General features: G+C 72.9%; 96 protein-coding genes and 1 pseudogene. 53 read left to right on the top strand and 44 right to left on the bottom strand.

All coding sequences use genetic code 11. From position 1 onward, the window contains the following. Positions 1 to 132: 132 nt before the first annotated feature. On the bottom strand, positions 133 to 849 hold the full coding sequence (locus ACIA8Q_RS26240) for a response regulator transcription factor (RefSeq protein WP_360215939.1): 717 nt from the start codon (positions 847 to 849) through the stop codon (positions 133 to 135). A gap of 320 nt (positions 850 to 1,169) precedes the next feature. After that, complete coding sequence (locus ACIA8Q_RS26245) at positions 1,170 to 1,832, bottom strand: DUF3000 domain-containing protein (protein ID WP_360215942.1); 663 nt, start codon at positions 1,830 to 1,832, stop codon at positions 1,170 to 1,172. Between the two features lie 236 nt (positions 1,833 to 2,068). Between ACIA8Q_RS26245 and hemE the strand changes: the two genes are divergently transcribed. Then, a complete protein-coding gene (gene hemE, locus ACIA8Q_RS26250) occupies positions 2,069 to 3,082 on the top strand; it encodes a uroporphyrinogen decarboxylase (protein ID WP_387901895.1) in 1,014 nt (337 codons plus the stop codon). Positions 3,083 to 3,148: 66 nt separating this feature from the next. On the opposite strand, the gene ACIA8Q_RS26255 is transcribed toward hemE, so the two are convergent. Then, complete coding sequence (locus ACIA8Q_RS26255; RefSeq protein ID WP_360215948.1) at positions 3,149 to 7,480, bottom strand: ricin-type beta-trefoil lectin domain protein; 4,332 nt, start codon at positions 7,478 to 7,480, stop codon at positions 3,149 to 3,151. A 404-nt stretch (positions 7,481 to 7,884) separates the two neighbouring features. Between ACIA8Q_RS26255 and ACIA8Q_RS26260 the strand changes: the two genes are divergently transcribed. The 4 genes from ACIA8Q_RS26260 (at position 7,885) to hemQ (ending at position 18,220) form a co-directional block, all read left to right on the top strand. After that, entirely contained in the window at positions 7,885 to 14,940 is a 7,056-nt protein-coding gene (locus ACIA8Q_RS26260) for a ricin-type beta-trefoil lectin domain protein (RefSeq protein WP_396317759.1), read from the top strand. Positions 14,941 to 14,971: 31 nt separating this feature from the next. Further along, positions 14,972 to 15,871, top strand: a complete 900-nt coding sequence (locus tag ACIA8Q_RS26265) for a hypothetical protein (RefSeq protein ID WP_396317760.1) — start codon at positions 14,972 to 14,974, stop codon at positions 15,869 to 15,871. A 193-nt stretch (positions 15,872 to 16,064) separates the two neighbouring features. Then, complete coding sequence (gene hemG / locus ACIA8Q_RS26270; RefSeq protein ID WP_360215957.1) at positions 16,065 to 17,498, top strand: protoporphyrinogen oxidase; 1,434 nt, start codon at positions 16,065 to 16,067, stop codon at positions 17,496 to 17,498. Further along, positions 17,495 to 18,220, top strand: coding sequence for a hydrogen peroxide-dependent heme synthase (gene hemQ, locus ACIA8Q_RS26275; RefSeq protein ID WP_360215960.1), 726 nt, complete (start codon positions 17,495 to 17,497; stop codon positions 18,218 to 18,220). The genes hemG and hemQ overlap by 4 nt, the downstream gene beginning before the upstream one ends. A gap of 111 nt (positions 18,221 to 18,331) precedes the next feature. On the opposite strand, the gene ACIA8Q_RS26280 is transcribed toward hemQ, so the two are convergent. The 3 genes from ACIA8Q_RS26280 to ACIA8Q_RS26290 form a co-directional block, all read right to left on the bottom strand. Then, a complete protein-coding gene (locus ACIA8Q_RS26280) occupies positions 18,332 to 19,114 on the bottom strand; it encodes a TIGR04222 domain-containing membrane protein (protein ID WP_396317761.1) in 783 nt (260 codons plus the stop codon). A gap of 69 nt (positions 19,115 to 19,183) precedes the next feature. Then, entirely contained in the window at positions 19,184 to 20,284 is a 1,101-nt protein-coding gene (locus ACIA8Q_RS26285) for a TIGR04222 domain-containing membrane protein (RefSeq protein WP_360215966.1), read from the bottom strand. A gap of 46 nt (positions 20,285 to 20,330) precedes the next feature. Continuing rightward, the gene (locus ACIA8Q_RS26290; protein ID WP_360215969.1) at positions 20,331 to 21,689 is read right to left on the bottom strand and encodes a DUF692 domain-containing protein; all 1,359 of its coding nucleotides are present in this window, start codon (positions 21,687 to 21,689) and stop codon (positions 20,331 to 20,333) included. Between the two features lie 409 nt (positions 21,690 to 22,098). On the opposite strand from ACIA8Q_RS26290, the gene ACIA8Q_RS26295 reads away from it, so the two are divergent. The 7 genes and pseudogenes from ACIA8Q_RS26295 to ACIA8Q_RS26325 all read left to right on the top strand — a co-directional run bounded on the left by ACIA8Q_RS26295 (position 22,099) and on the right by ACIA8Q_RS26325 (position 28,691). Beyond that, entirely contained in the window at positions 22,099 to 22,845 is a 747-nt protein-coding gene (locus ACIA8Q_RS26295) for a hypothetical protein (protein WP_360215972.1), read from the top strand. A 164-nt stretch (positions 22,846 to 23,009) separates the two neighbouring features. Next, positions 23,010 to 24,020 carry an MBL fold metallo-hydrolase gene (locus ACIA8Q_RS26300; protein WP_360215975.1) on the top strand — a complete coding sequence of 337 codons (1,011 nt, stop codon included), beginning with the start codon at positions 23,010 to 23,012 and terminating at the stop codon, positions 24,018 to 24,020. 107 nt (positions 24,021 to 24,127) lie between these two features. Next, positions 24,128 to 25,990, top strand: coding sequence for an ATP-binding protein (locus ACIA8Q_RS26305; RefSeq protein ID WP_360215978.1), 1,863 nt, complete (start codon positions 24,128 to 24,130; stop codon positions 25,988 to 25,990). Beyond that, entirely contained in the window at positions 25,987 to 26,418 is a 432-nt protein-coding gene (locus tag ACIA8Q_RS26310) for a roadblock/LC7 domain-containing protein (RefSeq protein ID WP_360215981.1), read from the top strand. Before ACIA8Q_RS26305 ends, ACIA8Q_RS26310 begins: the two co-directional genes overlap by 4 nt. After that, the gene (locus tag ACIA8Q_RS26315) at positions 26,415 to 26,768 is read left to right on the top strand and encodes a DUF742 domain-containing protein (RefSeq protein ID WP_360215984.1); all 354 of its coding nucleotides are present in this window, start codon (positions 26,415 to 26,417) and stop codon (positions 26,766 to 26,768) included. Before ACIA8Q_RS26310 ends, ACIA8Q_RS26315 begins: the two co-directional genes overlap by 4 nt. A 55-nt stretch (positions 26,769 to 26,823) precedes the next feature. Then, positions 26,824 to 27,363, top strand: a pseudogene (locus ACIA8Q_RS26320) (GTP-binding protein); the annotation flags it as partial. Between the two features lie 134 nt (positions 27,364 to 27,497). After that, positions 27,498 to 28,691 (top strand): cytochrome P450, encoded by a 1,194-nt coding sequence (locus tag ACIA8Q_RS26325; protein WP_360215987.1) that lies wholly within the window; start codon positions 27,498 to 27,500, stop codon positions 28,689 to 28,691. Between the two features lie 104 nt (positions 28,692 to 28,795). On the opposite strand, the gene msrB is transcribed toward ACIA8Q_RS26325, so the two are convergent. The 4 genes from msrB to ACIA8Q_RS26345 form a co-directional block, all read right to left on the bottom strand. Further along, on the bottom strand, positions 28,796 to 29,203 hold the full coding sequence (msrB, locus tag ACIA8Q_RS26330; protein WP_360215990.1) for a peptide-methionine (R)-S-oxide reductase MsrB: 408 nt from the start codon (positions 29,201 to 29,203) through the stop codon (positions 28,796 to 28,798). Between the two features lie 22 nt (positions 29,204 to 29,225). Further along, positions 29,226 to 30,635: a UDP-N-acetylmuramate--L-alanine ligase gene (murC, locus tag ACIA8Q_RS26335; RefSeq protein WP_360215993.1), complete on the bottom strand. Its 1,410-nt coding sequence runs from the start codon at positions 30,633 to 30,635 to the stop codon at positions 29,226 to 29,228. A 134-nt stretch (positions 30,636 to 30,769) separates the two neighbouring features. After that, entirely contained in the window at positions 30,770 to 31,231 is a 462-nt protein-coding gene (locus tag ACIA8Q_RS26340; RefSeq protein ID WP_360215996.1) for an indole-3-glycerol phosphate synthase, read from the bottom strand. A gap of 50 nt (positions 31,232 to 31,281) precedes the next feature. Next, positions 31,282 to 32,073 (bottom strand): pyrimidine reductase family protein, encoded by a 792-nt coding sequence (locus ACIA8Q_RS26345; RefSeq protein WP_360215999.1) that lies wholly within the window; start codon positions 32,071 to 32,073, stop codon positions 31,282 to 31,284. 63 nt (positions 32,074 to 32,136) lie between these two features. On the opposite strand from ACIA8Q_RS26345, the gene zapE reads away from it, so the two are divergent. From zapE to ACIA8Q_RS26375, 6 genes are all read left to right on the top strand, one after another. Continuing rightward, complete coding sequence (gene zapE, locus ACIA8Q_RS26350; protein WP_396317762.1) at positions 32,137 to 33,228, top strand: cell division protein ZapE; 1,092 nt, start codon at positions 32,137 to 32,139, stop codon at positions 33,226 to 33,228. Positions 33,229 to 33,276: 48 nt separating this feature from the next. Beyond that, a complete protein-coding gene (locus ACIA8Q_RS26355; protein WP_360216002.1) occupies positions 33,277 to 33,657 on the top strand; it encodes a type II toxin-antitoxin system RelE/ParE family toxin in 381 nt (126 codons plus the stop codon). Next, positions 33,654 to 33,962, top strand: a complete 309-nt coding sequence (locus ACIA8Q_RS26360; RefSeq protein ID WP_360216005.1) for a helix-turn-helix transcriptional regulator — start codon at positions 33,654 to 33,656, stop codon at positions 33,960 to 33,962. The genes ACIA8Q_RS26355 and ACIA8Q_RS26360 overlap by 4 nt, the downstream gene beginning before the upstream one ends. 45 nt (positions 33,963 to 34,007) lie before the next feature. After that, positions 34,008 to 36,101, top strand: a complete 2,094-nt coding sequence (uvrB, locus tag ACIA8Q_RS26365) for an excinuclease ABC subunit UvrB (protein WP_360216008.1) — start codon at positions 34,008 to 34,010, stop codon at positions 36,099 to 36,101. 248 nt (positions 36,102 to 36,349) lie between these two features. Next, positions 36,350 to 36,928 (top strand): TerD family protein, encoded by a 579-nt coding sequence (locus ACIA8Q_RS26370; RefSeq protein WP_360216011.1) that lies wholly within the window; start codon positions 36,350 to 36,352, stop codon positions 36,926 to 36,928. A gap of 214 nt (positions 36,929 to 37,142) precedes the next feature. Next, a complete protein-coding gene (locus ACIA8Q_RS26375) occupies positions 37,143 to 38,126 on the top strand; it encodes a TerC family protein (protein ID WP_360216014.1) in 984 nt (327 codons plus the stop codon). A 65-nt stretch (positions 38,127 to 38,191) separates the two neighbouring features. Here the strand turns inward: ACIA8Q_RS26375 and ACIA8Q_RS26380 are convergent, their stop codons facing one another. Both ACIA8Q_RS26380 and ACIA8Q_RS26385 read right to left on the bottom strand, forming a co-directional pair. Next, positions 38,192 to 38,845, bottom strand: a complete 654-nt coding sequence (locus ACIA8Q_RS26380) for an MBL fold metallo-hydrolase (protein ID WP_360216017.1) — start codon at positions 38,843 to 38,845, stop codon at positions 38,192 to 38,194. 54 nt (positions 38,846 to 38,899) lie between these two features. Continuing rightward, positions 38,900 to 39,634 (bottom strand): maleylpyruvate isomerase family mycothiol-dependent enzyme, encoded by a 735-nt coding sequence (locus ACIA8Q_RS26385; protein WP_360216020.1) that lies wholly within the window; start codon positions 39,632 to 39,634, stop codon positions 38,900 to 38,902. A 268-nt stretch (positions 39,635 to 39,902) separates the two neighbouring features. On the opposite strand from ACIA8Q_RS26385, the gene uvrA reads away from it, so the two are divergent. The 11 genes from uvrA (at position 39,903) to ACIA8Q_RS26440 (ending at position 52,910) form a co-directional block, all read left to right on the top strand. Beyond that, a complete protein-coding gene (gene uvrA, locus ACIA8Q_RS26390) occupies positions 39,903 to 42,815 on the top strand; it encodes an excinuclease ABC subunit UvrA (RefSeq protein WP_360216023.1) in 2,913 nt (970 codons plus the stop codon). A 129-nt stretch (positions 42,816 to 42,944) separates the two neighbouring features. Next, complete coding sequence (locus ACIA8Q_RS26395; RefSeq protein WP_360216026.1) at positions 42,945 to 43,385, top strand: Rieske (2Fe-2S) protein; 441 nt, start codon at positions 42,945 to 42,947, stop codon at positions 43,383 to 43,385. A gap of 63 nt (positions 43,386 to 43,448) precedes the next feature. Next, complete coding sequence (uvrC, locus tag ACIA8Q_RS26400; RefSeq protein WP_360216029.1) at positions 43,449 to 45,506, top strand: excinuclease ABC subunit UvrC; 2,058 nt, start codon at positions 43,449 to 43,451, stop codon at positions 45,504 to 45,506. Between the two features lie 118 nt (positions 45,507 to 45,624). Then, positions 45,625 to 46,509 (top strand): RNase adapter RapZ, encoded by an 885-nt coding sequence (rapZ, locus tag ACIA8Q_RS26405; protein WP_270143324.1) that lies wholly within the window; start codon positions 45,625 to 45,627, stop codon positions 46,507 to 46,509. A gap of 76 nt (positions 46,510 to 46,585) precedes the next feature. After that, positions 46,586 to 47,671, top strand: a complete 1,086-nt coding sequence (yvcK, locus tag ACIA8Q_RS26410) for a uridine diphosphate-N-acetylglucosamine-binding protein YvcK (RefSeq protein ID WP_387901889.1) — start codon at positions 46,586 to 46,588, stop codon at positions 47,669 to 47,671. Continuing rightward, positions 47,662 to 48,642, top strand: coding sequence for a DNA-binding protein WhiA (gene whiA / locus ACIA8Q_RS26415; RefSeq protein WP_218199523.1), 981 nt, complete (start codon positions 47,662 to 47,664; stop codon positions 48,640 to 48,642). The genes yvcK and whiA overlap by 10 nt, the downstream gene beginning before the upstream one ends. A 301-nt stretch (positions 48,643 to 48,943) precedes the next feature. Then, a complete protein-coding gene (gap, locus tag ACIA8Q_RS26420; RefSeq protein ID WP_360216032.1) occupies positions 48,944 to 49,948 on the top strand; it encodes a type I glyceraldehyde-3-phosphate dehydrogenase in 1,005 nt (334 codons plus the stop codon). Between the two features lie 151 nt (positions 49,949 to 50,099). Then, a complete protein-coding gene (locus ACIA8Q_RS26425; RefSeq protein ID WP_360216035.1) occupies positions 50,100 to 51,302 on the top strand; it encodes a phosphoglycerate kinase in 1,203 nt (400 codons plus the stop codon). Between the two features lie 4 nt (positions 51,303 to 51,306). After that, entirely contained in the window at positions 51,307 to 52,092 is a 786-nt protein-coding gene (gene tpiA, locus ACIA8Q_RS26430) for a triose-phosphate isomerase (protein ID WP_360216038.1), read from the top strand. Between the two features lie 87 nt (positions 52,093 to 52,179). After that, positions 52,180 to 52,416 (top strand): preprotein translocase subunit SecG, encoded by a 237-nt coding sequence (gene secG / locus ACIA8Q_RS26435; protein ID WP_360216041.1) that lies wholly within the window; start codon positions 52,180 to 52,182, stop codon positions 52,414 to 52,416. Positions 52,417 to 52,622: 206 nt separating this feature from the next. After that, complete coding sequence (locus tag ACIA8Q_RS26440) at positions 52,623 to 52,910, top strand: RNA polymerase-binding protein RbpA (RefSeq protein WP_030308030.1); 288 nt, start codon at positions 52,623 to 52,625, stop codon at positions 52,908 to 52,910. Positions 52,911 to 53,026: 116 nt separating this feature from the next. Here ACIA8Q_RS26440 and pgl read toward each other — a convergent pair whose 3' ends face one another. From pgl to tkt, 5 genes are all read right to left on the bottom strand, one after another. Next, a complete protein-coding gene (gene pgl / locus ACIA8Q_RS26445; protein WP_360216044.1) occupies positions 53,027 to 53,815 on the bottom strand; it encodes a 6-phosphogluconolactonase in 789 nt (262 codons plus the stop codon). After that, the gene (gene opcA / locus ACIA8Q_RS26450) at positions 53,812 to 55,041 is read right to left on the bottom strand and encodes a glucose-6-phosphate dehydrogenase assembly protein OpcA (protein ID WP_360216047.1); all 1,230 of its coding nucleotides are present in this window, start codon (positions 55,039 to 55,041) and stop codon (positions 53,812 to 53,814) included. The genes pgl and opcA overlap by 4 nt, the downstream gene beginning before the upstream one ends. Then, positions 55,038 to 56,594, bottom strand: coding sequence for a glucose-6-phosphate dehydrogenase (zwf, locus tag ACIA8Q_RS26455; protein WP_360216071.1), 1,557 nt, complete (start codon positions 56,592 to 56,594; stop codon positions 55,038 to 55,040). The genes opcA and zwf overlap by 4 nt, the downstream gene beginning before the upstream one ends. A gap of 64 nt (positions 56,595 to 56,658) precedes the next feature. Further along, on the bottom strand, positions 56,659 to 57,801 hold the full coding sequence (tal, locus tag ACIA8Q_RS26460) for a transaldolase (RefSeq protein ID WP_360216050.1): 1,143 nt from the start codon (positions 57,799 to 57,801) through the stop codon (positions 56,659 to 56,661). A gap of 91 nt (positions 57,802 to 57,892) precedes the next feature. Further along, positions 57,893 to 59,992 (bottom strand): transketolase, encoded by a 2,100-nt coding sequence (tkt, locus tag ACIA8Q_RS26465; RefSeq protein ID WP_396317763.1) that lies wholly within the window; start codon positions 59,990 to 59,992, stop codon positions 57,893 to 57,895. 463 nt (positions 59,993 to 60,455) lie between these two features. Between tkt and ACIA8Q_RS26470 the strand changes: the two genes are divergently transcribed. Continuing rightward, on the top strand, positions 60,456 to 61,403 hold the full coding sequence (locus ACIA8Q_RS26470; protein WP_360216056.1) for a heme o synthase: 948 nt from the start codon (positions 60,456 to 60,458) through the stop codon (positions 61,401 to 61,403). A gap of 120 nt (positions 61,404 to 61,523) precedes the next feature. Here ACIA8Q_RS26470 and ACIA8Q_RS26475 read toward each other — a convergent pair whose 3' ends face one another. Beyond that, entirely contained in the window at positions 61,524 to 62,165 is a 642-nt protein-coding gene (locus ACIA8Q_RS26475) for a DUF2461 domain-containing protein (protein WP_360216059.1), read from the bottom strand. Positions 62,166 to 62,237: 72 nt separating this feature from the next. Between ACIA8Q_RS26475 and ACIA8Q_RS26480 the strand changes: the two genes are divergently transcribed. Beyond that, positions 62,238 to 62,576: a hypothetical protein gene (locus ACIA8Q_RS26480; protein ID WP_360216062.1), complete on the top strand. Its 339-nt coding sequence runs from the start codon at positions 62,238 to 62,240 to the stop codon at positions 62,574 to 62,576. A gap of 216 nt (positions 62,577 to 62,792) precedes the next feature. Here the strand turns inward: ACIA8Q_RS26480 and ACIA8Q_RS26485 are convergent, their stop codons facing one another. Continuing rightward, positions 62,793 to 63,743, bottom strand: coding sequence for a radical SAM protein (locus ACIA8Q_RS26485; RefSeq protein ID WP_396317764.1), 951 nt, complete (start codon positions 63,741 to 63,743; stop codon positions 62,793 to 62,795). 151 nt (positions 63,744 to 63,894) lie between these two features. Continuing rightward, a complete protein-coding gene (locus ACIA8Q_RS26490; RefSeq protein ID WP_360222694.1) occupies positions 63,895 to 64,845 on the bottom strand; it encodes a COX15/CtaA family protein in 951 nt (316 codons plus the stop codon). Between the two features lie 300 nt (positions 64,846 to 65,145). Between ACIA8Q_RS26490 and ACIA8Q_RS26495 the strand changes: the two genes are divergently transcribed. Both ACIA8Q_RS26495 and ACIA8Q_RS26500 read left to right on the top strand, forming a co-directional pair. Continuing rightward, positions 65,146 to 66,540: a choice-of-anchor A family protein gene (locus tag ACIA8Q_RS26495; protein WP_360222667.1), complete on the top strand. Its 1,395-nt coding sequence runs from the start codon at positions 65,146 to 65,148 to the stop codon at positions 66,538 to 66,540. Positions 66,541 to 66,883: 343 nt separating this feature from the next. Next, positions 66,884 to 67,615 (top strand): LAETG motif-containing sortase-dependent surface protein, encoded by a 732-nt coding sequence (locus ACIA8Q_RS26500; protein ID WP_360222670.1) that lies wholly within the window; start codon positions 66,884 to 66,886, stop codon positions 67,613 to 67,615. A 149-nt stretch (positions 67,616 to 67,764) separates the two neighbouring features. Here ACIA8Q_RS26500 and ACIA8Q_RS26505 read toward each other — a convergent pair whose 3' ends face one another. Both ACIA8Q_RS26505 and ACIA8Q_RS26510 read right to left on the bottom strand, forming a co-directional pair. Beyond that, on the bottom strand, positions 67,765 to 68,484 hold the full coding sequence (locus ACIA8Q_RS26505; RefSeq protein WP_360222697.1) for an ABC transporter permease: 720 nt from the start codon (positions 68,482 to 68,484) through the stop codon (positions 67,765 to 67,767). A 77-nt stretch (positions 68,485 to 68,561) separates the two neighbouring features. After that, positions 68,562 to 69,488, bottom strand: a complete 927-nt coding sequence (locus ACIA8Q_RS26510; RefSeq protein ID WP_360222673.1) for an ABC transporter ATP-binding protein — start codon at positions 69,486 to 69,488, stop codon at positions 68,562 to 68,564. A 164-nt stretch (positions 69,489 to 69,652) separates the two neighbouring features. Between ACIA8Q_RS26510 and ACIA8Q_RS26515 the strand changes: the two genes are divergently transcribed. From ACIA8Q_RS26515 to ACIA8Q_RS26550, 8 genes are read left to right on the top strand one after another with little or no spacing between them, the layout of a single operon-like run. Further along, a complete protein-coding gene (locus tag ACIA8Q_RS26515) occupies positions 69,653 to 70,495 on the top strand; it encodes a helix-turn-helix domain-containing protein (RefSeq protein WP_360222700.1) in 843 nt (280 codons plus the stop codon). A 9-nt stretch (positions 70,496 to 70,504) separates the two neighbouring features. Next, complete coding sequence (sufB, locus tag ACIA8Q_RS26520) at positions 70,505 to 71,920, top strand: Fe-S cluster assembly protein SufB (protein WP_360222676.1); 1,416 nt, start codon at positions 70,505 to 70,507, stop codon at positions 71,918 to 71,920. 56 nt (positions 71,921 to 71,976) lie between these two features. Then, entirely contained in the window at positions 71,977 to 73,224 is a 1,248-nt protein-coding gene (sufD, locus tag ACIA8Q_RS26525) for a Fe-S cluster assembly protein SufD (RefSeq protein ID WP_360222679.1), read from the top strand. 5 nt (positions 73,225 to 73,229) lie between these two features. Next, positions 73,230 to 73,547 carry a bifunctional 3-phenylpropionate/cinnamic acid dioxygenase ferredoxin subunit gene (locus tag ACIA8Q_RS26530; protein WP_360222682.1) on the top strand — a complete coding sequence of 106 codons (318 nt, stop codon included), beginning with the start codon at positions 73,230 to 73,232 and terminating at the stop codon, positions 73,545 to 73,547. A gap of 6 nt (positions 73,548 to 73,553) precedes the next feature. Continuing rightward, on the top strand, positions 73,554 to 74,318 hold the full coding sequence (sufC, locus tag ACIA8Q_RS26535) for a Fe-S cluster assembly ATPase SufC (RefSeq protein WP_360222685.1): 765 nt from the start codon (positions 73,554 to 73,556) through the stop codon (positions 74,316 to 74,318). Next, positions 74,315 to 75,574 carry a cysteine desulfurase gene (locus ACIA8Q_RS26540; protein ID WP_360222688.1) on the top strand — a complete coding sequence of 420 codons (1,260 nt, stop codon included), beginning with the start codon at positions 74,315 to 74,317 and terminating at the stop codon, positions 75,572 to 75,574. Before sufC ends, ACIA8Q_RS26540 begins: the two co-directional genes overlap by 4 nt. A 16-nt stretch (positions 75,575 to 75,590) precedes the next feature. Further along, the gene (sufU, locus tag ACIA8Q_RS26545) at positions 75,591 to 76,043 is read left to right on the top strand and encodes a Fe-S cluster assembly sulfur transfer protein SufU (protein WP_360222691.1); all 453 of its coding nucleotides are present in this window, start codon (positions 75,591 to 75,593) and stop codon (positions 76,041 to 76,043) included. Positions 76,044 to 76,064: 21 nt separating this feature from the next. Next, positions 76,065 to 76,451 carry a metal-sulfur cluster assembly factor gene (locus ACIA8Q_RS26550; protein ID WP_363365260.1) on the top strand — a complete coding sequence of 129 codons (387 nt, stop codon included), beginning with the start codon at positions 76,065 to 76,067 and terminating at the stop codon, positions 76,449 to 76,451. A gap of 220 nt (positions 76,452 to 76,671) precedes the next feature. Here the strand turns inward: ACIA8Q_RS26550 and ACIA8Q_RS26555 are convergent, their stop codons facing one another. The 12 genes from ACIA8Q_RS26555 to ACIA8Q_RS26610 all read right to left on the bottom strand — a co-directional run bounded on the left by ACIA8Q_RS26555 (position 76,672) and on the right by ACIA8Q_RS26610 (position 87,200). After that, complete coding sequence (locus tag ACIA8Q_RS26555; protein ID WP_360218489.1) at positions 76,672 to 77,559, bottom strand: hypothetical protein; 888 nt, start codon at positions 77,557 to 77,559, stop codon at positions 76,672 to 76,674. A gap of 344 nt (positions 77,560 to 77,903) precedes the next feature. Next, positions 77,904 to 78,548, bottom strand: a complete 645-nt coding sequence (locus ACIA8Q_RS26560) for an L-threonylcarbamoyladenylate synthase (protein ID WP_396317765.1) — start codon at positions 78,546 to 78,548, stop codon at positions 77,904 to 77,906. Between the two features lie 63 nt (positions 78,549 to 78,611). Then, positions 78,612 to 79,358: a phytanoyl-CoA dioxygenase family protein gene (locus ACIA8Q_RS26565; RefSeq protein ID WP_396317766.1), complete on the bottom strand. Its 747-nt coding sequence runs from the start codon at positions 79,356 to 79,358 to the stop codon at positions 78,612 to 78,614. A gap of 26 nt (positions 79,359 to 79,384) precedes the next feature. After that, positions 79,385 to 80,173 carry a creatininase family protein gene (locus ACIA8Q_RS26570; protein ID WP_396317767.1) on the bottom strand — a complete coding sequence of 263 codons (789 nt, stop codon included), beginning with the start codon at positions 80,171 to 80,173 and terminating at the stop codon, positions 79,385 to 79,387. Further along, positions 80,170 to 80,961: a class I SAM-dependent methyltransferase gene (locus ACIA8Q_RS26575; protein WP_396317768.1), complete on the bottom strand. Its 792-nt coding sequence runs from the start codon at positions 80,959 to 80,961 to the stop codon at positions 80,170 to 80,172. Before ACIA8Q_RS26575 ends, ACIA8Q_RS26570 begins: the two co-directional genes overlap by 4 nt. After that, entirely contained in the window at positions 80,958 to 81,623 is a 666-nt protein-coding gene (locus ACIA8Q_RS26580; protein ID WP_396317769.1) for an HAD family hydrolase, read from the bottom strand. Before ACIA8Q_RS26580 ends, ACIA8Q_RS26575 begins: the two co-directional genes overlap by 4 nt. Then, positions 81,620 to 82,060 (bottom strand): hypothetical protein, encoded by a 441-nt coding sequence (locus tag ACIA8Q_RS26585; protein ID WP_396317770.1) that lies wholly within the window; start codon positions 82,058 to 82,060, stop codon positions 81,620 to 81,622. The genes ACIA8Q_RS26580 and ACIA8Q_RS26585 overlap by 4 nt, the downstream gene beginning before the upstream one ends. After that, positions 82,057 to 83,094, bottom strand: coding sequence for an enolase C-terminal domain-like protein (locus ACIA8Q_RS26590; RefSeq protein WP_396317771.1), 1,038 nt, complete (start codon positions 83,092 to 83,094; stop codon positions 82,057 to 82,059). The genes ACIA8Q_RS26585 and ACIA8Q_RS26590 overlap by 4 nt, the downstream gene beginning before the upstream one ends. After that, complete coding sequence (locus tag ACIA8Q_RS26595; RefSeq protein WP_396317772.1) at positions 83,091 to 85,133, bottom strand: hypothetical protein; 2,043 nt, start codon at positions 85,131 to 85,133, stop codon at positions 83,091 to 83,093. The genes ACIA8Q_RS26590 and ACIA8Q_RS26595 overlap by 4 nt, the downstream gene beginning before the upstream one ends. Further along, the gene (locus tag ACIA8Q_RS26600; RefSeq protein WP_396317773.1) at positions 85,127 to 86,224 is read right to left on the bottom strand and encodes a hypothetical protein; all 1,098 of its coding nucleotides are present in this window, start codon (positions 86,222 to 86,224) and stop codon (positions 85,127 to 85,129) included. Before ACIA8Q_RS26600 ends, ACIA8Q_RS26595 begins: the two co-directional genes overlap by 7 nt. 308 nt (positions 86,225 to 86,532) lie before the next feature. Beyond that, the gene (locus ACIA8Q_RS26605) at positions 86,533 to 86,760 is read right to left on the bottom strand and encodes a hypothetical protein (protein WP_396317774.1); all 228 of its coding nucleotides are present in this window, start codon (positions 86,758 to 86,760) and stop codon (positions 86,533 to 86,535) included. Continuing rightward, positions 86,757 to 87,200 carry an ATP-binding protein gene (locus ACIA8Q_RS26610; RefSeq protein ID WP_396317775.1) on the bottom strand — a complete coding sequence of 148 codons (444 nt, stop codon included), beginning with the start codon at positions 87,198 to 87,200 and terminating at the stop codon, positions 86,757 to 86,759. Before ACIA8Q_RS26610 ends, ACIA8Q_RS26605 begins: the two co-directional genes overlap by 4 nt. A 146-nt stretch (positions 87,201 to 87,346) precedes the next feature. Between ACIA8Q_RS26610 and ACIA8Q_RS26615 the strand changes: the two genes are divergently transcribed. After that, positions 87,347 to 88,564, top strand: coding sequence for a helix-turn-helix domain-containing protein (locus tag ACIA8Q_RS26615; protein WP_396317776.1), 1,218 nt, complete (start codon positions 87,347 to 87,349; stop codon positions 88,562 to 88,564). A 27-nt stretch (positions 88,565 to 88,591) separates the two neighbouring features. Continuing rightward, positions 88,592 to 89,065, top strand: a complete 474-nt coding sequence (locus tag ACIA8Q_RS26620; protein WP_396317777.1) for an NUDIX domain-containing protein — start codon at positions 88,592 to 88,594, stop codon at positions 89,063 to 89,065. Between the two features lie 481 nt (positions 89,066 to 89,546). Here the strand turns inward: ACIA8Q_RS26620 and ACIA8Q_RS26625 are convergent, their stop codons facing one another. Further along, a complete protein-coding gene (locus ACIA8Q_RS26625; RefSeq protein WP_360218471.1) occupies positions 89,547 to 90,878 on the bottom strand; it encodes an MFS transporter in 1,332 nt (443 codons plus the stop codon). 325 nt (positions 90,879 to 91,203) lie between these two features. Between ACIA8Q_RS26625 and ACIA8Q_RS26630 the strand changes: the two genes are divergently transcribed. Next, positions 91,204 to 92,832 carry a hypothetical protein gene (locus tag ACIA8Q_RS26630; RefSeq protein WP_360218468.1) on the top strand — a complete coding sequence of 543 codons (1,629 nt, stop codon included), beginning with the start codon at positions 91,204 to 91,206 and terminating at the stop codon, positions 92,830 to 92,832. A gap of 54 nt (positions 92,833 to 92,886) precedes the next feature. Here ACIA8Q_RS26630 and ACIA8Q_RS26635 read toward each other — a convergent pair whose 3' ends face one another. Further along, positions 92,887 to 93,330, bottom strand: a complete 444-nt coding sequence (locus ACIA8Q_RS26635) for a VOC family protein (protein ID WP_360218465.1) — start codon at positions 93,328 to 93,330, stop codon at positions 92,887 to 92,889. Positions 93,331 to 93,477: 147 nt separating this feature from the next. Here ACIA8Q_RS26635 and ACIA8Q_RS26640 point away from each other — a divergent pair, with 147 nt between their 5' ends. Both ACIA8Q_RS26640 and ACIA8Q_RS26645 read left to right on the top strand, forming a co-directional pair. Next, on the top strand, positions 93,478 to 94,656 hold the full coding sequence (locus tag ACIA8Q_RS26640; RefSeq protein ID WP_360218462.1) for a hypothetical protein: 1,179 nt from the start codon (positions 93,478 to 93,480) through the stop codon (positions 94,654 to 94,656). A gap of 279 nt (positions 94,657 to 94,935) precedes the next feature. Beyond that, positions 94,936 to 96,426, top strand: coding sequence for an alkaline phosphatase PhoX (locus ACIA8Q_RS26645; protein ID WP_360218459.1), 1,491 nt, complete (start codon positions 94,936 to 94,938; stop codon positions 96,424 to 96,426). Here the strand turns inward: ACIA8Q_RS26645 and ACIA8Q_RS26650 are convergent. Next, positions 96,414 to 98,057, bottom strand: a complete 1,644-nt coding sequence (locus tag ACIA8Q_RS26650; RefSeq protein ID WP_360218456.1) for a helix-turn-helix domain-containing protein — start codon at positions 98,055 to 98,057, stop codon at positions 96,414 to 96,416. The two genes, ACIA8Q_RS26645 and ACIA8Q_RS26650, sit on opposite strands and share 13 nt — an antisense overlap. A 314-nt stretch (positions 98,058 to 98,371) precedes the next feature. Between ACIA8Q_RS26650 and pruA the strand changes: the two genes are divergently transcribed. The 3 genes from pruA (at position 98,372) to ACIA8Q_RS26665 (ending at position 102,172) form a co-directional block, all read left to right on the top strand. After that, positions 98,372 to 100,000 carry an L-glutamate gamma-semialdehyde dehydrogenase gene (gene pruA / locus ACIA8Q_RS26655; RefSeq protein WP_387901773.1) on the top strand — a complete coding sequence of 543 codons (1,629 nt, stop codon included), beginning with the start codon at positions 98,372 to 98,374 and terminating at the stop codon, positions 99,998 to 100,000. A gap of 236 nt (positions 100,001 to 100,236) precedes the next feature. After that, on the top strand, positions 100,237 to 101,166 hold the full coding sequence (locus ACIA8Q_RS26660; protein WP_360218450.1) for a proline dehydrogenase family protein: 930 nt from the start codon (positions 100,237 to 100,239) through the stop codon (positions 101,164 to 101,166). 313 nt (positions 101,167 to 101,479) lie between these two features. After that, complete coding sequence (locus ACIA8Q_RS26665) at positions 101,480 to 102,172, top strand: RraA family protein (protein WP_396317778.1); 693 nt, start codon at positions 101,480 to 101,482, stop codon at positions 102,170 to 102,172. Between the two features lie 8 nt (positions 102,173 to 102,180). On the opposite strand, the gene ACIA8Q_RS26670 is transcribed toward ACIA8Q_RS26665, so the two are convergent. The 4 genes from ACIA8Q_RS26670 to ACIA8Q_RS26685 form a co-directional block, all read right to left on the bottom strand. Next, on the bottom strand, positions 102,181 to 102,669 hold the full coding sequence (locus ACIA8Q_RS26670) for a GNAT family N-acetyltransferase (RefSeq protein WP_360218444.1): 489 nt from the start codon (positions 102,667 to 102,669) through the stop codon (positions 102,181 to 102,183). Between the two features lie 48 nt (positions 102,670 to 102,717). Then, positions 102,718 to 103,683 carry an SGNH/GDSL hydrolase family protein gene (locus tag ACIA8Q_RS26675; RefSeq protein WP_360218441.1) on the bottom strand — a complete coding sequence of 322 codons (966 nt, stop codon included), beginning with the start codon at positions 103,681 to 103,683 and terminating at the stop codon, positions 102,718 to 102,720. 127 nt (positions 103,684 to 103,810) lie between these two features. Continuing rightward, positions 103,811 to 105,079: a TerD family protein gene (locus ACIA8Q_RS26680; RefSeq protein WP_396317780.1), complete on the bottom strand. Its 1,269-nt coding sequence runs from the start codon at positions 105,077 to 105,079 to the stop codon at positions 103,811 to 103,813. A 168-nt stretch (positions 105,080 to 105,247) separates the two neighbouring features. Beyond that, entirely contained in the window at positions 105,248 to 106,666 is a 1,419-nt protein-coding gene (locus ACIA8Q_RS26685; RefSeq protein WP_396317779.1) for a hypothetical protein, read from the bottom strand. Between the two features lie 337 nt (positions 106,667 to 107,003). Between ACIA8Q_RS26685 and ACIA8Q_RS26690 the strand changes: the two genes are divergently transcribed. Further along, a complete protein-coding gene (locus ACIA8Q_RS26690) occupies positions 107,004 to 107,504 on the top strand; it encodes an SsgA family sporulation/cell division regulator (protein ID WP_360218435.1) in 501 nt (166 codons plus the stop codon). Here ACIA8Q_RS26690 and ACIA8Q_RS26695 read toward each other — a convergent pair. The 3 genes from ACIA8Q_RS26695 to ACIA8Q_RS26705 form a co-directional block, all read right to left on the bottom strand. Further along, entirely contained in the window at positions 107,423 to 108,985 is a 1,563-nt protein-coding gene (locus tag ACIA8Q_RS26695; RefSeq protein ID WP_360218433.1) for a GAF domain-containing protein, read from the bottom strand. The genes ACIA8Q_RS26690 and ACIA8Q_RS26695 overlap by 82 nt on opposite strands. Positions 108,986 to 109,330: 345 nt before the next feature. After that, positions 109,331 to 110,446, bottom strand: coding sequence for a M48 family metalloprotease (locus ACIA8Q_RS26700; RefSeq protein WP_360218430.1), 1,116 nt, complete (start codon positions 110,444 to 110,446; stop codon positions 109,331 to 109,333). Next, the gene (locus ACIA8Q_RS26705) at positions 110,440 to 110,880 is read right to left on the bottom strand and encodes a BlaI/MecI/CopY family transcriptional regulator (protein WP_360218427.1); all 441 of its coding nucleotides are present in this window, start codon (positions 110,878 to 110,880) and stop codon (positions 110,440 to 110,442) included. Before ACIA8Q_RS26705 ends, ACIA8Q_RS26700 begins: the two co-directional genes overlap by 7 nt. 115 nt (positions 110,881 to 110,995) lie before the next feature. Here ACIA8Q_RS26705 and ACIA8Q_RS26710 point away from each other — a divergent pair, with 115 nt between their 5' ends. From ACIA8Q_RS26710 to ACIA8Q_RS26720, 3 genes are all read left to right on the top strand, one after another. Then, positions 110,996 to 111,664, top strand: a complete 669-nt coding sequence (locus ACIA8Q_RS26710; RefSeq protein ID WP_360218424.1) for a DedA family protein — start codon at positions 110,996 to 110,998, stop codon at positions 111,662 to 111,664. Beyond that, positions 111,664 to 112,332: a phosphatase PAP2 family protein gene (locus ACIA8Q_RS26715; RefSeq protein WP_387901755.1), complete on the top strand. Its 669-nt coding sequence runs from the start codon at positions 111,664 to 111,666 to the stop codon at positions 112,330 to 112,332. The genes ACIA8Q_RS26710 and ACIA8Q_RS26715 overlap by 1 nt, the downstream gene beginning before the upstream one ends. A gap of 143 nt (positions 112,333 to 112,475) precedes the next feature. Beyond that, positions 112,476 to 112,991: a pyridoxamine 5'-phosphate oxidase family protein gene (locus tag ACIA8Q_RS26720; protein ID WP_360218418.1), complete on the top strand. Its 516-nt coding sequence runs from the start codon at positions 112,476 to 112,478 to the stop codon at positions 112,989 to 112,991. Positions 112,992 to 113,138: the final 147 nt, after the last annotated feature.

The raw sequence follows: 113,138 nt of genomic DNA on the forward strand, positions 1-113,138 counted from the left end.
GGGGGGGGGGGGTTGGGTGGGGGTGGGGGCGGGGGGGGGGGGGGGGGGGGGGGGGGGCCCGCGGGGGGGCGGGGGGGGCGCCTGCGCCGCCCGGCCCCCCCCCCCCCCCCGCGGCGGTCCGGTCCGATCGGCTCAGTGGATGATGCCGGTGCGCAGGGCGACCGCGACCATGCCGGCCCGGTCGCCGGTGCCCAGCTTGCGGGCGATCCGGGCGAGGTGGCTCTTCACGGTGAGGGCGGAGAGGCCCATCGCCACGCCGATGGCCTTGTTGGACTGACCTTCGGCGACCAGCCGCAGCACCTCCACCTCACGGCCGGACAGTTCGCGGTAGGCGGACTGCTGGGTGCCCGGTGCACCGGGGGCCCCGTGGGCGCCCGGCGCACCGGTGGCGCCCGGCACGCCCGGCATGCCCGGACGGCGCATCCGCCCGGCCAGTCCGGCGGCGCCGAGCGGCAGGCCCGGGCGGCCGGGCATCGCGACGTTGGTGCGGGTGCCGGTGACGACGTAGCCCTTCACCCCGCCGGCCAGCGCGCTGCGGACCGCGCCGATGTCGTCGGCGGCGGACAGCGCCAGCCCGTTGGGCCAGCCCGCGGCGCGGGTCTCGGCCAGGATGGTCAGCCCGGAGCCGTCCGGCAGGTGCACGTCGGCGACGCAGATGTCGCGCGGGGTGGAGACCCGGGGGCGGGCCTCGGCGATCGAGGACACCTCGATCACGTCCCGGACGCCGAGCGCCCACAGGTGGCGGGTGACGGTGTTTCGGACGCGGGGATCGGCGATGACCACCATGGCGGTGGGCTTGGTCGGCCGGTAGGCGACCACGTTTGCGGGGTGCTCAAGAAGGACCGACACCAGGCCTCCTGCGGGGAGTGGCGGACGGAACCCCGATGGGGGCGGTCGGAGTGTTCCGCGTTCGGAAAGGGTCACAGTCTGCTTCGGCAGCTACCGTGCCCGGCTTTAGCGAAAGATCACGATCTAGTGAGTAACAATACGGACAAATCGCGCATATGACTGATGCGACATGCCTGGTATTCGCACAAAATCGATCAGATTCGTCATGAATCGGTCGGTTTCGGCCGGGTAATTGACGCAGAGCGCGACGGAAGTCACACGCTGTCAGCCCTGGGGGTGGCGTCGGACCGGCCGGTGCCGTCCGGGCCGGACGCCACTCGTCAGTGCGAGCGCGGGCGTCGCCGTGCGGGCATCGGGACCACTCCGCCGAGTGACGGCACGTCCGCCGGCGCCTGCGGGGCCGGGGTGACCGGCGGCAGGCCTGCACTGGTGCACAGCAGGTCCCCCCAGGCCGCCAGGTGCCGCTCGAACCGGCCGTCGGCCGGCGTCCAGGACGCCCGGATCTCGATCTCGGTCGAGGAGGGGCGGTCCGCGAGGCCGCCGAAGTACTGCGAGGCGCAGCGGGTCACCGTGCCGGACGGCTCCGCGTACCCGGCGCCGTGCGTCTGCAGGGCGTCCAGCAGCCAGGCCCAGCCGACCTCGGAGAGCATCGGGTCGCCGGCCATCTCCGGCTCCAGCTCCGCGCGGGTCATCGTCACCACCCGGAACTCGCCGTTCCAGGCCTCCTGCCCGGCCGGGTCGTGCAGCAGCACCAGCCGCCCGTCCGCGAGCTCCTCGCCGTCCACCTCCACCGAGGCGGTCACCGCGAACGCGTACGGGGCCAGCCGGCGCGGCGCCGGGGCGGGGGAGAGCTGGACCTCGGGCCGCAGTCGGGCCCCGTCGAGGGCCTCCACGGCGGCCCGGAACTCGCTCGGCGCCCCCTCCCGACCAGTTCCGCCACCTGCTCCGCCACCCTGTGCGGGGTGCCCGCCGACCGCTGCCATGACCCGAAGACTAGGTCGAGAACCCCGGTTAACGCCGCAACTTCCGTCCGAGCGGCGTGCCGGAACGGCAAACCGGGCCACATCTTGGAGGAACCGACGAGCCGGCCCGGAGAGAGCGCCCCGGGGCGCGTGCGAAGATTTGACCCGTGAGCGAGACTACGGCAGACACCACGGCGGCCGCCCTCGACGGCCGAACCACCCCCGCGCGCCGCGGCGCCGCGCACGACTCCGCGTTCCTGCGCGCCTGCCGGCACGAGCCGGTGCCGCACACCCCGGTGTGGTTCATGCGCCAGGCCGGCCGCTCGCTGCCCGAGTACCTGAAGGTCCGCGAGGGCATCCCCATGCTGGAGTCCTGCATGCGGCCCGAGCTGGTCAAGGAGATCACCCTCCAGCCGGTGCGCCGGCACGGCGTGGACGCGGCGATCTTCTTCAGCGACATCGTGGTGCCGCTCAAGGCGGTCGGCATCGACGTCGACATCAAGCCCGGCATCGGGCCGGTCATCGCCGACCCGATCCGCACCTTCGCGGACCTCGAGCGGCTGCGCCCGCTGGAGCCGGACGACGTCCCCTACATCACCGAGGCCGTCGGCCTGCTGGTGGACGAGCTCGGCGGGACGCCGCTGATCGGCTTCGCCGGCGCGCCGTACACCCTGGCCAGCTACCTGGTCGAGGGCGGGCCGTCGAAGAACCACGAGAACACCAAGGCCATGATGTACGGGCAGCCCGAGCTGTGGGCGGCCCTGGTCGACCGGCTGGCCGACATCACCTCCGCCTTCCTGAAGGTGCAGATCGAGGCCGGCGCCTCGGCGGTCCAGCTCTTCGACTCCTGGGTCGGCTCGCTCGCCCCGGCGGACTACCGCCGCTCGGTCATGCCGTCCAGCACCAAGGTCTTCGACTCCGTCGCCTCCTACGGCGTGCCGCGGATCCACTTCGGCGTCGGCACCGGCGAGCTGCTGGGCCTGATGGGCGAGGCCGGCGCGGACGTCGTCGGCGTCGACTGGCGGGTGCCGCTGGACGTGGCGGCCGAGCGGGTCGGCCCCGGCAAGGCCCTGCAGGGCAACCTCGACCCGGCCGTCCTGTTCGCGCCCACCGAGGTCGTCGAGAGCAAGGCCCGCGAGGTCCTGCGGGCCGCGGAGGCGCTCGGCACCAGCGGCCACGTCTTCAACCTCGGCCACGGCGTCATGCCCTCGATGGACCCGGACGCGCTGAGCCGTCTGGTCGCCTTCGTGCACGAGGCCAGCGCGCGCTGACCCCGGAACGGGCGAAGGGCCCGCCCCCCTCGGGGGGACGGGCCCTTCCGTCGTTCCGGTGGACCGCTACGGGTTCACGGGAAGGACCGGGGTGCTGACGGTCGGGATGCTCCAGCGCTGCGCGGTGGTGCCGTTGCAGGTGAAGAGCTGGAGGGTGGTGCCGGCGTTGCTGTTCGCCCAGGGGACGTCCAGGCACAGGCCCGACTGCGGGTTGTAGATGCTGCCGTCGGCCCGGTAGCGCCACTGCTGGCCGCCCTCGCCGAGGCAGTTCCAGAGGATGATCTGGGTGCCCACCGCGGTGCCGTTGGCGCTCGCGGCCACGCACTGGTTGTTGATGGTGAGCGTGCCGTTGGCGTTCAGGCTGTAGCGCTGGGCGTCGGTGCCGTTGCAGTCCCACAGCTGGGGGTGCATGCCGTTGCCGGTGTTGTTGTTCGGCGCGTCCAGGCAGCGGCCCATGTGTGCGGAGAACCGGACCGGGCTGTTCACGGTGGTCGCCGCGACCGCCGAGTTGTAGACCGCCAGGTCGCTGATCCGCCCGGTGAGGAAGTTGGACGGCGCGCTGGCGGCGCGGTAGCGGCCGAGCACCAGGTTGCCGTTCGGGGCCGGGCTGGTCGAGGCGTTGTGCTGGCCGGTGCCGGCCAGGCTGCCGTTGACGTACAGGTTCATCTGTCCGGTGGCGGCGTTGTAGCTCGCGGTCAGCTGCGTCCAGGTGTTGAGCCGGTACGCGCCGGCGGGGCCGGTGGCGTTGTCGTAGTCGTAGGGCCACTGGTCGTTGTCGCCGTTGGCGATCGCGAAGCGCCAGGCGCCGTGGTCGGCGTAGATCATGAACGAGCTGCCGTGCTGGGTGTCCTGGCTGACCACCACGCCGGAGTCGTCCTTGGCCAGGTAGGCCCAGGTGCTGATGGTGAAGCTCTGGCGGGCGTCCACCGCGTTCCGGGCGCCGGTGACGGTGGACTTGTTGGCCCCGGTGCCGTCGAACACCGCGACCTTGGTGGTGCGGCCGTCGACGGTGTCGTCGGCGAAGGACACGTTGGCGGCGGTGCCGTTCTGGGCGGCCGGGTTGGCCTTGGCGTCGCCGGTCAGCGGGAACTGCACGAACGGCGCCTGGGTGGTGCCGCGGAAGTGGTCGCCGGCGTAGCCCGTGACCTGGCCGTTGGTGACGGCCGACGGCCAGACGTGGATCGTCCCGGACTGGTCGACGCCCCAGAGGTCGGGCACGTCGTCACCGGTCAGGTCGCCGTCGGCGCCCATGGTCGGGAAGCCCGTGCCGTTGACGCCCCAGCCGATCCTGGCGGCGGGGCTGGCCGTGACGGCCGTCACCGTGGTCGAGCCGTCCGGCCGGGCGGCGGTGGTCAGCGCGTACTGGAAGATGTCGCCGTTGGTCCGGTTGCGCACCCACAGGGCCGGGGTGGTGGCCGTGGCGGCACCGATGGCGAGGGTGTTGCCGGGGACCATCAGGTCCTTGTCGTCCCAGTTGCCGGTGGAGACCAGCGACGGCGCCGCCAGGGTGTGGTTGGTCTTGACCGGGTAGAACCAGAGGTTGCCCGAGTCGATCGCGAAGACGCCGGTGGCGTCGGTCACCTGGCGGCTCGGGGTGCGGGTGTCCTTGGCCGAGCCGATCGGGGTGATCTGGCGGGCCTGGGACCAGCTGCCGCCGTCGTGGTGGCCGGCGCAGGACGTGGCGTACGCGGTGTCGCAGTCCGGGCGGTCCAGCGGGGTCATCGTGCCGCGGGTGAAGCGGCCCGGGTCGGACAGGGTGTTGGAGTAGTAGTAGAGGGCGTCGTCACCGTCGCCCGCGCCCGGGCCGCTCGGGTCCTTGTGGACGAACAGGTCGTCCAGGTTGGTCGTCGGGTCCACCGATCCGCGGTGCGCGACGCGGTAGTCCTTCCACGTCCGGGGGTTGGTGGCGGCGTCGGCGCCCGGGGCCTGGGCGGCCGGTGCGGCGGTGCCGGTGGGCGGCACGCTGGTGTTGCCCGGGTCGGTGGCCCGGCCGTGGGCGATCAGGTTGCCGGCGGTGTCGGCGAGCAGGATGTCCGGCCGGGCGTCGCCGGTGGTGTCGCCGAAGGCGACCGGGCCCGGCGCCCACGGCACGTAGAACGAGTAGGAGACGGTCTGGGAGGAGTTCCCGGCCTCGTCGATCGCCCGCGCGTACAGGGTGTTGGTGCCCCAGTGGGTCGGCTTGGTGGTGATGTCGCCGATCGACAGCGTGCCGCCGTTGCCGCAGGTCTGCTGCGCGCCGGAGAGCTGCGGGTCGTAGCCCCACTGGACGCACGCCAGGCCCGAGGAGACCAGGCCGGCGCCCGGGCTCGGGTCGGAGGCGACCACCGGGATGTGGCCGGTGTCGCCGAGCCGGAGCTTGGTGGTCTGGCCGTTGCCGGCCGGCGGGAACTGGGTGGCCGGGTCGGTGAAGGCGCCGAACGTGAACACCGGCGGGGTCATGTCGACGGCGAAGTGGCAGACCGTCGAGGCCGGTCCGCGCAGCAGGCCGTCGTCGCCCTGGGTCTGCCAGCCGTAGTAGTGGCCGTCCTGGAGGGTGCCGACCGGCAGGTCGTACGAGGCCTCGCTGCCCGTGCCGACGAAGCCCGACCAGCCGTTGTTGACGGTGTTGCCGCCGGTGGTGTTGTCCCAGATGCCGACGTACTCGGTGAGCTGGCCCTGGTTGGGGCTGCTGACCGTGGACTTGAGCGTGGTGTTGGTGGCGGTCACGTAGCCGTACGAGGAGACCGGCACGTCCGCGCAGGAGTCGGTGTCGGAGCTGGTGACCCGGTGCGGGGTCGGGTAGGTGTGCGGGTTGCCGGGCACCCGCGGCGGGAAGTCGTACTGGCTGCTGAGCGTCGCGTCGTACGAGTACCGCTTGAAGCCCATCCGCTGGCCGCTGCCCTCCTGGCCGAGCACGGCGAAGGCGAGCGGCACGCCGGTGTTGCGGATGCCGTCGCGCAGGGCGTTGGTGATGTTGAAGTCGATCGGCAGGTCGTTGTAGCACTCGGAGAGCGTGCCGTTGCCCGCGACGTTCTTGCCGTCGAGCCACTCGCGGACCTCGTGGTTGTTCCAGGACACCGAGGAGTCGAACTCACGGGCCCGGTAGAGGTTGACCGGGTAGGTCGTCGAGCAGGAGTGGTCCGAGGAGATGTACTGGTTGATCCGCAGGTTGGCGTAGTTGATCGTGGCGCCGGCGTAGCCGTTGAGGTCGAACTCGAACAGCGCCCGCTCGATCCCGTACGGGGACTCCCAGCCCTGGTAGCCGGAGCCGGGGCGGTCGCGGTCGTTGGAGCCGGTGCGGTCGAAGTTGCCGGTCGTGTTGTGGGCCTGCATCACCCAGGCGTGGTGCTGCTTGCCGCGGGCGTCCTGGCCCCAGGACGGGTCGACGTAGATCGGGTACGAGGTGCTGGCACCGTCGAGCAGGTCGGGGCTCGGGGTCAGGGTGATCGCGCCCTTGCCGTTCCCGCCGGCCTGGGCCACCTTGGCCTCGGCCACCGGGATGTCGGCGACGGTGGCGAGTGAGCCGGGACCGGCCGTGGTGCTCGGGGCGTCCGGCGCGGTGCGGGTGGCGGCGCCGGCGGCGGCGTCCTGTCCGGCGGCCGGGGCGGCCGGAGCGGCCGCGCGGGGGGCCGCGGCGAACGCGGGCTCGGCGGCGGCGGACTTCGCGGCGGCCCGGGCGGCCGGGGTGCGCGCCTCCTTGGCGGACCACATCTGCGGGGTCGGTGCGGTGAACACCGGGGTGCCGCCGGCGGAGGCGGTCAGCGCGCCGGTGGCGTCCTTGCCGAGCTCCAACCCCTTGGTGGTGGTGGGGAAGACGAGGTTGCGCGCGGCCGGGTTGGCCGCGGCGGCGGGCGTGCGCAGCACGACCACGGTGGTGTAGCCGCCCCACTTGGTGGCGGTGACCTCGAGGTCGGTGTCCGGCGCGACGCCGCTGAACAGCGCCGTGTTGCCGGTCAGCTTCGGGGCGGGGAGCCTGCCGGGGAACGGCGAGGAGACGGCGAGCTGCTTGCCGTCCTTGGTGGTCATGGTGGCCAGCGGGCCGTCGCCGCCGCCGGAGATGACCAGGTCGCCGCTGGCGGTGGTGGGGGCGACGGTGCCGTCGCCACGCTTGACCAGGGTGTCGTCGAGGGGGGCCCAGGAGCCGTCGGTCCGCTTGGCGCGTTGCGCGAGCTCGTGCTGCTCCGAGCGCAGCTTGCCCTCGGCCGTCGCGACCACCGTGGTGTACTCGTCGGTGAGTTCGGGGACGGGGACGTCCTTGCCCTCGCGCTTGGCGCGTTCGACGGCGCTCTGGATCCGGTCCGGCGTCGGGCGGGTGGGCTGCCCGGAGGGCGCGGTGGCCGGCGCGGTGGGGGCCGGTGTGCCGGTGGCGGCGTGGGCGGCGAACGGCGCGGCGGTGAACAGGCCGGTCGTGAGGACCAAGGAGACCGCGGCGGCGGTCGACCGTCTGGTCGGCCTGGCGGGTCTGGGTATGCGTGGCATCGGGCTCCCCCGGGTGTGCGACGCGCTCCGCGAGTGCGGATACGCAGAGGTCAAGCGCACCCTGGCAGTTCTCACGCCTCGTCGACAAAACCTTCGCAAGGGCCGTGTCGGGATTTTGGCGCAAAAAGAACCGAATGGCCGGTCAGTGAGATGGATCACCCCGCCTGCCGGACGCTTTCTCGCTGGTGGGGCGACATACCCGGCTGCTAGGTTCCGCAACCGACTGTGCCGATGACCAGTCAAATCTCTTTCAAGAAAACGGGGGTGGGAACGTGTCAATTCCGGACAGACCCGATCGCAGGGGAATTCCCTGGCGATGGATAGCCGGGCCGATCGCCCTGGCGGTGGCCGGTTCGCTGCTCGGACCGGCCGCGCAGGCCGCGAGCGGACCCGACTTCTCCAAGGTGTGGCAGCCGCCCGGCACCCCGCTGCCCGGCACCACCTCCGTCAAGGTCACCGACGCCGCCAAGGCCGCCGCGGTTGCACCGCACTACCCGGTGCCGCAGCGGGCCGGCAGGGCGCCCGCGGTGGCGCCGGCGGTGCACGGGTCCGCCACCGCGGACCTCGCCGCCGCGCGGCCGGACGCCCCCGTCAAGGCCGGCGCGCTGCCGGTCTGGGTCGCCCCGAAGCCGGAGGCCGCGGCGTCGGCCGCGGCGGTGACGGTGGTCCAGAAGGACGGCGCGAGCGCCCGGGTGTCCGGCGTCGACGGGCTGGTCTTCAGCCTCACGGCGCAGCGGGCGGCCGGTGCGGCCGCCGACGGGCGGGGCGGTGCCGAGGAGGCCGTGCCGGTCACCGTCGGCGTCGACTCCGCCGCGCTGGACGCGGCCACCGGCGGCGAGTTCGCCTCCCGCGGCCGCCTGGTCACGCTGCCCGCGTGCGCCGCGACCACCCCCGAGCTCCCCTCCTGCCAGGTCCGCACCCCGGTGCCGGCCCGCTACGACGCCGCCGCCAAGCGGATCGTCGCCGAGGTGTCGCTGCCCGCCGCGGGCGACCCGGCCGTGCCGGCCGGCGGTGCCGTGAAGGCCTCCTTCGCCGCGTCCGCGAGCGGGGCCTCGGCCCAGGCCCCCGCGGCGGCCCCGCTGCTGCTGGCCGCCGAGACCACCTCCTCGGGCGGCGGCGGCAGCTACAACGCCTCCACGCTGACCCCCTCCTCCGCCTGGGCGGCGGGCAGCTCCTCCGGCGCCCTCACGTACAGCTACCCGGTCCAGGTGCCGCCGTCGCTCGGCGGCCAGCCGCCCGCGGTCGCGCTCTCGTACAACTCCTCGACGGTGGACGGGAAGACCTCGGCCACCAACGCCCAGGCCTCCTGGGTCGGTGACGGCTGGGAGCTCAACCCCGGCTTCATCGAGCGCAGCTTCAAGCCCTGCGACAAGGACGGCATCAAGGGCTCCGGGGACCAGTGCTGGGCCGGCTTCAACGCGGCCCTCTCGCTCGGCTCGCACTCCGGCCAGCTGGTCCGGGACCGCAACGCCGGCTCCTCCGGCGCCACCACGGACGCCGCGACCGGCGTCTGGCACCTCAAGGACGACGACGGCACCAGGATCGAGTTCGGCTCGGGCGCGGGCAACGACGCCCGGGACGGCGCCTACGCGAAGGTCACCGACTCCTCCGGCACGGTGTACTACTTCGGCCTGAACCACCTGCCCGGCGGCGACAAGAGCGATCCGGCGTCCAACTCGGTCTCCACCGTGCCGGTCTACTCGCCCGACAGCGGCGACCCGTGCTACGACTCCGGCCAGGGCAAGGCCTCCTGGTGCCAGATGTGGCAGCGGCTCTCGCTGGACTACGTGGTGGACGCCCGCGGCAACCTGACCACCTACACGTGGTCGCCGGAGACCAACTGGTACGCCCGTGGCGGCGGCCAGAACAACGGCAACGGCACCCGCACCTCCTACACCCGGGCGAACCTGCCCGCCACGATCGCGTACGGCCAGCGCCTCGACGAGCAGGTCGCGGCCAAGGGCGGCCTGCAGCCCGCCGCGAAGGTCGTCTTCTCCACCGCCGAGCGCTGCGTGGACACCGCGAACTGCGACCCGTCCCAGCGCACCGAGGCCAACAAGACCAACTGGCCCGACGTGCCGGTCGACCAGGAGTGCAAGCAGGACGGCACCTGCACCCACTACGGCCCGAGCTACTTCACCACGAAGCGGCTCTCCGGCGTCGCCACCCAGGTGCGGGTCAACAACGCCTGGCAGGACGTCGACTCCTACCAGCTCAACCACTCGTTCCCGAACCCGAACGACAACACCAGCCAGAAGGCCCTGTGGCTGGACTCCGTGGTGCGCACCGGCAAGGCCGGCGCGACCCAGCTCAGCACCCCGGCGGTGAGCTTCACCCCGGTGATGCTGCCCAACCGGGTGGACGGCACCGACCTGGTGCCCGCGCCGCCGCTGATGAACCGGCCGCGCATCCAGCAGATCCACAACGAGACCGGCGGCGTCCTCAACGTCGACTACAACCTGCCGGCCTGCTCCCGGATCAACAAGGTGATGCCGGCGGCCGAGGACGACAACAGCCTCGGCTGCTACCCGGTGCGCTGGCTGCCGCCGGGCTCGGTGGCCGGGTCGGACCCGGTCCTCGACTGGTTCAACCACTACACCGTCGCCTCGCTGACCGAGAACGACACCGCCACCGACGCCCCGCAGAAGATCACCAAGTACGCCTACGCCAAGCCCGGCTGGCACCGCGACGACGCCGAGCTCACCGAGGCGAACGCCCGCACCTGGGGCGACTTCCGCGGCTTCGGGGTGGTCACCACCACCATCGGCAGCGGCAACGACGGCCCCAGGTCGCAGAGCCGCGCGACCTACCGGCAGGGCATGGACGGCGACGTCCGCAAGGACGGCAGCACCCGCAGCGTCCACCTGACCGACGCGCTCGGCCGGGACGTCGTGGACGTCGACTGGCTGGGCGGCCAGGTCCTGCAGACCGAGGTGTTCGACCAGGCCGACGGCAAGGTCACCTCGCGCACCGTCAACGCGGCCTCCGGTGAGGTCGCCACCGCGACCCACCCGCGCGGCAACGGGCTGCCGGACCTCGTGGCGCGCTACACCGCGACCACCCGCTCGACGACCACCCAGGGCCTGAAGGCCGACCAGACCTGGCGGACCACCACCAAGACCACGGTGTCCGACAGCGACCACGCCAACCGCGCCCGCAGCGTGCTCGACCAGGCCGACGGGCTGCCCGACGTCTGCACCCTCACCGCGTACGCGCAGGGGCCCGACCCGGTCCGCACCGACCTGGCCGCCGAGACCCTCACGGTCTCCGGCGCCAACGCCTGCACGGCCACCGCCAACGCCGGGAACACCGTCTCCCGCAACCGCGTGCTGTACGACAACCTGCCGTACGGCCAGGCCGCGGCCACCGCCAACCCGAGCGGCTCCCAGGAGCTGGAGCGCTACGAGGCCGACGGCAGCGCCACCTTCACCACCACCACCAACGTCACCTTCGACAAGTACGGCCGCACCGACTCCGTCACCGCGCTGACCGTCAAGGACGCGCAGCACCCGGGCGGCGCGACCACCAGGACCTCGTACGCGGCCGCCGCGGCCGGCGAGATCCCGTCCACGCTGACCTCCTCGGCACCGGTGCCCGGCGTGGCCAACGCCACCTGGGACACCGTCACCACCATCGACCCGCGCCGCGGCAACACGCTGACCGTCAAGGACCCGAACAACAAGGTCAGCACCCAGGCCTGGGACTCCCTCGGGCGCCTCACCGGGGTCTGGCTGGCCGGCCGCACCCCCGGGGCCAACCCGAACCCCAACGTCAGCTACGCCTACAACCTGTCCAACCAGACCGGTGTCCCGTCCTCGGTGACGACCCTGGTGCTCAAGCGCGACCTGAGCACCCCGGTCCAGACCCGCAAGATCGACATCCTGGACGGCTTCGGCCGCACCCGGCAGACCCAGACCTCGCCCGCCAACCCGGCCTACACCGGCCGGATGCTCTCCGGGACCCGCTACGACTCGCAGGGGCGGGCCAAGACCGCCGACCCGGCCTGGTACAACAAGGACTCCGGCCCCACCTCGACCCTGGTGACGGCCGACGACTCGACCGTCCCGCTGCAGACCCGGACCACCTACGACGGGCAGAGCCGCGCCGTGGTGGTCGCCTCCTGGTCCCTCGGCGTCGAGCAGAACCGCACCACCACGACGTACGCCGGCGTGGACCGGGTCGACCTGCTCCCGCCCGCCGGGACCTGGCCCACCAGCGCCGTCTCCGACGCCCGCAACCACACCGTCGAGCGCTGGCAGTACAACACCCCGACCGCCACCGGCAACCGCGCCGACGCGGTGGTCTCCACGTACACCTACACCGTCGACGGCCGGCCCGAGTCGCGCACCGACGCCGCGGGCAACCGCTGGTCCTTCGGCTACGACCTGCGGCACCGCCAGGTCTCCGCGACCGACCCGGACACCGGCAGCGTCGTGCAGACCTACGACGAGGCCTCGCGGGTGGCCACCACCACCGACGGCCGCAGCCGCCGGCTCGCCTTCACCTACGACCTCACCGGCCGCAAGACCGGTGAGTACGACGGCACGGTGGCCCCGGCCAACCAGCTGGCGGGCTGGGTCTACGACACCGTCGTCAAGGGCAAGCCGACCTCGTCCACCCGCTACGTCGGCGGCGCGACCGGCCAGGCCTACACCACGGCGGTGACCGGCTACGACGACGCCTACCGGAAGACCGGGGCGACGGTCAGCATCCCGGGCAGCGAGATCGGCCAGACCGGCACGTTCACGTACACCAGCACGGCGACCTACGACAAGATCACCGGCAACCTGAAGGAGAGCATCCTCCCCGCCCTCGGCGGCCTGCCGGTCGACGACGTCGCGTTCTCGTACAACGACTACGGCCAGATGTTCAAGTACGCGGGCGCCACCACGTACGACACCCAGACCGAGTACGACGCCTACGGCCGGGTCGTCCGCTCCACCGTCAACCCCTGGGCCACCCAGGTCGTCGTCACCAACGACTACGACCAGGCCACCGGACGGCTGCGCAACCAGTTCCTGGACAAGCAGACCTCCACCACCGGCGCGGTCCAGCAGACCGGCTACACCTACGACGACTCCGGTCGCGTCACCTCCATCAACACCGTCCCCGACAACAACCCGGCCGCACGCGACCTGCAGTGCTTCGGCTACGACAGCCTCGGCCGGCTGACCACCGCCTGGACCGACACCGGCACCGTCACCGTCCCCGACCCGCAGCAGCACCAGACCCTGGACCAGGGCCGCTGCACCAACACCAGCCCGACCAGCGGCGCCGTCGCACCGGCGCTGACCACCGTCGGCGGCGGCAACCCGTACTGGCAGGAGTACGGCTACGACGTGACGGGCAACCGCACCCGGTTCGTCCAGCACGACACCGGCGGCGACTCCACCAAGGACACCGTCACCACCCAGACCTTCCCGGCCCCCGGGACGGTCAACACCTCCGCCGGCAACGGCGGCCCGCACGCGCTCACCGGCACCGGCACCACGGTCGGCGCCGCCACCACCGTCTCCGGCCGCGACACCTACGACGCCGGCGGCAACACCACCTCGATCTACACCTCCAGGACCGGCACCGCCGACCTCACCTGGAACACCGAGGGCAAGCTCGACGCCTACGCCCAGGCCGGCCCGGTCACCGGCGTCGGCGGCAAGTGCCTGGACATGCGCGGCGGCAGCTCCGCCAACGGCACGGTCGTGCAGATCTACACCTGCGGCACCGGCGGCGGCCAGCGGTTCTCCACCGCGGGCAGCCTGCTCAAGGTGTTCGACAAGTGCCTCACCGCCACGGGCACCGCGGCCGGCTCCGCCGTGCAGCTCCAGCCCTGTGACGGCGGCGCCGCCCAGAAGTGGACGCCGCGCGCCGACGGCACGGTCCTCAACGCGGGCGCGGCCCGCTGCCTGGCCGTCCCCGGCGACGTCAGCACCAACAGCACCGCCCTCGTGGTCAACGACTGCGGGTCGACCGTCCCGGCCGGCCAGAAGTGGAGCGCCCCGAGCCAGACCACCAGCTACGTCTACGACGCGGACGGCAACCAGCTGGTCCGCCGCAACCCCGGGAAGACCACCGTCAACCTGGCCGGCGACGAGCTCGTCTACGACTCCGTCGCCAAGACCCTCACCGGCACCCGGTACTACCCCGTCCCGGGCGGGCTCACCATGGTCCGCGTCGGTGCCGGCGGGATGACCGTCCAGCTCGCCGACCACCACAACAGCGGCCTGCTCACCGTCGACGCCACCAGCCTCGCCGTCACCCGGCGGGCCATGGACCCCTTCGGCAACCCGCGCGGCTCCCAGCCCGCGGCCGGCGTCTGGGCCGGCGACAAGGGCTTCGTCGGCGGCCTCAAGGACGACGTCACCGGGCTGACCAACCTCGGCGCCCGGCAGTACCAGCCGAGCACCGGACGCTTCGTCAGCCCGGACCCGGTCCTCGTCCCCGACGACCCGCAGCAGTGGAACAGCTACGGCTACTCCCACAGCGACCCGGTCAACCGCAGCGACCCGTCCGGCCTCTACGACCCCGACCTGCGCGAATGGCAGATGCAGCAGGAGCGGGCCAAGCGGCAGGCCGAGGCCAGCACCCCGGAGACCGCCAGCGACGACGTCGAACCCGGGGACCTCGGGGACGACGAGCCGGCGACGGAGGAGGAGTACAAGTGGTGGAAGGTCTGGACGCCGCGGCACGACACGGCCGTCCTGATGGCCACCGCCTACCTCAAGGCGCAGCGCCCGTACGACGACTTCGACAACGACGTCTTCGTCCGTGAGGGCTCGTCCAAGGGCAACAAGAAGCCCGGCTACGCCGACATCGTCGAGTGGGGCAAGGACGAGGTCCTGGTCTGGGAGGTCAAGCACGAGGGCGGTGGCGCGGAGGCCGCCGGGCCGGCGCAGCTCGCCCGCTACGTCCGCCAGCTCCAGGTCATGCTGATCGCGAGCGGCGACACCCGGACGGTGAAGGCCGGCGGCAGGCTCGGCACCGAACTCGGTCCGGTGCCCAACATGGCCAACCCGGCCGAGTTCATCACCGCCAAGGACGGCAAGTCCGACGGCATCATCACCTACAAGTGGTCGAAGGAGGACAACCGGGGCGGCGAACCCGACCCCGTCCCGCACCCCGTCCCGGTGCCGCAGCCTTCGCCCGTCCCGCTCAGCGAACGCGGGCGCAGGCCCGGCTGGACCACCACCCGGCCGATCACCGGGGCGACGGCGAACACCGCCCCGGCCACACCGGGCGAGATGCCGCACGCCCCCACCGCGGGCAGCGGTGACGGCGGCGGCGGGTTCGAGGTGCACGGTCCGATCATGACCAGGCAGCAGGAGACCAACTTCGGAGCGGCCGTGGTCTTTGTCATAGGCTTCATCGCCTACTGCGCCACGGCCGGCACCGCCGAACCGTAGACCGGACCGGTCGAGAAGGAACGAAGAGCCCATGCACACGATCCGCTGCGAGATCGACACCGAGTACGCCGGCGCCGAGGCGCTGGCCGACCTCGCCCGGCGCTGGCTCGTCGAGGGTGCGGAGCGCCTGGAGGGTCCCACCCTCCAGGCGGTCCTCGACAGCACCGACCTGGCCGAGGACTCGCTGACCAAGGCGGTGCCCTGCGGCCCGGCCGGAGCCCTCTGGGGCTTCGTGTCGGCCGACACCGTCAACCGCAGGACCGGCCGGATCACCCACCGCGCCAAGGTCCTGACCCGGAAGAACCTGCCCAAGCTGCAGACCTGGCTGGCCGGGGACGTCCAGCTGGCGGAGCTCGCGCTCTACCGGCTGGACGGCGAGGGCCTGCCCGGCGAACCGCTGCTGCGGATGGGCGTCGCCCGGGACGAGGACTGCGAGGACTGGGTCAGGCTCTCCGCACAGGCGCCCGAGGGCCGCTTCGGGCCGGCCGAACAGGCCGGCTGGACGGAGCTGCTGCGGGACTTCGCCCAGGAGGTCGACCCGTCCTACGCGCAGATCGGCTACGCGCGGACGCTCGGGCGCACCGAGCACGAGGAGCGGGTCGGGCCTCCGCTGCCCGGGATGACGCTGCCGCAGTCGCGGCGGCTGCTGCGCGGGTACGAGTGGCTGACGGTCGTCCCGCGCGAGATCGCCCGCGAGCTCGGCGGCACCGCGGCCCTCGCCGCGGGGGGCTTCCACGAGGTGGCCGAACTCCCCGGCGGGGCGGTGCTGATCCGGGTGACGCCGGAGTTCGACGGCTTCACCGGTGAGGCCGTCGAGCGGACCTGGCGGGTGCTGAAGCCCGCGCTGCGGCCCGGTGTGCCCAAGCGGTTCAGCGCGGCCACCGAGGCCGCCGAGCCGCCGAGCCGGATCTGGTACGCCGACACCGTCTGATCCGCGCACCACCACCGGCGGGGCCGGGGCGGGACCACCCTGCGGGGTGCGTCCGGCCCCGGCCCCGCGCCGTTCCCCGGGGGCGCGGTACGGGCCTGCGCGGGCGGTTCCGGTGGGGTGCTCCGGCCCGCGCCGGGGGCCGGGCGTGCAGCGGATTGAGGACTCCGGGTAAAGACCTGCGAGACTGCGGAGCATGTCGGATGCACACGTCGTCGTCATCGGTGGTGGGATCGCCGGCCTGGCCGCGGCCGCCTTCCTGAGCGGGGCGGCCGGAGGGCCGGCCCGGGCCCGGGTCACGCTGCTGGAGGCGTCGGAACGGCTCGGCGGCAAGCTGTGGGGCGGCGAGGTCGGCGGGGTCCGGGTGGACCTCGGAGCCGAGTCGGTGCTGGCCCGGCGACCGGAGGCGGTGGAGCTGGCCCGGGCGGTCGGCCTCGCCGACGCGCTGGAGCCGCCGACCACCGCGAAGGCCGCGATCTGGACGCGGGGCGCGCTGCGCCCGCTGCCGGGCGGCCAGGTGATGGGCGTCCCCGGCGACCTCGACGCGCTGGCCGCCTCCGGGGTGCTCACCGCCGAGGGGCTGGACCGGGCCCGGCACGAGCGCACCACCGAGGTCGGCGAGGACGTGGCGATCGGCCGTTACGTCGCCGACCGGCTCGGCCAGGAGGTCGTCGACCGGCTGGTCGAACCCCTGCTCGGCGGCGTCTACGCCGGGCGGGCCGAGGAGATCTCGCTGCGCGCCGCCGTACCGCAGCTGCTGCCGATCGCCCGCGGCGGCGGCTCGCTGGTCGAGGGGGTGCACCGGCTCGCCTCGCGGCCCGCGGTGGTCGGCACCCCGGTCTTCCAGGGCCTGCGCGGCGGCATCGGCACCCTGCCGGAGGCGGTCGCCGCGGCGTGCGCGAAGGCCGGCGCCGACCTGCGCACCGACACCCCGGTGACGGAGCTGCGCCGCACCCCCGACGGCTGGCGGGTGCTGACCGGCGACGGCACCGCGCTGCACGCGGACGCCGTGGTGCTGGCCGCCCCGGCATCGGCCGCGGCCCGACTGCTGCGCACCGACGCCCCCGCGGCCGCCGCCGGGCTGGACGCCGTCGAGTACGCCGGGATGGCCCTGGTGACGATGGCGTTCCGCCGCTCCGACCTGGCCGGGGCGCCGGCCGGCAGCGGCTTCCTGGTGCCGCCGGTCGACGGGCGGCGGATCAAGGCCTCGACCTTCTCCTCCAACAAGTGGGGCTGGCTGGAGCGCTCGGCACCGGACGCGTTCCTGCTGCGCACCTCGCTCGGCCGCCACCGCGAGGAGGAGGCGCTGGAGCTGCCCGACGAGGAGCTGGTGGCCCGCTCGCTGGCCGACCTCGGCGAGGCCGTCGGGCTGACCGCACGGCCGTACGCCACCGCCGTCTCACGCTTCCGGGCCGGCCTGCCGCAGTATCCGGTCGGACACCTGGACCGGGTGGCCCGGGTGCGCTCGGCCGCGGAGCGGGTCGGTGCGCTGGCGCTGTGCGGCGCCGCCTACGACGGGGTGGGCATCCCGGCGTGCATCGGATCGGCGGCCGCCGCGGTGGCGGCCCTCGACGGACTGTTGACCCCGGCGACCGGGGAAGGACCCACGGAGAGGAGAATGGGCGCATGACTGAGACCGTTGAGCAGCAGCCGGAGCAGCAGCCCGAGAAGAAGAAGGCACGCGACCTGAACCAGGTCATCCGCTACACGATGTGGTCGGTGTTCAAGCTCGAGGGCGCGCTGCCCGAGGACCGCACCGCCCTCGCCGCCGAGGTGGACGAGCTCTTCGCCCAGCTGGCCGCGAAGGACGTCACCGTGCGCGGCACCTACGACGTCTCCGGTCTGCGCGCCGACGCCGACATCATGGTCTGGTGGCACGCCGCCGACTCGGACGACCTGCAGGAGGCGTACAACCGCTTCCGCCGCACCGCCCTGGGCCGCCGGCTGGAGCCGGTCTGGTCGAACATGGCGCTGCACCGCCCGGCCGAGTTCAACAAGTCGCACATCCCGGCGTTCCTCGCCGACGAGCGCGCGCGCGACTACGTCTGCGTTTACCCGTTCGTCCGCTCCTACGAGTGGTACCTGCTGCCGGACGCCGAGCGGCGCGCGATGCTCGCGGAGCACGGCCAGATGGCGCGCGGCTACCCGGACGTGCGGGCCAACACGGTGGCCTCGTTCGCGCTCGGCGACTACGAGTGGCTGCTCGCCTTCGAGGCGGACGAGCTGCACCGGATCGTCGACCTGATGCGCGACCTGCGCCCCTCCCGGGCCCGGCTGCACGTCCGCGAGGAGGTGCCGTTCTTCACCGGCCGCCGCAAGCCGGTCAGCGAGCTGCTGGGCGGCCTGGCCTGACCTGCGGCTCGTCGTGTCCGGAGGCCGGTTCCCGCTCGGGGAGCCGGCCTCCGGTCCGTCCGGGGTCCGTCCGGTGGGACCGTGCGCCGTCCGGCCGACGGGCCCGCGGGTTCAGGTGCGGTGCGGGCGCAGCGCGGCGCGCAGCCGCGGGTCGGCGAGGGCGGCGGGGCCGTTCATGGCGACGGCGGTGAGCAGTTCGCGCTCCTCGTCGTCGGCGAGGCCGCGCTGGCGGGCCGGGCGCACCTCGCGCAGCACCTCCTGACCGATCGGGGAGGCCCAGCGGGTGTAGGGGTAGACGTCCACCCGGGCCATCAGCAGCGTGCCCGCGGTGAGCACCAGCGGCAGCGAGAACCAGGCGAGGGGGGCGAGCGCGTCACCACCGGTGAAGCCGCTGAGCGCCAGCGCGGCCGCCAGCAGGACCAGCGTCAGCAGCAGTGCGTGCCGCACCTGCCGGACCACCAGGACGGTGCTGCGCTGGATCAGGGCCGGAGTCGCCAGGCCGGCCAGCGAGAGCCGGGCGCCCATCTCCAGCACCGTCGGGTGCCCGGCCATCGCCCGGCGCAGCTCGTCGGTGCGGCACTGGCCCTCGGGGCCGACGGTGGCGACGATCGCGCGCTCCAGGCGGCTGCGGCCCCGGGGGTCGACCACCGTCGTCCACCCCGTGTGCGCCAGGTGCAGCCGCCCCCGGCCGGCCATCAGGACGAGGGCGAGCTCGACCACCCGGTCCGGTCCGCCGGCCAGGTAGGCCGTCTCGTACAGCCCGATCCCGACGGCCTCGGGCGGGTGCAGCCCGTCCTGCTCGGCCAGGGCGTCGGCGGTCGCGGTCGTCCGCACCAGCCGGAGGCAGGACAGCACCGCCGCGACGCACGCCGGTATCAGGAACAGCAACCACATGGGCTTGTTGTATGCCTGGTCCGACGGCCCGGGGAACGGCTTCCCGGTGCGCGATACCGAACTGTGACGTCAGGACCCGCAGCCGCCGCCACCGCCGCAGCTGCTGGACGAGGAGCCGCAGCTGGACGAGGACGACCCGCAGCTGCTGGACGAGGAGCCGCAGCTCGACGAGGAGGACCCGCAGCTGCTGGACGAGGACCCGCAGCTCGACGACGACGAACCGCAGCTGCTGCTCCCGCCGCAGCCGGACGAACCGGACGAACCGGAGTCGGAGGAGGAGCCGCACCAGGTGGTGGTGGAGGCGCAGGAGGAACCCGACGAGGAGGAGGACGAGGAGGACGAGGACGCGAAGGCGCCCGCGGACGCCTGCCGCATCGCCTCCTCCTCGGCCGAGGCCTCCAGCATCGCCGCCTCCAGCTCCTGGTCGTCCAGCCCGGCCGCGGCCAGCCCGCCGAGCGCGAGCGCGCCCAGCAGCGCGCCGCCCGCCAGCGCGGGGGACAGCCCCGCGCTGGGCCGCCACGGGGTGCTGCCGTGCATCAGCGCCAGCTGGCGCCGACCGGCCGGGGTGATCCGGCCCCGGTGCGGCCGGGTGACGGCCAGCGCCACCAGGCCCACCAGCAGCAGGAACCCGGGGACCCAGAACGAGACGCGGTCGTAGCCGGGCTCGCCGTCGTCGAGGACCACGGCGAGGACCGTGAAGGCCAGCACGTCCAGCACCGCGAGCCGGAGCAGCAGGTGCGCGGTCCGGGCCCGCCGCAGCCGGTCCGGGCGGCGCATCAGCCCGCGGTCGGAGAGCCGGTCGCCGATCTCCTGCACGGCGGCCGAGCGCATCACCTCCCGGCGCAGCGCGGCGATCTCCCGGCTGCCGGTCGGGCCGACGGCGTCCATCACGGCCTGGTCGACCGCGTCGTACGGCCGGCGGTCGACCAGGGTGACCAGGCCGGCGCGGCTGATCACCACCCGCTCGGCCATGTGCATCCGGACCAGTGCGGTGTCGAAGACCCGGCCCGGACCGCCGGCCAGGAACGCGGCGTCCAGCAGCGGCAGGCCGCGCCCGGGCAGGCCCATGGCCCGCGGCACGTGACCGACCCGCTGGCGGGTCTGCGAGGCGTACAGGACGGCCGCCGCCAGCAGGGCGGCGGGGATCAGGAAGTAGGTGTCGTGCCACATGGGCGTTCCCCCGGAGTGTGCGGTGTCGTGCTGTGGAGAAGGACTGTCAGCGCCGCAGGGCCCGGCGCAGGCGGGCGAGCGGGCCGGACGGCCGCTCGTCGGCCGGGCGGAGCCACTGCTCCAGCGCCCGGCGGTGCTCGGCGGCCGGCGGGCCGCCGTCGGTGAGCACCCACTCGGCGAAGGCCCGGGCGTCGGCCCGGTAGCCGCCGGTCTGCGGGTGGGTGCGGGCGTACGCGAGGAACAGCGGCCCGTACCGGTCGCCGAGCAGGCGGGGCAGTTCGGGCGCCACCTTGGCGGCGGTGTCGCGCCGCTTGGTGGCCAGCCCGGTGGACTGGGCGCGGACCTGCGCCGGGTCGAAGCCGGCCGGGACGGGCCCGCCGGCCACCAGGGCGGCCAGCAGCTCCTCCTGCCGGCGGCGGAGGTTCGCGCGCTCGCCCGGGAGCGGCGTTTCGGTGCGGGTGTCCGTGCGCCCGCTCCGCCGCGGTGCCCCGGTCCGGGTGGCGGCCGGGTGGGCCGTCCGCGGGGTGCTCCCCTCCAGCACCCCGCGGATGGCGTCCAGTTCGCCGGCCAGCTCACTGGGCGGCGGGAAGCCGGCGTCCCGTTCGAGCAGGACGCCGGGAGGCGTGATCCGGGCGCAGAGTTCGGCCAGGACGTCCAGGACCGGCTGGGTGACCGGGTGGGCGTGGGTGTCGTGCCAGACGCCGTCGACCATCCGGCCGCCGGCGACGTGCACGTAGGCGATCGCCTCCAGCGGGAGCCGGTCGAGTTCGGCGGCCGGGTCGATGCCGAGGTTGACCCGGTTGGTGTGCAGGTTGGCGACGTCGATCAGCAGCCGGACGCCGGTGCGTTCGACGAGTTCGGCGAGGAACTGCCCCTCGGTCAGTTCGTCCCCGGGCCAGGCCAGCTGGGCGGCGATGTTCTCGAGGGCGAGCGGCACCGGGAGCTGGTCCTGGGCGATCCGGACGTTCTCGGCGATCACCCGCAGGGACTCCCGGGTGCGCGGGACGGGCAGCAGGTGGCCGGCCTCCAGGCCGCCGGCCCGGACGAAGGCCAGGTGTTCGGTGACCAGTGGGGAGCCGAGCGCGAGGGCCGCCCCGGCGAGCCGGGCGAGCCGGTCCGGGTCGGGTCGGTCGGCGCCGCCGAGGCCGAGGGCGACGCCGTGCGGGACGACGGTGACGCCGCGGGCGCGCAGTGCGGTGAGGGACTCGGGGAGGTGGTCGGCGCAGATGTTCTCGGCGACCACCTCGACCCAGTCGAGGCCCGGTTGGCGTTCGACGACGGTGTCGATCTCGCTGCGCCAGCCGAGGCCCACGCCGAGGGTGACGTCCGGGCGGGTGCCCGGGCGGCTCGGGGCGGCGGTGCCGGCGGCTGCCCGTGCGGGCAGGTCAAGTGCAGGGGAGGTCATCGGTTCGCCCCCTTCGGAGGGCTGGGTGGGAACGGCCGTCGGACGGTGCGGGCGTCGTCGCCAGGACCGCGCGGCCGTGATGCTGAGGATGTCCCCGGGCGGGGTGGCTGCCAAGCCTCGACCGGTCTTCTCAGAGCATTATTTGAGCTTGGGTTCTGACGCGGTAGGACTGTAACCCCCGGATCCTGACGTCCTCGCAGGTGGGGGGCGGTCCCGGGGGTGGGCGGGGGCGCGCGACGGCGCACCGCGGACGGCCCGCGAACCCCCGGCCCGGTGGATCCGGCGCCCGCGGGGAGGAGTTCGGATCTTCCGGCGGGTCGAATTGCGGTGGTGTGGGTATTTCCGGCCGCGGGCGGGGATTTACCTGACGGGACACAGTTCGTGGCCGAGTCTTCCCCCGGGGGATCATATGGAGATCCTGCTCCAGGTTCTGATCGCATCGGTCCCGGCCGTGATCGGGTTCCTCGCGGCCCGCTCCCTCGCCCGGACGAGGCTGTTCCTGCGGTACGGATTCCTGCGGGCGCTGCTCGCCCCGTACGGCCGGGTGCAGATCGTCACGCCCAGCCTGGAGGTCGCGGAGTTCGCCTACGCCTCGGACGGCTGCCGGCTGACCAGCCGGGAGCCCAAGAACGTGCTGTTCATGCCGATGGCGGAGGCCCGGGCGATAGCGCAGCTGATCGACCTGCTGCGGAAGGTCAACCGGAAGGCGACGATCGAACTGGTCGTGGCCGGTGCGCAGGATCCGCGGATGCCGACCTTCTCGATCGGCGGACCGGGCGTCAACTCCTACTCCGGCGGCGTACTGGAATCGGTGTTCCCGGACTTCCGCGTCGAGTACCCGGACGCGGCCCGCGCCCGGTGGGGCGGGATGACCTTCGAGGCGCTGTACAACGCGGCCGGGGAACTGATCCGGGACCACGGGTTCATCTTCGTCACCCGGACGTCCCGGCAGGCGCCGTGCATCGTGCTCTGCGGGGTGTTCGCCTTCGGTTCCGCGATGGCGGTGGAGGCGCTGGCGGGGGCGGGCCGCAAGTCCGCGCTGGCCGCGCTGTTCCGCTCGGGGGAGAAAGGATTCGTCGCGGTGGAGGGGCGGGTCATCGGTCTGGACACCGTGGACGTCACGGTCGAGGTGTGTCGCGTCCTGCCCCCGCTCTGAGCCGGGATCCGCCCCGAGTGTCCACAAATCGTCCGGACAGTGAGACGATTGGTCTCGACCACGAGGGTCGAATCCGGACAGCTCGGGAGAGTCTGGGGCATCAACTCCTGCAGTGCGTGCAGGTTTTGCCGCGTTGTCGAGTCGGCATGGGCATAATCGCGCACATGACGATCAACCGTGCGAACGTGAGCGCGATTGCCGAGGACCTGTACGTGTGGCTCCCCCCGAAGCGGGGCTGGGGCCTGGCCAACTGCGGGCTGCTGGCCTCGGAGAAGACCGCGCTCTGGATCGACACACCCTACGACCCCGCCCTGGCCGGCGAGTTCCTCGCGGCCAGCCGCCGTCTGCTGCCGGCCGGGGTCGGGATCGACCGGGTGGTCGTCACCCACGCCAACGGCGACCACCTGTGGGGCGCCGGAGTCGTGCCGGACGCCGAGGTGATCGCCACCCGCGAGGCGCTGGAGCACATCCACTGGGAGCCCACCCCCCGGCAGCAGCACGCGCTGGTCACCGGCAGCGACCCGGACTCCGCGCTCGGCGGCTACCTGAAGGAGCACTTCGGGCGGTTCGACTGGTCCGACACCGATCCCGTCCGCCCGGACACCGTCTTCACCGGTGAGCTGGAGCTGCGGGTGGGGGACTACCCGGTGCAGATCTCCAGCCTCCCCGCCGCCCACACCGGCGGCGACCTGATGGTCCACCTCCCGCACCAGCGCGCCGTGTTCACCGGCGACGTGATCTTCAGCTCGACCCCGGAACAGCCCGGTGACCACCCCTCGCACTGGGCCGGGCCGCTGGAGAACGTCATCGGCGCCTGCGAGCAGGCGCTGGCCACCGGCGCCGAGATCTTCGTGCCCGGCCACGGCCCGGTGCTCGACCGCGACGGCGTCCGCGAGCACATCGGCTACCTCGCCCACGTCCGGGAGCGGGCGCACGCCCTGCACGCCGCCGGAGTACCCGCGCTGGACGCCGCCCGGCGGGTGATAGCCGAGCGGCGCCACCCGGAACTCGGCCTGCCCGAGCGGCTGGTGCTCACCGTCGCCGCCGAGTACCGGCACCTGGACGGCACCGAGGTGCCCGACGTCCTGGAGGCCATGGGCCAGGTCGCCCAGGTGGCCCGGGAGCTCGCCGAGGACGCCGCCCGCATCCCGCGCCCGCGGACCGGCCGGGACTGACGGCCCGCCGGGGCGGCCGCCGGCGGTGCCGCCGCCCGCCCCGCGCCCCGGCCCGGCGCCCGCCCGCCCGCCCGCACCCGCCCCACCGAGGACTCCCGAGGACTTCGATGACGCAGATCGTGCTGACAGCCCTGGCACTGCTCGCCGCCCTGGCGGCGGCCGTCCTCGCCCGCGCCCGGGCCGGAGCCGTCACCCGGGCGGCGGCCGCCGAGGCCGCCCGCGCGCACGCCGAGGAGCGCGTGCGCGTCGCCGACGCCCGCCTGGTCGAGGCCGAACGGCGGGTGCGGGAGGCCCAGGAGGGTGCCCGGGAGGCCAGGGGCGAGGCCCGCGAGGCCGATACCCGCGGCCGGGCCGCCGAGGAGCGCGCCCGGGTGGCCGACGGCCTGGTGCGCGAGGCCGAGGACACCGTCCGCGCGGCCCGGGACGCGGCCCGCGCCGCGCAGGACGACGCCCGGGCCGCCGAGGAGCGCACCGCCGTCGCCGCGGCCGGGGCCGAGGCGGCCGAACGCGGGCTGGCCGAGGCCGAGCGGCGCACCGCGGCGCTGCTCGCCGAGATCGGCCACCTCGCCCAGGAGCGGGTGGCGGCCACGGCCGTGCGGCTCAGCCACGCCAACGCCCCGCTGGTCGGCCCGCTGGACCCGCAGGCCGTCGGCCCGGAGGCGGTCCGGGCGCTGCAGTCCGTGCTGGACGCCGCCACCGCCGCCCTCACCGACGAGCGCGAGCGGGTCGACGCCGCCGCCCGCGCCGCGATGCGCGGCGCCACCTCCCGGATCCAGACCCTGCTCTACCAGATCCAGAGCCTGGTCCAGCAGCTCCAGCACGACAACGACGACCCGCGGCTGCTCGAGGTCGACTTCCGCAACGAGGTCGCGCTGCGCCGGATCCAGACCGTCGCGGTGCTCTGCGAGGCCTGGCCGGGGCTGGCCCGCACCGACTCGCCGCTCGCCGAGGTGGTCGTCGGCGCGCTCTCCCGGGTGCCCGGCTACGCCCGGATCAAGGTCGCCAACCACCTCCGCGAACAGCGCCTCGCCGTGGTCGCCCGGGCCGCCGAGCCGCTGGCCATCACGGTCGCCGAACTCCTCGCCAACGCCTCGGCCTACTCGCACCCGGAGACCGACATCCCGGTCACCGTCCAGCAGGGCGGCCGCGGCGCCCTGGTGATCATCGACGACAGCGGCATCGGCATGGACGAGGACCAGCTGCGCCGCGCCCGGCGGCTGCTGGCCGGCCCGCCCGACGTCCTGCTCACCGAACTCGGCAACCCGCCCAAGACCGGCTTCGCGGTGATCGGCAAGCTGGCCCGCCAGTACGGGTTCTCCTGTCACATCGAGCCCTCGCCGTACGGCGGCATGCGGACCATCCTGCGCATCCCGGCCGCGCTGGTGACGGTCGTCGACGACGAGCAGCCGCTGTCGGTGCTCACCCCGCTGCCGCTGCGGGCCGGTGCCGGCCCGGCTCCGGCACCCGCCGTCCACGCCGTCCCGCCGATGCGGGACGCCGACGAGGGCGGGGCGCCGGTGCTCGCCGACCGGCACCACCAGCCGGGCCCGCACGCCGCGCCGGCCATCCACGTGGTGCCGCGGACGGCGGCCGACCCGGTCGACGACGGCACCGGCCTGCCCAGCCGGCGCCGCCGCAGCCCGCTCGCCGCCGACGGCCCGGGAGCCCCCGCGGCCGCCCCGCAGGCCGGGGCCGCGGTGACCGCCACCGTGCGGTCCGCGGCGGCCGCGGCGCCCGCCCGCACGCCCGAGCGGGCCGCCGCCCACTGGGAGGCGCTGCAGCAGGGCACCGACTCCGGCCGCGCCGCCGTGGCGCGGGCCGCCGGCCGGACCGGCGCGACCGACCCGGCCGACCCCACCGACCCGACCGGCCCGCCCCGCACCACCGACCCGTCCAGCACGGCCGGCGACAGCGGTGTCCACACCACCGCCCGTCCGCCCGCCCCGACCCCTGAAGGAGCCGAGCAGTGAGCAGCTCGCCCAGCCAGACCGCCACCGACGAGATCTCGTGGGTGCTGACCCCGCTGCTGGAACTGCCGGGAGTGCTGCACGCGGTCATCGCCACCGGCGACGGCCTCGTCGAGGGCGCCTCGGACGGGCTCGACCGGGCCTCCGCCGAGCGGGTCGCCGCGATGACCGCCACCGTGCACGCCGCCGCCCGCGCGTTCACCGGTGCGTTCACCGGCGCCGAGCGCCCCCGGCTGGACCAGACCGTCGTGGAGTCCGACCTCGGCTACGCCATCGTCGTCCCGGCCGGGGAGAACACCTCGCTCGCCGTCTTCACCTCCCCGGAGGCCCAACTCGGCAACGTGGCCTACCAGATGCAGGTGCAGGTCGCAGCGCTGGGCCGCGCGCTCGCGAGCCCGACCCGGCAGCAGGACGCCACCGACCGGTCATGACCGCCGTACCCCGCAGGCGGATGGTGCCCGCCTACCTGGCCACCGGCGGCCGCAGCCGCCCCGGCACCGCCGGCTTCGAGCGGCTCACCGTGCTCTTCGCGGACCGCGCCGAACCGCCGGGCGACCTGGAACCCGAACACCGGCGGCTCTGGGAACTGCTGCGCCCCGGCGCGCTGACCGTGGTGGAGGCCGCCGCGCACCTGCGCCTGCCGGTCAGCGCCACCGTCTTCCTCGCGGCCGACCTGGTCGAGGCGGGCAGCCTGCGCGCCCGCGCACCGATCCCGCCCGCCCAGCAGACCGACCGCTCCATCGTCGAGAGGCTCCTCGTTGGACTCCGTGCGCTCCGGTAGCCCGGCCGACCGGCCGAGCCGGGTGGGCTACCTGCCCGACCGGGACCAGACGCTGATGAAACTGGTGGTGGCCGGCCCGTTCGGGGTCGGCAAGACGACGCTCATCCGCACCCTCTCCGAGATCGCCACCCTGCACACCGAGGAGGCGATGACCGAGACCGGGCGGCCGGTGGACGACCTGGCCGGCCTGCCGGAGAAGGCCACCACCACGGTCGCCGTCGACTTCGGCCGGCTGACCCTGCCCGGCAACGTCGTGCTCTACATGTTCGGCACCCCGGGCCAGCGCCGCTTCTTCCCGCTCTGGCACGACATCGCCCGCGGCGCCCTCGGCGCCCTGGTGCTCGCCGACACCCGCCGGCTGGCCGACTCCTTCGAGATCATGGACATGGTCGAGGAGCAGGGACTGCCGTACGCCGTCGCCGTCAACTGCTTCCCGGACGCGCCGGTCCACCCGGTGGAGGTGCTGCGCACCCACCTGGACCTGCACCCGACCACCCCGCTGCTGCTCTGCGACGCCCGCGAGCGCGGCGCCAGCCTCGACGCGCTGATCGCCCTGGCCGAGCACGTCCTCGACGGGCTGCCCGCCACGGCCGACCCCGCCGGCCCGTCCGCCGACCCCGCCACGGCCGACCCCGCCGGCCCGTCCGCCGACCCCGCCGGCCCGTCCGCCGACCCCGCCACGGCCGACCCCTCCGCCGCGTCCGCCGTCTCCGCCGCCGAGGAGCGCCCGTGAGCACCGACCCCCGCCCGACCCCGATCTACGGCCCGGTCTTCGCCGCCGACCCGCAGCTGGTCTACGACCGGCTGCGGCGCCACGGCGCGGTGGCCCCGGTCGAGCTGGCACCCGGCGTCGAGGCCCTGCTGGTCACCGACTACCAGGCCGCCCTGGACCTGCTGCGCGACACCGACACCTTCTCCAAGGACTCCCGGGAGTGGCAGCGCACCGTCGCGCCGGACAACCCGCTGCTGCCCGTGCTCGGCTACCGCCCGACCGCCCTGTTCAGCGACGGCGAGGTCCACGAGCGCTACCGTGCGGTGATCACCGACGGCCTGGCGCTGCTCGAACCCCACCGGCTGCAGCGCCGCGTCGCCGAGGTGGCCCACCAGCTGATCGACCGCTTCGAGGGGGCGGGCACCGCCGACCTCATCGCCGAGTACGCCCGCCAGCTGCCGGCCTTCGTCCTCACCACCTGGTTCGGCGTGCCCGACGAGCACCGCACCCGCCTGGTGGCCGGGATCGCCGGGATGATCGAGTCCACCGAGAAGGCCGTCGCCGCGTACGGGGACCTCGTCGCGGTGGTCACCGCGATGGTCGCCGAGCGCCGCGAACGGCCCCGGCACGACCTCACCTCCTGGTTCGTCACCCACCCGGCCGGGCTGGAGGACGACGAGGTGATCCGGCAGATCACCCTCACCATGATCGCCGGGCACGAGCCGACCACCAACCTGATCGGCAACGCCCTGCTGCGCCTGCTCACCGACGCCCGCTACGCCGGCTCGCTCATCGGCGGCGCGATGACCGCCTACCAGGCGATCGACGAGGTGCTCTGGCACGAGCCGCCGCTGGCCAACCTCTCCGCCCACTACCCGCGCTACGACATCACCTTCCACGGGCGGGAGGTCCCGGCCGGCTCGCTGATGCTGGTCTCCTACGCGGCCGCCAACTCGCAGGCCGCGCCGCCCACCGACGGCACCGAGCTGCGCAGCGGCGAGAGCGCCCACCTGGCGTGGGCGGCCGGCCCGCACGCCTGCCCGGCCCGCGACCCGGCGCTGCTGATCGCGATCACCGCGATCGAGCAGCTCACCAGCCGGCTCAGCGACCTCGAACTGACCGCGCCGGCCGACGGGCTGCTGTGGCGGCCCGGGCCCTTCCACCGGGCGCTGGTCCACCTCCCGGTCCGCTTCGCCCCGGTGGTGGGCTGAGCCGGGCGCGGCCGGGCGCCGCCGGTCCACGCCGGATGCACGAGGGCCCGGGCACCCTTCGGTACGGGTGCCCGGGCCCTCGTGCGCGTCCGGTGCGCCGCCCGTCAGTCCTCGGCGGGCTTCAGGGTCAGCGAGATGCTGTTGATGCAGTACCGCTGGTCGGTCGGGGTGCCGTAGCCCTCGCCCTCGAAGACGTGGCCCAGGTGCCCGCCGCAGCGGGCGCAGCGCACCTCGACCCGGCGCATGCCGAGCGTGGTGTCCTCGATGTACTCGACCCGGTCCTCGGCCAGCGGCGCGTAGTAGGACGGCCAGCCGCAGTGGCTGTCGAACTTGGTCGTGGAGCTGAACAGCTCCGCGCCGCAGGCCCGGCAGCCGTAGACGCCGACCGTCTTGGTGTCGGTGTACTCACCGGTGAACGGGCGCTCGGTGCCCGCCTCGCGGAGCACGTGGTACTCCTGCGGGCTGAGCTGCTCCCGCCACTCGGCCTCGGTCTTCTCGATCTCGTAGCTCATCACGGCTCCCGGTCGGGGTACGTCAGACGTTGGTGGCAACGTTCGCGAGCTGCTCCAGAATTTCGGGCCCCAGGTTGGTGACGTCGCCGGCACCCATGGTGAGCAGCAGGTCGCCCGGGCGGGCCAGGCCGGCCAGCAGGGCGGGAGCCGCGGCGAAGGAGTGCTCGGGGGTGACGTCGGCGCCGGCCCGGCGGGCCGCGTCGACGATCAGCTCGCTGGTCACGCCCGGGATCGGGTCCTCGCGGGCCGGGTAGATGTCCAGCACCACGGAGGCGTCGGCCAGCGCCAGCGCCCGGCCCATCTCCTCGGCGAGCTGCTGGGTGCGGCTGAACAGGTGCGGCTGGAAGACCACCAGCACCCGGCCCGCGCCGTCCAGGCCCTCCCGGATCGCCTCCAGGTCGGCGGTCATCTCGGTCGGGTGGTGGGCGTAGGAGTCGATCACCTGGACGCCGGCGGCCTCGCCCTTGAGCTGGAGGCGGCGGCGCACGCCGGTGTAGGCGCCGAGCGCCTTGGCCAGGTCGGCGGCCGGGACGCCCAGCGCGACGCCGGCGGCCAGCGCGGCGACCGCGTTGTGCGCGTAGTGCCGACCGGGCACCGAGACGGTGAAGACCAGCTCGGCGCCGTCCAGCTCCACGGTGACCTCGCTGGTCATGCCGTGGGCGACCACCGAGCGCACCCGCACGTCGGCGTCCTCGGCGGAGCCGACGGTCACCACGTTCAGGCCCTCGCGGCCGGCCACCCGGGCGGTCAGCTCGCGGGCGCCGTCGTGGTCGGCCGAGACGACCAGGGTGCCGCCGGGGGTGATCCGGCCGACGAAGGTCTCGAAGGACTCGTGGATCTCGTCGATCGAGGCGTAGTTGGCGTGGTGGTCCAGCTCCACGTTCAGCACGATCGCCACCTCGGGCGCGTACTTGTGGAAGCTGCGGTCGCTCTCGTCGGCCTCGGCGACGAAGATCTCGCCGGTGCCGTGGTGGGCGTTGGAGCCGGGCGCGTCGAGGTCCCCGCCGATCGCGTAGGACGGGTCCAGGCCCAGCTCGCCGAGGGCGACGGCGAGCATGCTGGTGGTGGTGGTCTTGCCGTGGGTGCCGGCCACGGCCAGCGCCCGGCGCCCGCCCATCAGCGCGGCCAGCGCGTCGGAGCGGTGCACCACCGGGATGCCGCGCTCGCGGGCCGCGGCCAGCTCCGGGTTGTCGGCGCGGATCGCGCTGGAGACCACCACGCTGCTGGTGCCGTCCGGCACGTGCTCCGCGGCGTGGCCGACGTGCACCGTCGCGCCGAGGGCGCGCAGCGCGAGGACGGTCTCGGACTCCTTGGAGTCGCTGCCGGAGACGCTGGCGCCGCGCACCGCGAGGATCTTCGCCAGGCCGGACATCCCGGCGCCGCCGATGCCGATGAAGTGCGGGGCGTGCAGGTCGTGCGCGGCGTCGTTCAAGGCGGGGCTCCGTAGGACGATGGGCCCCTCCTGCCCGGCGGCGGGCGAGGAGGGCGGGACAGGGCGGGCGGACGCATGGGAGTCGTCCTCGCGGGCGGACCGCAAGGACGATTCTGCACCACCGGCCGCCGGAGCTAGGAGTCGCTGGCGAACAGCCGCAGCACCGGGACCCCCACCTTGTGCCGGGCCTGGGAGGCCCAGTCGCGGTGGAAGAACTCCTCCACGAAGTGCGGGGAGGTGAGCACCACCACCTCGTCCGCGCGGTGCTCCTCGACCGCCGCGCGCAGCCGGTCCAGGGGTTTCTCCTCGACCAGTTCGCCGATCGCCTCGGCCCCGGCCGCGCGCAGGTGGCGCAGGCTGTGTTCGAGCGATTCGGTGGCGACGGTCGGGCCGGTCTCGGACTCGTCGTGTTCGTGCACCACCTTGTCGAGGTGGCCGAGGGCGACGTCGTCCAGCGCCCGCAGCAGTTCGTCCTGCTTGCCGCGCGGCTGCATCAGGACGACGAAGGAGACCTTCTCCTCGCTGTGGAGCGTGGTGACCAGCTCCACGTCGGCGTCGGAGAGAGCCTTTTCGATCATCAGTACCGTCTTGAACACGTGAGTCCCTTCCAGTGGCCGGCCCGGGGCCCCGGCATCGCATAACGGCATCACGACCGGTGGGTCACGGGATCGTCCGGACCCGGGCGACGCAGGTAGCGGGTGAAGAGGAATCCTTTCTGCTCGATCAATGAGACCAGCCGCATCCGCCGCACGTCAGGCATTTCCGCATCGTGGATGATGCGCGGCGCGTCCCCGCCGGTGAGCAGCGGGGCCACCGACAGGCACAGCTCGTCCAGCAGGTCGGCCGCCGCCAGCTGCCCCAGCAGCCGCGGGCCGCCCTCGGTCAGCAGGCGCGTCCAGCCCCGCTCCGCCAGCGCCGCCACGGCCGCCCGCGGGTCCACCGAGCCCTCCCCGGCGACCACCAGGTCGGCCACCTCCGCGACCGCCCGGCGGCGCTCGGCGGGGGAGTCCGCGGTGGTGACCACCACCGTCCTGACCAGCGGCCCGGTGAACAGCGGGGAGGCGAGGTCCAGGGCCAGCGAACGGCTCACCACCGCGATCGCCGGAACCGGCGCCTGCCCGGCCGCCGCCCGCGCGGCCGCGAAGCCGGCCCCGACCCTGGCCGGCCCGTAGCCCTCCGCCCGGACGGTCTCGGCGCCCACCAGCACCACGTCCGCCAGCGCCCGCAGCACCCCGAAGATCCGCTTGTCGGCGTCCCCGGACAGGCCCTCGGAGAGGCCCGCCAGCTTCGCCCCGCCGTCCAGGCCGGCCACCATGTTGGCGCGCAGCCACGGGCGCCCGTGATTCACCTGGTCGGGGTACGCGTAGACGGCGGAGAGCGCCTCGGTCGAGGCCGGATCGACGGCCGGTCCGTCCAGCGGGGTGATCAACTGATGCATGCCCCCAGTGTTCCACCGTGGGCCGTTCGGAGGCGGTCGGGACCAGGCGTACCCTCTACTAACGTGCCCGCAGCTCCCCGCCCCGCCACCGCGACCGAGTCCATAGCCCCCGCGAGTGCGGCAGGCTCCCCGATCGCGCTCGCCGACCGCCGCCCCGTCGTGCCCGCCGAGCGGCTCGTCGCCGAGATGGTGCCTCCGCCCCGGTTCTCCGACGTGAGCTTCGGGACGTACATCCCGGACCGGACCCAGCCCAGCCAGTACGAGGCCGTCCAGGTCCTGGAGCAGTTCGCCGCCACCCTCGGCCGGGGAAACGGTTCCGCACCCAAGCGCAGCTGGTTCCGCCGCTCCGCCCCCGCGCCCACCGGCCCGGCCGGCGTCTACCTCGACGGCGGCTACGGCGTCGGCAAGACCCACCTGCTCGCCTCGCTCTGGCACGGCGCCCCCGGCCCCAAGGCCTTCGGCACCTTCGTCGAGCTGACCAACCTGGTCGGCGCGCTCGGCTTCCAGCAGGCCGTCCAGACCCTCTCCGGGCACACCCTGCTGTGCATCGACGAGTTCGAGCTCGACGACCCGGGCGACACCGTCCTGGTCTCCACCCTGCTCGGCCGCCTGGTCGACAACGGCGTCAAGCTCTGCGCCACCTCGAACACCCTGCCGGAGAAGCTCGGCGAGGGCCGCTTCGCCGCCGCCGACTTCCTGCGCGAGATCCAGGGCCTGTCCGCGCACTTCCGCCCGATGCGCATCGACGGCCAGGACTACCGCCACCGCGGCCTCCCGGACGCCCCGCCGCCGTACCCGGACGAGACCGTCGACGCCGTCGCCGCCCGCACCCCGGGCGCCTCCCTGGACGACTTCGACACCCTCCTCGGCCACCTCTCCGCCGTCCACCCCAGCCGCTACGGCGCGCTCCTGGACGACGTCACCGCCGTCTGCCTGCGCGGCGTCCGCCAGGTCGACGACCAGTCCACCGCCCTGCGCCTGGTCGTCCTCGCCGACCGCATGTACGACCGCGAACTCCCCATCACCGCCTCCGGCCTCCCCTTCGACCGGGTCTTCCCCGAGGACATGCTCCGCGGCGGCTACCGCAAGAAGTACCTCCGCGCCGTCTCCCGCCTCGTCGCCCTCGCCCGCGACAGCGCCAAGGGCCGACCGTAACCCCCGCCCGGGCCGCTCGTTACCCCTTCGCCGAGGTGAGGGGGACGGATGGCCGGTGGCGGGGCCCGGGCGGCGTACGCGATCGAGATCGAGCCCGAGGTCCGGGAGTGGCTCCGGACCTGCTCGCTCGCCGAGTACCGGGCGGCGGAACGCGCAGCCGACCGGCTGGCCGAGGACGGTGAGCTGCTGCCGTTCCCGCTCGCCAGCCACCTGGGCGGGCCGCTCCGGGAGCTGCGGATCGGGCCGATGCGCATCACGTACTGGCTCGCACCCGGCCGGAGGGCTGTGCTGCTGACGGTCTTCCGCAAGACTAGGGACCGCGAGACCGACGAGGTCGAGCGCGCCCGCCGCGCCCAGAAGGCGTGCGAGGCGGAGCACCCGCCCGCTGGCGACCACCGGGTCTACGACAGGGACGAGGAGGAGCGATGAGCAGCGGCTACCACACCCGTTGGGTCGTGCCGCCGGAGCACCGCGAGAGCGAGGAGTACCGGGCGGCCGGGCGGCGGATGGCGCTCGCCGAGGCCGTGTACGCCCGCCGCTCCGCCCTGGGGTGGACGCCGGCCGAGCTGGCCGAGCGGGCCGGACTGGACGAGGAGACGGTCGAGGGCATCGAGGAGAGCGGCGTCGACCCGACCCTGCCGCTGATCGAGCGGCTCGCCGCGGCGTTCGACTCGGCGGTCCGCATCGATCCTGCCCGGGACCCCGCCATCAGGTTCGAGGCGCACGCGGCCTGAGCCGACCGGCCCCCGACTGTCGGTGGGGGGTCGTACGGTGGACCCGTGCGACCCATCACGAGTATTGAGCGGTCAGTGGCGCCCTTCGAGGTCGTCAGTCCCTTCCAGCCCAACGGGGACCAGCCGGCGGCGATCGCCGAGCTGGAGCGGCGGATCAAGGGCGGGGAGAAGGACGTCGTCCTGCTCGGCGCCACCGGTACCGGGAAGTCGGCCACCACGGCCTGGATGATCGAGCGGCTGCAGCGGCCCACCCTGGTGATGGCGCCGAACAAGACGCTGGCCGCGCAGCTGGCGAACGAGTTCCGCGAGCTGCTGCCGAACAACGCCGTCGAGTACTTCGTCTCGTACTACGACTACTACCAGCCCGAGGCGTACGTCCCCCAGACGGACACCTACATCGAGAAGGACTCCTCGATCAACGAGGAGGTCGAGCGGCTGCGGCACTCGGCCACCAACTCGCTGCTGACCAGGCGGGACGTGGTGGTGGTCGCGTCGGTGTCCTGCATCTACGGCCTCGGCACCCCGCAGGAGTACGTGGACCGGATGGTCCCGCTGAAGGTCGGCCAGGAGATCGACCGGGACGTCCTGCTGCGCCGCTTCGTCGACATCCAGTACGCCCGCAACGACGTGGCCTTCTCCCGCGGCACCTTCCGGGTCCGCGGCGACACCATCGAGATCTTCCCGGTCTACGAGGAGCTGGCCGTCCGGATCGAGATGTTCGGCGACGAGATCGAGGCGCTGTACACCCTGCACCCGCTCACCGGCGAGATCATCAGCCAGGACGAGTCGGTCTACGTCTTCCCCGCCTCGCACTACGTGGCCGGCCCGGAGCGCATGGAGCGGGCGATCACCGGCATCGAGCAGGAGCTGGAGGGGACGCTCGCCAGGCTGGAGAAGCAGGGCAAGCTGCTGGAGGCCCAGCGGCTGCGGATGCGCACCACCTACGACATCGAGATGCTGCGCCAGATCGGCACCTGCTCGGGCGTCGAGAACTACTCGATGCACTTCGACGGCCGCGAGCCGGGCTCCCCGCCGAACACCCTGCTCGACTACTTCCCGGAGGACTTCCTCCTGGTCATCGACGAGTCGCACGTCACCGTGCCGCAGATCGGCGCGATGTACGAGGGCGACGCCTCGCGCAAGCGCACGCTGGTGGAGCACGGCTTCCGGCTGCCGTCCGCGATGGACAACCGCCCGCTGAAGTGGGAGGAGTTCCTGGGGCGGATCGGCCAGACGGTGTACCTGTCGGCGACGCCGGGCCCGTACGAGCTGTCCCGCGGCGACGGCCAGGTCGAGCAGATCATCCGCCCGACCGGCCTGATCGACCCCGAGGTGATCGTCAAGCCGACCGAGGGCCAGATCGACGACCTGGTGCACGAGGTCCGCAAGCGGGTGGAGCGCGACGAGCGCGTCCTGGTCACCACGCTGACCAAGAAGATGGCCGAGGACCTCACGGACTACATGCTCGGCCTGGACATCCGGGTCCGGTACCTGCACAGCGACGTGGACACCCTGCGCCGGGTGGAGCTGCTGCGCGAGCTGCGGGCGGGCCGGTACGACGTGCTGGTCGGCATCAACCTGCTGCGCGAGGGCCTGGACCTGCCCGAGGTGTCGCTGGTGGCGATCCTGGACGCGGACAAGGAGGGCTTCCTGCGCTCCGGCACCTCGCTGATCCAGACGATCGGGCGCGCGGCCCGCAACGTCTCCGGCCAGGTGCACATGTACGCGGACCGGATCACCCCGTCGATGGAGAAGGCGATCGACGAGACGAACCGCCGCCGGGCGGTGCAGCAGGCCTACAACAAGGAGCACGGGATCGACCCGCAGCCGCTGCGGAAGAAGATCGGCGACATCCTGGACACCCTCGCCCGCGAGGACGTGGACACCGACGAGCTGCTCTCGACCGGCTACCGCGGCGCGGCGGGCAAGGGCAAGGCGCCGGTGCCGGCCCTGGGCGCGGAGCGCAGGAAGGGCGAGAGCCTGCCGGCGGCCGAGCTGGCGGAGCTGATCCAGTCGATGACGGACCGCATGCACGCGGCCGCGGCCGACCTCCAGTTCGAGGTGGCGGCCCGGCTCAGGGACGAGGTCAAGGAGCTGAAGAAGGAGCTGCGCCAGATGCGGGAGGCGGGCGTGGCGTAGCCGCACCACCGGGGCGCGCCTTTCCCCGTTCCCGCGGCGGTCAGTCGCCCCGCGGTGTCTCAGACTCGCCACAAAGCGGGGGACGCGGGGGAGGCGGGGGTGCCGCAGGCCCTAGGCTGGCCTGCGGCATCGCCCTCGGGACGGGGGCGCGGCAACAAGAGGGGGCCTCAGCCGGGGGACGGCACGGGGTGTTCCACCGTGGTGCCGCGCGGGGACCGACCGCGCGGCCGGGCAGAGAGGACGACGCCGTGTCCGTGAACCTTGCCAAGGGCCAGCGGGTCAGTCTGCAGAAGGGCCAGGGCGGCACGCTGACCGTGGTCCGGATGGGGCTCGGCTGGCAGGCGGCGCCCAAGCGGGGCCTGTTCGGCAGCCGGACGAGGACCATCGACCTGGACGCCTCGGCGCTGCTGTACGCCGAGCACACCCCGTCCGACGTGGTGTTCTTCCAGCACCTGGAGAGCACGGACGGCTCGGTCCGGCACACCGGGGACAACCTGGAGGGTGGCTCGGGCGCGGAGGACGACGAGGCGATCCTGGTGGACCTGATGCACGTGCCGCCGCACATCACCCAGGTGGTGTTCACGGTGAGCTCCTACACCGGGCAGACCTTCGCGGAGGTGCGCCAGGCGCACTGCCGGCTGGTGGACGAGACCACCGGCGAGGAACTGGCCCGGTACGAGCTGGCCGGCGGGGGGCCGCACACCGGCCAGGTGATGGCGAAGGTGTTCCGGGACGGCGCGGGCGGCTGGGAGATGCAGGCGATCGGGGCGCCGGCGAAGGGCCGGACCTTCCAGGACCTGCTGCCGGCGATCGAGCCCTACCTCTGACGGCTCCGCCCTGACGGTTCTTTACCTTCTTTACCTTCTTTACCTTCCCTTGGCCGCCCTGTTACTCTCGATGGCAGCGGAGGGGAGTATTCCTCGACAGCCGACCCCGTCATCACGGGTGCCCGTCTTGGCACCCCGGGGCGGCGGCCCGACGGGCGGAAGAGACCTCCGGCAGTGACGATGACTGTCTCGCCTACCTGCCGGAGGAGCAGTAGTGGACGTTTCCATGACCATGTGGGCCACCACGATCGGTGTGCTGATCGCACTGATCGTGGCGGACTTCTTCATCGGGGGTCGCAAGCCGCACGAGGTCTCCCTCAAGGAGGCCGGCACCTGGACGGTCGTCTGGGTCGTGCTGGCGCTGATCTTCGGTGGTTTCCTCTGGTGGCACTCCGGCGGCCAGCCGGCCGGTGAGTTCTTCGCCGGGTACATCACCGAGAAGTCGCTCAGTGTCGACAACCTCTTCGTCTTCATCCTGATCATGGGCAAGTTCGCGGTGCCGCGGATCTACCAGCAGCGCGTGCTGATGTTCGGCGTGATCATCGCGCTGGTGCTGCGGGCGGTGTTCATCGCCGGCGGCGCGGCGCTGGTGACCCAGTTCTCCTGGGTGTTCTTCATCTTCGGCGGCTTCCTGATCTGGACGGCGTGGAAGCTGATCAAGGAGGCCCGGGCCGACGAGGAGGACGAGGAGTTCGAGGAGAACCGCCTGCTCAAGTCGATCGAGCGGCGCTTCCCGTCCACCGACACGTACCACGGCACCAAGCTCTTCATCCGGGAGAACGGCCGCCGGCTGATGACCCCGATGCTGATCGTCATGCTGGCGATCGGCACGACGGACGTGCTGTTCGCGCTGGACTCCATCCCGGCGATCTTCGGCCTCACCCAGGACCCGTACATCGTCTTCACCGCCAACGCCTTCGCCCTGATGGGTCTGCGCCAGCTGTACTTCCTGATCGGCGGCCTGCTGAAGAAGCTGGTCCACCTGTCGTACGGCCTGTCGGTGATCCTCGGCTTCATCGGCGTGAAGCTGGTCCTGCACGCCGCCCACGAGGCCGGCGCGAACGTCCCGGAGATCGGCATCCCGTTCTCGCTCGGCTTCATCGTGGTCGTCCTGGCCGTCACCACGGTGACCAGCCTGCGCGCCTCGAAGAAGGCCGAGCGCGCCGAGCGGGCGGAGGCCGAGAAGCTCGACGCCTGACCGCGCCCCGCACGCCCGGAGCCCCCGCGACCGCACCGGTCGCGGGGGCTCCGGCCGTCCGCGGCTCACCAGCCGCGCTCGCGCCACTCCGCGAGGTGGGGGCGCTCGGCGCCGAGGGTGGTGTCGTTGCCGTGGCCGGGGTACACCCAGGCCTCGTCGGGGAGGGCGTCGAAGATCTTCTCGTTGACGTCGCGGAAGAGGGTCCGGAAGGCCTCCGGGTCGCCCCAGGTGTTGCCCACGCCGCCGGGGAAGAGGCAGTCGCCGGTGAACACGTGCGGGTGGCCCTGCGGGTCGTCGTAGACCAGCACGATCGCGCCCGGGGTGTGCCCGACCAGGTGCCGGACGGTCAGCCCGACCTGGCCGACGCGCAGCACGTCGCCGTCGGCGAGCAGCAGCTCGGTGGGCACGTCGACGCCCTCGGCGTCGTGCTCCCCGGCCGCGGTGCGGGCGCCGGTGGTGGCGACCACCTCGGCGAGCGCGCCCCAGTGGTCGTGGTGCCGGTGGGTGGTGACCACGGTGGCCAACTGGTCCCCGACGGTCTCCAGCAGCACCGGGGCGTCGGCGGCCGCGTCGATCAGCAGCTGCTCGTCGGTGGCCCGGCAGCGCAGCAGGTAGGCGTTGTTGTCGTACGGGCCGACGGCCACCTTGGTGATGATCAGGTGGGCCAGCTCGCGCACGTCCGGCGGTCCGCCGACCTTGACCGCTCCGTGGTACGTCATCCGTCCGCTCCTCGTCCGGGGCCAGCTACAGGGTTCAGGGTCATCCTCGCGCCGTCAGCCCATGGGGGGAAGCTGGGGGAGGGGCGCGTCGGGCGCGTGCCGCAGGCCGTCGCCGTCGGAGCGGCCGGAGAGCCAGGCGGTCAGGGCCCGGACGGGGCCCCCGACGGTGGGCGCGGGCCCTCCGGTGCCGATCGTGGCCCGCTCCCCGGTGCCGTCGACGACCAGGGCGACGGCGGGCAGGTCGGCGCCGGCCAGCCTGCTCGCGAGCCTGCGGAACTCGACCGCCGCGAACTCCTCCGGCCAGTGCGCGGGGGTGCGGCCGGCGTCGAGGTCGACCAGGTGGTACTCGACCTCGGCGAGGCGCTTCCAGACGAGGTCGCAGGCCGGGAAGACGGCGCCGGAGCGGTGGCGCACCTCGGTCGCCCAGTCCTCGGCGGTCATCTGCCCGGCGGCCTCGGCGAAGCGCAGGTGGGAGTCCCGCAGGTCGGCGAGCTGGACGTCCAGCGGGCGGCCGGCGCCCTCCTCGATGCCCTGGTCGCGGGCCTGCTCGCTGGAGTACTGCGGGATGTCGGTGCGGGTGCGGGCGCCGGTCAGCAGGTTGACCAGGGAGTCGGCGTTGCGGGCGAGGTGGGCCAGCACGTGGCCGCGGCTCCAGCCGGGCAGCGCCGAGGGCTCGGCGAGGGCCCCGGGCGCCAGGGCGGCGGCGGTGTCCAGCAGGTGCTCGGTGCTCTCCTCGACCAGGGCCAGGTGCCGGGCGGCGGTGGCGGCGGCGGACTGCGGGTCGGTCATCGGATCGGCCTTCCGTGGGCGACGGCGCGTTGCCCACGGGGGGCCTCGCTCGTTGACCAGCCGACGCTACCGCCGAACGCGCGCCCTGAGCAGGGGTGTTTTCGGTCCGTGTGCGGACGGCGCGGCGGACGCTCTCACTCGTTCGGGTGGACTCCGCTGGACAAAGTCGATATTCGAACGTCTGAGCTATAGGCTGGCTGCCGCATCCTGGAAGAAGCACACCTCTCACACCGCAAGCCCTCTCGTCCGGAGAAAGGCGCCAGAAGCAGTGGCCGACCGCCTCATCGTCCGCGGTGCTCGCGAGCACAACCTCAAGAACGTCTCGCTCGACCTGCCCCGCGACTCCCTCATCGTCTTCACGGGCCTCTCCGGTTCCGGCAAGTCCTCGCTCGCCTTCGACACGATCTTCGCCGAGGGCCAGCGCCGCTACGTGGAGTCCCTGTCCTCCTACGCCCGCCAGTTCCTCGGGCAGATGGACAAGCCCGACGTGGACTTCATCGAGGGCCTCTCCCCGGCCGTCTCGATCGACCAGAAGTCCACCAACCGCAACCCCCGTTCGACCGTCGGCACGATCACCGAGGTCTACGACTACCTGCGCCTGCTGTTCGCCCGGATCGGCAAGCCGCACTGCCCGCACTGCGGCCGCCCGATCGCCAAGCAGTCGCCGCAGGCGATCGTCGACAAGGTGCTGGAGCTCGCCGAGGGCACCCGCTTCCAGGTGCTCAGCCCGGTGGTGCGCGAGCGCAAGGGCGAGTTCGTCGACCTCTTCGCCGACCTCCAGTCCAAGGGCTACTCGCGCGCCCGGGTGGACGGCGCCACGATCCAGCTCGCCGAGCCGCCGAAGCTCAAGAAGCAGGAGAAGCACACCGTCGAGGTGGTGATCGACCGCCTGACGGTCAAGGAGAGCGCCAAGCGGCGGCTCACCGACTCGGTGGAGACGGCCCTGCGGCTGTCCGGCGGCATGGTCGTGCTCGACTTCGTCGACCTCCCCGAGGACGACCCGGAGCGCGAGCGGATGTACTCCGAGCACCTCTACTGCCCGTACGACGACGTGTCGTTCGAGGAGCTGGAGCCGCGCTCGTTCTCCTTCAACTCGCCGTTCGGCGCCTGCCCGGACTGCTCGGGCCTGGGCAACCGGATGGAGGTGGACCCGGAGCTGGTGGTGCCCGACGCCGAGCGCTCGCTGGACGAGGGCGCCATCCACCCGTGGTCGGCCGGGCACGCCAAGGAGTACTTCCAGCGCCTGATCGACGCGCTCGCCGGGGAGCTGGGCTTCCGCACCGACATCCCCTGGGCCGGTCTGCCGGCCCGGGCGAAGAAGGCGCTGCTGTACGGGCACAAGCACGAGGTGCAGGTCCGCTACCGCAACCGATTCGGCCGCGAGCGCTCGTACAGCACGGGCTTCGAGGGCGCCGTGCCGTTCATCCAGCGCCGGCACACCGAGGCGGAGAGCGACAGCAGCCGCGAGCGCTTCGAGGGCTACATGCGCGAGGTGCCCTGCCCGACGTGCCAGGGCACCCGGCTCAAGCCGGTGGTGCTGGCGGTGACGGTCGAGGAGAAGTCGATCGCCGACGTCTCGGCGATGTCGATCAGCGACTGCGCCGAGTTCCTGGGCGCGATGAAGCTCAACGACCGGGACAAGCAGATCGCCGAGCGCGTCCTCAAGGAGGTCAACGAGCGGCTGCGCTTCCTGGTCGACGTCGGCCTGGACTACCTCTCGCTGAACCGGGCGGCCGGCACGCTGTCCGGCGGCGAGGCCCAGCGCATCCGGCTGGCCACCCAGATCGGCTCCGGCCTGGTCGGCGTGCTGTACGTGCTGGACGAGCCGTCCATCGGCCTGCACCAGCGGGACAACCACCGGCTGATCGAGACGCTGGTGCGGCTGCGCGACATCGGCAACACGCTGATCGTGGTCGAGCACGACGAGGACACCATCAAGACCGCGGACTGGGTGGTCGACATCGGCCCGGGCGCCGGCGAGCACGGCGGCCGGGTGGTGCACTCCGGCTCGCTGAAGCAGCTGCTCGGCAACAAGGAGTCGCTGACCGGCCAGTACCTGTCCGGCAAGCGGTCCATCCCGATCCCGGCAAGTCGCCGCGAGCGGGACAGGAAGCGCCAGCTGACCGTCCACGGCGCCCGCGAGCACAACCTCAAGGACGTCACGGTCGGCTTCCCGCTGGGCACCTTCACCGCGATCACCGGCGTCTCCGGCTCCGGCAAGTCGACGCTGGTCAACGACATCCTCTACACCCACCTCGCCCGGGAGCTGAACGGCGCCCGCAGCGTGCCCGGCCGGCACACCCGGATCACCGGCACCGACCAGGTGGACAAGGTGGTGCACGTCGACCAGTCACCGATCGGGCGCACCCCGCGCTCCAACCCGGCGACGTACACCGGCGTGTTCGACCACGTCCGCCGGCTCTTCGCGGAGACGCAGGAGGCCAAGGTCCGCGGCTACCTGCCGGGCCGGTTCTCCTTCAACGTCAAGGGCGGCCGCTGCGAGAACTGCTCGGGCGACGGCACCATCAAGATCGAGATGAACTTCCTGCCCGACGTCTACGTGCCGTGCGAGGTCTGCCACGGCGCCCGGTACAACCGGGAGACGCTGGAGGTCCACTACAAGGGCAAGTCGATCGCCGAGGTGCTGGACATGCCGATCGAGGAGGCGCTGGCCTTCTTCGAGGCAGTCCCGGCGATCGCCCGGCACCTGCGGACGCTCAACGACGTCGGCCTCGGCTACGTCCGGCTCGGCCAGTCCGCGCCGACGCTGTCCGGCGGCGAGGCGCAGCGCGTCAAGCTCGCCTCCGAGCTGCAGAAGCGCTCCACCGGGCGGACGGTCTACGTGCTGGACGAGCCGACCACCGGTCTGCACTTCGAGGACATCAGCAAGCTGATCAAGGTGCTCAGCGGCCTGGTGGAGAAGGGCAACACGGTGATCGTCATCGAGCACAACCTCGACGTCATCAAGACCGCCGACTGGGTCGTCGACATGGGCCCCGAGGGCGGCTCCGGCGGCGGCACGGTCGTCGCCGAGGGCACCCCGGAGCAGATCGCGGCCGTCCCCGAGAGCCACACCGGCAAGTTCCTTCGGGACATCCTGCCGGGGGACTTCGCGGACGCCCCGGTCGCCGCCCCGGCCAAGCGGGCGCCGCGCAAGCGCGCCGCCGCGGCGAAGAAGTAGGCCCGCCCGCCCGGCCGCGCCCGGCCGTTCCCGTCGCCCCCGGAGGGCGGGAGCGGCGGGAGCGGCCGGGCGCGTGCGGCATAGAATTCCGTGGTCCCTCGCAGCAGCAGCAACCGTAGGAGCACACCGATGTCCGAGGCCCCCGAGACCAGCCCCACCGCCTCCCGCCGCACCCTGCTCTGCGGGGCCGCGGCCGTGCTGGCGACCGGCGGCGCCGTGGCGGTCACCGGCTGCGGTTCGTCGTCCTCCTCCTCCGGCGGCGGCAGCGCCAAGGGCCCGGTGGACCTCGGCGCGGCCTCGGCGGTGCCGGTGGGCGGCGGAAAGGTCTTCCGCGAGCAGAAGATCGTCGTCACCCAGCCGACCGAAGGGCAGTACAAGGCCTTCAGCGCCAAGTGCACCCACGCCGGCTGCATCGTCGACCAGGTGAAGGACCAGCAGATCGACTGCCCCTGCCACGGCAGCCGGTTCTCCGTCACCGACGGCGCCGTGCTGGACGGCCCGGCCCCCACCCCGCTGCCCGCCTACGCCGTCACGGTCGAGGGCGGGAACCTCAAGGTGACCCCGAGCTGACGCAGTTGACCTCCCCGTCGATCACCCCTCCGCAGCACCGGCCCCACTCGGTACGGTGGACCCATGGCTGACCCGAGCACCTACCGCCCGGCTCCGGGCGCGATCCCCACCTCACCGGGCGTCTACAAGTTCCGCGACGCCCACGGGCGGGTCATCTACGTCGGCAAGGCCAAGAGCCTGCGGCCGCGCCTGTCGTCCTACTTCCAGGACCTGGCCGGCCTGCACCCGCGGACCGCGACCATGGTCACCACCGCGGCCTCGGTGGAGTGGACGGTGGTCGACACCGAGGTCGAGGCGCTCCAGCTGGAGTACTCCTGGATCAAGGAGTTCGACCCGCGGTTCAACGTCAAGTACCGCGACGACAAGAGCTATCCGGAGCTCGCGGTCACCCTGAACGAGGAGTACCCGCGGGTCCAGGTGATGCGCGGGGCGCACAAGAAGGGCGTGCGCTACTTCGGCCCGTACGGGCACGCCTGGGCGATCCGCGAGACGGTCGACCTGCTGCTGCGCGTCTTCCCCGTCCGCACCTGCTCCAACGGCGTGTTCAAGCGCGCCCGCCAGGTCGGCCGGCCCTGCCTGCTCGGCTACATCGGCAAGTGCGCCGCACCCTGCGTCGGCAAGGTCTCGGCGGACGAACACCGGGCGCTCGCCGAGGACTTCTGCGACTTCATGGCCGGGCGCACCGGCAACTACCTGCGCCGGCTGGAAGACCAGATGCGCGAGGCCGCCGAGGAGATGGAGTACGAGCGGGCGGCCCGGCTGCGCGACGACATCGGCGCCCTCAAGCGCGCGATGGAGAAGAACGCCATCGTGCTCGCCGACGCCACCGACGCCGACCTGCTGGCCCTGGCCGAGGACGAACTGGAGGCCGCCGTCCAGATCTTCCACGTCCGCGGCGGCCGGGTGCGCGGCCAGCGCGGCTGGGTCACCGACAAGGTCGAGGACGTCGACACCGCCGCCCTGGTCGAGCACGCCCTCCAGCAGCTCTACGGCGGGGCCGGCCAGGACGAGCGCAACGAGTCCGTCCCGCGCGAGGTGCTGGTGCCCGCGCTGCCCGAGCCGGCCGCGCCGGTCCGGGAGTGGCTGAGCGGCCTGCGCGGCAGCCAGGTCGACCTGCGGATCCCGCAGCGCGGCGACAAGCGGGACCTGATGGCGACGGTGCAGCGCAACGCCCAGCAGGCGCTGGCCCTGCACAAGACCAAGCGCGCCTCCGACCTCACCACCCGCAGCCGCGCCCTGCAGGAGATCGCCGACGCCCTGGAACTGGACTCGGTGCCGCTGCGCATCGAGTGCTTCGACATCTCGCACCTCCAGGGCGAGGACGTGGTCGCCTCGATGGTCGTCTTCGAGGACGGCCTGGCCCGCAAGAGCGAGTACCGGCGCTTCCAGATCAAGGGCTTCGAGGGCCAGGACGACGTCCGCTCGATGCACGAGGTGATCAGCCGCCGCTTCCGCCGCTACCTCCAGGAGCGCGAGCAGACCGGCGAGTGGGCCGTTCCCGAGGAGGACGACCCGGGCGCCGCCGGGGACGACCACCGCACCGAGGACGGCCGCCCCAGGCGCTTCGCCTACCCGCCGCAGCTGCTGGTCGTCGACGGCGGCCAGCCGCAGGTCGCCGCCGCCCGGCGGGCCCTGGACGAACTCGGCATCGACGACGTCGCGCTGTGCGGCCTCGCCAAGCGGCTGGAGGAGGTGTGGCTGCCCGGCGAGGACGACCCGGTCGTCCTGCCGCGCTCCAGCGAGGGCCTCTACCTGCTCCAGCGGGTCCGCGACGAGGCCCACCGCTTCGCGATCGGCTACCAGCGCAGCAAGCGTTCCAAGCGACTCACCGCCGGGGAACTGGACTCCGTCCCGGGCCTCGGCGAGACTCGCCGCCAGGCGCTGCTCAAGCACTTCGGCTCGCTGAAGAGGCTCCGGGCCGCCACCGTCGACGAACTCTGCGCCGTACCCGGCATCGGACGCCGCACGGCGGAGACTGTTGCGGCGGCGTTGTCGTCCCGTACACCCGCCGCACCCGCGGTTAACACCGCGACCGGCGAGATCATCGAGGACGGGGCCGACCACGCCGCCGAGCCGGCGGCCGCAGCACCCCAGACCGCACCATCCCAGGAGACGCCATGACGGCCGACGCCGCCCGTCAGCCGGCGCGCCCGGCCCCCGCCCGCCCGTCCGGGCCGGGGAAGGTCGGCCGCGCCCCGCGCGTTCTCCCCAGCAGAAAGACCGAGAGCGGGGAACCGAAGTGACCGTGTCAGACGTGGCCGAGAACGCGCCGGAGCTGGTGATCATCTCCGGCATGTCCGGAGCCGGCCGCTCCACCGCAGCGAAGTGCCTGGAGGACCTGGGCTGGTTCGTGGTGGACAACCTGCCGCCGGCCCTGATCCCGACGATGGTCGACCTGGGCGCGCGCTCGCAGGGGAACGTCGCCCGGATCGGCGTGGTCGTGGACGTCCGCGGCCGCCAGTTCTTCGACGACCTGCTCACCTCGCTCGACGAGCTGGAGAAGCGCGGCGTCCGCCTCCGGGTGGTCTTCCTGGACTCCTCCGACGAGGCGCTGGTGCGCCGCTTCGAGAGCGTGCGCCGCCCGCACCCGCTCCAGGCCGACGGCCGGATCGTCGACGGCATCGCCCAGGAGCGCGACCTCCTGCGGGACCTGCGCGGCGAGGCCGACCTAGTGATCGACACCTCCAACCTCAACGTGCACCAGCTGCGGGCCAAGCTCGACGCCCAGTTCGCCGACCACGACGAGCCCGAGCTGCGCGCCACCGTGATGTCCTTCGGCTTCAAGTACGGGCTGCCCGTCGACGCCGACCTCGTGGTGGACTGCCGCTTCCTGCCCAACCCGCACTGGGTGCCCGAGCTGCGGGCCCGCACCGGCACCGACGCGGACGTCGCCGACTACGTGTTCCAGCAGCCCGGGGCCAACGAGTTCCTCAACGGCTACGCCGAGCTGCTGCGCATCGTCACCGAGGGGTACCGGCGCGAGGGGAAGCGCTACATGACGCTTGCCGTAGGCTGCACCGGTGGCAAGCACCGCAGCGTCGCGATGTCCGAGCGCCTGACCAAGCGTCTCATCGCGGACGGAGTGGAAACGGTGCTCGTCCACCGTGACATGGGACGGGAGTAACCGCCGCCTCCCTGCCGGGCCGCCGGCGAGGACCGGTGGCGGCGACGAGGAACGCGAGGTGAGTGTGGCGGGATACGTGCCCGGGCGGCAGCCGCAGAACAGGAGTGCCGACCGGGCGGGTGGCCCGCCCCGGCCGTCGGCCCCGAGCCGGCCGCGCAGCAGCCCCGCCCGGGCCAACCCGGCCCCCAGGATCACCGCGCTCGGCGGCGGCCAGGGGCTGTCCGCCTCGCTCTCCGCGCTGCGCCGCCTCACCAGCGACCTGACCGCGGTGGTCACCGTCGCCGACGACGGCGGCTCCAGCGGCCGGCTCCGCGCCGAGCTGGGCGTGCTGCCCCCCGGGGACCTGCGCAAGGCGCTGGCCGCGCTGTGCGGGGACGACGACTGGGGCCGCACCTGGTCCGAGGTGATCCAGCAGCGCTTCACCGGCAGCGGCGACCTGGGCGGTCACGCGGTCGGCAACCTGCTGATCGTCGCGCTCTGGGAGAAGCTGGGCGACCCGGTGGCCGCCCTGGAGTGGGTCGGCCGGCTGCTGAACGTCCAGGGCCGGGTGCTGCCGATGTCGGCGGTGCCGCTGGACATCGAGGCCTCCGTGCGCGGGCACGACCCGGAGCGGCCTGGCGAGGTGTCGGCCGTCCGCGGGCAGGCCAGCGTCGCGGTCACGCCGGGCACCGTGCAGTCGATCAGGCTGCTCCCGGACGAGCCCCCGGCCGTCCCGGAGGCGGTCACCGCGGTCCGCGAGGCGGACTGGGTGGTGCTCGGGCCCGGCTCCTGGTTCACCAGCGTGCTGCCGCACCTGCTGGTGCCCGAGCTGGCCAAGGCCCTCACCGAGACCCGCGCCCGGCGCCTGCTCACCCTGAACCTGGCCCCGCAGCCGGGCGAGACCGAGGGCTTTACCCCGCAGCGCCACCTGGAGGTGATCGCGGACCACGCTCCGGAGCTCGCCGTGGATGCGATCCTGGTGGACGAGCGCGCCGTCACCGGCGGCGCCTTCGGCCAGGCGGACCTGGCCGGTCTGGAGAAGGCCGCCGAACGGATGGGGGCCGCTCTGGTGCTCGGCCGGGTGGCCCGCACCGACGGCACCCCGCGACACGACCCGGAGCTGTTGGCAGCCGCGTACGACCGGATTTTCCGGACACATGGAAGGATCGGGCCATGGCGATGACTCCAGCGGTGAAGGACGAGATCAGCCGGCTCCCGGTCACCAGGGCCTGCTGCCGCAAGGCGGAGGTGTCGGCGATCCTGCGGTTCGCGGGCGGGCTGCACATCGTGAGCGGCCGCATCGTGATCGAGGCGGAGCTGGACACCGGCGCGGCCGCGCGACGGCTGCGCAAGGACCTGCTGGAGATCTTCGGTCACTCCTCCGACCTCGTGGTGATGGCCCCCGGCGGGCTGCGGCGCGGCAGCCGCTTCGTCGTGCGGGTGGTCAAGGACGGCGAGCTGCTCGCCCGCCAGACCGGTCTCGTGGACGGTCGCGGCCGACCGATCCGCGGGCTGCCCCCGGCGGTCGTCTCCGGCGCCACCTGCGACGCCGAGGCGGCCTGGCGCGGGGCCTTCCTGGCGCACGGCTCGCTCACCGAGCCCGGCCGCTCCTCCTCGCTGGAGATCACCTGCCCCGGCTCCGAGGCGGCCCTCGCCCTGGTCGGCGCGGCCCGCCGGCTCGGGATCCCGGCCAAGGCCCGCGAGGTGCGCGGCGTGGACCGGGTGGTGATCCGCGACGGTGACGCGATCGGCGCGCTGCTGACCCGGCTCGGCGCGCACGAGTCGGTGCTGGCCTGGGAGGAGCGCCGGATGCGGCGCGAGGTCCGGGCCACCGCCAACCGGCTGGCCAACTTCGACGACGCCAACCTGCGCCGCTCGGCCCGCGCGGCCGTGGCGGCCGGTGCCCGGGTCGCCCGGGCCCTGGAGATCCTCGGCGACGAGGTGCCCGAGCACCTGGCCGCGGCGGGTCAGCTGCGGATGCAGCACAAGCAGGCCTCGCTGGAGGAGCTGGGCGCGCTGGCGGACCCGCCGCTGACCAAGGACGCGGTGGCCGGCCGGATCCGCCGCCTGCTGGCGATGGCCGACAAGCGCGCCTCCGAGCTCGGGCTGCCGAGCACCGAGGCCAATCTGACCGACGAGATGGCGCTCAACTGACGATCACGCACAGTGACCGCTCGTGGTGAGCGATTTGCGGCCGGTGTCCGGATTGCGGGCACCGGCCGTCCTCGTCTCCGGGACCCGAAATTGGTCGAGACCACTGGCCCGGGACCAACTGCCCGGGCGGGCAAGGACGGTCGGCCTGAAATCGGGTTTACGCCGCGCCACGCCCCGTCTTGGCACGTGGCGCGATGTGCCCGGAAAGGCCCGGGAGGGGTAGGGTCATAGGCGGTCGGGGACTTCCCAAATCTCACCCCCGTCGGCTTAGCTCCGGCGTACCTAACGAGGAGATCGGTTCGTGACGATCCGGGTAGGCATCAACGGATTCGGCCGCATCGGCCGCAACTTCTTCCGCGCGGTCAAGGCCCAGGGCGCGGACATCGAGATCGTCGGTGTCAACGACCTGACTGACACGAAGACCCTGGCTCACCTGCTCAAGTACGACACCACGCTGGGCACCTTCCCCGGCCAGGTCTCGCACACCGAGGACAGCATCACCGTCGACGGCCACACCTTCAAGGTGTCCGCCGAGCGTGACCCGGCCAACCTGCCGTGGGCCGCCCTGGGCGCCGACATCGTCGTCGAGTCCACCGGCATCTTCACCAAGGCCGAGGCTGCGAAGAAGCACCTCGCCGCCGGTGCCAAGAAGGTCATCATCTCGGCGCCCGCCACCGACGAGGACGTCACCATCGTGATGGGCGTCAACGACGACAAGTACGACGCCGCCAACCACGACATCATCTCCAACGCCTCCTGCACCACCAACTGCGTGGCGCCGATGGCGAAGGTGCTGAACGAGAGCTTCGGCATCGTCAAGGGTCTGATGACCACGGTGCACGCGTTCACCAACGACCAGGTCACCCTGGACTTCCCGCACAAGGACCTGCGCCGCGCCCGCGCCGCGTCGCAGAACATCATCCCGACCTCGACCGGCGCCGCCAAGGCGACCGCCCTGGTCCTGCCGGAGCTGAAGGGCAAGCTGGACGGCACCTCGCTGCGCGTCCCGGTCCCGACCGGCTCCATCACGGACCTGGTCGTCACCCTCGAGCGCGAGGTCACCAAGGACGAGGTCAACGCCGCCTTCCAGAAGGCCGCGGAGGGTCCGCTCAAGGGCATCCTGACCTACACCGAGGACCCGATCGTCTCGTCGGACATCGTCAACGACCCGGCCTCCTGCATCTTCGACTCCCAGCTCACCATGGTCCAGGGCAACCAGGTCAAGGTGCTCGGCTGGTACGACAACGAGTGGGGCTACTCGAACCGCCTCGTCAACCTGACCGCCCTCGTCGGCGGGCAGCTCTGACGCAGTGGGAGCTGACGTGAGGTGAGGGCCAGGGCCCGGGCGGCGCACCATGCCGACCGGGCCCTGGTCATGCGTACAAGGACTTCTCAGGCGGCCCCTGCGCCGTGCCGCCTCTGCGCACCAACCATGTCCCCAGGAGACCGAAGAACCCGTGAAGACCATCGAAGACCTCGACGTCGCCGGCAAGCGCGTGTTCGTCCGCGCCGACCTGAACGTCCCGCTGGACGGCAGCACGATCACCGACGACGGTCGGATCCGTGCGGTCGCCCCGACCATCGCCAAGCTCGTCGAGCGCGGTGCCAAGGTCGTCGTCGCCTCCCACCTCGGCCGCCCCAAGGGTGAGCCGGACCCGCAGTACTCGCTCGCGCCGGCGGCCGTGCGCCTCGGCGAGATCCTCGGCAAGGACGTCGCCTTCGCCACCGACACCGTGGGCGAGAGCGCCAGCGCCGCCGTGGCCGCGCTGGCCGACGGCGGGGTCGTGCTGCTGGAGAACCTGCGCTTCAACGCCGGCGAGACCAGCAAGGACGACGCCGAGCGCGGCGCCTTCGCCGAGCAGCTCGCCGCCCTGGCCGACCTGTACGTCGGCGACGGCTTCGGCGCCGTGCACCGCAAGCACGCCTCGGTGTTCGACCTGCCGGCGCTGCTGCCGCACGCCGCCGGCGACCTGATCGCCACCGAGGTCGGCGTGCTGAAGAAGCTCACCGACGAGGTCGCCCGCCCGTACGTGGTCGTACTCGGCGGCGCCAAGGTGTCGGACAAGCTCGGCGTGATCGACAACCTGCTGAAGAAGGCCGACCGGATCCTCATCGGCGGCGGCATGGCGTACACCTTCCTCGCGGCCAAGGGCCACGAGGTCGGCATCTCCCTGCTGCAGAAGGACCAGATCCCGACCGTCCTGGAGTACCTGGCCGAGGCGGAGAAGCGGGGCGTCGAGTTCGTCCTGCCGGTGGACGTCCTGGTCTCCGCCGAGTTCCCCGACCTCAAGACCAAGGCCCCGGCCAACCCCACCGTCGTCGCCTCGGACGCCATCCCGGCCGACCAGGAGGGCCTGGACATCGGCCCGGCGACCCGCGAGCTGTACGCGGCCAAGCTGGCCGACGCCGGCACGGTGTTCTGGAACGGCCCGATGGGCGTCTTCGAGCACCCCGACTACGCGAACGGCACCAAGGCCGTCGCGCAGGCCCTGCTGGACAGCGACGCGTTCACCGTGGTCGGCGGCGGCGACTCCGCCGCGGCCGTCCGCATCCTGGGCTTCGACGAGAACGCATTCGGACACATCTCGACCGGCGGTGGCGCGAGCCTCGAGTACCTGGAGGGCAAGACCCTCCCCGGTCTCGCCGCCCTGGAAGGCTGAAGCAATGACTGAGCGTCTCCCGCTGATGGCGGGCAACTGGAAGATGAACCTCAACCACCTCGAGGCCATCCAGCACACCCAGAAGCTGGCGTTCGCGCTGGCCGACAAGGACTACGAGGCCGTCGAGGTCGCGGTCCTGGTCCCGTTCACCGACCTGCGGTCGGTGCAGACCCTGGTCGACGGCGACAAGCTGAAGATCAAGTACGGCTCGCAGGACATCTCGCAGCACGACTCCGGTGCCTACACCGGCGAGGTCTCCGGCCCGATGCTGGCCAAGCTCAAGTGCACCTACGCGGTGATCGGCCACTCGGAGCGCCGCCAGTACCACGGCGAGGACGAGGAGATCGTCAACGCCAAGGTCAAGGCCGCCTACCGGGCCGGGGTCACCCCGATCCTGTGCATCGGCGAGCCGCTGGACGTCCGCAAGGCCGGTACCCACGTCGAGTACACCCTGGCCCAGCTGGACGGCGGCCTGGCCGACGTCCCGGCCCACCAGGCCGAGTCCGTCGTGGTCGCCTACGAGCCGGTCTGGGCGATCGGCACCGGCGAGGTGGCCACCCCGGAGGACGCGCAGGAGGTCTGCGCCGCCATCCGGCAGCGCCTGGCCGAGCTGTACGACGCCGAGCTGGCCGGCAAGGTCCGCGTGCTGTACGGCGGTTCGGTGAAGTCGTCGAGCGCGGCCGGCCTGATGGCCAAGCCCGACGTCGACGGCGGCCTGATCGGCGGCGCCTCCCTGGACGCCGACGAGTTCGTCAAGATCGTGCGCTACCGTGAGCAGGCAGTAGGCTAACGCCGCTGCAGCAACGTAGGCTTTGGGGCCGGACCGCCGTACGCGGCCCGGCCCCTTCGCCGAAGATACGAGAGAGTTGGTCCCGTCGTGGTTCTCGGGTTCTCGATTGCCCTGATCATCTTCAGTCTGCTGATGATCCTGCTGGTGCTGCTGCACAAGGGGAAGGGCGGCGGCCTGTCGGACATGTTCGGTGGCGGCGCCATGTCCACCGGTGGTGGTTCGGCGGTGGCGGAGCGCAACCTGGACCGCATCACGATCGTGGTCGGTGTCGGCTGGTTCGCCAGCATCATCGTGCTGAGCCTGGTGCTGAAGTACAAGAGCTGACGTAACCCTGACGCCCCGTCGCCCGAGCGCCTATCCTGGGACGGTCGGGGGGCGGAGGCGATGGCGGTGGACGCTTAACTCCTGCTTACACTAGGACGACTTTCGCCACCGACGCGCACCGCGGCGGGTCGGCGCACCAGCACGCAGGGAGTCAGACCGTGGCAAGTGGCAACGCCATCCGTGGCAGCAGGGTCGGAGCCGGCCCGATGGGCGAGGCGGAGCGCGGCGAGTCCGCCCCCCGCAACCGGATCTCCTTCTGGTGCGCTAACAAGCACGAGACCCGTCCGAGCTTCGCCGCCGAGGCCGTCATCCCGGACACCTGGGACTGCCCGCGCTGCGGTTTCCCGGCCGGGCAGGACGAGCACAACCCGCCCGCGCCCTCGCGCAACGAGCCCTACAAGACCCACCTCGCGTACGTCCGCGAGCGGCGCACCGACGCCGACGGCGAGGCGATCCTCGCCGAGGCGCTGGCCAAGCTGCGCGGCGAGATCTGAGGTCGGACCGACCCGCGGGCCGCGGGCCGAGTGCTGAGAAGGGGCGCCACCGTCATCGACGGTGGCGCCCCTTTCGCGTCGGCGGCCGCTGCCGGCCCCCGTCCGCCGGACAGGGCCTAGGCGGAGGCCGGCGGGTACAGCTGGGGCGGGATCCGCTCCGCCGCGGCGCGGTCCAGCAGCCACAGGGTGCGGCTGCGGCCGTAGGCGCCGGAGGCCGGGGCCTGCAGCTCGCCGGGGCCGGACAGGGCCAGCGCGACCGCGCCCGCCTTGTCCTCGCCGGCCGCCAGCAGCCAGACCTCGCGGGCGGCCCGGATCGCCGGCAGGGTGAGCGAGACCCGGGTGGGCGGGGGCTTGGGGGCCCCGCGCACGCCGACCACGGTCAGCTCCGTCTCCCGCACGCCCGGGTGACCGGGGAAGAGCGAGGCGACGTGGGTGTCCGGGCCGACGCCGAGCAGCAGCACGTCGAAGGCCGGGACGCGGAGCCGGTCGCCCGGGCCGGCCGCCTTCGCCAGCTCCTCCGCGTAGCGGGCCGCGGCGGTCTCCACGTCCGAGCCGTCCACGCCGTCCGAGGCGGGCATCTCGTGCACCCGCGCCGGGTCGAGCGGGACGGCGTCCAGCAGCTCGGCCCGCGCCTGGACGGCGTTGCGGTCCGGGTCCGCGGCGGGGACGAACCGCTCGTCGCCCCACCAGAGGTCCAGCCGCGCCCAGTCGACCGCGTCGCGCGCCGGGGAGGCGGCGATCGCGGCCAGCAGGGCGTTCCCGTTGCGGCCGCCGGTGAGCACCACCGAGGCGCTGCCGCGGGCGGCCTGGGCGTCCACGATCCGGGTGATCAGGCGGGCCGCGGCCGCCTGGGCCATCAGCTCCTTGTCCCGGTGGACGACCAGCTGCGGGGTGGCGTTGGTCATGCGCTCCCCTTGGGGGCGCGCTTGGCGGGCTTCTTGGCCGGGGCCTTCTTCGCCGCGGCCTTGCCGGTCGCCGCCTTGCCCGTCACGGCCTTGCCGGCGCCGGCCTTGCCCGGTACGGCCTTGCCCGCCGTGGACGTCCCGGCGGCCTTCGGCTCCTTGTGCGCGGTCGCGGCCTCGCCCGCGGCCTCGGCGAGGGCCTCGGTGGGGACCTTGACCGTCACCCGGGCCGGTTCGGCCACCACGGCGTCCGCGACCTGGGCCCGGGCGGCCCGCTCGGCCGCCGCGGTCTCCGCGCCGTCCGGCTCGCGCAGCCGGTCGACGGGCGTGCGCACGGCCGTCGCGTAGATGTCGTCCGGGTCGAGCCGGCGCAGCTCCTCGGCGATCAGCTCCGCGGTCTCGCGGCGCTTGAGCGCCACCTGGCGGTCCGGGGAGCCGGGCATGGAGAGCGTGCCCATCAGGCCGTCCGGGCGGTCCAGGGTGATGTCGCCGTCCTTGGTACGCAGGTGCACCGCGGTGATGCCCGGGCCGCCGGTGACGACCCGCTCGACCGGCACGTGCAGCCGGTTGTGCAGCCAGAGGCCGAGCAGCTCGACGCTGGGGTTGTAGGACTCGCCCTCGACCACCGCGGAGGTGAGCTGGGACGGGCGCTGGTCCAGCGCGGCGGCCAGCATGGAGCGCCAGCCGGTGATCCGGGTCCAGGCCAGGTCGGTGTCGCCCGGGGTGTAGCTCTGGGCCCGCTGGGCGAGCTGGCCGACCGGGGACTCGGCGGTGACCGCGTCGGTGATCCGGCGCTGGGCGATCGAGCCGAGCGGGTCCTGCGCGGGGTGCAGCGGCGCGTTGTCCGGCCACCAGACCACGACCGGGGCGTCCGGCAGCAGCAGCGGCAGGACCACCGACTGGGCGTGCGCGGCGAGTTCGCCGTGCATGCGCAGGATGACCGTTTCTCCGGAGCCGGCGTCGGAGCCGACCAGGATCTCGGCGTCCAGCCGGGTCTCGGCGCGGGCCCGCGGCGAGCGACCGGCGCGCTTGATCACCGCGAGGGTGCGCGAGGGGTGCTCGCGGGAGGCGTCGTTGGCGGCCTTGAGGGCGTCGTAGGCGCTGCCCTCGTCGGTCACGATCACCAGGGTGAGCACCATGCCGGCGGCGGTGGAGCCACTGGCCCGGCGCGCCTCCATCAGCGCGGCGTTGATCTTGCTCGACGTCGTGTTGGTGAGGTCGATCTTCATGGCCGGCGCCAGCTCCTGCCGTCTCGTGCGAGCATCTCGTCCGCCTCGACGGGGCCCCAGGTCCCCGCCGCGTACTGGGCGGGCTTGCCGTGGGTGTCCCAGTACCTCTCGATCGGGTCGAGGATCTGCCAGGAGAGCTCGACCTCCTGGTGGCGCGGGAACAGGTTGGCGTCGCCGAGCAGCACGTCGAGGATGAGCCGCTCGTACGCCTCCGGGCTGGACTCGGTGAAGGACTCGCCGTAGGCGAAGTCCATCGTGACGTCCCGGACCTCGAAGGAGGTGCCCGGCACCTTGGAGCCGAACCGCACCGTCACGCCCTCGTCCGGCTGGACCCGGATGACCAGGGCGTTCTGCCCCAGCTCCTCGGTCGCGTAGGAGTCGAACGGCAGGTACGGGGCGCGCTGGAAGACCACCGCGATCTCGGTGACCCGGCGGCCCAGCCGCTTGCCGGTGCGCAGGTAGAACGGGACGCCCGCCCAGCGGCGGTTGTTGATCTCCAGCTTGATGGCCGCGTAGGTGTCGGTCTTGGAGTCCGGGTTGATGCCGTCCTCGTCCAGGTAGCCGACCACCTCCTCGCCGCCCTGCCAGCCGGACGCGTACTGGCCGCGCACGGTGTGCCGGCCGAGGTCGGCGGGGAGCTTGACGGCGCTGAGCACCTTGAGCTTCTCCGCCACCAGCGCCTTCGGGTGGAAGGACGCCGGCTCCTCGATGGCGGTGAGCGCCATCAGCTGCAGCAGGTGGTTCTGGATGACGTCGCGGGCGGAGCCGATGCCGTCGTAGTAGCCGGCCCGGCCGCCGATGCCGATGTCCTCGGCCATGGTGATCTGCACGTGGTCGACGTAGGACCGGTTCCAGATCGGCTCGAACATCTGGTTGGCGAAGCGCAGCGCCAGGATGTTCTGGACCGTCTCCTTGCCCAGGTAGTGGTCGATCCGGAAGACCTCGTCCCGGGGGAAGACCTCGTGGACGACCTTGTTGAGCTCCTGGGCGCTCTCCAGGTCGTGACCGAAGGGCTTCTCGATGACGGCGCGCCGCCAGGAGCCCTGCGGGGGGTCGGCCAGACCGTGCTTCTTCAGCTGCTGGACGACGGTCGGGAAGAACTTCGGCGGGACGGACAGGTAGAAGGCGAAGTTGCCGCCGGTGCCCTGGGCCTTGTCCAGCTCCTCGATGGTGGCGCGGAGCTTGTCGAAGGCGTCGTCGTCGTCGAAGGTGCCCTGGACGAAGCGCATGCCCTTGGCGAGCTGCTGCCAGACCTCCTCCCGGAACGGGGTGCGGGCGTGGTCCCGGACCGCGTCGTGGACCTCCTTGGCGAAGTCCTCGTCCTCCCACTCGCGGCGGGCGAAGCCGACGAGCGAGAAGCCCGGCGGCAGCAGGCCGCGGTTGGCCAGGTCGTAGATGGCCGGCATGAGCTTCTTGCGGGAGAGGTCGCCGGTGACTCCGAAGATGACCAGGCCCGACGGCCCCGCGATGCGCGGGAGCCGTCGGTCTGCCGGGTCACGAAGCGGGTTGACGGGCGCCGGCGGGAGATCGTCCGCGTCCGACTCCGACGTCAACTCGGGGAAATCAGTGCTCACTTGATGGGCTCCGCTTTCGTGCGCTGGCTGTGTGAGCGAAAGGTCACTTCTCGTCGGCGAAGGAGGCGAGCGAGGCGGTGACGGTGTCGAGCAGCTCGTTCCAGGACTGCTCGAACTTCTCCACGCCCTCGTCCTCCAGCACCTGGACCACGTCGTCGTAGTCCACGCCGGCGGCGGCGATGGCGTCCATGACGGCCTTGGCGTCGGCGTAGTTGGGGACGATGGTGCCGCCGGTGACCACGCCGTGGTCCGCGGTGGCGTCCAGGGTGGCCTCGGGCATCGTGTTGACGGTGCCGGGGGCGACCAGCTCGGTGACGTACAGGGTGTCCGGCAGCGCCGGGTCCTTGACGCCGGTGGAGGCCCACAGCGGGCGCTGGGCCTTGGCGCCGGCGGCCTCCAGGGCCTTCCAGCGGGCGCTGCCGGCGGTCTTGCCGTCGACCGAGCCGAAGACCTCCTCGTACGCCTGGTAGGCGAGGCGGGCGTTGGCCAGGGCGGCCTTGGAGCGCAGGTCCCGGGCGTCGCCGCCGATCTTGTCCAGGCGCTTGTCGATCTCGGTGTCCACGCGGGACACGAAGAAGGAGGCGACCGACTCGATCTGGGAGAGGTCCAGGCCCTTGGCCTTGGCGGCCTCCAGGCCGGTCAGGTAGGCGTCGATGACGGCCTTGTAGCGCTCCAGCGAGAAGATCAGCGTGACGTTGACGCTGATGCCCTTGCCGATCACCTCGGCGATCGCGGGCAGACCGGCCTTGGTGGCGGGGATCTTGATGAACACGTTCGGGCGGTCCACCAGCCACCACAGCTGCTTGGCCTCGGCCACGGTGGCCGCGGTCTCGTGGGCCAGCCGCGGGTCGACCTCGATGGACACCCGGCCGTCGCGGCCGTTGGAGGCGTCGTAGACCGGGCGCAGCACGTCGGCGGCGTCGCGCACGTCCGAGGTGGTGATCATGCGGATCGCCTCGTCGGTGGTGACCTTGCGGACGGCGAGGTCGCGCAGCTGGCCGTCGTACGAGTCGTCGCCGCTGCCGCCGATCGCCTTCTGGAAGATGGTCGGGTTGGTGGTGACACCCACCACGTGCTTGTTCTGCACCAGCTCGGCCAGGTTGCCGGAGTTCAGCCGCTTGCGGCTGAGGTCGTCCAGCCAGATCGCCACGCCTTCGTCGCTGAGGCGCTTCAGTGCGTCAGTCATGGTGCTCAGTCCTTCGTCTTCTTCTGCTTCGTGGGGTAGTCAGAGGGGCCGGGCCTTCGACGTGCGGGTCTCGGGCCCGGCCCGGAACGCGTCAGCGGTTGACGGCCTCGAGGGAGCGCAGGGCGTTGTGCGCCTCGGCCACCACGCGCTCGGCGGTCAGGCCGAACTCCTCGAACAGCACCTTGTAGTCGGCGGAGGCGCCGAAGTGCTCCAGCGAGACGATCCGGCCGTGGTCGCCGACCAGCTCGCGCCAGCCCTGGGCGATGCCGGCCTCGACCGACACGCGGGCCTTGACCGACGGCGGCAGCACGCTGTCGCGGTAGGCCTGGTCCTGCTCCTGGAACCACTCGAACGACGGGACCGAGACGACCCGGGTGGCGATGCCCTCGGCCTCCAGCACCTCGCGGGCGTTGACCGCCAGCTGGACCTCCGAACCGGTGCCCAGCAGGATCACCTGCGGGTCGCCGGTGGACGCCTCGGCCAGGACGTACGCGCCCTTCGCGGTGCCCTCGGCGGAGCCGAAGACCTCGCGGTCGAAGGTCGGGACGTTCTGGCGGGTGAGCGCCAGGCCGACCGGGCCGGGGTGGCTGGTCTGCCGCTCGATCACGGTGCGCCAGGCGACGGCGGTCTCGTTGGCGTCGGCCGGGCGGACCATGGCCAGGCCCGGGATGGCGCGCAGCGAGGCCAGGTGCTCGACCGGCTGGTGGGTCGGGCCGTCCTCGCCCAGGCCGATCGAGTCGTGCGTCCAGACGTAGGTGACCGGCAGCTTCATCAGCGCGGCCAGGCGCACGGCCGGGCGCATGTAGTCGGCGAAGACCAGGAAGGTGCCGCCGTACACGCGGGTCTTCCCGTGCAGCGCGATGCCGTTCATGGTGGAGCCCATGGCGTGCTCGCGGATGCCGAAGTGGATCGTCCGGCCGTACGGGCTCGCGCTCTTCAGCGAGTTGCCCTCGGGCAGGAACGAGCTCTCCTCGTCGATGGTGGTGAGGTTGGACTCCGCGAGGTCGGCCGAGCCGCCCCACAGCTCCGGGATCACCGCGCCGATCGCCTTGAGGGTCTCGCCGGAGGCCTTGCGGGTGGCGACCTCCTTGCCGGCGGGGAAGGACGGGACGGTCTTCTTCCAGCCCTCGGGCAGTTCGCCGGCCTGGATGCGGTCGAACTCGGCGGCGCGGTGCGGGTTGGCGGCGCGCCACGCCTCGAAGGACTGCTGCCACTGGTCGCGGGCGGCCTTGCCGCGCTTGATGACCAGGCGGGCGTGCTCGATCACCTTGTCGGCGACCTCGAAGGTCTTCTCCGGGTCGAAGCCCAGGACCTTCTTGGTGGCGGCGATCTCGGCGGCGCCGAGCGCGGAGCCGTGGGCCTTGGCGGTGTTCTGGGCGTCCGGGGCCGGCCAGGCGATGATCGTGCGCATAGCGATCATCGACGGGCGGGAGGTCTCGGCCTTCGCGGCGTCCAGCGCCTCGGCCAGGGCGGCGACGTCGATGTCGCCGTTGGCCTTCGGGACGACCCGCTGGACGTGCCAGCCGTACGCCTCGTAGCGCTTGAGGACGTCCTCGGAGAAGGCGGTCTCGGTGTCGCCCTCGATCGAGATGTGGTTGTCGTCGTACAGGGCGACCAGGTTGCCCAGCTTCTGGTGGCCGGCCAGCGAGGAGGCCTCGGCGGAGATGCCCTCCTCCAGGTCGCCGTCGGAGACGATGGCCCAGATCGTGTGGTCGAAGGGGCTCTCGCCGGCGGCGGCGTCCGGGTCGAACAGGCCGCGCTCGTAGCGGGCGGCCATCGCCATGCCCACCGCGTTCGCGATGCCCTGGCCGAGCGGGCCGGTGGTGGTCTCCACACCCGCGGTGTGGCCGTGCTCCGGGTGCCCCGGAGTGCGGCTGCCCGCGACGCGGAAGGCCTTGAGGTCGTCCAGCTCCAGGCCGTAGCCGGACAGGTAGAGCTGGGTGTAGAGGGTCAGGCTGGTGTGCCCGGGGGAGAGGACGAACCGGTCGCGGCCGACCCAGGACGGGTCGGTCGGGTCGTGGCGCAGGAACCGCTGGAAGATCAGGTACGCGGCCGGGGCCAGCGACATGGCCGTCCCGGGGTGTCCGTTGCCGACCTTCTGGACGGCGTCCATGGCCAGGACCCGCGCGGTGTCAACCGTGCGCTCATCCAGCTCGGACCACTCGAATGCGTTCGTCGGCGTCGTGCTCACCCTGTCTCAGGGCTCCTTCCATTGAAGAGTGACCCCGTGAATGGGGACCGGGTCGGCCACGGCGCTGTGGTCTCGACACTGGGTGGTGCCGGTCACGGAGGGTAGATCCCGCTTCTGCGTGCGAGCCTACCGCCCGGGCCGGGGCTCACCCTCCGTGCTGAGACAACCGGGAATTCCGTATGGTGATTCCCACCAGGGCGTTCTGCCTTCTTATGTCCAAGGGTCTCCTGGTTTGTCGGCCACTGCCGCCCAGGTGGTCAGGACGGGGGATCGCGGGCGCGCCGGAGCGGGTTCGTCGGTTCACCCAGTCGGTTCACCCGGGGGTGTGCGTTCGGCCTCGCCGGGGGACCCCGGAGCCGGTGGGGAGATATGGAACGTCTATGGTGTCGTGGTACGCGCAGAGCGGACGATTTCGGGACCCTTCGTTCCTGTGGACGCCTGCGAGGATTCATCTTCAGTTGGGGTGTTAGTGACCGCCGTCGAAACCCGTCCCGCCGGGGTCACCGGGGCGACGCCTGCGCACCGGCCGATCGGGGCCCGTGTCGGCGCGTTCGTCGCACTGACCAAGCCCCGGATCATCGAGCTGCTGCTGATGAGCACCGTGCCGGTGATGTTCCTGGCCCAGCAGGGCGTCCCGAACATGCTGCTGGTGCTCAAGGTCGTGGTCGGCGGCTACCTCTCGGCGGGCGGCGCCAACGCCCTCAACATGTACATCGACCGTGACATCGACGCGGTGATGTCGCGCACCGAGCGCCGTCCGATCGTCACCGGCATGGTGTCGCCGCGCGAGGCGCTGGTGTTCGGCGTCGTCCTCGCCGTCGTGTCGACCCTGCTGCTGGGCTTCGGCGTCAACTGGCTCTCGTCCGGCCTGGCGCTGGGCGCCCTGCTGTTCTACGTCTTCGTCTACACGCTCGGGCTGAAGCGGCGCACCTCGCAGAACATCGTCTGGGGCGGCATCGCCGGCTGCATGCCGGTGCTGGTCGGCTGGTCCTCCGTCACCAACTCGGTGTCCTGGGCGGCGGTCGTGCTGTTCCTGGTGGTGTTCTTCTGGACGCCGCCGCACACCTGGGTGCTGTCGATGAAGGTGCGCGACGACTACCTGCGGGCCGGCGTGCCGATGCTGCCGGTGGTCAAGGGGAACGTGGCCGTCGGCAAGCAGGTCGTCGCCTACTCCTGGGTGATGGTGGCCGTCTCGCTGGCCCTGTGGCCGCTCGGGCACATGAGCTGGCTGTACCCGGTGGCGGCGGTCGTGCTGGGCGCGGCGTGGCTGCGCGAGGCGCACGCCCTGTACGCCCGGGCCAAGGCCGGGGTGGTGGGTGCCAAGCTCAAGGAGATGCGGCTGTTCCACTGGTCGATCACCTACCTGTCGCTGCTGTTCGTGGTCTGCGCGATCGACCCGTTCGTGAAGTAGCGCGCGCAGCGCGGAGGAGCCCCGGTCCGGTGGACCGGGGCTCCTCGGCGTTCGGGGGGCTCTCGCGTTTCGGCGGCTCGCACGTTCGGGGGGCTCTCGCGTTTCGGTGGCTCTCGCGTTTCAGCGGGCGGGCAGCCCGGAGGGGCCGACGCGCTCGTCCAGCCAGTCCTTCAGCGGCTGGGAGGCGCGCAGGAAGGCGGTGATCCGGGTGTAGGCGGAGCGGGTGCCCAGCCACTTCGCCGGCTCCCACTCCTGCCAGGCCACCAGGCCCTTGTGGCGCAGCAGCTCGATCCTCGGGTGGTCCTTGGGGTAGCCGCGCGGGGCGGACTTGAGGCTGTCCCGGCCGAACACCTGCGGGCCGTCCTTCTCCACCGCGGCGATCACCCGCTCCAGGTCGGCGCCGCTCACGTCCTCGGCGACGGCGGCGCGGTAGCGCTCCAGCTGGTCGGAGGCGAGCTGGTACATCCCGTTGCCGCAGGCGAGGCCGTCGGCGGAGAGCTGGACGTAGCCGCCGGCCTCCAGGTGCGCGCCGATGTGCGTCTTGTACGGGGACTTGTCGGCGCTGAACCGGACGTCCCGGTTGGGGCGGAAGATCTTCGCGGGCCCGAACTCGGGCTCCAGGTCGGCGAGCAGCAGCTCCATCGGGGCCCGCACGGCGTCCTCGTACCGGTCCTTGTGGGCCTGCCAGTAGGTCTTCGAGTTGTCGGCCTCCAGGTGCTCGTAGAACTCGAGCGCCTCGGCGGGCCAGCCTTGGAACGTCACCCCTCCAGTATGTGGCCCGGTGCACAGGCCGCTCCCGTCGCCAGCGCCACTACCGGTGGGTAGCATGCGGGCATGAGCAGCGCAGAGACCGCCACCGCCGCCGCGCCGGACGCCCGCACCGAGCGCCGCGCCAAGCGCATCGCCAAGAACCTGACCAGCTTCGCCCGGCAGCACGGCGGCAGCGCCGACGCGGTCGTCGAGTACGTCGGCGCCGTGGCCACCCGGATCGCCGTGGTCGGCGCGGACGGCGCCTGGGGCGACCAGGTCGCCCCCAGCTACGCCGTCGGCCGCCGGGCCGTCGAGATCGCGGGCCTGACCCTGCACGACTCCTTCGAGGGCGAGCTGGGCCTCAGGGTGAAGACCGGCTCCTACGAGTGGAAGCGGATGGCCGGCATCCAGCTCGGCGGCTGAGCCCCGCCCCCACGACACCGGCGGGCCCGGGCCCCCCCCCCGGGGGCCCGGGGCGCCCCCCCCGGGGGCCCGGGCGGGGGGGGCCCCCCCCCCCCCCCCCCCCGCCGCGCCCCGCCCCCCCCCCGGGGGGCCCCGGGCCCGCCGCGCGCGGTGCCCGGGCCTGGCCGGACACCGCCCGCCACGCCCGGCCGGACCGGTGCTCCGGCATCGCTCAGATCAGGCTCGGCAGGACTCCTCGGGGCCATCGGCCGAGCCAGAACGCCGCGGTGGACGGCTCCGGCTGGTCCTCGGTGGAGCCGTCGTGTGGCATGAGCTCGGTCGGGGCGATGTAGCCCTCGCCCGGTGCGAGGCGGATGCGGAAACATCGCAGCGGCTCGTGGCGGGCGACGTAGCTTCGAAGATCGTCGGTGTGCGGGTACTGACGTTCGTGGTCGTCGTGGACGGTGCGACAGATGGCCTGGATGTCGACATCGCCGAGCAGGATGTACCGGGTGCCCGGGCCGAGGTTGAGGCAGAGTCGTCGCCGGCCCCGGAGCTTCTCGCGGTACGGCAGCTTGTCCCAGTTGTCGACGTGCAGGCCGATCCGTCGGCCGTCCTGGTGATGATCCCCTCGGCCTCCTCGATGTTGATGCCGATGCTGTGACATCCGAGCCCGGCGAGGAATTCGAGGAGTTCCTCGGGGTGGCCGATGCTGTCCGTCGTGACCACGGCGATCACCGAGAAGGCGATGCCTGCCGCACGCAGTCGGGCGATGCCTTTCACGATGCGGTCGAAGGCAGCCTTGCCCCTGCGGTCGATGCGTTGGGCGTTGTGGGTGGCCGGGCCGTCGATGCTGACGCCCACGCGGAACCGGTGTGCGGTGAGGAAGTCGCACCAGGCGTCGGTGACCAGCGTGGCGTTGGTCTGTACGTAGTGATGCACCAGGCCGGCCCGTCGCAACGGCTCGAACGGGGCGAGCAGCTCGGCGAAGCGGCGCACGCCCAGAGTCAGCGGCTCACCGGCATGCCAGACGACGTCCAGGGGCCGGTCCGGGTCGCGGCCGGCGAACTCGGCGAGCGAGTCGGCCACGGCGCTCGCGACCTCGACGGTCATGTGGTTCCGCCGGTCACGGTGCGGCAGGTAGCAATAGGTGCAGTCGAGGTTGCAGAAGCTGGTCGGCTGGAGCATGGCCGAGGTCTATGCCGTCCGGGTCCTGGATGCGCTTCGGGACGACGCGGCGGAGATGATCCGTACCCATGACGGCCGACGGCTGCTGTGATGACGGCGAAGGCCCCCATCCCGCTCGGATGGGGGCCTTCGGCGTGGGTCCTGCTTCTGCTCAGGCGGTGGCGGTCTCGGGGGTCCGCGGGGCCGGGGTGGCGGCCGCGGTCTCCTCGGCCTCCCGCACGCGCAGGGCGAGGGGGATCCTCAGGGCGGCGATCCAGGTGAGGCTCGCGCCGAGCATGTGGAGGCCGACCATGAGCTCGGGGGCGTCGGTGAAGTACTGGACGAAGCCCAGCACACCCTGGAGCAGCAGTACCGCCAGCAGTTCCTTCGTGCGGGCCTTGGCCGCGGGCGGGGCCTTGACGGCGGCGAGGACGAAGATCAGCGCGATGGTCAGGCCCACCGACACGAAGGCGAAGTCGGCGTGGAACTGGGCCAGCCTGTCGTAGTCGATCGGGATCCGCGGGACGATCTTGTTGTCCTTCGGCGTGCCCGGGTGGTGGCCGGCGCCGGTGACCAGGGTGCCGGCGGCGACCAGCAGGCCGACGACCGCCACCAGGACGTAGGACAGCCGGTGGATCGGGCGGGCGACCGACAGCTTCGCCGGGCCGTCGCCCTCCTTGCTCCGCTCCCACATCAGCAGTGCGACCCAGACCAGCGCCATCGCGGCGATCATGTGCAGCGCCACCGTGTACGGGTTCAGGCCCGTCAGCACGGTGATGCCGCCGAGCACCGCGTTGCTCATCACCAGCCAGAACTGCGCCCAGCCGAGCCTGGTCAGGCTGCTCCGCCAGGGCTTGGAGGTCCCCCCGGCCGAAGGCCAGGGGAGGCAGCGGGCGGCCAGGATGGCCCAGCCGACCGCGGCGCTCAGCACGTAGGTGAGCATCCGGTTGGTGAACTCGACGACGCCGTGGAAGCCCATCTCGGCGGTCGGCGTCAGGCTCTCGTCGGTGCAGCGGGGCCAGGTGGTACAGCCGAGGCCGGAGGCGGTGAGGCGGACGGCGCCGCCGGTGACGACGATCACCACGCTCATCACCAGCGCGGCGAACGCGGCGCGCCGGACCATCGCGGCGGAGGGCTGCCAGCGGTCGGCGAGCAGGGAGAAGGGGTTAGGCACGGGGTCAATCGTAGGCGGCCTTACAGGCGATCTTGGGGCGGGGCGGGGGCGGCGCGCGGCGTCGGTGGGGTGCCGTGTCGGGCGGGGCCGGCGACACGCAGACCGAGACACGCGGGACAGAAGGTGTATTCCGGTCACGGCGTGCAATGGTCTTGACCAATTGCGGTCGGGGTCGAGAGAGTGCGGCTTTGGTCCATACCATTTCGGGCCTCTCCCATCGACGCCCGCACGCAAGCGGAGATTCTGCACATGCGCATACCCACGTCCGCCGCCGCGCTCGCGGTCGGCGGTTCGCTCGCCCTGGCCGGTCTCGCCGCCCCGGCCGCCCACGCCGCCGGCCCCGCCCCCGCCCAGGAGTGCCGCAGCCTCGGCGTCGCCAACCTCTACGGCGAGTTCGTCGAGGGCGACGACACCCACACCCCCGACGCCGAGGGCGCCGTCGCCGTCGGCGGCAACGCCGACTTCACCGGCGGCTTCTCGGTCGGTCAGGAGCTCTCCGCCGCCGAGGTGGACGCCCTGCCCGGCAAGAACGCGCTGGTCGTCGCCGGCCGGATCACCGGCCACAACACCCAGGTCATGAAGGGCAACGGCGTCTACGGTGCCAAGGCCGAGGGCGCCGTCGTCCAGGCGCACCAGGGCGCTATCACCCAGGGCGCCTCGCCGATCGACTTCAAGGCCGAGTTCGCCAAGCTGCGCGCCGCCTCGACCGCGCTGGCCGCCGCCCCGCAGACCGCCGGTGCCACCGTGCGGGCCGAGGGCGTCAAGCTCACCCTCACCGGCGCCGACGCCGCGTACAACGCCTTCACCGTCGACGCCGCGAAGCTGCAGGGCGCCAAGGAGGTCTACGTCAAGGTGCCCGTCGGCTCGGTGGCCGTCGTCAACGTGACCGGTGGCTCCTACGACATGGCGGCCGCCGGGACGAGCGGGTTCTTCCTCTGGGACGAGGGCAAGTCGGCCTTCGTCCTGGACGACAAGAGCCAGAGCGCGGCCGGCGGCGCGATCCGGGCCAAGCTGCTCTGGAACTTCCCCACCGCGACCAAGGTGACCAAGAAGGGCGACACCGCCTGGGCCGGTACCGTCCTGGCGCCGAACGCCGCGCTCTCCCTGAACACCCCCGGGGTCAACGGGGGGAAGCCGTCCGGCGGGGCCCCGGTCAACGGGTCGGTCATCGTCGCCTCGCTGACCGGCACGGCGGGCGCGGAGACGCACCACTACCCCTTCACCGGCTGCCTGCCGGCCGTCCTCCCGACGCCGACCGCCACGCCCACCGTGCCGCCGGTGGTGCCGAGCGGGTCGCCGTCGGCGACCACCGCGCCGAGCGCGAGCGCCACCCCCGGCGCGTCGGGCACCCCGACCGCCCCCGGCGGCTCGGCGAGCCCCTCGGCCACGTCGTCCGCCCCGGCGGGCGGCAAGCCCGGTGCGAGCGGCAGCCCGGCCGCCCCGTCGGCCACGGGTACGGCGGGTGCGCCGGCCGTCCAGGCCTCCGCGTCGGGCAGCCCGTCCCCGCGGACCGACGCGGGCGGCAACCTCGCGCACACCGGCTCCGGCCCGGTCCTTCCGCTGGCGATCGGCGGTGCGCTGGTGCTCGCGGCCGGCGGCGGGATCGTCGTCGCCACCCGGCGGCGGGCGGCCCGGAAGGCCTGACCGTTCGTCGACCGGCACCAGGGCCCCGGAATCCCCGCCCGCGGGGATTCCGGAGCGGTCCCGGCCCGGCGCCCGCGGTGACTGAACCCGATCACCGCGGGCGCCGTTCTGTCTGGAGGTGACGAAGTTCATTCAAGTCCGCCGATTCCGCGTTCTGCGAGGTGGCGGCTGTGATGGGCTGGTCATGCACATCAGGGATCGGACCGACAGACGAAATCCGGTCGTGCGGCGGGGTGTGGTGAGGTGCGGAAGTGCCGGTAGAGTCCCCCGGACAGTCGTAGCGGGCCACCGCGATCCACTCAACACGCCTGCTGCACAAGACCGTTCGGAGGGGAACAGCGTAATGGCGCGACAGCGGCGGCACATCGGGATCGGGGCGGCGGCACTCGCCGGTACGGCGACGGCCGGTTTTCTCCTGCCCCTGGCTCTGGCCGGCAACGCCTCGGCCCACGTGCCGACTTGGAAGGTGACCTGCGACAAGGTCGTGGTCGACCTGATCAACTACAGCGACAAGGCCGGCGTGACGAACACCGTCAGCCTCACCATCGACGGCGAGAAGGTGCTGGACAAGACGTTCCCCAAGGAGTTCCACGGCACCTTCCCGGTGAAGGACCACTCCGCCCCGATCAAGGCGACCCTCGTGGTGAAGACCACGGAGACGCCCAACGAGAAGGGTTGGAACCTCGACGAGACCAAGACGATCGAGCCGTGCCACACGCCGACGCCGACGCCGACGCCGACTCCCACGCCGACGCCCACGCCCACCAAGACCACCACCCCGACGCCGACCCCGACGCCGACGGTGACCCCCACGCCGACCCCGACGCCTACCGTGCCGCCCACCACCCCGAGCAGCAGCCCGTCGGCCACCCCGAGCCCGTCGGCCACGCCGACCCCGAGCCGGACCACCACCGCGGCCCCCGTCCCGGTGCCCACCACCAACGGCCCGGTGCTCGCGCAGACCGGTAGCAGCGACGCCACCCCGATGATCGCGGCGGCCGGCGGCGGCGTGCTGCTGGTCGGCGGCGCGCTCGTCCTGCTGGCCCGCAAGCGCCGCAACGGCAGCCAGGGCTGACGCCCTCGCGAACCGCTCACTGCTGACGGCTCACCGCTGACGGCGGACGGCGGACAGCGGACCGCCCCCCGGCCAGCCTGGCAGGGGGGCGGTCGCGTGTCGTCGCGGGGGAGGCGGGCGGACCCTGCTCCCCGCCGGAGAAGCGGGCCCTACTCCCAGCGGAAGAACCGGGCGGCGGCGGCCAGTCCGAGCACCGACCAGCCGGCCAGCAGCCCGAGGTCCGACCACGGCACCCCGGCCCCGTGCTGCAGCACCGAGCGCAGGCCGTCCGAGAGCGCGGAGATCGGCAGCAGCTCCAGCACCGACCGCACGGCGTCCGGGAACCGGCTCAGCGGCACGACCACCCCGCCGGCCAGCAGCAGCAGGACGAACACCAGGTTCGCGGCGGCCAGGGTGGCCTCGGCCTTCAGCGTGCCGGCCATCAGCAGCCCGAGCCCGGAGAAGGCGGCGGTGCCGAGGACCAGCAGCGCGGCGACGCTCAGCGGGTCGCCCTGCGGGGACCAGCCGAGCGCCAGCGCGATCACCGACAGCAGCGCGACCTGCAGCGCCTCGGTGACCAGCACGCAACCGGTCTTCGCGGTCAGCAGCGCCCAGCGCGGCAGCGGGCTGGCGCCGAGCCGCTTCAGCACGCCGTAGCGGCGCTCGAACCCGGTGGCGATGGCCTGGCCGGTGAAGGCCGTGGACATCACGGCGAGCGCCAGCAGGCCGGGGGCCAGGAAGTCGACCCGCTCGCCGGGGCCCTCCACCGCGACGATGTCCACGGCCGAGAACAGCACCAGCAGCACGGTCGGGATGACCACGGTGAGCAGCAGCTGCTCACCGTTGCGCAGCAGCATCCTGGTCTCGAAGGCGGTCTGGGCGAGCAGCATCCGGCCGACCGGGGCCGGACCGGGCGCGGGGGAGTAGTCGGTGGCGGCCGCGCGGGCGCCGGTCACGTCGGTCGTGCTCACGAGCGGAGGTCCCGTCCGGTCAGGTCGAGGAAGACGTCTTCGAGGCTGCGGCGCCGCACGGACAGCCGCTCGGGCAGGATGCCGGAGGCCGCGCACCAGCCGGTGACGGTGGCCAGCAGCTGGGGGTCGACGGCCGCCTCGACGCGGTAGGCGCCGGGGCCGGTCTCGACGGCGGTGGCGCCCTCGGGCAGCTCCTTGAGCAGCGGGCCGAGGTCGAGCCCGGGCGGGCCGTCGAAGCAGAGCGCGTTCTCGGAGCCGCCGCGGCACAGTTCGTCGGGGCTGCCGGTGGCGATCACCCGGCCGCGGTCGACGACGGCCACCTGGTCGGCGAGCTGCTCGGCCTCGTCCATGTGGTGGGTGGTGACGACCACGGTGACGCCGTCCCGGCGCAGGTCGCGGACCAGCTCCCAGGTGGCGTGCCGGGCCTGCGGGTCGAGGCCGGCGGTGGGCTCGTCGAGGAAGACCAGTTCGGGGCGGCCGACCACGGCCATGGCCAGCGCGAGCCGCTGCTGCTGGCCGCCGGACAGCCGGCGGTAGGTGGTGCGGCCGCAGGAGCCCAGGCCGAGCCGTTCGACCAGCGCGTCGACGTCCAGCGGGTGGGCGTGCAGCCTGGCGGTGTGCCGCAGCATCTCGACGGCGCGCGCGCCCGCGTACACGCCGCCGGACTGCAGCATGACGCCGATCCGCGGGCGCAGGGCGGCGTTCTGGGCGACCGGGTCGAGGCCGAGGACGCGGACGGTGCCGGCGTCGGGCCGGCGGTAGCCCTCGCAGGTCTCGATGGTGGTGGTCTTGCCGGCGCCGTTGGGGCCGAGGACGGCGGTGATCGCGCCGGCCGCGATGGTGAGGTCGAGGCCGTCCACCGCGGCCTTGTCACCGTAGCGCTTGACCAGCCCGGCGATCTGGACCGCGGGTTCGGAATGCATACCGGCGAGTGTAAGAGGGCCGAACGCCCGGCCCCCACGCCGCCCTCGGTGATCGTTTTCCCAGGTCAGGTAAGGCTTACCTGCGTGACAGATGACACGGGTGAGGCCTGGATCACGGCTTGTCCTGTCGGAAGTAATTACGCAACACTGGTGTTGTGAAAAACATGCGCGAGCACGCCACCCAGCAGGAGGCCGAGTCGGCCCCCGGCTGTGACGTGCCCGTGACGGCCGCCGAGGTGCTGCTGGACGGCCACCGGGCCACCCGCGACCGGGTCGCCCGGTCGATCCTGGACCACGGCCCCTCCTCGGCCGCCGACCTGGCGAGCCGCCTCGGCCTCACCGCCGCCGCCGTCCGCCGTCACCTGGACGGGCTCGCCGCCGCCGGCCTGGTCGAGTCCCGCGAACAGCGGGTCTACGGCAGCCGCGGCCGGGGCCGTCCGGCCAAGGTCTTCGCCCTCACCGACGGCGGCCGGGACGCCTTCTACCAGGCGTACGACCAGCTGGCCGCCGACGCCCTGCGCTGGATCTCCGACTCGGTCGGCGGCGGCACCGCCGGCGAGGAGGCGGTCGCCGCCTTCGCCCGGGCCCGGTTCGGCAAGCAGGGCGAGAGGTACCTGGAGGCCGTGCGGAGCGCCGGGGCCGGGGAGCGGGCCGAGGCCCTCGCCCAGGCCCTGAGCGCCGACGGGTACGCTGCCACGGTGCGGCGGGTCCCGTCGGCCGTGGCGAAGGCCCCGGCGGGCACCCAGCTCTGCCAGCACCACTGCCCGGTCGCGCACATCGCCGAGCAGTTCCCGCAGCTCTGCGAGGCGGAGACCGAGGTCTTCTCCCAGCTCCTGGGCACCCATGTGCAACGGCTGGCCACCATCGCCCACGGCGACGGGGTCTGCACCACCTATGTGCCGGCACCCGGTGCCGCATCGTCGCCCGCCCAGCGTTCCGCGGGCCACGGCTCCGATGCAGCGCCGACTGCCGGTACGTCCACCGAAGATTCAGCGTCCGCGCGTTAGGAAGCTCGCATGACTGACACCGTTTCGCACCCCGAGCTCGAAGGCCTCGGCAATTACGAGTACGGCTGGGCCGACCCGGACACCGCCGGTGCCGCGGCCAAGCGCGGGCTCAGCGAGGACGTCGTCCGCGACATCTCGGCGAAGAAGAACGAGTCCGAGTGGATGCTCAACCTGCGCCTCAAGGGCCTGAAGCTCTTCGGCAAGAAGCCCATGCCGACCTGGGGCTCCGACCTCACCGGCATCGACTTCGACAACATCAAGTACTTCGTCCGCTCCACCGAGAAGCAGGCCGAGTCCTGGGAGGACCTGCCCGCCGACATCAAGGCCACCTACGACAAGCTGGGCATCCCGGAGGCCGAGAAGCAGCGCCTCGTCGCCGGTGTCGCCGCCCAGTACGAGTCCGAGGTCGTCTACCACCAGATCCGTGAGGACCTGGAGGAGCAGGGCGTCATCTTCCTGGACACCGACACCGCGCTGCGCGAGCACCCGGAGCTGTTCCACGAGTACTTCGGCACCGTCATCCCGGCCGGCGACAACAAGTTCGCCGCGCTGAACACCGCGGTGTGGTCCGGCGGCTCGTTCATCTACGTGCCGAAGGGCGTGCGGGTCGACATCCCGCTGCAGGCCTACTTCCGGATCAACACCGAGAACATGGGCCAGTTCGAGCGGACGCTGATCATCGTCGACGAGGACGCCTACGTCCACTACGTCGAGGGCTGCACCGCGCCGATCTACTCCTCCGACTCGCTGCACTCCGCGGTCGTGGAGATCATCGTCAAGAAGGGCGGCCGCTGCCGCTACACGACGATCCAGAACTGGTCGAACAACGTCTACAACCTGGTCACCAAGCGCGCCGTGGCGTACGAGGGCGCGACCATGGAGTGGATCGACGGCAACATCGGCTCCAAGGTCACCATGAAGTACCCGGCCGTCTACCTGATGGGCGAGCACGCCAAGGGCGAGACCCTGTCGATCGCCTTCGCGGGCGAGGGCCAGCACCAGGACGCCGGCGCCAAGATGGTGCACATGGCGCCGAACACCTCCTCGCACATCGTCTCCAAGTCGGTGGCGCGCGGCGGCGGCCGGACCTCCTACCGCGGCCTGATCGAGATCGGCGAGGGCTCGCACGGCGCCAAGTCCAACGTGCTGTGCGACGCGCTGCTCGTCGACACCGTCTCCCGCTCGGACACCTACCCGTACGTGGACGTCCGCGAGGACGACGTGTCCATGGGCCACGAGGCGACGGTCTCCAAGGTCAGCGAGGACCAGCTGTTCTACCTGATGAGCCGCGGCCTCACCGAGACCGAGGCGATGGCCATGATCGTGCGCGGCTTCGTCGAGCCGATCGCGCGCGAGCTGCCGATGGAGTACGCGCTGGAGCTCAACCGGCTGATCGAGCTGCAGATGGAGGGTGCGGTCGGCTGACGTCCGCCGCAGACCGCCCCACCGACTTTTCGAGGAAGAGAGCACGACGAACAGCCATGGCTGACACGCCCCTGAATGTCCCCGCGAACACCCCCGGCTCCACCACCGCCGGCTCGATCGAGGTCGGCACCGCCGGCGCCGGCGCGCAGCTCGCCGGCCCGGGCACCGGCCGCAGCACGGTCAAGCAGCCGATCGACGCGCGCGTCGCGGTCAAGCCGTCCTTCGACGTCAACGACTTCCCGGTGCCCACCGGCCGCGAGGAGGACTGGCGGTTCACCCCGCTGCACCGCCTCGGCGGGCTGCACGACGGCACCGCGGCCCAGGCCGAGCAGGGCAGCGACAAGGTCGAGTTCGTGCTCCCGGACGGCGTCACCGCCGAGACCGTCGGGCGCGACGACGCCCGCCTGGGCAAGGCCGGCACCCCGGTCGACCGGGTCGCCGCGCAGGCGTTCAGCGGGTTCGAGCAGGCGCTCGTGGTCACCGTCCCCAAGGACGCGGTGCTCACCGAGCCGGTCAAGATCGACGTCCGCGGCGAGGGCGGCGTCCGCTTCGCCCACGTGGTGATCGACGTCAAGCCGTTCGCCGAGGCCGTCGTGGTGATCAACCACGCCGGCACCGGCACCCGGGCCGCCAACGTCGAGCTGCTGGTCGGCGACGGCGCCAAGCTCACCTTCGTCTCGGTCCAGGACTGGGACCGCGACGCCGTCCACGTCGCCCAGCACAACGCGCTGGTCGGCCGGGACGCCTCGTACAAGTCCGTCGTGGTGACCTTCGGCGGGGACCTCGTCCGCCTCCACCCGCGGGTCAACTACGCGGCCCCCGGCGGCGAGGCCGAGCTGTTCGGCCTCTACTTCGCCGACGCCGGCCAGCACCTGGAGCACCGCCTGGTGATCGACCACGACACGCCGCACTGCCGGTCGAACGTGGCCTACAAGGGCGCGCTGCAGGGCCAGGACGCGCACGCCGTCTGGGTCGGCGACGTGCTGATCCGTGCCGCCGCGCTCGGCACCGACACCTACGAGCTCAACCGGAACCTGGTGCTCACCGACGGCGCCCGGGTCGACTCGATCCCGAACCTGGAGATCGAGACCGGCGAGATCGTCGGCGCCGGCCACGCCTCGGCGACCGGCCGCTTCGACGACGAGCAGCTCTTCTACCTGCAGGCCCGCGGCATCCCGGCCGACGAGGCCCGCCGCCTGGTGGTGCGCGGCTTCTTCGCCGAGCTGCTCCAGCAGATCGGCGTCGCCGAGGTGCAGGAGCAGCTCATGGAGAAGATCGAGTCCGAGCTGGAATCGGCGGTCTGACACCCATGACGTTTCTCCGTGCCTGCGCGCTGAACGACCTCCAGGAGGACGTGCCCAAGCGCGTGGACCTCAACGGCGTGCCGGTGTCCATCGTCCGCACCGACGAGGGGGTGTTCGCGATCAACGACACCTGCTCGCACGCGAACGTCTCGCTCGCCGAGGGTGAGGTCGAGGACTGCATGATCGAGTGCTGGCTGCACGGCTCCAGCTTCGACCTGCGCACCGGCAAGCCCTCCGGCCTGCCCGCCACCAAGCCGGTCGCTGTCTACCCCGTAAAGATCGAAGGGGACGATGTGCTCGTCTCCGTCAACCAGGAGTCCTGAGTACACATGGCAACCCTTGAAATCCGCGACCTGCACGTCTCCGTCGACGCCGAGAACGGCCCGCGCGAGATCCTGAAGGGCGTCGACCTGACCGTGAAGCAGGGCGAGACCCACGCCATCATGGGTCCGAACGGCTCCGGCAAGTCCACCCTCGCCTACTCGCTGGCCGGCCACCCCAAGTACACCGTCACCGGCGGCACCGTGCTGCTGGACGGCGAGGACGTCCTCGAGATGTCCGTCGACGAGCGCGCCAAGGCCGGCGTCTTCCTGGCCATGCAGTACCCGGTCGAGGTCCCCGGCGTCTCGGTCAGCAACTTCCTGCGCACCGCCGCCACCGCCGTCCGCGGCGAGGCCCCCAAGCTGCGGCTGTGGGTCAAGGAGGTCAAGGAGGCGATGTCGGCCCTCCAGATGGACCCGGCGTTCGCCGAGCGCAACGTCAACGAGGGCTTCTCCGGCGGCGAGAAGAAGCGCCACGAGATCCTCCAGCTGGAGCTCCTCAAGCCGAAGATCGCGATCCTCGACGAGACCGACTCCGGCCTCGACGTCGACGCGCTGCGGATCGTCTCCGAGGGCATCAACCGGGTCCGCTCGACCGGCGAGGTCGGCACCCTGCTGGTGACCCACTACACCCGCATCCTGCGGTACATCAAGCCCGACTACGTCCACGTCTTCGCGGGCGGCCGCATCGTCGAGTCCGGCGGTGCCGAGCTGGCCGACAAGCTGGAGAACGAGGGCTACGAGGCTTATGTGAAGGGGGGCGCGTCCGCGTGACGCACGCGTTCACGGGTCTGCTCGACACCGACGCGATCCGGAAGGACTTCCCGGTCCTGCAGCGGCTGCTGCACGACGACAAGCCGCTGGTCTACCTGGACAACGCGGCGACGTCGCAGAAGCCGCGCCAGGTGCTGGAGGCGCTCAACGCCTACTACGAGCGGCACAACGCCAACGTCCACCGCGGCGTGCACGTGCTCGCCGAGGAGGCCACCGCGCTGTACGAGGGCGCCCGGGACAAGGTCGCGGCCTTCGTCAACGCGCCGAGCCGCAACGAGGTGATCTTCACCAAGAACGCCTCGGAGTCGCTCAACCTCGTCGCCAACATGCTGGCCTGGGCCGACGAGCCGTACCGGGTGGACGCCGACTCCGAGATCGTCATCACGGAGATGGAGCACCACTCCAACATCGTCCCGTGGCAGCTGCTCTCGCAGCGCAGCGGCGCGAAGCTGAAGTGGTTCGGGCTCACCGACGAGGGCCGGCTCGACCTGTCGAACATCGACGAGCTGATCACCGAGAAGACCAAGGTGGTCTCCTTCACCCTGGTCTCCAACCTGCTCGGCACCGTCAACCCGGTCGAGACGATCGTCCGCAAGGCCCAGTCGGTCGGCGCGCTGGTCGTCATCGACGCCTCGCAGGCCGCGCCGCACATGGTGCTCGACGTCCAGGCGCTGGAGGCCGACTTCGTCGCCTTCACCGGCCACAAGATGCTGGCCCCGACCGGCATCGGCGTGCTCTGGGGCCGCCAGGAGCTGCTGGAGGACCTCCCGCCGTTCCTCGGCGGCGGCGAGATGATCGAGACCGTCACCATGGGCTCGTCCACCTACGCCCCGGCGCCGCACAAGTTCGAGGCCGGCACCCCGCCGATCGCCCAGGCGGTCGGGCTCGGCGCGGCCATCGACTACCTGTCCGGCATCGGCATGGAGAAGATCGCCGCCCACGAGCACGCGATCACCGAGTACGCCGTCGAGCGCCTGCTCGAGGTCCCCGACCTGCGGATCATCGGCCCGCGCACGGCCGTCGACCGCGGTGCGGCGATCTCCTTCACGCTCGGGGACATCCACCCGCACGACGTGGGCCAGGTGCTGGACGAGCAGGGCATCGCCGTGCGCGTCGGCCACCACTGCGCGCGGCCGGTCTGCCTGCGGTACGGAATTCCGGCGACCACGCGGGCGTCGTTCTACCTGTACTCGACGCCGGGCGAGGTCGACGCGCTGATCGACGGCCTGCACCACGTCCGGAACTTCTTCGGCTGACGGGACGGCCCAGGACATGAAGCTCGACTCGATGTACCAGGACATCATCCTGGACCACTACCGCAACCCCCACGGCAAGGGGCTGCGGGACGGCGACGCCGAGGTGCACCACGTCAACCCGACCTGCGGTGACGAGATCACCCTGCGGGTGAAGCTGGACGGCTCGACCGTCGTCGACGTCTCCTACGAGTCCCAGGGCTGCTCGATCAGCCAGGCCAGCGCCTCGGTGCTGAACGACCTGGTCGTCGGCCGGACCGTCGGCGAGGCGCAGGCCGTCCAGGAGGCCTTCCTGGAGCTGATGCAGAGCAAGGGCCAGGGCGAGGGCGACGAGGAGGTGCTGGAGGACGCGGTCGCGTTCGCCGGCGTCTCCAAGTACCCGGCCCGGGTCAAGTGCGCCCTGCTCAGCTGGATGGCCTGGAAGGACGCCACCGCCCAGGCGCTCGCCCAGCACCCCGCCGTGAACGACTGAACCCGCAGAGGAGGACAGACCATGAGTGACGAAACCACCGGCGCCCCGGCCCCCGCTGCGGAGGAGGCCCAGGGCGGCATCGTCGGCACCACCGCCGGCACCGTCTCCGTCGAGGACCTGACCGAGGCCCTGATGGACGTCGTCGACCCCGAACTGGGCATCGACGTCGTCAACCTGGGCCTGATCTACGGCGTCCACATCGACGAGGACGACGTGGCCACCATCGACATGACGCTCACCTCGGCGGCCTGCCCGCTGACCGACGTCATCGAGGACCAGGCCCGGACCGCCACCGACGGCCTGGTGAAGGACCTGCGCATCAACTGGGTCTGGATGCCGCCGTGGGGCCCCGACAAGATCACCGACGACGGCCGCGAGCAGCTCCGCGCCCTCGGCTTCAACGTCTGAGGTCACCGGTCGATCGTCGTTCCGCTGCCGCGCGAACCCCCCCGGGGTTCGCGCGGCAGCGGCGTTTCCGGGGTGAACACCCGCGCGTGATCTGCTTCGTTGAGCAGGTTCACCGCCGTTCCCCACCGGCCACCCCCCACCCGCCTGTCGGCGGGTGCCCGCCCCGGGCCTCGCCGCGTGCTCCTGCGGGTGCCCCTTCGGGCCGGTGGGACAGCGTGTCTCAGGCGGCGATGTGTGCAGGTCGGCTGCCGGTCATCGCGGAGTGCAGGGCAGCTCGGACTCGGGCGGCACCTGCTGTGGCCACGTCCGTGCCCTTGTGGGCCGTGAGGGTTCGGGTGGTCAGACCGGCGCACGGGCGGCAGACGCCCGGTCGTGGCACTGGGTCGTGGCACTCGGCGCACTCGACGTACCGGGCCGGTGGCCGTCCAACGGGCCGGGCGGGCGGCACCTTGTGCTCCAGGCGGTAGCGGAGCACGGCGGCCGCCGAGTGCACCGGGGTGGGCAGGCCCGGCAGCAGGGCGTGGGCGAGGTCGGCGTGGGTCGCGCCGCGTTGCAGCCACTGTGCGACGAGGGGCGCGAGTTCGGCGGCTTCGGCCTCGCCCAGGCGCAGTCGGGGCTCGGGGCGGATCACCCGGAACAGGGTGGCGACCGCCTCGCGGATCTCGGGCGGTTCCTCCCCTCCTCCTCGGTCGCTTTCGTCTGCCGGGCCTGCGGGGAGGGAGGGTTCTTGCTGCCGGTTCTTTACAACAGGGCTGCCAGCAGGGCCGGTTGCCGCTTCACCGGGCGCCGGACGGGTGGTACCCGGCGGCGCCATGGGGTGTGGGGTGTCGTAGACGTGGGTTTCGGTGATGATCGTGCCGTCGGGCATGCGGATCTTCTCGACCCGGTAGTACCCGGCCTCGGTCAGCTCCTTCAGGGCCTTGCGGACGGCGCCACGCCCCTGCGGACTGCTGTCGGCCATGTGTCGTCCGTCCTCGCGCCAGCCGTCGGGGCGGGAGAGGAGGTCCGCGAGCAGGCCTCGGGCGGTGTAGCTCAACCGCCGGTACTGGAGCACGGCGTTGGGTAGCACGGTGAAGTTGCGCACGTGGGCGCTACGATGGACGCGCATCGGGAGTGTCAGCTCCTGTTGCCGGACCCCGGAGCGTTGGCGCGCTGCCGGGGTCGCCTATTTTCTGTTCGGGTGCAGAACGTACCGCGACACTTGACACAGTGTGAGACGTTTGTTGAAGCCGGTGCAAGGTTGTCAGCACCCACTCCCGGCGGATCCAGTCCGGCTTTGTTCACGGCTTGCCGACGCTATGTGCGGGCTGCCGATTGGAGGGGCGCGGCCCCGAACGCACGGTTCACGACATGCGCGGATGGGCCTCGGCGTCACACCCGCGGGCGGAATTGGTATCGGTCGGCGGAGTGCGACCTATCAGGACGATTCGGAGCTTCCCCTCGTGCTCTCGGTCATGGCACCTGGCGTCCGAGCACAGCGGAGATCGCCCGCTCGTGGACAAGGCCCGCACGGACAAGCTGGGCGACAGGTGTCGAGCAGTCGACGATGGTGAGGTGGTTGGCGGCCGGCGAGACTCCTCCGTCGAGAATGACGGTCGCCTTGACGCCGGTGGAGTCCAGGAAGCGCTGGACCTCCCCGATTGTGATCGCTGGGCCGGGCGCGTCGACTGCTGCGTCGCCCGAGATGTTGACGGTCGTCGCCGCCACTGGCGCTCGGGCCGCCATCGCGAGGGCGCCGAGTGGGCCCGGCGAGTTGGTGGTGAGGGCCGGCGCCCCGACTGCGGGGTGTTGTGTTCCGACGTCCACGCCCTGCCAGGGAAGGAGCATGGCGAGGTCGCCGGGCCAGAAGGCGTCAGCCAGTTGCCTGGCCTCGGGGTGGATGACGAACTGCTTCTCGCACTCCTCCAGGGAGGGGGTGACGAGGACGAGGGACTTGGCGCGTGGCCGCTGCTTGCCGTCGAAGATGCTGTTGCAGGCGGCCACGTTCGTAGCGTCGGCGCAGATCATGTACCAGCGCTCAGTGGGCACAATGACGAGTTCGCCGGCTTCAAGGGCACGGGCGGCGGAGTTGAGTTGTTCTGGCGGGATCGGTCGCATGGGTGTCCCTCCGTCTTGGGAGTCAGTTGACGGGCCGGGCGTGATCCCGGCCCTGCTGCGAGTTCATGCGGGCCGCGATAGCAGCGGGTAGTCGAGCCACGGGTCTTGCAGCGCCTGCAGCCGTCGCCGCGCGTGGTCGGGGTGCTCTACGCGGAAGTACGCCATGATCCGTGGCACGGGGCTGAGGTTGCGGCCAACGGCGTGGGGGACGAGGTGGTGCATCAGCAGCAGATCGCCGGGCTGGCCGAGGAACGGGCTGCCGGTCTGAGCGTCGATGTCGGGTGAGACCTGCTCGGTGATGCCGAGCGACCACTGGGTTCGGAACCACTCGGCCATGGCCAGGTGCCCGCCCGGTTGGTAGCGCAGGGCCCCGCCGTGCGGGTCGGTGATGTCGGACAGCACGACCCCGACCAGCAGCGAGAAGGTCCGAAGCTCGTCGGGGTCAAGGTGCGGGCAGGCGACGCCGTCCACGTGCATGGCCTTCTCCGGCTGGGCCCGTTCGAGCTGGCCTTCGGGGATGCGGATCTGGAGTTGCACGGTGGACACGGGTCGAACGGTGCCGAGCAGGTCTTGGGCGAGCTCGGCGGCCGGGGACGCGGAGAAGAGCGCGAGCAGATCGGGATGGCTTCCGAGCTCTGGCGCGAAGGTCCGCTGTGTGTAGGCGTTGATGAGCTCGGGGTTCATCGACGTGCGGTACCAGTCCGTGACCAGTTCACGGGCTCGGATGATCTGATCGTCGGGGACGGCTCCGCGCCTGACGAGCAGGCCGTCGCGCATGAAGGCGTGCTTCTCTGCGGCGGTGAGGGCCACGGAATCTCCTGGAGGGCATGAGGCGGTTACAGGCTGTGGTTGGTGAGGTGGGTGAGCACCTGGCCGGCCGCATCGAGGGCACTGTCGAGAATGGCTCGGCCGGCGTCGGCAGTTGCCTGGCGCGGGTCGCCTCCGATGACGCCGCAGGTGGCGATCATGGTGTCTCCGGAGGTCCACGGCCAGGTCGTGCCGCGGTCCAGGACGAGCCGCTTCGTCTCGGCACCGTTGGCGGTGAAGTCCGCTGGGAGGCTGTCGAGATGAACGTCCTCGGGCGCGAGTTCGAGCATCATGGCCGTCTCGCGGATTCCCGCGTGGATCTCCGGGACGGTCTCGCCGCCGCCCTGGACAGTGGACAGCGAGGCCGGGTGGATGACGCAGACCGAGAAGGCGTGCGCACGTCTGAGCTCGTGGAGGGCAGGCTCCAGGATTCCTCGGTTGCCGCCGTGGCCGTTGATGATCAGGAGCCTTCGCGCAGGGGTCGCCCGCAGGTGCTCCGTAACCACGGCGTCGAGCAGGGACATGAAGCTCGCGATCCGCAGCGACACGGTTCCTGGCGACCAGGCGTGTTCGAGCGACAGCCCGTACGGGATGGCCGGCAGCGCCCACAGGTCGTGCTGTCCGCCGTACCGCTGGACCAGCAGCCCGGTGAACCGCTCCGCGATCACGGTGTCCGTGTTGAGCGGCAGGTGGGGGCCATGCTGCTCGTGGGAGCCGATGGGCAGACAGAGCACGGAGTCGGCGGTGAGCTCGGTCAAGACCGCGGGTGCGGCCAGCCGCCCGTACTGGCGGGCGGCTGGGCCGTCTGCTCCTATCACTCGGTGCCCCGTCGGCCGATGCGGATGAGGAACTCGTTGTCCTCCGGGAAGACGTCCTCGGTGCTGTGCTCGGCGAGGGCTGTCTCCACGGCCGCCTCGAACTCGTCGAGGCGGCCTTCGAACAGGTGCGGTGCGGCGAAGCTCGTGGAGTAGAGGTAACCGAGGATGCTGTTGGTGCTCCACGTCCGGTGGACGGGCACCCGGATCTCCTCGACCCGGTTGAACGGCGACTCCTCCATGATCTCGCTGTAGGGCCGGTTGTGGTGCTTGAAGGTGCTGTTGCCAGCGCGCCGTTCCTCGCCGAGGAAGCTCTGGACGACCGCGCGCACGGACTGCTTCCAGGGGCTGTCGGCGGCCCAGAAACTGTTGTCGCCGAAGATGGCGACGGCGCCGCCAGGGGCCACCTGGTCGTCGAGGAGGGCGAGCACGGTGGCCTGGTCGAGCCAGTGGAAGGCCCGGCAGATCGTCACGAGGTCGGCCTGCCAGCCGGTTGGGGGCTTGAAGTCCTCGGCCGTCGACTCAATGAGCGACAGGCTGGCCCCGTCTGTGAGTTGGGAGCGGAGGGCTTCCTCGGCGGCCTTGAGCATGTCGGCGTCGTTGTCGATGGCGATGATGTCGTCGAACCGGACGAGGAGGGCTTCGGCGACCAGCCCGGTGCCGGTGCCGATGTCCAGGAGCCGGCGGGGCTTGCCCGGTGCGACGGCCTGGTCGAGGACGGTCGCGACCTCTGCCGGGATTCCCGGGCGGTACTGGCGGTAGTAGCTGGCGGTGCCGGTGAACAGGCTCATGGGTTCCTCAGATCGAGTAGCTGGCGAACGTGCTGGACTGCGTCGGCGAGATCGTGGGCGACGAGCACGTCGTGTTCAACGAGGACGTGCTCGTCGGGGACCGTACGGCCGTGGGAGAGCCAGACGGCGGCGAATCCGGCCGCCGTGGCACCGCGGATGTCGCATTCCCAGTCGTCGCCGACATGGACCATGGTCCTGGCTGATAGCTGGTGGGCATCGGCGACGGTCCAGAATGCGCGGCAGTCGGGCTTGGCGAACCCGGTGCGGCAGGACGGGAAGTGGGCGCTGACCCACGGAGAGAGGAGCGCGAGGAGCCGGTCAGGATCGGCCTCGGTGCAGGTCACGTTCGAGAGCGTGACCACGGTGGCGCTGTCGCTGAGCTGTTGGAGTGCCTCGACGACTCCGGGGAAGAGAACGAGCGGGGAGACGGGCAGATCCGTTGGGAAGTCCGACGGCTTGATGTCCAGTTCCGCGCAGACCTGCTCGGTCACAGCGTCGGTGATCTCCGGGGCGGTGTGCAGAATGTCCCGCATCACGCGACGGGCCTGCTTCGGCCCGAGCGGTGAGATGGCGGCGAGCCGAGCTGCCAGGCCGGGGCCCTGCGCGTTGCCGAGGGTTCCCCCGATGTCCAGGCTGACCAGGCGACCGACTGACCCGCTCATGCAGCGTCACCCCCGGCCGGGGGCAGGGCGGAGACGATGGCGGCGATCCGCGCCGCACGGATCTGGGCGGTCGTGGCCTCACCGAGGAAGGTGAGCGCGTACCGCAGTTCGGCTGCATCGAGCGTGTCCAGGTCGCGGTTGCCGGCTTGGGCGGCGTCCGCCAGGTCTGCGGGGACAACGCGCGGGCGAAGTCCGTGCGGGAGGTGGAGGATTCCGGCCCAGACCGGGCTGGGCGCCTCGATCGTTTCCAGCGGTCGGAGCACGGTGACGTCGTCGAGGGTGAAGATCCGTACGGCCGCCGTTCCTTGGCCGAGGTCAAGGATGCCGAAGAGGAAGGTGTCGTGCCCGTCGAGTCGTCGGTCCAGGACGAGGAGCAGGCCGTGTTCGTCGTGACGGGTTGTTCCTTGGACAGGGAAGGTGCCGATGGTTCGGGTCATCGCAGTCTCCGGGGTTGGGTTCCGAGTCCGGGTGCGTCAGGGGCGGGAAACAGCCCGCTTTTGGGTATCCATGGCTCGGCGTAGAGGAGTTGGCGGCGCGGCTCCCACTGGCGGCGGTACTCGACCGCCGGGACGTCGTCGGGGAAGGCGGCGGCGAGGTGGATGCCGGGCACCATCGAGCGACCGTGTGGGTAGACGGGGACACCGGCCTCGCGAACGTTCGTGGTGATCTCGACCGCACGGGTGAGGCCACCGCAGCCGACGACGTCGATGGTGAGCGCGGTGGGCCGAACGAAGTCCAGGAGGGTGCCCAGGTCCTCGTCGGGTCGCAGGCGCTCGCCCACCGCAACCGGCACGCCAGCAGCGGCCAGCTGGCTGTAGACGCGCAGGTAGTGCTCCGGCAGCGGGTCCTCCAGCCAGGCCAGCATCTGCTGATCAAGGCGGCCGGCGACAGCGGCAGCGAGCTGCGGACTCCAGGTGCCCACCGCGTCGACGGCGAAGGGCTCGCTGATGACCGCCGCGGCGTCGGCCAGTGCCGCGACCAGATTCCTGGCCTCGTCGGCGACGCTCGCCCCCGGGCGCCGACGCAGCCCCCACTTGGTGAAGGCCCAGCCCTCTTCGAGAACCTGGGCCAGCGCACCGTGGCTAGCGGGGCCGCTGAGATCCAGGCGGAGCCAGGAGACGTACGCCGGTACGGCCTGCGTCCTCCGTCCTGGGGCCAGGAGGTCAGCCACCGGTTTGCCGACCAGGCGACCGTGGAGGTCCCACACCGCGCAGTCGATCGCTCCGACTGCCCAGTCCGAGACCTCCGGTACGGCTGCCCGTATGCGCGGTCGGAGGCCGTCGTGATCGAGCAGCGGGACTCCTACGACTATGGGGCCGATCGCCTCCACTGCCCGGCCAATCGTCGTGCTCACGGGCCCGTACCAGCCGGTCTGCCCGGCGCCGTGGACCGCGACGAAGACACTGTCGTCCCCGGCCTCCGCCACGCCTACCGGCACGGTCTCCACCTTGTCGATGAACAGTTCCGTCATCGGGCGGCCTCCGGCCTGGTAACCAGCTGACCGGCCACCCGGAGCAGTCCGGCGGTATCCAGGCCGAGTTCGCGTGCGAGGGCGTCCTGCGACATCGGTCCCGGCGGCTCGCGCCAGCCGAGCACGTCAACCAGCCGCAGGCGTCCCGCCAGCAGCCCCCACACGGCTGCCGGGTGCCCGAGCGTGACGACCAGGACAGCGGAGCGCTCGCCCAAGTAGTGATCGACCTCGACGTCGGTAAGGCCCTTGGGCCAGCGCCCAGGATCGCCGAGAACGGTGAGGTCGAGAACGCCCACGACGCGGATTCGGCAGCCCAGCCGGTCACGTAGTACCGGCACCGCCGCCGTGACGGCTTCGGCCGGCAGGTCTCCCGCCACGACGATGGTGAGGTCAGGATCCTCCTCGTCGCTCAGGTGCGGCCAGATCGCGAGCCCGCGTGCCAGTTCCTCCTCGGCGGTCTCAAGCGGGAGCCGCAGTTCGGTGTACTTGCCCGCGACCAGGACGTTGACGCGGCCCGTCGAGTTCAGCGCCGCGTCGAGTGCGGCGGCCGTCCGCTGCGTGTCGGCCGGAACCAGCACGGTCACCGCAGGGTCCTCCGTCGCGAGCAGGGCCGTGGCGAGCGACGGATCGCCGTGAGTGAAGACGTTGTGCCACCCGTACGAGGTCAGCAGCAGATTGAGGCTCGGGAACGCCTTCTCCTCGGCGAGGCGACGGTGCTTGAGGTGGCCGACGATCCCGGCGGTCAGAAGCGCGGCGAACGCCTCGTAGGACACCAGGACCCCGCGCCGACCACTGCTGATCCAGCCGGACAGCCAGCCGAGGAGCACCTCCTCGGCCAGCACCTCGGACACCCAGGACTCGCCCCGCAGTGGGCCGAGGCGGTTCGAGGACAGCTCGTCCGGGCTGAAAACCCGGAAATCACCGGCCGTGGCATGCCTGCGGAGAACACTGCCTACCGCCTCCCCGAAGCGGGCGGCACTGCCGAGAACGACCGGCTTCGGATGCTCACGGGTTGGGAGTCCGGGGCCGGCCGCACAGTGCCACGCGGCCGACTCCAGGGCTTCGGCCAGAGCGCCGATCGGCTGGCCGTCGTGGTCGAAGAGCTCCGCGGGCTGGTACGACGCCAACCACCTTTCCAGCTGACCGCGCTGGGCCTCGTTCCCCCGGGCCCCGTCAAGTGGCGTCTTGTGGGCCGCAGCTGTCCCGAGCACCTGCCGCCCGTCGACCGCCTCCGGTCCGCTCCAGCCCTTCACGCAGCGGAGAAACACAGCGGTCCGTGAGCCCTCAGCGACCTCATGAGCGGATACGGCCAGGGCGTCCCGGAACGCCTGATGCTCATCGACGGTGGCCGAGGTTACGCGCACCACCCGGCCTCGCCACCCGAGGCCGGCCGCGTATGCAACGAGCTCGGCGTCGCCCATTGCCCCCAGCAGCGACCGGTCACCCATACGGAAGCCGTTGACGTGGACGATTGGCAGGACAGCGCTTCCCTGCAGAGCCCGGGCCGCAAGCCACGACGCCGCCGTCGTGGGGGTCTCGCACTCCCCGTCGCCGACGATGGGCACCACGACCCGCCCGGGAACGTCGAGCGCCATGCCGTGGCTGAACGCGAGCGCGCCACCAAGGCATCCGCCGGGTGCCGCTCCCGCCGGCAGCAGCGGATGGGTTTCCGAACCGAGGACGTCGACGTCAGGGAAGTTCCGGGCCAACCACCTGAGCCCGGTTGCGTCACGGGAGTACTGAGGGCGCACGGCTGCCAGCTCGCCGGTGAGCCAGGCGTAGGCGAGCTGGACCACCCCCGCGTGGCCGGCGCCGATCACCGGGACCAGCTCACGGCCGGGCCCCAGCTCGCCAGCAGCGAGAACCGTGTGGGCGAGGGCCCACGCCGTTCCGGGGACGGTTCCCCAGTGGCCAGCGGAGCGAGGCTTGACGTGGTCGGTCTGGAGCGGCTCGGTCAGCAGCTGGTTGTCATCGAGGTGCAGAAGCACCACCGCCACATACGTGGCTGCCCTCCACAGCGCGTCGGCCCGGTTCAGCATGGCGGCACCAACTGCTCATCGCCGAACGTGAAGTACCACAGCGGCCGGTAGCACTCCCATGCCGCCGGGCGGAGGCCGGTCGGCCCGACGATGTCCTCGATGGTCCGGCGGGCCTGGAGGTAGTACTCCAGGGAGTTGGAGCCTTCGGCCCGGAGGCCCGCCATGATGGCGTTGTGCGCCTGGTACACCTGAAAGTTGGGGAACTCGGTGACGAACGGCATCAGCTCGGCCACACCGCTCCGGAGGTCGGCGAGCCGGTCCAGGCCAACGATGTAGGTGAACGAGGTCGCGTGGCCGGCGCCTATCGCCCGCCGCAGGACCCCGGGCATCTCCTCGGTGGTGAGCGTCGCCTTGCTCGCTTTGAGGAGCAGGTCCCTCCGGCTGAAGCATTCGGCAGTAAGCCGCAGCACGAACGGGGCGACGCGCTCCGCCAGTTCCACGAACACCTCCCTCGTGCGGATGACCGAGGTGAGGAACCCGATCCGGGCGCCGATCCCGTGGGCAGCGAGCACGTCACGCAGTCCTATCAGATGGTCAACGGCCGCCCGCTCCCGCTCGAAGCAGCCGGTCGACACGGTGACCTCACGGAGTTCGGCCAGGTTGTGGCGGGGGTGCTGTTCGACCATCGCGGCCAGCAGTTCGGCCAGCTCCCGCTCCTCGGAGAGACGGGGATCGGCGGCGGCCTCCAGGGTGTTCGGGCAGAACGAGCACCCCACACAGCGGCTGCGGGCATTGGGGTTGAGCGTCGCGGCCCGCCCGTCGTCCCTGAAGTACCCGCCGACCGCCTCGTCGGCGGCGACGCGGTCGATGGCGCCGACTACGACGCCGCCCAGCGACAATTCGTCGCCGGCCAAGTGGAACGGCGACGCCTTGGCGTTGAGCGGGACGATCACCATCCAGGCGACGTCCGGCCGGGTCGTGAGACGAACCGAGATCCGGGCGCGATGACGGCCGTGGGCGGAGGAGATCCCGAACAGGTTGATCGCGATGAGCAGGGCGTCCTCCACGGGCACGCCGTAGCGCTCCGCCATACCCCTGACCGCCGGGAGGGTGAGGACCGCTGCGGGTTTGCTGCCGAGCGCTGCTTTCATGAGCCACTCTCCGTCACTGGCTGGACCGGGCTTCGCTGCCCTGGTCGTCGTTCTCTGCGGGATCTGCCTCGCTCCCCTCCATTGGTCGGGGAGGATGAGCCCGTGTGGGCCTGCCGGTGTCCGTCCGGCAGGCCCACACGGTTCCTTCGCTCAGCGGCCGGGGTACGGCGGCTGCGGGGTCGGCGGTGCCGGCGGCGGCGGGGGCGGAGGAGGCGGAGGCTGGGGCGCCTGCAGGCGCGCGATGGACGACATGGCGGTGTTCCCTTCTCGCTCGGTGGTGCGTGTGGCGACGAGGCGTGACTCCGTTGTCAGGCCTCGGGTTCGACCGCGGGGTGCTGCTCAAGGTCGCGGTCGGGCTCGTGATCGGCCGCCAGGACGGGGCCGAAGTGATCGGAGCTGAGCTGGTGGTCGGCTGCCACTCCGAGCAGGGCGAGGACGATGAGGTGGCCGAGCGCCCAGAGCCAGGTGAGTACGGCTTCGACGGGATCCCGGTGAGCAGCGTGGTAGATGTCTTCGTGCGGCTGGTAGTCGGTCATGCCGCATCGGTCCTGAGCTCGGCCCAGACCACGGTGCCGTCGCTCGTCGCGTCGACGCCCCAGCTCTCGCACGTCCGGCTCACCAGGAGGAGCCCCCGGCCGTTCTCGGCCAGGGCGGACGGGGCGGGCCGGTCGACGGGCCCAGGCCCCGCGTCCGTGACCTCGATTCGCAGACCGCGCGGCTGAGGTGCCAGGCGGACGTCGAAGCAGCCAAGGCACGACGCCGCGCCGTGAAGAACGGCGTTGGTGCAGAGCTCGGATGCGACCAGCTCGATGTCCTGAACGAGTGGCCTGTCGAACTCCCATGTGCCGACGACCCTCCTGATCAGCGCCCGGGCCAAGGGCACGGAGGCGTGAGCGTGCAGAAAGCTCATCTGCACCGACAGGCAGCCGGCCACCTCGATGGCTTCCTTTACTCGAAGGTCCTGACGCGCCACCACGATCAACCTTCCTCGTTGCCCAATCACCCTCCAGGCAGAGCTGCTTGAGGGTGAGTCAGAACGCTAGGAGGATGGATGGAGGGGAACCCGGAAAATCCTTCCGGGGTAGGCGGCGGGAGCGCCCTCAGGCTGGGAGCATGCCTGGAATGAATGAGACGCTGAGCATCGGCGAGCGCGTCGCCTGGTACCGCCGTCGACGGGGCATGCCCCAGGAGGTTCTGGCCGGCCTCGTCGGGCGAACGGCCGACTGGCTGAGCAAAGTCGAGAACGGCCGCATCGAGCTCGATCGGCTTTCGGTCATCAGAGCGCTGGCCGATGCCCTCGACATCCGGCTCGGCGACCTGCTGGCGGAGCCGTCACTCCTCGACTGGCCCGGCGATGCCCAGGGCGGAGCCGTCTCGAAGCTGCGCGAAGCGCTCATGGACTACAAGCAGCTGTCGCCGTTCCTGGCGGCCGACGACGCCGAACAGCCGCCCGACCTCGACATCCTGCGCGCCGAAGTGGGCTCCGCCTGGTCCGCCTACCAGGACGCCAGGTACTCCCGCGCGACCAGACTCATCCCAGACATCCTCTCCCAGGCCCAGCGCGCGGTGCGCATGTACGAGGGCGATCAACAGCAACAGGCCAAGGCGTTGCTCGCGATGGCCTACCAAGGCGCCGCGATGGTCCTGACGAAGATAGGCGAAGCCGACCTCGCCTGGATGTCGGCCGACCGCGGCCTCACGGCGGCCCAGGAGTCGGGCAACATCGTCGTCACCGGCTCGCTGTTCCGCTCGGTCTCCCACTGCCTGCTCAGCAACGGCCGCCTCACCGCCGCCAGGGACCTGGTCATGAACTCGGCCTCGTTCCTGGAAGCCGGCTTGGAGGACGGCTCCCCGACCTACCTGTCGACCTACGGCACCCTGTTCCTCGTCGGGTCGATGGCCGCCGCGAGGATCGAGGACCGGAGCACCGTGCGTGACTTCCTCGCCGAGGCAGACCGGGCCGCACAGCGCCTCGGCCACGACGCCAACCACATGTGGACGGCCTTCGGGCCCACCAACGTGGCCATTCACCGGATCTCGACCGCCATGGAGCTCGGCGACGTCCAGATCGCCCTCGACCAAGGGCCGCGCGTGGACTCCTCGGCCCTGCCGCTCGAACGCCGAGTGCGGCACTCACTCGAAATCGCCCGCGCCCACAGCGCACAGAACCGCATGGACGAGGCCCTCGCCCTCGTACTGGACGCCGAGGAGCTGGCCCCCGAGCAAGTCCGCTACCACTTCATCCCCCGACACCTGGTGACCAACTGGGTCCGCCAACAGCGCGGCAAACCGAGCTACTTGCTGGCAGGCGTCGCACAGCGGCTCCAGATCGTCGCGTGACACGGCTGGGCGGCTACAGTCGTCGCCATGAGCGACTCCCAGTCCCACGAGGTCGTGGCCCAGCCCCGTACCGCCGCCGGCGTGCTCTTCTTCGACGAGGAGGACCGCGTCCTCCTCGTGAAGCCGACCTACAAGCCCGGCTGGGAGATCCCCGGCGGCTACCTCCACGTCGGCGAGACCCCGAGCGAGGGCGCGTCCCGGGAGGTCAAGGAGGAACTCGGCATCACGCCGCCGATCGGCAGGCTGCTCGTCGCCGACTGGGCACCTCACCCCACCGAGGGCGACAAGCTCCTCTTCGTCTTCGACGGTGGCGTCCTCCCGGCCTACGAGTTGGACAACATCGCCGTCGACCGGGTGGAGATCGGTGAGTACGCCTTCCACGCCACGGACCAGCTCGACGCACTCCTCATCCCGCGCCTGGCCCGCCGCGTCCATGCCGCATGCGTCGCCAGGACGCATGCGGCGACCGTCTACCTGGAGCACGGAGTGACCCGCACGTAGGCTCACGCCTCACAGTGGCTTCACGGAGCTTCTCCCGCGGCCGCCGGCGCGACCTCCCCATCTCGCCGTCGCGTACCAAGAGCCGAGATGCGGCAGCTTCTCGACACCGCGCACGAGGGAGTTTCCGGCACGGTCCGTCAGCTCTTGGTCCTCCTGATGGCACTCCGCCTGCTGGATCACATCCAGCGGGCGGAGGCGAAAGCCACCGGCTCCGACCTTGTTCCGGAGGCCGCCCCGGCGCCGGGGCGGCCTCCGGGCCCTCACTGGCTTCCGGCAGGTACGTGGTCCTGCTCCATCAGCGCCGCGGCCAGGCCAGGGGCGGGCACCCGCCGCTTGGCGGGTGGGGGGTGGATGGTGGGGAACGGTGGTGGAACCATTCGACGGAGCGGCTGGTGCGCGGGTGTTCAGCCCGGCGCCGGAAACGCCGCTGCCCGGGACTTCCGAAGGGGAAGTCCCGGGCAGCGGCGTTCTGGTGTGCGGGTCAGGCCGCCCTGGGCTTGCGGGCGACGGCCACGGCGAGGCCGGCGCAGAGGAGGGCGGCGAGGGTGGCGAAGCCGCTGACGGCGGGGAGGAGGCCGTAGCTCCTGACCAGGGCGCCGACGGCGACGATGGGGAGGGAGCTGCCGAGGTAGACGATGACCCAGAGGGCCGAGAGCTCGGAGCCCCGGCGTTCCGGGTCGAGTGCGGCGACGGCGGTGGTGAAGAGGGAGCGGAAGGCCACGCCCTGGCAGATGCCGCCGAGGACGCTGCCGATGAAGAGTAGCGCCGGGGTGCCGGTGTAGCCGGCGGCGACGACCAGGGCGAGGCCGGCGGCCAGTCCGGTCATGCCGAGGGCGATGACCTTGCGGTCGGCGGTCGGCGGGACGATCAGCTGGGCGGCGGCCGAGGAGCCGAGCAGCAGGGCCGCGACCACCGCGCCGGTCAGGTGCGAGGGGGTGTTCAACACCTTGGCGGCGAAGGCCGGGGCCAGGCTGAGGTAGACGCCGAAGACCGCGTAGGAGATGAAGCCGGCCGAGGCGGCGAGCAGGAACTCGCGGCGGCCGGTGCGCGGCAGCCGCAGGCGCTGCGGGCGCAGGTGGGCCGGGGTGGTGATGCGCGGCGGGGAGGCCGGCGGGCGGTTGCGGCCGGGCATCCGGGGGTGGACGAGGGCCAGCGGCACGCAGAGCGCGAGCAGGGCGACGGCGTGCAGCAGGAAGGGCGTCAGCAGGGGGTCGGAGCCGTTCGCCAGCAGGGCGCCGACGATCGGGCCGAGCGCGACGCCCCCGGCGGAGCAGGCCAGGGTGAGCTTGGCGGCCAGGGTGGGGTGGTCGGGCAGCAGGTCGCCGAGGGCGGCCCCGGCTGCGCCGGTGGACAGACCGACGGCGATGCCCTGGACGGCCCGGCCGATCGCCAGCTGCCAGAAGCTGCCGGAGGTGGCGAACACGACGTCGCCCGCGGCGGCCAGCCCGACGGCGGGCAGGATCAGGGCGCGGCGGCCGAGGTGGTCCGACCAGTGACCGACCACGGCCAGCACGGGGACCAGCGCGAACACGTAGATCGTGAAGAGGATCGTGGTGTCGAGGGGGCCGAGCCCGAGGCGCTGCTGGAGCAGGGGGTAGATCGGCGTCGCCAGGTTGGCACCGATGAGCATGAACAGCAGGGCGGCGGCCACCAGGCCGACGCGTACGCCGCGCAGCGCGTTCCAGCGGCTGATCGCGGAGAGCTGGAGCTGGGCGCGTGGAGCGAGCTCCAGGGGGAGCAGGGCCTCCGACAGTCGGCGTCCGTCGAGCTGCGCGGTGCGCAGGCCGGGGCCGGCGGGGGAGAGGTCCGCCATGAAAGGGATCTCCTGTGGCAGGGCACCACCGGGTCGGCGGGGTGTGCCGGCGCGCCCGTCCTGAGGCGCTGTGGTGGTGGCCGCGGTGCGGGGCTCCCTGGTGGAGCGGATGAGCTGAGGATTCGGGCTTCGTTGCCCGGCGGCCCGCGCGGGGTTGTGCACGGCGCCACTGCGAAGGATAAGGGGTGGGCGCACGGATTCGGCGCGCGCCCCTGTGTGCGCCCCTTGAGGCCGGGCATCGGGGGTGTCGCACCTATACGCTGAGGTCGTGGATCGGGACGCTGAGCTGATGGGCGGACCGCTGGCTGAGGGAGAGCGCACAACGATGGCCGGACGACGTCGGAAGAACGCCGGGGCTTCGGCGGGAGAGAGTGCGGCCGAGGCGGTCCTGCCCGCCGACCTGGAGCTCCAGGACCTCTACGGGGCGTTCGCCGCGCACGGGCTGGACGACGAGGACCTGGACGACGCGGCCGTGCTGGTGCCGCCGGTGCGGCTGCCGGGCGAGGAGGAGTTGACCGCCCAGGCGAAGGCCGTGCCGATGTTCGGGTACGCGCTGGCGCTGGCCCGCTGGGCCGCCCCGCACCGGGCGGTGGACGAGTTCGGCGACCTCGTGGAGGAGGACCGGGCACCCGCGGCGCGGCTGCTGGGCCTGGCCCCCGCCGAGGGCGAGGTGCCGGAGGAGGCCGAGATCGAGGCGATGCGGGCCTGGTCGCTGGCCTGCGACCTGGACCTGGTGGAGATCGGGACGACCGCGGCCGGCGAGCACGTGGCCGTCCCGGGCCCCGACCTGGAGCCGGCCGAGCAGGGTGACCCGGAGACCGTCCTGGAGCTGTGGCTGACCGCCGCCGGGATCGTCCGGGAGCTGGCCGTGGAGGCCGACTCGCTGCCGGAGGAGGAGCCCGGCGAGGGGGCCGCGGACGAGGAGGGCGAGGAGGACGAGGACGGCCTGAACGAGGTCGAGGAGGCCAGGGACGCAGCCGCCGAGCTGCTGGACGAGGCGCTGCAGGTGCTCTACGAGACCACCGCCTTCGCCGACCCGGGCCAGGAGACCGTGCCGCTGGGCGTGCTGGCGGCACTGCTGGTGGTGCCGGAGGGCGAGGAGCCGAGCGAGGAGCTGCTGGGCGACATCACCGACGTGATGGTCTCCCTCGACCCGATGCTGGGCGACCTGGCCGAGCTGGGCCTGCTGGAGTACCGGCCGATCGACCCGGAGCTGTTCGACGAGGAGGAGGGCGCCGGGGACGAGGCGCCCGCGCTGGTCGGCGAGGCGCCGCTGGACGAGGAGGAGTCGGCCCGCTTCGGGCTGGTCCGGCTCACCCCGCTCGGCCAGTACGGCATCCGGCAGTGGCTGCTGGAGGACGGCTACGACGCGCCGCTGGTCGGCGAGCTGGCCCAGGGCGACGCGGCGGAGCTGCTGCGCGCCGTGTGCGAGTCGGCCAACGTGCTGCCGGAGGAGGAGCTGCGGGTCTGGATCACCGGCCGGGAGCCGGTCGCGGCGGCGCGCGAGCTGCTGGCGGCGGCCCGTGGCGGTGACGCCTACGGCCCGATGCGGCGGATGCTCTGCGTCACGGCGCTCGACATGCTGGGGGCGCCTGCGGAGCCGGCCGTCCGGGACGTGCTGGACGACCCCGAGCTGGGGGGCGCCGGACGGGCCTGGCTGACCTCGCTGGGTGCCGCGGACGTGCCGGCGCCGGAGCGGTCGATGGCGCTGTGGGCGGTGGTCGACACCTTCGCCGCCCAGCTGCTGGACAGCGGCGGCGACGCCGGGCAGCTGCGCGAGCTGATCGCGGACCTGCCGGTGACCGGCGATCCGGCGTCGTACTTCGGCGAGCTGTGGCGGGTCGACCACCCGTACACGGCGGACGTCCTGGAGGCCGTCGGGGAGCTGCACCTGGACCGGGCGGTGGCCAAGGAGGCGCGCAAGGCGGCCTTCAAGGCGCGGTCCAGGGGCTGAGGCCGCGGGCCGGGCGGGGCCGACGGTCCGCACGCGGGCACCGTCGGACCCGCCTCAGGGCAGGTCCAGCGAGCCGTCCTCGGCGAACGGGAAGAAAGGGTTGTGGGCCAGCTCCCACAGGTGGCCGTCCGGGTCCTCGAAGTAGCCGGAGTAGCCGCCCCAGCCGGTGGTGACCGGGGGCTTGACCACGACGGCGCCGGCCTCGACCGCCGTCTTCAGCGCGGCGTCCACCAGCGCCGGGGACTCGAGGTTCACCGCCAGGGTGACGCCGCGGAAGGCGGGCTCGCCGGTGGCGGGCACCCCGGCGTCGGCGGCCAGCTCCTCCGTCGGGAAGAGGCCGAGCACCGAGTCGGCGGTGCGGAACCAGACGATCTCCGGGCTGGAGGCGGTGGACCGCCGCCAGCCGAGGTCCTCGTAGAAGCGTGCGCTGCGGTCGAGGTCGGAGACCCCGAGGGTGACGATGCTGATCCGGGCGGGGAAGCTGCTCTCTGCTGTCATGCCGCCAGGGTAGGGAGGGCGGCTGACAACCGCGCTCCCTGACACGGCCTGCGCCGGTGCGCGGGCCATGAGCTGATGACCGGGCAGGCCCGGGCACGTAAGGTGGCGTCGGCGGTGCGGGCGCGAGGACTCGGGGGTGCGGCACAGGTGATGCGGGAGAGCGGCGGCAGGCCCCAGGAGTGGAACGCGGAACGGACGGACCGTGCGCGCGTCCCGGACCCGAGGGGCCGGGCGGATCGTTTCGCCGCCGTCGAGGAGTTCTCCCGCCGGGCCCTGGCCGCGGCCGACTTCCCGGTGTACGGGGTGGCCTCCGCGTTGGAGCACCGCGGCGACGCGCTGGGCGCCTTCGAGACCTCCGGCGACTCGCTCAGCTGGGTCGAGGTGCAGTCCGGCGACCGGAGCTCGGTGGCCGGCCCGTACGTGACCGTGCGCACCTACCGGCCGGGCGCCGAGCTCGACGAGCGGCTGCCGGAGCTGGAGGACGTGGTCGAGGACGAGCGCGACCGCGTGTACGAGCAGCTCGGCGTGGACGAGGGCGACGGCCCCGGCCGGGTGCGGGCCCTGCGCGAGTGGATCACCGTGGACGGCGTGCCGCACCCGGTGGAGGTGCACGAGGACCGGCCGGTGCCCTGGCCGGGGGCGGCGCTCGGCGGGCCGGGCCCGGTCTGGGCCGGGCGGCTGCGGGTCGGCGGGCTGACCGTGACGGTCTGCGGGCGCGGGGTGGCCCCCGGCTGCGTGGAGCTCGCGGGGATCGCGGACTTCGAGCCGTACCTGCGCGGCCGGACCGAACTGCTGGGCGAGCTGGCCTCCCGGCGGGCCCGGCAGGTGCCCGTCGAGGAGCGCGAACTGCCGCCCGCCGTCGGGCTGGAGGCGCACCGCGAGCTGATCGCGCAGAGCGTCGCCGAGGCCGCCGCGATCGAGGCGCAGGTCCGGGCCGGGCGGACGCCGCGGCGGCCGCGCGGGCTGCGCGGGGACGCCTACGCGGTGCGCTGGGAGAAGGCGGTGCGCCAGCAGATGCGGCTCGCCACCGAGACCCGGGACGAGGCGACGGCGGCGGTGACGGCGATGGTCAACCACCTGGACCGGTTGTCCCGGCAGACGAACTGGCTGGTCGGCACGGGGGAGGGGGCGGCGGCCGTCGAGGAGGTCGTCCGGTACACCGTGTTCGCGAGCGAGGTGGCGAGCCTCCCGGCGCAGCGGGCCTGGGCGCAGGTCTGGCGGGAGCGTCCGGGCGGCGGCGGGCCGGGGGCCCGGGACGGGGAGCGGCTCGCCGAGCAGCTGTGGCTGGCGGCCTGGGAGCAGTGGCGGGCGGCGCGCTCGGGCTGACCTCCGCCGGGCGGCCCGGTGGCACCGCCGCCCCGGCGGGTCTCCGCGGCCCGGCGGCACTCCCGCCTCCGTGGCCCCCGCCGCCCCTCGGCTGGCAAAGCGGAGGTCATGTGTTCGTCATCGGTTGGCAAATGGCCGCCTGGCCGTGAGGTGGGCGTCACGTCCGGTTCACCCCTGCGGCGGAGTCTGCTGGGCGTCGACACAACCCGCCTCGACGCCCCGTACGCCGGACACCCGGGCCCGCCCGGTCCGACGGCCGATCCCCCTGGAGTTGTCACCATGTCGCTGTCCCGTCGGGACTTCGTCAACCGTTCCACCCTCGTCGGGGCCGGCGTGCTGATCGCCGGCAGCGCCGAGGCGCTGGCCAGCGCGCCGGGCGCGATCGCCGCCCCGGCCGGCGGCGAGGCACCGGCCGCCGCGGCCGCCGGGACCAACGCGGCCGGCGGCACCGCCGTCGGCTACGGCCCGCTGGTGCAGGACGCGGCCGGGCTGCTGTCCCTGCCGAAGGGCTTCTCCTACACCGTCCTCAACCGGGCCGGCGTCACCAGGCTGCGCACCGGCGAGTTCACCCCGAGCAACCACGACGGCACCTCCGCCTTCGAGGACGAGCACGGCGGCAACTACATGGTCGTCAACCACGAGCTGTCCGGCGCCCGCGCCAACTGGCCGCACCCGGTGCCGCTGACCGAGGGCCACGTCTACGACCCGGGCGCGGCCGGCGGCTGCACCATCGTGCACGCCAAGCGGGACGGCTCGGTCGAGCAGTGGGTCGGCATCGCCGGCACCGCCACCAACTGCGCGGGCGGCGTCACCCCGTGGGGCACCTGGCTGTCCGGCGAGGAGACCGAGGACAAGGCCGGCAAGAACGGCTTCACCAAGGACCACGGCTACGTCTTCGAGGTCGACCCGTTCGACGACGACTACAACCGCGACCCGCAGCCGGTGAAGGCCTTCGGCCGCTACGCCCACGAGGCCGTGGTCGTGGACCCGAAGCGCGGCCAGGTCTACCTGACCGAGGACGCCTCGAACCCCAACGGCCTGCTGTTCCGCTGGACCCCGCCGGCCGGCTTCAAGCACGGCCGCCACCAGCTGCGCAAGCTCGCCGCCGACGCCGGCGTGCTCGAGGCCTTCAAGGTCTTCGACGCGCAGGGCAAGCTCGTCGACGACCTCTCCCGCGCCACCAAGGTCGGCACCACCTACGGCGTGGACTGGGTCAAGGTCCAGGACCGCGACGCGAGGACCGTCTCCGTCCGCAAGCAGTTCAAGGACGGCGAGGTCACCCGCGCCCGCAAGCTGGAGGGCATGTGGTGGGGTGACGGCGGCTTCTACTTCGTCTCCAGCTTCGCCCGCTCGGAGAGCCCGCTGCAGCACGACGGCCAGGTGTGGTTCTACAACCCGGCCCGCCGCACCATCACCCTGAAGGTCCTGCTGGGCGTCAACAGCGACGTCTGGGGCGACCACGACAACTACGACGGCCCGGACAACATCACCGTCTCGCCGTACGGCGGCATCGTGATCTGCGAGGACGGCGAGGGCGTCTCGCACCTGTTCGGCGCCACCGAGGACGGGCTGGTCTACCCGATCGCCCGCAACGAGCTGAACATCGGCACCGCCGAGAAGCCCGAGTTCAGCGAGTTCACCGGCGTCACCTTCTCGGACGACGGCAAGACCCTGTTCGCCAACATCCAGACCCCGGGCATCCAGCTCGCCATCACCGGCCCGTGGCGCCGGCTGAACGAGCACAAGCGCGGCCAGGGCTACGGCGCGTGACCCTCGGAGCGTGACCGGCTGCCCGCGGACCACTCGTCCGCGGGCAGCCGCAGCTGCAGCATCGCCAGCAGCCGCTGCTGCGGCTGGGCGAGGTCGATGCCGGTCAACTGCTCGGCCCGGCGCACCCGGTAGCGCAGGGTGTTGGGGTGGATGTGCAGCGCGTCCGCGGCGACCCGGACCTCGCCGAGCGCGTCCAGCCAGGCCAGCACCGACTCGGCGAGCCGGGTGCCGTGCCTGTGGTCGTAGTCGGTGAGCGCCGTGAGCCGGGGGTCGCGCAGGCCGGAGCGCTCCTGCAGCAGCGCGAGCACCTCGCTGACCAGCACCTCGGCCTGGACGTCGATCAGCGCCGCCACGTCGAGGTCCACCCCGCCGCGGCCCATCGCGTCCAGGATGCGGTCCGCCTGCGCGCGGGAGTCCGGGACCCGGGCCAGGCCGTCCACGGTGGAGCCGATCGCGGCGCGCAGCGGCACCCCGAGGTGGTCCCGGGCGGCCGTCACCACCTCGTCCGCCCAGCCGCGGACGGTCGCCATCGGCAGGTTGGCCGGGAGCTCCGGCAGCAGCACGTAGACCCGGGACTCGATCGGTGCGAGCAGCGCGGTGCGGTGCCGGGCGGCGGTGTGCACCGAGATCAGGCCGGTGACGTCGGAGCGGTGCAGCGCCTCGGTGGTGTGCGCGCTGTACGCCAGCACGGTGGCCGGGCGGCGCACGTCCAGGCCCAGGTGGGTGGCGAGCGACTGCGGGCCGGTGGAGCCCTCCAGCAGCCCGGTGAGCAGGGTCTGGGTGAGCCGGACATCGGCCGACAACTCGCGTCGCCGGCGCACCAGTTGGGCGGCCGCCACCCGTGCGGCGCCGACCAGGGCCTGCTCGGCCAGCGGCGCCAGCGGCCGCGCCCCCTCCTGCACCCAGATGGTGCCGAGCGGCTGCGCCCCGGCCCGGATGCCGACCGCCAGGCGCCGGCGCAGGCCGAGCTCCGGGTGCGGCTCGACCGCGATCGGCGCGTCCGAGGTGCGCAGGTGCTGGAAGATGCCCCACTCGCGGAGCTTGGACAGGTACGGCTCGGGGCCCTGCCAGCCGAGGATGGACAGCCGGCGCAGGTCGTCGACCTCGTCCGAGTCGGAGGAGCGCGAGTAGGCCAGCACCCGGCTGGAGGTGTCCTCGATCGAGACGATGCCGTTGGTGAGCACGGCGACGGTCTGCGCGAGCGAGAAGAGGTCGCCGGCGTTGGGCTCGGGGGCGCCGGGGGTGTCGGGGGCGTCCGGGCCGGCGATGATCGCGCGGGCCAGCGAGTCGAGGTGCTCCCAGCGGGTCTCGCGGCGGACGGACAGCAGGGCGACGCCCGCGTCGGTGGCGGCCTCGCGCAGCGCGTCCGCCTGACCGGGGCCGTCCAGCTTCACCGCCACCGCGGCCGCGCCGGCCCGCCCGGCGGCGCGCAGGGCCGGCAGGGCGGCCCGGCCGCGGGCGCCGATGGCCAGGACGAGTTCGCCGGGGGCGGCGGTGGGCGGATCCTCCGGGTCGAGGATGGCGACGTCGCGGACCGGCACGTCCAGGCCCTGCGGGGCGGCCTGGAGTTCGACCAGGGGCTCGCCGAGGGACATCAGCAGCTGGCGGAGCGGGAGACCGGGGGTGGTCATCCTGGCCTCCTTCATCCGCTCTTCGCCATCCGCTCTTCATCCGCCCGGACAACGCCGCGAGGCCGATTTTAGCCGGGCGGACAGCGCTGCGGGCCGGTGTGCGCGGGCGGTGGGCGCAAGGGCCCGCGGGGGTCCACCGGCGCCGCGCCGTGACCGCGCCGTGACCCCCTTCGTCGGGCCGGACAACGCCGTACGGGGGAATTTAGCCGCCCGGCCAATCAAGTGGCCCCGCGGGCAGGAATAGCGTTCGTGCTGTGGCCGGTGTGCGACCCACGCCGGCATCCCCCGCAACGACGAAGGAGAGCGTGCGCTCTATGGACGCTGTGACCCAGGTCCCCGCGCCGGTGAACGAGCCGGTCCACAGCTACGCCCCGGGCAGCCCGGAACGGGCCCGTCTGGAGGCCAAGCTGAAGGAGCTGGGCGGCCAGGAGCCGGTCCAGCTGACCATGACGATCAACGGTGAGCGCCGCATGGGCGGCGGCGCCGAGATCCACGTCGTCCAGCCGCACAACCACGCGGCGAGGCTCGGCACCCTGCGCAACGCCACCCAGGCCGACGCGCAGGACGCCATCGACACTGCCCTGGCCGCCGCCCCGGCCTGGCAGGCGCTCTCCTTCGACTCCCGCGCCGCGATCTTCCTCAAGGCCGCCGACCTGCTCGCCGGCCCCTGGCGCGAGACCCTGGCCGCCGCCACCATGCTCGGCCAGTCCAAGACCGCCCAGCAGGCCGAGATCGACACGCCCTGCGAGCTGGTCGACTTCCTGCGGTTCAACGTCCACTTCGCCCGCCAGATCATGGCCGAGCAGCCGATCTCCTCGGACGGCGTGTGGAACCGCAGCGACCACCGCCCCCTCGAGGGCTTCGTCTACGCCATCACCCCGTTCAACTTCACCGCGATCGCCGGCAACCTGCCGACCGCGCCCGCGCTGATGGGCAACGTGGTGCTCTGGAAGCCGTCCCCGACCCAGCAGTACTCCGCGCACCTGCTGATGCAGCTGCTGGAGGAGGCCGGCCTGCCCAAGGGCGTCATCAACATGGTGACCGGCGACGGCCTGGACGTCTCCGCCGTCGCGCTCAAGCACCCGGCGCTGGCCGGCATCCACTTCACCGGCTCCACCGCCACCTTCCAGCACCTGTGGCGCGAGGTCGGCACCAACATCGCCGGCTACCGCACCTACCCGCGGATCGTCGGCGAGACCGGCGGCAAGGACTTCCTGGTCGCCCACCCGTCCGCCGACCCGGCCGTGCTGAAGACCGCGATGACCCGCGGCGCCTTCGAGTTCCAGGGCCAGAAGTGCTCGGCGCTCTCCCGCGCCTACGTCCCCGCCTCCCTCTGGGCCGGCCTCCAGGACGAGTTCGCCGCCGAGGTCGACGGCCTCACCATGGGCGACGTCACCGACCTGTCGAACTTCATGTCGGCCGTCATCGACGACCGCTCGTTCGCCAAGAACAAGGCCGCCATCGACCGCGCCCAGGCCGACCCGAAGGTCCGGGTCCTGGCCGGCGGCACCTACGACGACTCGGTCGGCTACTTCGTCCGCCCGACCGTCCTGGTCTGCGAGGACCCGGCGGCCGAGTACTTCCGCGACGAGTACTTCGGCCCGATCCTCGCCGTGTACGTCTACGAGGACGAGAAGTACGAGGAGATGCTGGCCCAGATGGAGTCGGTGTCGGCCTACGGCCTGACCGGCTCGATCATCTCCCAGGACCGCGCGGCCGCCCAGGACGCCATGCACAAGCTGCGCTTCGCGGCCGGCAACTTCTACATCAACGACAAGCCGACCGGCGCCGTCGTCGGCCAGCAGCCCTTCGGCGGCGGCCGCGCCTCCGGCACCAACGACAAGGCCGGTGCCAAGCAGAACCTGGCGCGGTGGACCTCGACCCGCTCGGTCAAGGAGACCTTCGTCCCGCCGACGGACTACCGCTACCCGCACATGGGCTGAGTGCCCCACCCGACCACAACGGTCACCCCGACGCCCGGCCCCGCAGCCGGCGTCGCCCGCCGGGGCGACGGGCCCACCCGCCCGCCCGTCGCCCCGGCCCCTCCGGGGGACGCGCTGCGCGCGGCACGCCTGGTGCCGTCGCCGGCCGTCACCCCGCTCGGGACGTGCGGCACGCCTGATGCAGGCGCCCCGGCCCCCTTCTGCCACCCTTAGAAGCACCAGCTCCAGGAGTCACGATGCTCCGTACCGCCCTTCTCGCGGCCTCCCGGTCGCCGCAGGTCCGCACCGTGGTCGAGAAGTTCCCGCCGACCCACGCGATAGTCGAGCGCTTCGTCGCCGGTGAGGCCCTCGACGACGCCGTCACGGCCTGCGACGACCTGGTCGCCACCGGCCGCAAGGTCACCCTCGACCACCTCGGTGAGGACACCCAGGACGCCGCGCAGGCCGCCGGCACCGCCGAGGCCTACGAGCACCTGCTCAAGGCGCTCAAGGAGACCGGCCTCGCGGCCGGTGCCGAGGTCTCCGTCAAGCTGTCGGCCGTCGGCCAGTTCCTCCCGGTGGACGGCGAGAAGATCGCGCTGGAGAACGCCCGCCGCATCTGCGCGGCCGCCGCCGACGCCGGCACCACGGTGACCCTCGACATGGAGGACCACACCACCACCGACTCCACCCTCGCCATCGCCCGCGAGCTGCGCGCCGACTTCCCGTGGCTGGGCGTCGTGCTGCAGGCCTACCTGCGCCGCACCGAGGCCGACTGCCGCGAGTTCGCCGGCGCCGGCTCCCGCGTGCGCCTGTGCAAGGGCGCCTACAAGGAGCCCGAGTCGGTCGCCTTCCAGGGCAAGCACGAGGTCGACCTCGCGTACGTCCGCGCCCTGAAGATCCTGATGGCCGGCGAGGGCTACCCGATGATCGCCTCGCACGACCCCAACATGATCAAGATCGCCGGCCAGCTCGCCCAGTGGAACGGCCGCAAGCGGGACTCCTTCGAGTACCAGATGCTCTTCGGCATCCGCCCCGAGGAGCAGCTGCGCCTCGCCGGCGAGGGCAACACCATGCGCGTGTACCTGCCCTACGGCCAGGAGTGGTACGGCTACTTCATGCGCCGCCTCGCCGAGCGCCCGGCCAACCTGACCTTCTTCCTGCGGGCCATGGCCACCCGCGGCTGACGCGTCCGGCGCCACGACCAACGGCTCGTACCCCCTGTGTGGGAGGGGGTGCGGGCCGTTTCCGCGTTCCCGGGCTCAGAGGAACGGTTTCAGGCGGCTCTCCAGCAGGATGTCGGCCTGCGATGGGGAACCCGTGATCGGTTGCTCATGCGCCACAGCACTCATGATGCCCCTCCTTCAGATGGGCGTCACGCTGATCGCGGTCGGTCGTGGTTGTGCAGGACACGGTGGATGTTCACTCGATGGTGTGGGTCCGAGGGCTGCCCTAGGATCCGGTGCTGGTGAACTGGGGTTTCGGCGGGAGGAGTTGGGGATGCTGAAGGAGTTCGAAGGGCTGTCGACGCCGTTGGTGGCGGACGCGTGCGTGCGCCTCGGAGTGGTGCTGCGGGCGGCGCCGGTGGGGGTGGCCGGGGTGGTGGCGGGTGGCCGGGTGGCCGGGCCGGTGCTGCCGGTGCGGCACTACGGCAGCGTCGACGTGTTCCTGGAGGCGTACGGCGCCGCCCGGGACGGGGACGTGCTGGTGATCGACAACGGCGGGCGGACGGACGAGGCCTGCATCGGGGACCTCGCGGTGCTGGAGGCGCGCGCCGCCGGGGTGGCCGGGATCGTGGTGTGGGGGCTGCACCGGGACACCCCGGAACTGCTGGAGATCGGGCTTCCGGTGTTCAGTTACGGTGCGCTGCCGCTCGGGCCGCTGCGGTTGGACGACCGGGAGCCGGAGGCGCTGCTGACGGCCCGTTTCGGCCCGCACGTGGTGAGCGCCGGCGACGTGGTGTTCGGCGACGCGGACGGAGTGCTGTTCGTCCCGGCCGACCGGGCCGCGGAGGTGCTGGAGACGGCCGCCGCGATCGCCCGGACGGAGCGCGCGCAGGCCGGGCGGATCGCCGCCGGGGACACCCTGCGCCGCCAGACCGCCTTCGAGGACTACCTGGAGCGCCGCGCGGCCGACCCCTCGTACAGCTTCCGGCAGCACCTGCGGCGGGTCGGCGGGGCGATCGAGGAGTAGGCCCGGGCCTACAGGGGCCGGTGCATGACGTGCAGGCCGACGTAGCCGTCGACCGGGTGGAGGAAGGCCTCCGGGACGGTGCCGACGATCGTGAAGCCGAGGGACTCGTAGAGCTTCACCGCGTGGCGGTTGTTGGCGACCACGGCGTTGAACTGCATGGCGCGGTAGCCGGATCGGCGGGCCCAGTCGAGGGAGTGCTCGACCAGGGCCCGCCCGATGCCCCGGCCGTGGTGCGCCGGGTCGACCAGGTAGCTCGCGCTGGCCACGTGGGCGCCGTTGCCGGGGCGGTTGCGGTTCATGGCGGCGGTGCCGACGATCCGACCGTCCTCGTCCACCGCGACCACCGTGCGGTCCGGGGCGGTCTTCATCCACCACTCCCGGCCGAGCTCGGACGACATGTCGAGGGGGTAGGGGAAGGTCTCGCCGGCGGCGATGACGGTGTGGAAGAACGGCCAGACGGCCGGCCAGTCCTCGGGGGTGGCTTCGCGGATCAGCATCCGCTCAGGATGCCCCGGGCCCGGGTGGTGGGCCCACCGGTTTTCCGCTCAGGTGCCGCGGACGGCGGCCCCGACCCGGGTGGCGGCGAAGGACTGGCCGTCGGCGTTGGGGTGCACCAGGGCGTACTTCAGCGGGATGACGCTGGTCAGGACGCCGTCCAGCCAGTGGTCGGCGTCGCAGACGCTGTGTTCGGCGGAGCCGGCGTAGAGGTCGACGAAGGTGTCCTGCCGGGCGGAGGCGATCTGCTCGATGGCCTGGTTGAGCGGCTCCAGGATGCTGGTGCGGGCCCAGGCCAGGTCGCCGGTGGTGAAGGTGGCGAACTGCAGCGGGTCGCCGAACCGGCAGCGGGTGGCGTCCTCGGGGACCAGGTGCGGGTAGCCGACGGTGATGATCCGCGCGGAGGGGGCCTTCTGCCGGAGCGCGGTGAGCATGGCGCCGTAGCCGGTGCGCAGCCGGTCGAAGCGGCCGGCCAGCTGGGCGTCGTACTTGTCCTTGCAGGGGCTTCCCAGGCCGAGGTGGGTGGCGCCGAGTGCGATGCAGTCCCCGAGGATCTCGCCGAAGCCGAGGTCGTTGCCGCCGACGCCCACGGTGATCACGTCCTCGTCCGGGTCGACCGCGTCGATCTGCGCCGGGACGGGCGGGTACGGGGCGGCGGGGTCGACGCCGAAGGGAGGGAGCGGGCGGCCGATCGGACTCTGCTTGTTCGTGTCGACGTCCGCGCTGGTGGCGCCGCTGCAGCTGACGTTGTGGAGGTCGACCAGGGCGCCCAGGCCGCGGCGGACGATCTCGGGGTAGGAGCCGGTGGTACGCGCGCAGCCGTCCCGGGGCGCGGTGAGGCCGCCGGTGGCCTCGATGACGCCGGCGGTGTAGGAGTCGCCGAGGGCGGCCCACTTCAGCGTCCGGGCGGGGTCGGTCGGTCTGGCGGCGGCCTCGACAGCGGTGGGGGTGATCAGGCCGGCGGCGAGGACGGCGGCGGTGCCGGTGACGGCGAGGCGGGACAGGAAGCGTGGCACGGGCTCTCCTCGACGGGCGCGGGGAGAGTGCGAGTCACCCCCCTGAGTGTCAATCGAGTCGGTCCGTGGACGACTTGATGCCCCAGGAGGGTGAATTCGCGGTCAGGGATGTGACGAACGCGGGGGCTCAGAGCAGGGCGGCCGAGGGGTCGACCATCGCCCGGGCGGTCTTGGCGTCGACGTACTCGCCGAGCGCGGTCATCACCCACTCGCCGGAGGTCTGGCGGACCAGCTTGCACATCACCACACCGGTGCGGGCCTCGGAGTGGGTGAGGTCGAAGCGGACCAGCTCCTCGTTCGTCCCGGCGTCCAGCAGGCGGCAGTAGGCGTTCTTCACGTCGGTGAAGCGCTGGCCGGAGAAGGAGTTGACGACGAAGACCAGGCCGGTGACCTCGGCCGGGAGGCCGTCCAGGTGGACGGTGATCGACTCGTCGTCTCCCTCGCCGCCGCCGGTGAGGTTGTCGCCGGAGTGGGCGATCGCGCCGTTGAAGACGGTCAGCTTCATGAACCAGGCCGTCTCCAGCTTGTTGCGCCGGCTGTCGAAGGCGATGCAGGAGGCGTCCAGGTCGACGCTGCGGCCGCGGCCTGCGGGCTCCCACCCGAGGGCCATCCGGACCGAGGAGAGGAACGGGCGGCCGTTCTTGACCAGGGAGACGGAGCTGCCCTTGACCAGGCTGACCCGACCCTTGTCCAGGGTGATCTTGGTGGGTGCGGGCGGGGCCGGCGGTGCGGCCGGGGGCGCCGGGGGCACCGGTGCGGAGGCGGCGAGTGCGATCCGCGGGTCGACCGGCGGGGCGGCGGGGGCGGCCGGTACGGGCGGGGTCACCGGGGGAGCGGCGGGGGGTGCCGGCGGGGCCGCGACCGGGGCCGACCGGGTGGCCGGGGCCGACGGCGGTGCGGGGGAGTCGTCGACGGTGACACCGAAGTCGGTGGCGATCCCCGCCAGCCCGTTGGCGTACCCCTGGCCGACCGCGCGCACCTTCCAGGCGCCGCCGCGCAGGTAGACCTCGACCACGATGAGCGCGGTCTCCCGGCCGAGCTGCGGCGGGGTGAAGGTGACCAGCACCTGGCCGGTGTCCGCGTCACGGACGGTGGCGGTCGGCTCCATCCCGGCGAAGGTGGAGGACTGGTCGGCGGGGCTCGCGGTGACGACGATCTTGGTGATCCCGGCCGGGACGGCGAGGGTGTCGACGGTGATCGCGTCGGGGGCCCCGGAGGTGGCCGGGCGGTGGCTGACCCCGGGGCCGTGCGGGGCGTTGAAGAAGACGAAGTCGTCGTCCGAGCGCACCTTTCCGGCGTCGGTCAGCAGCAGACCGGAGACGTCCAGTGCCTTGGGCGCGGTGACCTCGACGGTCACCCGCGCGGCGGACAGCGGGGCGTTGCCGCCTTGGGTCAGGACGGTGGACACGGGACTCCTCCTCGGGTGCGGGACGACGGCGGGACGGGGCCGCTGGGGCCGCCGGGCCGGTAGCTGCCCACAGTAACGAACAGTGGTGCCGGGATGAGCCCGTCCAGGGCGGTGACCTGTCGGATCGTCGGACCGTCCGACCGGAGCGGCGGGGCCTCAGCGGGTCGCGCCGACCGGCGGTGCGGTCGTCGGCGCCGGGGCGGCCGGTGGTGCGGGGACGAAGGGCGGCGCGGTCGTCGGCGCCGGGGCGCGCGGCGGGAGACCGGGCGGCTGGGCCGCGTTCTGCTGCGCCGCGTTCTGCTGGGCCGCCGGGGCGAAGGTGCCGAGTGTCGCGACCGCGCGGGGGCGGTCGATGCCGAAGGCGGCGGCGCTCCAGCTCTCCGTCGCGGCGGCCTTGCCGGTCCCGGCGCCGTCGGTGGACCCGGCACCCCGGCCACCCCCGGTGGCCGGCCCGGACGGGCCGTCGGCCGGGCGGGTGCCGCGCACGCCGAAGGTGTAGTGCCCCGGCGCGACGTCGGTGCCGGGCGGGGTGGTGAAGCGGTAGACGAGCGTGCCGCGGTCCTGCTGGACGGTCACCACCGCGCCGGGCAGGTCGGTCCAGGCGGTGCCGGTGCCGGGGGCGAGGTCCCCGGGGGAGAGCCGGAACTCGGCCTGCAGGGCGGTGACCCGCTCGGTGACGGTGAGGTCGAGCTGGTGCCGCAGGCCGTCCCGTCCGACCGGGGTGACCAGGGCGACGCCGGTCAGCACCCGGTCGGCGTCCGGGTCGGAGTCGGTGTCCGGGGCGGTGCCCGGTCCCGGGGTGGCGGGCTCGCCGGGGGCCGGGTCCGTCGGCGGGGCGTCGGTGCCGGGCACCACGGCGGCGGGCGGCCGGGTGGGCTGGTCCGGTGCGGTCGGGCGGGGCCCGGGCGGAGCGGTCGGCGAGGTCGGCGGGGCCGGTGAGGGGGAGAGCGACGGCGAGGCGGTCGGCCGGTCGGCGGCGGCCGGGTCGCTGCCCGGCTGCCCGGCGGCGGGGCGGGCCGCAGGGGTGGGACCGGCCGAGGGGGTGGTCCCCGGAGTGCCGGGCTCCTCGCTGCCGGCCGTCCAGGAGTCGGCCTCGTGGCCGTGCCCGGTGGAGGTCCGTCCGCCGGTGGCGTCCGGGGTCGCCGAGCGGTCGCCGGTGGCCTCGGGCGACGCGGAGCCGGCGGCCGCGACCGGCGCCGCCCCCGAGGGGTGCGGTGAGGGCCGGGAGCCCGCGGGGCGGCCGGTGGCCGCGTGGTCGGCCGGGGCGTCGGTGGGCGTCGGTGCGGCCGGGGTCCGGGCGGAGGCCGCCTCGGCCTGGTCGCCCGGGGTGGGGGTGGCCGGCGGGGTGGTGCCGACCCGGGCGACCCCGGCCCGCCGGCCCACGCCCTGCTGCTCGTTGAGCAGCAGGGTGGTGGCGATGCTGATGCCCACGACGGTCGACATCGCCATCGCGGCGCCGGAGAAGCGGAGGGTGGGCAGCCGGAGCCGGCCGCCGAACGGGCGTGGCCGCCCGTGCCGGCCGTGCCGTGCGGGCTCGTGCTGCACGTCCCGCGCGGTGTCCTCGCGCACAGCCACCGGACCCCTTCCCTCCCCGAAGTCGCCGTAGCGGTCGCCGTATTCTCCCACGCGCCGTCGGCCGGCCGTGCCGGCCGCCCGGGGGCGGTCCGCCCGGGTGCGGGCGGGCCCGTGCGGGGAGGGGGAGAGCGTACCAGCGGCTGCCCGGACCTCGGACCGATTCCATCCATTCCACGGACATCCGTTCGACAGACGGAAGTTGACGGTCCGTCTGACAAGCTGGGGTAAGGGTCGGCCAGCGCGGTCGGGGGTTATTGCAACCTCCTTGCAACCCTTGCCCGCCCGGGCGCGGGTGGCGCAGGCTGAGGTCATCCCACGCCGTCCCGGAGAGACCGTCATGCCGCCCGACCCGCTGTCCGCAGCCTCCAGTGCACCCCTCGCCGCTACCCCCACGGGCGGCGATGGGGTCGGCTCCACCGCCGCTCCGGCGGCGGTGGAGGAGGTGCTGACCCTGCGGATCTCGCTGGGCGAGGAGGTGGTCGGCGAGGTGCGCACCCGGTTCCGCTTCGAGGCCGCCCGCCCCTACGAGGTGCTGCTGACCTTCCACCAGGGCCGCCCCGACGAGGCCGACTGGGTCTTCTCGCGCGAGTTGCTGCGCGACGGCCTGTGCACGCTGAGCGGCCAGGGCGACGTCAAGCTGTGGCCGGCCTACTGCCCCTGCCACGGCTCGACGTTGCACCTGGCGCTGGAGTCGCCGCACGGCAGCGCCCTGCTGGAGGCGTCCAAGCCCCGGGTGCAGGCCTGGCTCGACCGCACCTACGCGCTGGTCTCCGCCGAGGCGGAGCGCGACTGCGGCCCGACCGACGCCCAGCTGGCCGCGCTGCTCGCGGGCGGCTGAGCCCCGCTCAGGGCCTCTCCGCTCAGGGCCCCACCGGCCAGGACCTCCCCCGCCAGCGGCTCCCCGGGCCCGCGCGGCGGCGGGACGGCCGGAGCCGCGCCGGGCAGCCGGACCGTCCCCGCGGCCAGCCCCGCCCGCAACCGGCGCACGGCCGGGGCGGAGGAGGCCGGCAGCAGGTCGTACGGATCGTCCGGTCCGTCCACCGCGACCAGCACCGACTCGGCGAAACGGTACGGCCGGTGGGCCAGCAGGCCGCCCAGGTAGCGGCGCAGCCGGGACAGCTCGGCGCGGACCGTCACCGTGCGGCCCGGGTCGCCGAACAGCGCCTCCGCGAGCTGGGCCGCACTGCTGCCCTCCCGCCCGGTGGCGAGCAGCAGCAGCAGTTCGGCGTGGCGCGGGCTGAGCGCCTGCGACCAGCTGCCGGCCGCGCCCCGCACGGTCAGCTCCGGGCGGTCCGGGCGGCGCAGGTCGAGCCGGAGCCGGGCGCCCTCGGCCTGCTCCGCGGTCACCGTGCCGGAGCCGTCCTCCTCGGGCGGGCGCACCGGCCGGACCAGCCAGCCGTCCGCGAGCGGCTCCAGCACGCACTCGCCGAGACCGGGCACCCAGTGCACGGCGGTGGTGCCCCAGCCGTCGACCGGCACCCGCAGCCGCCCGGGCGGCGGCAGACCGGCCGCGGCGGCCGTCCAGCCGGCGGCGTCCACCACCAGGGCCGGGCCGGCCACCCGGGCCAGCAGCGGGGCGGCCAGGGTGCGCAGCCGGTGCAGCGCCTCCAGCCGGTGGGCGCGCAGCTCGGTCTCGGCGAGCCGGGCCGCGGTGGCGGTGAGCTGGAGCAGGTACGGGCGGACGCTGCGGGCCGGGCCGCTGAGGTTGATCGCGCCGACCAGCCGGCCGGTGCCCGGGTCGTGGACGGGGGCGGCCACGCAGGTCCAGGAGTGGTGGCTGCGCAGGTAGTGCTCGGCGGAGTGGACCTGCATCGGGCGCTGGGCCCGCAGGGCGACGGCGATCCCGTTGGTGCCGACGCTCTCCTCCGTCCAGCGGGCGCCGGTGAGGAAGCCGATCCGGTCGGCGCTGCGGCGCAGCCCGCGCTCGCCCTCCTGCCAGAGCACGTGGCCCTCGGCGTCGGCGATGGCGAGGATCAGCGGGGTCTGCCCGACCGGCTCCAGCAGGGTGTCGCGCAGCACCGGCATGACGGAGTCCAGGCCGCTCGCGCGGCGCCGCTGCTCGATCTCGGCGGGGCCGAGGTGGACGGCGGCCGCGCCGGCGTCGGGGTCGAGGCCCAGGCGCCGCAGCCGGGCCCAGGAGTCGCCGATCTCGGGGCGGGGGTCGAGCAGGCCGGTGGTGCCGGCCTCGGGGAAGGCGGGCTGGGTCAGTTCGCGGGCGGCGGCGTCGGCGAGGGTGCGGTCGTGGACCTTGGCCAGCTCCGTCGCGGTCGGCGGGGTGCGGCGCTCTGGTCGTCGGGACTGCCGTCCGGTCTGCCGCACTCGCGTTGCTCCTCGCCGCCGTTCGAGGTCGCGCCGGGGCCGACGCGCTGACGAAAGAGTACGGGTGCGGTGGGTTCCTGGGGATGGGGTCTGCCAACTCGGCATACCGGGCCGTACGGGAGTGGACATGCCGGGCCGGGATGGCTACGCCGTGCCCCCGGACGGTCGTGGGGCGCGGTGGCCGGGGGGTGGTTGCGGGGGGCGGGGCGGCGTGCGCGGGTGGGCCGGGACGGGGTGGCTGCCGGGGGTGCGGGTGGGGTGCCGGTGTGGTGCCGGTCGGGCCTGACGGCGGGGTCGTGCGGGTGCCGGGTGCCGGGTGCCGGGTGCCGGGTGCCGGGCCCGGGGTCAGCGTTCCGCGTCGCTGCCGCGCTGGGCCGCCTCGACCGTGTGGTGCAGGTCGGCGGTGGCGTCCAGCGTGGCGGCGGTGCTCAGGGCCAGGCAGGCCGCCAGCGCGAGCGCGACCGCGCGGCGGCGGGTCCCGGCGGCGGCCGGGCGGGGCTGGAGCAGGGCGGCCACCCGGCGGGGGACCGGCCCGGAGTGCGCGGCGGGGACCAGCCGGGGCCGGGCCGGCCAGGGGGAGCGGCCGGCGGCCAGGGCGGCCCGGCCGACCGCGTGGGCCGTCACCGTGCGGTCGCCGACCCGGGCCGCCGCCACCTCGTCGGCCCAGCGCTCCAGGTGGAACCCGAGCGGCGTGCGCAGGGCGCCGAGCGCGGGGTGGAGGTCGGCGGCGTGTTCGGCCAGGGCGAGGAAGACGTGGTGGCGGGCGGCCAGGTGGGCCCGTTCGTGGGCGAGCAGGGCGGCCCGCTCGGGCCCGCTGAGGGCGCGCAGCATGCCGGAGGTGACGACGATCCGGCCGGGTTCGGCGGGCCGACCGGGCAGCGGCAGCCGTCCGGGCAGGGCGAAGGCGTCGGCGCGCTCGTCGTCGAGGACGGCGAGCGGGTGCTCGCCCGGCTGGAGCAGCGCCCGGGCGCGGGCCAGCGCGGCCCGCGGAGTGCGTGCCCGGCGCACGGTGGCGCGTCGAGGGCGCGTGTCCGGATGCCGGTCGTCGGTCGTGGTGGCGGTGGCGGTGGCGGTGGTGGCTTGGGCGGCGGCCGGGGACGCGGCGGGGACGGCGGCGCGGGCCGTGCGCAGCTCCAGCCGGTGGCGGCGGGCCGTGCGGACGGCCCGGGCGGTCAGCACGGCGAGCACCAGCCCGGCCGCGGCCGCGGCCAGGGGTGCTCCGGGGGCGGCGGCGGTGAGCCAGGGCAGCGACAGGTGGCCGAGCGCGGCGACCGGCGGCAGCTGCAGCAGCCCGGCGGCCGCGAGCAGGCCGAGCGAGCAGAGGGTGCCGCCGGCCAGCACGGCGGCCGTGCCGGCCAGGGTCCAGGCGGCGGCCCGGGGCGGCAGGGCCTCGGCGAGGCGGCGGGCGAGCGGAACGGCCAGGAACGGCAGCAGCAGCGGGGCCCAGACGGCGATCAGCACGGGCGGCCCGCCCCGGTGGCGTCCGGGCCGGGCCCGGTGGCGTCGGGGCCGGGACCGGTGCCGGGGTGGCCGTCGCCCAGGAGGGCGCGCAGCAACTGCTCGTCCTCGGCGGAGAGGTCGGAGACGAAGCGGGCCAGCACGGTGGAGCGGTCGGCCTCGCGGCCGAGCTCGGTGTGCATCCGGCGGGCGGCGAGCCCGGCCGGGTCCTGGACGGTCGGGGTGTAGGCGTAGGCGCGGCCGGCGCGGGTGCGCTCCACGGTGCCCTTGTCGTGCAGCCGGGCGAGGATCGTGGCGATGGTGGTGCGGGCGAGGTCCCCGCCGAGCGCCGTCTGGACGTCCTGCGGCGTCATCGGCTGCCCGGCCGCCCAGAGCGCGGCCAGCACCTCGGCCTCCAACTCGCCGGCGGGCCGGCGGGCGGACGGTACGTCGGACATGGCGGCGCTTCCTCCAGGTTTCGTCTACAGTCATGTAGACCGTCTACGTCACTGTAGACGGTCGGGGCGGGTTCCGCTGCGAACCGCCCCCCAACGTACGGGAGGTCCGCCAGCCTTGCTCCAGTTCCCCCCCGATCCGGCCGTCCACCTCGCGGTGAACCCGCTGGACGCGTCCTCGCTGCTGTCCGCCTTCGGCGCGCTCGGGATCGCCGTCGTCCTCTTCGCGGAGACCGGCCTGCTGGTGGGCTTCTTCCTGCCCGGAGACTCGCTGCTGTTCACCGCCGGCCTGCTCTGCGTCCCCGGCGCCACCAAGGGCCCGCAGCTGGAGCTCTACCAGGTGCTTCCCGCGGCCCTGGCCGGGGCGCTGCTCGGCGCACAGGTCGGCTACCTGATCGGCAGGCGCGGCGGCACCGCCCTGCTGCGCCGCTCCAAGCGCCGGAGCCTCCAGGAGGGCGCCCGGCGGGCCGAGGAGCTGCTCGCCAAGTACGGCCACGGCAAGGCGATCGTGCTCGCCCGCTTCATCCCGGTGGTCCGGACGGTGCTCAACCCGCTCTGCGGCGTGCTCGACGTGCCGGTGCGCTCGTTCACCCTCTGGCAGGTGATCGGCGGAGCGGTCTGGACCGTCGGGGTGGTGCTCGCCGGGTACGCGCTCGGATCATCCGTCCCCAGTATCGACCAATATCTGCTACCGATCATCGGTCTGGTAGTAGTTGTCTCCGTGCTCCCCATCGTTCTCGAACTGTTCCGCGCCCGTAAGGCGCGCCGTCACGGAGGTGACGTGTGATGTCCTCCCGGGCCCTGGCCGTGTACGACGGCAGCGGCATCGACGGCGGCCTCTACACCCGGGTCAACGAGTGGGCCCAGGCGGCCCCGCACTGGCTCGACGAACTGATCAGACTGTGGTCCGCGGTCGGACTCGGCCTGTTCGCCGTCTTCATGCTCTACGCCTGGTGGCGGGCGCGCGGCGCCGACTCGGCGGTCATGGCCGGGGTGCTGGCCTCGCCGGTGATCGTCGTCCTCGCGTACGCCGCGAACTCCGCCCTCAAGAGCACTGTCGAGGAGGTCCGGCCCTGCGCCCAGATCCCCGGCAGCGTCTCCCTGGAGGCCTGCCCGGGCACCGGCGACTGGTCGTTCCCCAGCAACCACACGGTCATCGCCTTCGCGGCCGCCACCGCGCTCTGGTTCGTCGACCGGCGGCTCGGCTGGATCGCCGGGCTCTTCGCCGTGCTTATGGGCGCCTCCCGGGTCTGGGTCGGCGTGCACTACCCGCACGACGTGGCCGTCGGCGCACTGGTCGGCGTCCTCGTCGCCCTCGTGCTGGCCGCGCTCGCCCGGCGCTGCGGACCGCTCGTCGACCGGATGCGGGGCGGCGCGCTGCGCCCGTTGCTCGGCCCCGGCGCACTGCCGCTGGTGGCCCGCGGGCACTCACCGTACGAGACGCCGCGGCACTGATTCCGTAACCCGCCCGACCCTTGTTCGGCCGGGGTGGCGGGTAGAGCATGTGAGCCGGGCGTGGGACCCCTCCGCGGGGGCCCCGCCCGGCTCAGTCGTGCCGGGGCGCGGGAGCGCCGGGCGTGCCAGCGGAGGGAGTGCCGATGCCGTACCGACTCGACATCACGCAGGGGGAGTGGCCGGGCGGGTCGCCGCACAAGGGCGTCGAGGGCCTGCTCCAGGAGACCATGGTGCTCACCCTCGCCACCGCCGGGCACGAACACGGCCCGCACGCCAACCTGGCCTTCTTCGCGTACGACGACGACCTCGTCCTCTACTTCGTCAGCGAGCGCTCCACCCGGCACAGCCACCACCTCGCCGAGGAGGCCCGCGCCGCCGCCACCGTCTTCCTGCCGCCACCGGCCTTCGGCGAGCAGCTGCGCGGCCTCCAGCTGACCGGCAGCGCGGGCGAGGCCTGGGGGCGGCAGGCGGAGGCGGCGCTGGCCGCCTACCAGGGGCGCTACCCGGCCTTCGCCCGGGACGAGGCCGTCCGGCGGCAGTTCCTCACCGGCGGCGGCGCGGCGGCGCTGTACCGCTTCCAGGTCGAGGAGCTGACGGCGGTCGACGAGCCCAACTTCGGCCGCCGCAACTACCTCCGCGCCCGGGTCCTGCGGGGCTAGGGGTGTCCTCGGGAGTGTCCGGCGTGGGGGGTGGGGGCGGGCGGCGGCCCCCCCCCGGGGGCCCCCGCGGGGGGGGGGGCGGGGGCGCCCGCCGCGACCGGGGAAGGGGGGATCGGGGGGCGGGGGGGGCGAGGCCGCCCCCCGGGA

The organism is Kitasatospora sp. NPDC051705, assembly GCF_044453265.1.
Lineage (GTDB): Bacteria > Actinomycetota > Actinomycetes > Streptomycetales > Streptomycetaceae > Kitasatospora.

Coding starts and splice junctions, on each gene's coding strand:
- ACIA8Q_RS26245 (WP_360215942.1), bottom strand. CDS start 1,832: ATGGCAGCGGTCGGCGGGCACCCCGCACAGGGTGGCGGAGCAGGTGGC.
- ACIA8Q_RS26265 (WP_396317760.1), top strand. CDS start 14,972: ATGCACACGATCCGCTGCGAGATCGACACCGAGTACGCCGGCGCCGAG.
- hemG (WP_360215957.1), top strand. CDS start 16,065: ATGTCGGATGCACACGTCGTCGTCATCGGTGGTGGGATCGCCGGCCTG.
- hemQ (WP_360215960.1), top strand. CDS start 17,495: ATGACTGAGACCGTTGAGCAGCAGCCGGAGCAGCAGCCCGAGAAGAAG.
- ACIA8Q_RS26280 (WP_396317761.1), bottom strand. CDS start 19,114: ATGTGGTTGCTGTTCCTGATACCGGCGTGCGTCGCGGCGGTGCTGTCC.
- ACIA8Q_RS26285 (WP_360215966.1), bottom strand. CDS start 20,284: ATGTGGCACGACACCTACTTCCTGATCCCCGCCGCCCTGCTGGCGGCG.
- ACIA8Q_RS26290 (WP_360215969.1), bottom strand. CDS start 21,689: ATGACCTCCCCTGCACTTGACCTGCCCGCACGGGCAGCCGCCGGCACC.
- ACIA8Q_RS26295 (WP_360215972.1), top strand. CDS start 22,099: ATGGAGATCCTGCTCCAGGTTCTGATCGCATCGGTCCCGGCCGTGATC.
- ACIA8Q_RS26300 (WP_360215975.1), top strand. CDS start 23,010: ATGACGATCAACCGTGCGAACGTGAGCGCGATTGCCGAGGACCTGTAC.
- ACIA8Q_RS26305 (WP_360215978.1), top strand. CDS start 24,128: ATGACGCAGATCGTGCTGACAGCCCTGGCACTGCTCGCCGCCCTGGCG.
- ACIA8Q_RS26315 (WP_360215984.1), top strand. CDS start 26,415: ATGACCGCCGTACCCCGCAGGCGGATGGTGCCCGCCTACCTGGCCACC.
- msrB (WP_360215990.1), bottom strand. CDS start 29,203: ATGAGCTACGAGATCGAGAAGACCGAGGCCGAGTGGCGGGAGCAGCTC.
- ACIA8Q_RS26345 (WP_360215999.1), bottom strand. CDS start 32,073: ATGCATCAGTTGATCACCCCGCTGGACGGACCGGCCGTCGATCCGGCC.
- ACIA8Q_RS26355 (WP_360216002.1), top strand. CDS start 33,277: ATGGCCGGTGGCGGGGCCCGGGCGGCGTACGCGATCGAGATCGAGCCC.
- ACIA8Q_RS26360 (WP_360216005.1), top strand. CDS start 33,654: ATGAGCAGCGGCTACCACACCCGTTGGGTCGTGCCGCCGGAGCACCGC.
- ACIA8Q_RS26380 (WP_360216017.1), bottom strand. CDS start 38,845: ATGACGTACCACGGAGCGGTCAAGGTCGGCGGACCGCCGGACGTGCGC.
- ACIA8Q_RS26385 (WP_360216020.1), bottom strand. CDS start 39,634: ATGACCGACCCGCAGTCCGCCGCCGCCACCGCCGCCCGGCACCTGGCC.
- ACIA8Q_RS26395 (WP_360216026.1), top strand. CDS start 42,945: ATGTCCGAGGCCCCCGAGACCAGCCCCACCGCCTCCCGCCGCACCCTG.
- uvrC (WP_360216029.1), top strand. CDS start 43,449: ATGGCTGACCCGAGCACCTACCGCCCGGCTCCGGGCGCGATCCCCACC.
- whiA (WP_218199523.1), top strand. CDS start 47,662: ATGGCGATGACTCCAGCGGTGAAGGACGAGATCAGCCGGCTCCCGGTC.
- tpiA (WP_360216038.1), top strand. CDS start 51,307: ATGACTGAGCGTCTCCCGCTGATGGCGGGCAACTGGAAGATGAACCTC.
- ACIA8Q_RS26440 (WP_030308030.1), top strand. CDS start 52,623: ATGGGCGAGGCGGAGCGCGGCGAGTCCGCCCCCCGCAACCGGATCTCC.
- pgl (WP_360216044.1), bottom strand. CDS start 53,815: ATGACCAACGCCACCCCGCAGCTGGTCGTCCACCGGGACAAGGAGCTG.
- opcA (WP_360216047.1), bottom strand. CDS start 55,041: ATGAAGATCGACCTCACCAACACGACGTCGAGCAAGATCAACGCCGCG.
- tal (WP_360216050.1), bottom strand. CDS start 57,801: ATGACTGACGCACTGAAGCGCCTCAGCGACGAAGGCGTGGCGATCTGG.
- ACIA8Q_RS26480 (WP_360216062.1), top strand. CDS start 62,238: ATGAGCAGCGCAGAGACCGCCACCGCCGCCGCGCCGGACGCCCGCACC.
- ACIA8Q_RS26485 (WP_396317764.1), bottom strand. CDS start 63,743: ATGCTCCAGCCGACCAGCTTCTGCAACCTCGACTGCACCTATTGCTAC.
- ACIA8Q_RS26490 (WP_360222694.1), bottom strand. CDS start 64,845: ATGGTCCGGCGCGCCGCGTTCGCCGCGCTGGTGATGAGCGTGGTGATC.
- ACIA8Q_RS26495 (WP_360222667.1), top strand. CDS start 65,146: ATGCGCATACCCACGTCCGCCGCCGCGCTCGCGGTCGGCGGTTCGCTC.
- ACIA8Q_RS26500 (WP_360222670.1), top strand. CDS start 66,884: ATGGCGCGACAGCGGCGGCACATCGGGATCGGGGCGGCGGCACTCGCC.
- ACIA8Q_RS26505 (WP_360222697.1), bottom strand. CDS start 68,484: ATGCTGCTCGCCCAGACCGCCTTCGAGACCAGGATGCTGCTGCGCAAC.
- ACIA8Q_RS26510 (WP_360222673.1), bottom strand. CDS start 69,488: ATGCATTCCGAACCCGCGGTCCAGATCGCCGGGCTGGTCAAGCGCTAC.
- ACIA8Q_RS26515 (WP_360222700.1), top strand. CDS start 69,653: ATGCGCGAGCACGCCACCCAGCAGGAGGCCGAGTCGGCCCCCGGCTGT.
- sufB (WP_360222676.1), top strand. CDS start 70,505: ATGACTGACACCGTTTCGCACCCCGAGCTCGAAGGCCTCGGCAATTAC.
- sufD (WP_360222679.1), top strand. CDS start 71,977: ATGGCTGACACGCCCCTGAATGTCCCCGCGAACACCCCCGGCTCCACC.
- ACIA8Q_RS26530 (WP_360222682.1), top strand. CDS start 73,230: ATGACGTTTCTCCGTGCCTGCGCGCTGAACGACCTCCAGGAGGACGTG.
- sufC (WP_360222685.1), top strand. CDS start 73,554: ATGGCAACCCTTGAAATCCGCGACCTGCACGTCTCCGTCGACGCCGAG.
- sufU (WP_360222691.1), top strand. CDS start 75,591: ATGAAGCTCGACTCGATGTACCAGGACATCATCCTGGACCACTACCGC.
- ACIA8Q_RS26550 (WP_363365260.1), top strand. CDS start 76,065: ATGAGTGACGAAACCACCGGCGCCCCGGCCCCCGCTGCGGAGGAGGCC.
- ACIA8Q_RS26555 (WP_360218489.1), bottom strand. CDS start 77,559: ATGCGCGTCCATCGTAGCGCCCACGTGCGCAACTTCACCGTGCTACCC.
- ACIA8Q_RS26560 (WP_396317765.1), bottom strand. CDS start 78,548: ATGCGACCGATCCCGCCAGAACAACTCAACTCCGCCGCCCGTGCCCTT.
- ACIA8Q_RS26575 (WP_396317768.1), bottom strand. CDS start 80,961: ATGAGCCTGTTCACCGGCACCGCCAGCTACTACCGCCAGTACCGCCCG.
- ACIA8Q_RS26580 (WP_396317769.1), bottom strand. CDS start 81,623: ATGAGCGGGTCAGTCGGTCGCCTGGTCAGCCTGGACATCGGGGGAACC.
- ACIA8Q_RS26585 (WP_396317770.1), bottom strand. CDS start 82,060: ATGACCCGAACCATCGGCACCTTCCCTGTCCAAGGAACAACCCGTCAC.
- ACIA8Q_RS26590 (WP_396317771.1), bottom strand. CDS start 83,094: ATGACGGAACTGTTCATCGACAAGGTGGAGACCGTGCCGGTAGGCGTG.
- ACIA8Q_RS26595 (WP_396317772.1), bottom strand. CDS start 85,133: ATGCTGAACCGGGCCGACGCGCTGTGGAGGGCAGCCACGTATGTGGCG.
- ACIA8Q_RS26600 (WP_396317773.1), bottom strand. CDS start 86,224: ATGAAAGCAGCGCTCGGCAGCAAACCCGCAGCGGTCCTCACCCTCCCG.
- ACIA8Q_RS26605 (WP_396317774.1), bottom strand. CDS start 86,760: ATGACCGACTACCAGCCGCACGAAGACATCTACCACGCTGCTCACCGG.
- ACIA8Q_RS26615 (WP_396317776.1), top strand. CDS start 87,347: ATGAATGAGACGCTGAGCATCGGCGAGCGCGTCGCCTGGTACCGCCGT.
- ACIA8Q_RS26620 (WP_396317777.1), top strand. CDS start 88,592: ATGAGCGACTCCCAGTCCCACGAGGTCGTGGCCCAGCCCCGTACCGCC.
- ACIA8Q_RS26625 (WP_360218471.1), bottom strand. CDS start 90,878: ATGGCGGACCTCTCCCCCGCCGGCCCCGGCCTGCGCACCGCGCAGCTC.
- ACIA8Q_RS26630 (WP_360218468.1), top strand. CDS start 91,204: ATGGCCGGACGACGTCGGAAGAACGCCGGGGCTTCGGCGGGAGAGAGT.
- ACIA8Q_RS26635 (WP_360218465.1), bottom strand. CDS start 93,330: ATGACAGCAGAGAGCAGCTTCCCCGCCCGGATCAGCATCGTCACCCTC.
- ACIA8Q_RS26645 (WP_360218459.1), top strand. CDS start 94,936: ATGTCGCTGTCCCGTCGGGACTTCGTCAACCGTTCCACCCTCGTCGGG.
- ACIA8Q_RS26650 (WP_360218456.1), bottom strand. CDS start 98,057: ATGACCACCCCCGGTCTCCCGCTCCGCCAGCTGCTGATGTCCCTCGGC.
- pruA (WP_387901773.1), top strand. CDS start 98,372: ATGGACGCTGTGACCCAGGTCCCCGCGCCGGTGAACGAGCCGGTCCAC.
- ACIA8Q_RS26660 (WP_360218450.1), top strand. CDS start 100,237: ATGCTCCGTACCGCCCTTCTCGCGGCCTCCCGGTCGCCGCAGGTCCGC.
- ACIA8Q_RS26665 (WP_396317778.1), top strand. CDS start 101,480: ATGCTGAAGGAGTTCGAAGGGCTGTCGACGCCGTTGGTGGCGGACGCG.
- ACIA8Q_RS26670 (WP_360218444.1), bottom strand. CDS start 102,669: ATGCTGATCCGCGAAGCCACCCCCGAGGACTGGCCGGCCGTCTGGCCG.
- ACIA8Q_RS26690 (WP_360218435.1), top strand. CDS start 107,004: ATGCCGCCCGACCCGCTGTCCGCAGCCTCCAGTGCACCCCTCGCCGCT.
- ACIA8Q_RS26705 (WP_360218427.1), bottom strand. CDS start 110,880: ATGTCCGACGTACCGTCCGCCCGCCGGCCCGCCGGCGAGTTGGAGGCC.
- ACIA8Q_RS26715 (WP_387901755.1), top strand. CDS start 111,664: ATGTCCTCCCGGGCCCTGGCCGTGTACGACGGCAGCGGCATCGACGGC.
- ACIA8Q_RS26720 (WP_360218418.1), top strand. CDS start 112,476: ATGCCGTACCGACTCGACATCACGCAGGGGGAGTGGCCGGGCGGGTCG.